This is a genomic window from Paenibacillus sambharensis (assembly GCF_003233845.1).
Lineage (GTDB): Bacteria > Bacillota > Bacilli > Paenibacillales > Paenibacillaceae > Paenibacillus_I > Paenibacillus_I sambharensis.
Map to the genome: position 1 here is coordinate 115,344 of NZ_QKRB01000043.1, position 114,143 is coordinate 229,486.

Consider the following 114,143-nt stretch of genomic DNA (forward strand, 5'->3'; position numbering starts at 1 on the left):
GCTTTGACAGCGGCTGCTGTCATGACTCCCGCCTGCCAATGACCTAGCAGTACAATCGGTTTATGCGGAGGGTTTCGGAGTGCAGAGGCGGTAACCGGAGCGATGTCGTCCGCCAGCTTGGTGATGCCAATATGAGCTATTCGCATGGCTGAGGCGGCGTTAATCAAGGAGTCGGTTGGATCCTTCAAGGCAGCGATGATAAGATCGACATGCCCGATTGCATCAAGACTTCCCAAGTCGTCTATATCGAGACGGGCTGTTCTGGCATTACCCAATTGCTCTGCAAGCTCTCTCCCCCGCTCAGGGTTACGCCCAGCGAGGATAAGCTCGATATCCCTGTATTCCGTTCTAATCTGCCTGGCTATTGAACGGCCGATTAATCCATAACCTCCAGCGATTAAAATACTTTTCATTCCTATGCCTCCATTCTATTAATAAGAATGTAATCAGCATACAGCGGTATGCAGCTTATAGGAATGATGGAAGATGCAAGATAGTTGCTCAAATGCGAGCAGGGAGCCGCTTACCATCTGTTTTCCCAATTCTATGTGTCTATCTCCAGCTGTTGTACTGAAGCTGCATACACAGTATCATTAAGACAAGTGCTTTCAAACATCGGGTATCAGTCATACAGCAGTTAATCGGATTGCGTTAGGCCCCTTAGCCCTTAATTAAGCAGGTCGGGAACACATTATGCAGGTAAGGAGCGATACATATGGAAGCGTATTTATTTGTTCATTTTAAGGAAAAGACGACGCCGGATGGCGAGCAGGTATATTTTGCGCTGAGCAGGGACGGATTTAACTGGGAGCAGGTAAATGACGGCCAGCCGGTTCTCTGGAGCGAGAAAGGCGAGAAGGGTGTCAGAGACCATACGATTGTGCGGACCAAGGAGGGCAAGTTCTACATCCTTGCAACTGACCTGAGTCTTGCCAACTGCTTTAACACCAAATACAAGGGAGACTGGGCCAACATCGGTCGCGAGGGGAGCAAATGCCTTTCCATGTGGGAGTCGGATGACCTGGTGAATTGGTCGGAGCAGAGGCTGATTGAGCTTGGTGATGAGGATTTTGGCTGTCTGTGGGCGCCGGATGTCATCTATGATACGAAGAATGAGGATTACGTGCTGCATTGGTCCTCGTCCCATGCCTCCAATAACTATGGGAATAAGGCCATTTACTATACGCGGACCAAGGATTTCAAGAGCTTCACAACCCCGCAGATGCTGTGCCGGAAGGATGACAGCGGAATTATTGATTCTGCCATCTACGAGGAGAATGGGGTATTCTACCGTTTCCTGAAGAGTGAGAAGAATCCGGAGGGAATCATCCTGCAGAAGGGAAATACACTCACCGGTGAATATACGAGAATAGAAGCCTTTGATGAGGAAATGGCCAAGCTGGGCCATCCTGCGTATGAGGCCCCTACGGCATTCAAGCTCAGTGACGGCAGATGGTGCCTGATGCTGGATTTCTTCGGTGTCGTAGGTGAGGGGCAGGGTTATGTCCCGTTCATTGCGGAAGACATCTCCACGGGCCGTTTTATCCGCTCGGACGCAAGCTTCACGTTCCCTTACCGCTTCAAGCACGGTACGGTTCTCTCCATCACGATGGACGAGTACGATCGAATCAGGAACTGGAAATAAGATCGAACGGCAGCCGGCCTGTGAGGAACAGGATCGCCTGCCATTATTCTATTCCGTGGATATGTGACAGTAGAATACGAAATTTTTAATTATGGAACGGGGTTCTATTCATGAAGCTGAATGTTCAATATTCCACGTTTGATACGCAGGCTGTTAAAGATTTTATCCAGGAGCAGTATACGATTGGAACCGTGACTCGCTGCCATTATCTGCTTAGAGGCATGAATGACACCTATCTTATTGAAACCGAACGAGGGCCATACATATTTCGGATATACCGGAGCAGCTGGCGTTATGATTATGAAACGGTAGCGTTTGAGCTCGAGCTGTTAAACTATGTCCACAGGACCGGGGTTCGTGTTTCACTGCCTGTTGAAACCAGGGATAAGAATGACATTCACGAGCTGGAGGCCCCTGAAGGGGTCCGTTTTGGGGTGCTGTTTACATGGGCGAAGGGGACGGCGATCGATATGGAGGCTGAGGAAATGTGCTGCAGGTTTGGCAGGGAAGCTGCAGAGCTTCACAGCCGTGCCTCAGAATTCCGTCCCCAAAGCCGCCGTCCTGACTTAGACCTGCATTATCTGGTTGACGAGCCGCTAAAGCTCATTCGCAAGCATATGCAGGATCGGCCTTCCGAACTGGACAGGGTGGAGAGGATCGCCAGCACACTGAAGAACAGAGTGAAGGAATTCAGCGGCTTGGACTGGGGAATATGTCACGGCGACTTGCACGGTGCCAACGCTCATATCGACCAGAATGAGGTAACACATTTTGATTTTGACCTTTGCGGATATGGCTGGCGGGCTTACGAGCTGGCTGTATTCCGGTTCACGCTTGAGCTTAGGTATGAAGAGGACAAGGAGGTAGAGCGGAGATGGCAGGCTTTTCTGGATGGCTACCGGTCATTGCGGAACATTCAAGAGTGTGATATTGCGGCCGTTCCCGTGTTTGTTGGCATAAGACGGCTGTGGCTGATGAGCTTGAGCCTGGAGCATTTCCGCGATCTGGACCTTACCGGCCCGGTTGGTACGGAGGAGAAGTACTACCAGGAAGAACTGAAGGGCTTTGAGAAGCTCGGTCTTTGAATAGATTCAGTTGAGGGTACAGGCAAACGCAGCCGCTCTGGCTGCGTTTGTTCGTTTAAGCCTTAGCCTGACGCGGCCAAATGAAGTACGTAATGGTAATGATGAGATCGATGCCGAGTACGACTGTCCATATCCGCCAGACGTTCACCAAAGCCTCCGTTCGGGCAGGATCTTGAATGGTGAAGACCAGCAGGGCGAGCAGCCCGGCGCCGATCAGATAAGCTAGAACATGCCGGAACCAGCCCTTCAAGTAATGGCGCGCATAGTCTATTCCATACCTCTTGGCGGGCAGGGAATCCTCTTTCAGAACATAATGCTTAAACCGGACATCAGCCCATTGAATCATGCTCTTGCCAAATGCGATGGACACCCCAATGTAGACAGCAGCCACGGCATGGGCGGTAGTAGCAGCAGCCCCGCGGTACAAATCCACCCCTGTTATGATGAGCAGAATTAGATCAATGACGGGGGTTAAGTAAAGCAGGAACAGACCGGCCTTATCCAGCTTGAATACATAACGGGCGAGCAGTCCCAATATAATGACGACCCAGAAGGCAACCTCGCAAGCGACGATAATCCAGGCAATGAAGCTCAAACCAGACACCTCTTTCTTTTTAGTACAGTTGTATCACAAAAGCCATCTTAGCATGCGGATTATTTTAATACAAGTGTATTATTTAATTGTGGCAGCACACCCGGTATGCTAAAATGCTGCTATGCCTAAAAATGTGAATCACGAGGAAAAGAAGGATCAGATTGCAGAAGCGGCTTGGCGGGTTATTCTCAATCACGGCATGGAAGGGGCGAGTGTAAGGAATATTGCTGTTGAAGCTGGGATTTCTGTGGGGGCGCTTCGCCATTATTTTGCCACGCAGGATGAACTTCTGGTCTATGCCATGACGCTTGTTACGGAGAAAGTAAAGGAACGGGTTGAGCATATAGCGGCCTTAGACCTGCCTCCCCAAGAGAAAGTGATCAAGATCTTATGCGAGATTGTTCCGCTTAACAAGCAGACGATGACCGAGATGGAAGTATGGTTTTCGTTCATTATTCATCTCAGGCATAAAGGGGACAGGTTTGCCCTGCAAAGCGACGGGGTCTTGAATGGTATCCGTGCAGTCGTAGAGTATTTGGATGCTAACCGGATGCTGCTGCCAGGTCTTGACCAAGCGGTGGAAACAGAGCGTCTATATGCACTGGTTGACGGGATTGCACTCCATGCGATGCTAGAGCCTCAGCGGCTGAAGCGTGAGCAGATCGTTGCCGTTCTGACCCGGCATATCCAGTCCATCTGCAAGGAGGCGTAACAGACTAAGCCGGCCCGATTGTGCCGGCTTGTTGAGTATTTGTACAGCAAGGGAAGGCGGGCGAGCTTATCACTTACTCAACCGCTGATTCAATGACCACCCTTTGATATATACTGGTCGTGCTCTCGGGTTTCTGCACAAGCAAGAACACCGACTGGGCATTCGCCTGGTATCCGGCTAGCTCATAGGACGCTGCATATGGTGCGGGTACAGCTTTGGCGATTTCCATGCCATTCGTTCGATACAATGACCATACGCTGGTATCCTTGTTCTTGAGTAACATAACATCCCCTGACAGTGAGGTTTCCCACCCTCCACCATCGTGATCCGTAAATTGCTGCTTCACATCGTGGATGAGCCTGCCGGTTGCACTGCTGTAAACCTGTAATACGGCTTGAGGTTTAGACAGGTCTGGCCAATCTACATTAGCGGCATGGGGGCCATTATCGTGAGAGGTATGCACGATTGTTGTGGTATTAGTTGTCTTAATTGAAAAGCTGGTGTCAAAGTGGTCGATGGTAACCGCTGACTTCTTGTACAAATTAACGATGACAAGCTTATTGTGAGTAGAGGCGCCTATCTCATCCAGTGATACTTTCAATGCTACGTAAGGGTATTTGCTATAGCTGATTTCGCTTATATACTCTCCAGGATCCTTAAGATAAGAGGTGAAGTCACTTTGGATGACTGGCTTGTCCCAAGGAGCTTGATACACCTTGAATACCTTATCTTCAAGTGTCATGATTCGTTCCGGCACCTGGTTGTAAGGCATAAGCCAACGTACAGCCGAGGTCTGCTCAGAGAGACGGATCGGATAGGAGCTGCTGCCAATCGTCTCACCATGCTGATTAAGTACCCTTTTCTCCAGACTATTGCCGCTGCGGCTCAAAATGATGAACTTGTCCGGGTTCAATACATCCGTCTGGACAATGGACTCCACGCTACGCGACCAGTCGGCCGTACTGCTCTCCATATCCCAGAGTGACACCCTGCTCCTGTCTCTATCTACGACCAGCGCTTGCCCAGAGTCGTTCACTTGCTGGATTGGTACCTGTGGCCGGTAACCATCCACCGAATCAGCAGCGTCAGCATACAAGGGTTGTTGCAGTAACAGTGAGAGAGCGGCCAAAAGGAATAGTGCGAATAATTTCTTCATCGTGATCCTCCAATTTTATCAACAATTACCAATTAATATTCTTTGTCAATTGCGTTTTACCTCTTTTTAAGCGAACAGCAAGTTATTTTGCCAAAAGTTTGACCAGCCTCTTCAGCCCTTCCGTACCCGCCATACTTCCGACTGAAGCAATCCATACATTGGAGGACAGCATTTTGACAGCCAAATAAATCCCTGTCCCGGCAGCTAAATCAACAAGGAGGAAGTTGCGGATGGAGGACGCTCGTATGGTGTAAATAACGATAACGCTACGATTTTTTATACTCAGCATGGTCTCACCTTTTTTTTCTACTAACGTATGAAGGGACGGGGTTGTCATATTCACTTGAGCTGGTGTTATTAGCAGCTAAGAAGTGTGATTTGTCACGAATGGTCTATACTAGAAGGATGAATCCAATCTGCTGCTTAAGGAGTGTTAGGATATGAAGCTGAGAATGAACCCCTATCTCGTCATGGACGGAAATGCAAGGGAAGCCATCGACTTTTATGTAAGTGCGCTTGGAGCAGAAGTGCTCGGTATTCAGTCGTTCGGTGAAATGCCGGCTAACCCGGAATTCCCCCTTCCCGAGGGAGCGAAGGACCGGATCTCCCATGCCCTGCTTAAGGTAGGGGAGACGAATCTGATGCTGTCGGACACTTTCCCGGGTACACCGCATGAGAAGGGGAACCATGTCACGATCTGCATTACGACAGACAGCAAGGAAGCTTCGAGAACAATTTATGATGCGCTTGAAAAGGGAGGGCGCGCCAGCATGCCGCTGCAGGAGACATTCTGGAGCCCAGCCTATGGGATTGTGATTGATCAGTATGGCGTCACCTTTCATGTAACAACGGAGACCGGGCAATAAGGGGAAGCATCCTTAATTCAGTCGGATGATTCGATCAACAATTGGGAGACCGCACGGAATAACAAGTCCGGGCGGTTTTTCTTATGGGCAGCAAGAGGAAATTGCTAACTGGCATGGAAGTACATGAGAGCGAATACGCTGCAAAGAGAGAATGCCGGGGCTCGCCTGCATAAGCTGTTTTGGCCCGGCGGGAAGGGAAGGTGGAAGCGTGAGACGAAAGAATTTGCTGGCCCAAACCCTTATTTCGTATCTGTTAGTGCTGCTGTTTCCGGTTATGGTGATTCTGCTGTACTACTATCCGTCTATGGCTGACAGCGCGAAGGAGAAGGAAATGGACTGGAATGCGCATGTGACCGAGCAGTTTATGAATGCCATGGATATCTTCACACGCTACGCCTACAATCTGCCTGCTGAGCTGGTGCAGAACCGTGAGATCAAGATGTATATGGCGGGGGAGAGCGATTATCAGCGGGTAACCATTGCAAGGGAAATGCGCAAATACAACGCAACGGATGCTCTTATTGATAATACCCTTCTATACGTCAAGCATTTAGGCTTTATGTTCTCGAAAACCGGAAGCGCTTACAAAATGGAGGATTTTTCACGTCCGGGTGTCGGCTATTACTACGAGAACTGGCCCGCCGAACAGATGGTGGCCGAGCTTGATAAGCTTGCAGCCCCTGCAGTCCGTCCTGTGGAAAATGTTATCGTGCCGGGCAGCAACCGGTCCAGAATGCTTACACTGCTGCTCCCGCTCCCGATTGGGGGAGCTAACCCGCCCGGCGCGGTTATGATTCTCGTCAAGGAAGAGACAATTATCAGGCTGATGAAATCGGTTTCGGAGGTATATCGGGGGAGCTTCTTCATCTTTGATGGGGATAATAACCGGCTTGTTGCCTCGGAGGAAACGCCCTATATGGGCGGCGATGATTTCCGGCAGCTGGTGGCCGGTCTAGGGAACAGCAGCTCAGGCTCAGATATCCACCGCGTCGGCGGCGAATCGTATATTGTCTCTTATACCGTATCGGACCGCAACGGCTGGAAGTACCTCAGTCTCCTTCCTGTAGCAGAGACCGTTCAGGATATCCGCATCATTCAGCGCAATACCTTCGTGCTCTTGGGACTCATCCTGCTGCTGGAGATGGTAGTGATCTATATCTCCATTCGCAAGAATTATCATCCGATCAAGCGGCTGGTTGATCTGGCACTTCACTTATTCGAACCAGCGAATTCGGACGCCAGGCCGATGAGCGAGATTGAAACCATCCGCTATGCGCTGGATGAGCTCTCCATCACGAACAGTAAGCTTGATGAGCGGGTCAAGCGGACTCTCCCGATCATGCGGGAAAATGTACTGTATGAGCTTACTAGCGGTCATTATGCCGACTGGGATACCTTCTGCAGTGCTGCGTCCGCCTGTGAGATTATATTCAGTCACCGCTTCATTACAGTAGCGGTATTCTCCTGTGAAACCGGCGAGGAAGGGCTTGGACGAATTGCAGCGTTATGCCGTCTGCAGGAGGAGGAACTGCCGGAGGGCATTCAGGGCTTCTTCTTCCGCGGGATCTACAGCCAGGAGATGGTGCTGGTGATGTGCCACCATGCTGAGGTGGAGCTGAAGCCGCTTCTTGAGCGAATTGGCAGGCAGCTGGAGGGACGAATGGGAATACCGGTATGGATCGGGATGGGATCAACCGCACAAGCGGGTTCTATAGAGGGGGTTCATCTGTCTTATCTCCAGGCTGTCCGGACAACCGAGCTGCTGCGGATCGGGAAACAGTGCCAAGTGCTGGCATTCCATGAGCTTGAAGTCGCGCAGACCGGTGCAGTAACCTATTTTGCCGAGCTGCTGCAGTCGCTCGAGCTGGCCATTCTCAAGAATGATAAGGGCTTGATAGAATGCTTCACGGAACGGATTGTGGACTATATAAGCGGACGAGCGATACCCCCTTATCTGGTCCGCAGTGTATTCCTCCACACCATTAGTGTGATCTTCAACGGATTACAGCGGTTCCGGCATGATGATGTCCGGCTGCTGCGCTTGTCCGATGCCGTTTACCGCCACCGCTATACGACCGATGAGATGGCCGGCATTCTCCGGGAGAGCAGCGGGAAGCTGTGCGCCATTATCCGCAGCACGCTGCCTGTACAAGAGCCCGGCATAATAACACGGGAAGACCTCGTTACCTATCTGGAAGAGAAGGCGGCAGACCCGGGGTTATCCCTGCAGATAGCGGCTGATTATTTCGGTATGTCGCCCTCGAACTTCAGCCACTTCTTCAAGAAGACCGTTGGTCAGAATTATAAGGAGTATCTGGACCGGCTTCGTGTACAGCGCTCCATACAGCTGCTGAGGTCAGGCACTGATACAGTGGAATCAATCGCCCAGCAGACGGGCTTCTCCAACCCGGCGAGTTATATCCGCACCTTTAAGAAGATAACGGGCACTACGCCCGGACAATACCGGGAGACCCATAGGCACGAGCTGTAAAAGAGCCGGGACGCGGGGGTAACAGTCGCTGCCGCGGCGTCCTTATACGGTTTGGCAAGCGGCAATTGTTGAAGATGCACAATAATTGAAACCCTTGTGAAACTTGAGTTGAAACCGCTTACCAAGCAGGATGGTTAAGCGCCTTCAATTATTGATAACCGCTCAATTACTGCCTGTATACGGCTGCGGCTGGAGCAGATTACAGTGTATTCACGACCGGTCATAACCTGCCGGGCCGCGGCAGCAATCTGCTGCCTACCAACAATTATAGGGGGTCATAATGTGCGGAGGGTGTCTATGGTGTGGCTGCTTACTGTCCTGGTCTTCACAACGGTTATGGCGGGATGCAGCAATTCGGGGAACCAAGGAAGCGGGGAGACAGAGGGTTCGGATGGAGCTGGGAAGACAGTCAAGCTGACGGGGCTGATCACGAAGCATCCGCTCACGAAGCCGCTGGCCGAGATGGAATGGCTGCAGCAGGTAGAGGAAGCGGCAGGTGTGGATATTGAATGGCAGGAAATTACGGCAGATTGGGATCAGAAGAAGGGGACGATGCTGGCAAGCGGTGACATACCGGATATCTTCATCGGCCCCAACGTCGTTACAGATGCCGATCTCGCCCAGTTCCAGGGATTGTTCCTGGATCTGTCAGAGCTGCTTGAACAGGCGCCGAACGTGCAGGCCATGTTTGAGGCGAAGCCGGAGACGAAGACGATCGCCACCCAGCCGGACGGCAAAATATACGGCCTGCCTAAATACCAGCGGTACTGGCCTTCAACAGGCACAAGGCAGTTCATCAATCACGAATGGCTTGCCAATCTTGGGCTGGAGATGCCGACGACATGGGATGAGCTCTACGAGGTGCTCGTTGCCTTCAAGAACGAGGATGCCAACGGCAATGGCAATCCGGGCGATGAAATTCCGATGGATTGGCCGGGCGGCATCGGGGGTTACTTTAACCCGGCTGTCCTGCTCGGCAGCATGGGCATCACGCTGACAGACGGCAGCGGACAGGGCTATTTTGTGGAAGACGGTGTTGTGAAAAATTATCTGACCGATGAGCGTTACAAGACGATGGTCAGCTTCCTGCACAAGCTCTATAAGGCAGGGCTGGTGAACAAGGAAGTATTCACACACGACTATACGAAGTTCCAGTCCACCGCCCGCGGCGAAGGGGATGTGGCTAAGGTTGGCTTTACCTGGGGATGGGTAGCTTCAGACCGGTTCGGTGAGCAGCTGGCGCCGCAGTATACGTCCATGTCTCCGCTTAAGGTAACTGATGACTATACCGGGGCGTTATCCTGGAGCTACGATTACAATTCACTTAATTATGGGGTCAATCATCTCGTCGTATCGGCCAGGAGCAAGAATAAGGAAGCGGTCATGCGCTTCATTAATGAGCTGTATAAGCCCGAAGTAGGCATGCAGGTGCTGTTTGGTTCGCTTGGAACCAACATCAAGGACAACGGAGATGGCACCTATGCCGTGCTTCCACCTGCCGACCCGAAGATGGACCCTGGCACGTGGAAGTGGACCTCGACGATGGCTGACAACGGAGCGTTCTATATTTCCGATAACCTCGAGCTGACCTTGGGCAAGGATATGCAGGAGGTGCTCGGCCAATCCGAGGCACTGGCTGAAGCGCTCCAGATTGATGTGGAGCAGGATGTGCTGCCGAGCATGTTTATGAAGTATTCCACTGCGGATAACAACACGATGAGCCTGAACACTACGAACGTGATGAATCTGGCCGAGACGAAATTCGCCAAGTGGGTGACAGAAGGCGGCGTGGAGGCCGAGTGGGATGCTTATGTGAAGGAGAGCGAGAGAGCGGGGCTTGCCAAGAATATCGAAATCATGCAGAAGTACTACGATGCGTACAAGGCTGGCAATTAACTAACGGGGCCCTGAGTCAGGCTGCTGTGTCTTGCGCCGCAGGCGGTGCGGCACAGCAGCTTCCCATGCAGAGAAGGGGGAGAGGCAATGCACAGATTCAGCACGCTGCGGCGTGATTATCAGCTCTGGATCATGATACTGCCGGCGCTGATCGTGATCTTTATTTTCAACTATATTCCCATGTACGGCATTCAGCTCGCATTCCGCGATTATGATTTCAGCAAAGGTCTGACGGGCGGAGAGTGGCAGGGGCTGTATTACTTTAGGCAGTTTATCGACAGCTACCTGTTCACTGACCTGATGCGCAACACCTTTCTGATCAGCTTCACGACAATCATAGTCGGGTTCCCTGCACCAATTATTCTAGCCCTGGTTATCAATCAGATTCGCCGCAAGAGGATGAAGCAGGTCATGCAGACGACCGTATACCTGCCGCATTTTATATCCATTATCGTCATGGTGGGCATGCTGCATGTGCTGCTGTCGCCCGAGACAGGGGTAGTTGGGCTGATCATGAAGTCGGTCGGGCTTGGCGATATCAACCTGCTGGCCTCAACCTCCACGTTCATTCCGGTATATGTCTTATCCGACATCTGGCAGCACTGCGGCTGGAACAGCATCATCTATCTGGCGGCGCTTTCGACCATTGATCCGCAGCTGTATGATGCGGCCAAGATGGATGGCGCCAGCAGATGGCAGACTATCCGGTATGTTGATTTTCCGGCGCTTGTTCCGACGATCGTTATTCTGTTCATTCTGAGCATGGGCAGCATTCTGAGCACAGGCTTCGAGAAGATTTTCCTGATGCAAAATTCATTGAACCTGCCGGTATCGGAGGTTATTGCAACCTATGTGTACAAGATCGGTATCATATCGAACCAATTCAGCTATGCTTCGGCAATCGGGCTGTTCAATACACTGATCAACTTTGTGTTCCTGTTTGCAATGAATGCGATATCGCGCAGGGTGTCAGATAACAGCCTGTTCTGATAGCGCGCGGAGGAAGGGAGGATTTATCTGTGGGAATGAAGGCGGCAAGAGGCAGGGAACTGCTGTTTCAAGTGGTGCTGTTCGCTGTCTGTTCATTGATATTCCTGGTAATCGCTTATCCGCTTTATTTCATTATTATAGCGTCTGTGAGTGATTCCACCTTGGTGTCAACGGGCAAGGTATATCTGTTCCCCAAGGGGTTCAGCTTGTTCGGCTACAAGGAGATTTTCCAGGATGAGCGCATCTGGACCGGCTACCGGAATACGCTGTTCTATACGGTGTTTGGTACGTTAGTTAACCTGCTCTTCACACTCCCGGCAGCCTATGTGCTGTCAAGACGCGAGTTTAGAGCCCGGCGCTTCATTATGCTCGCGTTCGTGGTGACGATGTTCTTCAACGGCGGACTGATTCCCACTTACCTGCTGATGAAGGATCTGCATCTGACCAATACCTTCTGGGTATTCATTCTGCCATTCTCGGTGAATGTATTCTTCCTCATTATTGCCCGGACGTTCTTCGAAACCTCGCTGCCGCGTGAGCTGTACGAAGCGGCGGCGATAGACGGCTGCTCGCATTTCAGGTTCTTCTTCCAGGTGGCTATTCCGCTGTCCCGGGCGCTTGTAGCTGTCATTGGTCTGTATTACCTGGTGGGGCACTGGAATGACTTTTTCACCGCCCTGATCTATATACGGGACAATAACCTGCAGCCGCTGCAGATTATACTGCGGGATATCCTGCTGTCTAATCAGGTATTCTCGAGCGGGGCTGGAACAGGAGGTGACGCGGGTGGTTACGCTCAGCGTTATGCAGACCAGATCAAGTACGGCGTCATTATCGTATCCACCCTGCCGATTCTGGTGCTGTACCCGTTTATCCAGAAGTATTTTGACAAGGGGGTCATGATCGGCTCGATCAAGGGTTAGATAATTAGGAGGTGTCCGCAAGAGAAGCTGCTCATGAACGGGTTTGGCTGCACGGAACCGCCAATATGGGTATAGCTTCAGGTATTCATTACCAGCCTGCCGTTGCCGATAATGGATATGTTATCCTCCTTCCCATTAAATAGCGGAAGAAGGCCATATTTATCCAAGAAGGATGTGCAGGAAGATGGAAATGAATGAAACGCAGCTGGAGAAGGACAGCACGGGAGGTAAACCGACTTGGCCGGGGGAGCCGCAGCAGGTATCAGGCTTTGGCGGGTGGCTTATTCTGCCGCAGATCGGTTTTGTCATCACGTTGATTACGATGGTCCTGTTTGTCCTAAATGATGTTCCGGGCGTATTGGATCCTGAGCTGTGGGAGCTCATAAATACCGAGGGCTCATCTCTGGATCACCCTCTTATAGGTCCGACCCTTATTATCGAGTTAGTGTGGAATCTTGGCCTGCTGGCAGCAATAATCGTGACCATTATTCTGTTCTACATGCGGAAGAAGATTGTACCCAAGCTGATGGTCGCTCTGTACATCGTGAGTCTGGCCGGTCTTATCTTGGACTATGTGCTGCTGCTTCAGATTCCTGTACTGAAGGAAATGATGATCGATGGGAGCCAGGTCAGGGAAATTGTCCGTGAGGTCATTATGTGCGCCATCTGGATCCCGTACTTCCTGGTGTCCAAGCGTGTGAAGAATACCTTTGTTAAATAGTCAGCGAGAAGCCCTCCTTGTAGTTCAAGGGGGCTTCTGCTATTTCTGCGGGATTAACAAGGACCTAAGGAAGGGACGGTCTCTATCTGCTGCTTAGTAGAGGATACGCCACAGGTAAAGGGTAGCGTAGGATTCCCAGCCCTTCCACGGCTCGGCGAGCTTGAGAACCTCCTGCCGGGTCGGCTTGCGGTCCATCCCGGTCAGCAGCTTGATAGCATTGTGAAGACCAACATCATCTGCGGGAAAAGCCGACGGCAGCTTCAGGCAGCGCATTAGCACGTAGTTGGCTGTCCACGGGCCGATTCCGCGAATGCTGACCAGTATGGCCTCGGCCTTCTTAAGGTCCCCGGCTTCCTGCAGCAGTTTCTTCGACAGTCTGCCCTCTGCCAGCATTCGGGCGGTATCAATCAGATATTCGGCTTTCCTTCCGGATATCCCCAATTCTTTCAATTCAGGAACGCTTAGAGCGGCAATTGTCTCCGGTGTTGGAAAGGCCCAATACAGCTCGCCGCCAGCAGCGGCTGACCGGCCATACTGTTCTACGATGCGCCGCTTCAAGGTGTGGGCATAGGTGAGATTAATCTGCTGTCCGATTATTCCCCAGCACAGCGCTTCGAACAGGTCTGGAATACCGGGCAGATGCAGACCGCTATAGGTGTCGATTGCTTGCTTAAGCAGAGCATCCTGGCTCGCTATGGCATAAAAGGGTGCCAGATCGGTATCCAGGTCAAACCATTCGGTGACATAGCGGACGATCTCTGACTGGGTTTCGGGTTCGGGAAGGGCCGCTGTTTCTGAGAAAATGCGAATTCTGAGCTGTGCTGGACCAGCCTCGCTAATTTCAACGACATGAATATCCTGACCCGCAGGAATAGCCTTATAGATCCGGTCATCCGCGACCCGGTACAGGCATTCCCGGCTGGCATTGGCAAGCGCGTCCTTCATCTGGGTAAAGCTGAACAGGCTAGGCGTCTTCAATATCACCTCATGCGCGATTTGCTCCATAATCTCCCTCCACCGAAATGTACATAGCGTATTTTAACATACCGCTGGTAATGTGTACCAGATGTTGGTGGATGAGACACCAGTCAAGGTCTTTTCCGGCTTTCAGCCAACATTCAGTCGGCACTTAGGAAGGCTTCATAATCGCAGCTTATAGTATGGATATCGAGCAGGGCGGCCGTACAGACCGCGTGACATAATAATCCTATTCATAAGGTGTGGTTACAGTGATGAAGGGGCAGAAGCAAGGATTTAAGTTTTCGGTGGGCACGAAATTAAGAATAGGCTTCGTTATTATGCTGGTGCTGATTGGTGCAGTAGGCGCAGCCTCCAATACAAGCATGATGAGAATGCAGCAGCAGGCGGAAACGATTGAATCGGTCTACCTGCCGGGCATGAAAGTCCTAGCAGATACAAGAGTGAAGTTTATGCTGGTGCAGCAGCTTGGACTGGAGGTGGCGCTGGCAGCTGACGAAGTCGAGATTACGAACCTGGAAACCGCAATTAATCAAGCGATCGAGGATATGAGGGCACTTGATGAAGCTTACTATACGATAGCGGGTGAAGGGGAGCAGAAGGAAGTGTACACAGCGTTTGACAGTTACCGGCAGCAGGTAGCGGCTGTGTTCCCTTCCTTGCTGGAAGCGGGTAAGCAGGGGGACATGGAAGCGGCTGGAGCAGCGGTAAAAGCGATGCAGGAGCCATATATTGCGGCACTCGAGAAGCTGGAGCAGCTGATTGAGTTGAATGAGAAGGAGGGGGAGATAGCAGCAGATGATTCTGTTGCCGCTTCCGGAACCGGGCAGGATATCGTCAATCTGGTCAGTCTGCTGGGGATCGCAGCAGGAGGCTTTATTTCCTGGATCATTGCCCGGATGATTGCGAGGCCAATGGCAGCTATGGCAGCAGCTGCACGGCAAATTTCGGCTGGCCCTTAATGCTTCCATTGAGGCGGCAAGGGTTGGGGAGCAGGGCAAGGGATTTGCTGTGGTGGCGCATGAGGTGCGCGAGCTTGCGGAACAGTCCAAGGAATCGGCCGGACAGATCGCGGAGCTGGTATATGCCATCCGGCAGGAGACCGTGCAGACGGTTAGCCTAATGGAAGCGGGCACGAAGGAAGTAGATGAAGGGATCCACGCGGTAAATGCGGCTGGTGCCTCCTTCGAACAGATCCGCTGCTCCATTGACGGGGTGGTGCGGCAGATTCAGGAGGTAACAGCAGCATCCGAGCAGATGTCTGCCAGCACCGAGCAGGCCGCATCATCGGTGCACGTCATATCCGAAATTGCGGATGCCTCCACGGCAGGTACACAGCAGGTTGCGGCCGCTCTGGAAGAACAGCTGGCTTCCATGGACGAGATGAACCAAGCTGCGAGCCTGCTGTCGGCTAAATCGGGGGAGCTGCAGAATCTGATCGGGAAATTCTTGGTATAACAGCGATGGCATGTGGCGGCTTTTTTAGATGCGTGCTGAAAGAAGAAAAGAGAAGAGAGCGATGGTGCAACCAAGAGACTATTGCCAAAACTAATACCGTTAGTTATTATAAAACTAATATAATTAGTTTTTTTAAGGAGGTAAGGCGACATTGAATTTCCTTCTGTTCGTGCTGCTGCTGTCGGTTGTCGGAGGTATTCTGGATGCCAGAATAACAGGTCATAGCAGAAAGGGAGTGAGGTAGGATGTTTGCGGGACATTTTGGCCTGGCTGCCATCATCAAGGCGAAGCAGCCGCAGGTGCCGCTGTGGGCACTGATGGTTGGAACACAGCTGCTTGATATTGCGTTCGTGCCCTTGTTTCTTACGGGGGTGGAAACAATCGAAACAATCCGTGATGGACACGGAGGGGCATATATACATGCTGGCTACTCCCATTCTCTCGCAAGTGCCCTGCTGCTAAGCTTCTTGGCTGGATTGTTATCCTGGCGGCAGTGGGGGAGGAGCAGTGGTCTTGTGATCGCCGGCACAGTGTTCAGCCATTGGCTGCTCGATCTGCTTGTTCATCGGCCTGATATTCCACTACTGCCTGGTAATAGTGGAGAACTGTCTTTGATGGGGCTGGGTCTGTGGAATTGGCCAATAATCAGTATAAGTGTTGAAACGCTGCTGGTGCTGGCTGGCGCCGTTCTGTACTTCCGGTCTGCTGTTAAGCGCAGTGAATCAGCGGCTGTTTTCCATAAGGCAGGCAGAGGCCGGGCCCTGCTTGCCGGCAGTGTGGTTGGTCTCCTGCTGATTCTATCATTGGTTACGGATCTGATGGGGATCAACTGACTGTCTGGCCTTCTTTTGTAAAATCTCAACGCATTCGGGCCAGTCCCAGTAAGGGTACATCTCGGATGGAATAGAGACGATACTTGGAAGCAAGGAAATGAGCAGTCTGGATGACTTGTATCCAATCGAGGGTGAGGAGGCACAGACTGAGTAGAAAAAGGTAGTATGGAGCTTGGCTAGCTCTATACTGCCTTTTTGGCTGTACGCCGGATTACACTTTATACAAGTTGCTAAATCCAAAGGGAACCTATATAATCATCAGTGAATATTTGTACCTATGAATTTAATATATTATTATGAATAATATAGAATACTATAAACGGAGGTTAACCATGAAATTTCCGCATGATTTTCTGTTTGGGGCAGCTACTGCCGCTTATCAGATTGAAGGGGCTTGGGATGAAGACGGCAAAGGGCCGACGAATTGGGATGTCTTCTCGAAGCTCCCGGGCAAGACGTACGAAGGCACGAACGGCGATATCGCCATCGACCATTACCACCGCTATAAAGAAGATATCAGGCTAATGGCTGAGATGGGGCTTGAATCCTACCGGTTCTCGGTATCGTGGGCACGCATCCTGCCGACTGGAGACGGAGAGGTCAATCAGAAGGGTTTGGATTTTTATAACGATGTCATCAATGAGTGCCTGCACTATGGGATAGTACCGTTCGTTACTCTGTATCACTGGGACTTGCCCCTGACACTTGAACAGGACGGAGGCTGGACCGCCAAGCGGACAGTGGAAGCCTTTGTGAAGTATGCGGAAATTTGCTTTCGGGCGTTCGGTGACCGGGTCAAGCATTGGATTACATTTAACGAGACGGTGATGTTTTGCGGGCTTGGCTATTTGAAGGGTGCGCATCCGCCAGGCATCAGCAACGATAAGAAGAAGTATTTTCAGGCCACACATCATGTTTTTTATGCCCATGCCAGAGCAGTTGAAGTCTATAAGAGCCTGAAGCAGTATGGCGAGATCGGCATCACCCATGTATTCCTGCCGGCTTTCAGTACAGATGATCAGCCCGAGAATGTATCAGCCGCCCGGCATGCCAATGAATATGAGACGTTCTGGTATTACGATCCGATCCTGAAGGGCGAATATCCGGCTTACGTGGTTGAGCAGTTAAAGGATAACGGCTGGACACCCGACTGGACGGTAGAAGAGCTGGACACGTTGCGAGGGAATGCGGCGGGGAACGATTTTATAGGACTCAATTATTACCAGCCTATCCGGGTGGAACGCAATCGTGAAGCCGCGGCCTTCACAGAGCATACAAGAGAGACATCGACATTAGCCCCGGGCCATGCTTCTTTTGACGGCTTCTACAGGACGGTGAAGATGGAGGACAAGACGTACACCAAATGGGGATGGGAAATCTCGCCTCAGGGATTTTTGGACGGACTGCATATGCTGAAGCAGCGCTATGGTGACATCAAAATGTACGTGACCGAGAATGGGCTGGGAGATGAAGATCCGATTATTGAAGGCGAGATCGTCGACGTTCCCCGAGTTAAATATATTGAGGAGCATCTTAAGGTGGTGAAGCAGGCCATCCGCGAGGGCATCCATCTGAAAGGATATTACGCGTGGTCTGCCATTGATCTGCTGAGCTGGCTGAACGGGTTCAAGAAACAGTACGGGTTCATATATGTCGATCACGAGAACCAGCTTAGCCGCAAGAAGAAGCTGTCGTTCCACTGGTATAAGCGTATTATTGAGACGCGGGGAGAAGAGCTGTAAGAGCTGCAATTCCGAAAAAACGATAACCTCTTGATCTCGATCAAGGGGTTGCTCGTGTATAATAGAGGGCAGATCATAGACAACGAATAGCAGGGAGATTTATATGGCTGTCAAATACAAAGAAATCGCTGATGCGCTGGAACAGGAAATCCGGTCCGGAAAGTACGATGCTGCACGGAAGCTGCCGACAGAGGAAGAGCTGATCACGCAGTTCGGCGTAAGCCGCAACACGGTCCGCAGAGCCGTTAACCAGCTGGTTAACCGCGGCTATATCTATCAGGTGCAGGGAAGCGGAATGTTCCTGCGGGATAAATCCGCAACCGACTATATCAATCTTGGCAGTCTCAGAGGACTGACGAAGGACCTCAGCCCGGATCGCATTCATACAGAAGTTCTGGATTTGCATACGATGGAAGCGGGTTCTGAAACAGCAGGGCGATTAAACTGTGAAGCGGGTACTATGCTGTATTATATCAAGCGGCTGCGATTAGTCGACGAGGAGCCTTTCTCTATTGAAATCAGCTGCTTCAACAAAAATATTGTGCCGTATCTTAATAAAGATATTGCATCCAGTTCCATCTACAGCTATCTGATCGACGATTTGAAGCTGAGCATTGGTTTTGCTGACAAAGTCATTACAAGTGACCAGATTGGAGTGGTTAACGCGGGCTTATTGCAAGTCAAGGCGCTGGACCCCGCCCTAATCGTCGAGAATACTGTCTGCTTAACGAATGGAACGGTCTTCGAGTATTCCCAGTCGATCTTTCATTACAAGAAGGCCAAGCTTTTAAACCGTATCAGCTTCAAATGACACTACGATATGGCAGCCCTGAAGCATTCCGGGGCTTATTTTTGATTAAGCAGCGAAAAAACAGCGCCAGTACCCGGAGTTCTGTTCCTCAGGCTGGCGCTGTTTGATGTCGGTTTAAGAATGACAGACAAGCTCTTCCTTAAGCAGATGGCACAAGCTTGTATATCGTCCGGGTTGTAAAGTCCGAGATGTAAAAATGCTTCCCGTCATAGTCGAAGTCTACGATGTATACGGTATGGTCCATGCCGGTAAAATCAATGCTTGGTTCGGGGATCAGCATGCGGGGCTGGTCCTGATCAAGCGTGAAGATCCCTTTGTCATTAAGGAAATACAGCTTGCCCTTATGATACAAGGGACGCTCCATCAGAAACTGCGGCTCATAGCTGTCTTCCTCCGGCAGCTCGGTGAAGGTTCTCTGCCCCGAATGCAGCTGTTCCTTCATAATATAGCCGTTGCCTGTATACAAGGTGAGCTCCCCGTTCTTCAGGACAGGCAGTACGTGACGGTCAGTCGTATAAACGTGAGAGTATTCCCGTATGCTGCCGAGGTGGCTGCCCCAGCTTGTCAGTTCTTCGATCTGGCCGTCAGGATGAATTCGGATGACTGAATGGTAGGAATGGCTGACTGATTGACCTCCTCCTTCATTAGGAAGATAATGCCGCTGCGCGAGCTCTCTTGGAACGATTAGAGAACCGTCCTCCATGAAGGTGAACCGGAGCTTGAGGAGGTACCGGCTGTAGTCATAGAGATAGAAATCGCCCCACTGCAAAATATTTTCCGGCTGTCCGCTGCTTGTTTCGTACCAGGTGAAATTGTCAGGCTTTTCATTGACCACTGCGCGCTCCACATATACAAGATGCGGCTGGCCATCTTCGATATAGAAGATCAAGTTATAAGTAAAGCCGAGCAGCAGAATGTTCTGGTTGTAATATTCGTACTGCTCATTCTCCTTGTTCAGGAAGAGAAGTCCGGACACATAGAGCCTGCCGTCCCGCTCCTGCATGTCGGAGAGGCGGAAGCTGTGGATAGTGGCCGGGTCGTTCAGCCCGTATTCTTCGAGCTTGGGAGCAAGATTCTTAAGGCTGAAGTAAACGCGTTCCTTGCCGTCTTTTCTCGCTTTGATCTTGATGCCATCCATGGCGTACGTCGTTTGGTGAGCGCCGATCGTGAACCCTTGAATCCAGTCATAGGTTTCGGAAGGAGGGCCGAGGGACCAGGCCTTCTGCAGACTGTATCCTTTACTTGTGCCTCCCCCGGACCCCGACTGGCTGGTAATGGTTACGCTGTACCGCTTCGCATCCCATTTCACAGCCGCTCCTAACGCTTCGCTTACGAAACGCAGCGGCACATATGTACTCTTATTTCGGATAAATGCAGGGGAGAGCAGCGAAATATCCTTCCCGTTTTTCTTGGCGATCCAGCGGCCGATGGTCAGTTCAATCTTGGTCTGCTGCGAGGCTGCAACCACAGTGCTGGTGTCCTGGTTCCAGCTTACGTCCGCTCCCAGCGCCTCGAATATCGGCCTCATTGGAACGAGGACGCTGCCATTTTGCAGGATTGGAGGGGAGGTGAAGGCAAGCTTGCTGCCGTTAACATAGACGGAAATCGGGCTCGTGGCAGAGACCGAACCTTGAGGTATGATTGCCGCCATCAGGATGATGACCGCAGCGGCGAATGTAATGAGCCTGGTTCGTTTCATGATGCTGTGACCTTCTCTCGTTGTGAAATTTGACATGCTATCAGTCTTCACTAATAAATATCGGCTTCACGCTTGATTAGCTTAAGGAAAAGGACAGGCTAATAACGAACGGGACAGAAGCCATGCATGCTGACACATATTTGGAATTGACTGGTATAGATAACAGATGATAAGCTGAAGATTGCTATTATTACAATTACAGCAAGGTAATGGGAGGATTAACAATTGCAATCAGCAAAAACGGGCATTGACAGCGAGCTTCAGCTGCAGGGGAATCTTGCCGGATTATTGTGGAGGCAGCTTCGGCCCAAGCAGTGGACCAAGAATCTGCTCGTGTTCGCAGCGCCGCTGTTCTCGTTCGAGGTGCTCAATACGCCACTCATAGTGCTGTCTGTAGCCGGATATATCCTGCTGTGTCTGGTATCCAGCTGTGTCTATATACTGAATGATTTTGTTGACCGGGAGGCAGACAAGCTGCACCCGCAGAAGAAGAACCGGCCGATGGCTTCCGGGCTGCTCAATCCATACTTGGCCTTGGCCTTAGGGGGAGTACTGCTGGTATCCTCATTAGCAGCTTCCATTCTTATTAACCCCTTGTTTACGCTGCTGCTGGCCGTCTATTTCACCGTGAATGTCATGTATTCGTTCCATCTGAAGCATGTCGTCCTGGTGGACATTATGGTCATTGCCTCGGGCTTCGTTCTGAGGGCGATAGCAGGCGGACTGATCATCGATGTTCCTTTCACGCCGTGGTTCCTGCTCTGCACGCTGCTGCTCTCCCTGTTCCTCGCCATCGGCAAACGCCGCAACGAGCTGATGCTTAATGAACAGGACAAGACTGCCCATCGGCGGGTTCTGGAGCAGTACTCCTTTCCGCTGCTTGACCAGCTGAGCAGCATCGTTACGACAGCGACCATTGTAAGTTATTCGTTGTTCACGTTTACCTCAGGCAGAACGGTCCATCTGATGTGGACGATACCCCTGGTCATCTATGGTGTGTTCCGATACCTTTATCTGATTCATGTGAAGATGAAGGGCGGGGCACCGGATCGCGAGCTGTTTGAGGACAAGCCTATTCTGGTAACCGTGTGCCTGTATGTCTTGATGGTGATTGTGATTCTAGCCTATTTTGAATAACGCCGGGTGGGGAAATATGGAGACAGTAAAGATAGCGCTCTTCGATATTGATAAAACGGTTATACGGCATGACTCGATGTTTCAATTTGTAAAATACAGCCTGCGGGCCAAGCCTTGGACCGCGTACCGGCTGCTGCATATTGCGGCATACACCTGCCTGTACAAGCTCAAGCTGATGCCGCTCCAGAAGGCCAAGAGCGCTTATTTCTATGCGATTAATCACTTCCGTGAGGAGGATCTGGAGCGCTTCTACGATACGGAGCTCGCAACGGGTATTTATCCGGAGGCACTGGCGGAGATGGAAGCCCTTAAGCGACAGGGCTACCGTATTCTGCTTATCACGGCATCTCCTCATGCTTATATGCAGTACTTCAGCAAGCTGCCGGCAGTTGATGATGTAATCGGCACGAACCTGTGCAGGGTCAACGGCCGTTATACCAGCCGAATCGAAGGCCTGAACTGCAAGGGAAAGGAGAAGGTGGCCAGATTGCAGACATATCTAAAGGATCACGGGCTAGTCATAGATTATGAGCAGTCACGGGCCTATTCGGATTCTCTGACGGATCTCCCGATGTTCAATCTCGTAAAATCCCGCTACCTGATCAACAGAAGCCACCCGGGATTGGAGCAGCTGACATGGAAAATGTAAGATCCGGTCTTATCGGCAAAGGCTATATGATCTTCTCAGCCTGGCTGTCCGCGACCGGACAGCTGCTGTGGTCGCTCGGGCTGACGGATTACCTCTTGCTCGCCCTGGGGTTCCTTTGCTACGGGCTAGGCGCCCTGTTCATGATCAAGTCACTGGCATTGTCCAAGCTGTCCTCAACCTATCCTCTGCTCTCGGTCGGCTATGTAATCGCATTGATCTATGGGGCATACTTTCATGCTGAAGTGTTTACTTGGAATAAGCTGCTGGCCGTCCTGCTGCTCGGAACCGGGGTGACCCTTACCGCTTATGAACGATAGCTTGAACCTTGTTTTGCTAGTCGTCATGACACTGCTTGGTTCGCTTGGAGGCGTGAATTTCAAGCTGTCCTCAGGCAGCCGTCACCGGCTGAGATATCTGCTGCTTGGCATGTTCTGCTATGGAACAGGTGCCTTGGTCAACATCTACCTGCTTAGCCAGCTCGCGTATACGGTTGTGTTTCTCGCCAACTCGCTGACATTCATCTGGGCACTGGTCTTTGGAAGGTGGGTGTTTCGGGAAACGATTGGCTGGGCCAAGCTTGCCGGTGTTATTCTAATCCTTGCGGGCGTTAGTCTGCTTGTGTAACTGTCATTTTAATCTAACTTTCTGATGAAGCGGTGGATGATATGCCTTTTCTCAAGGAGCTGTTCAAGAACAAAGCCGATAACCGGATTGCAGCAATCCTAGTGGTGGCGCTCGCCGGATTATATTTTATCCTTAATATGCCTTATCTCCAGTATATCGATCGTTATCAGGAGCTGCTGCAGCGGTTTAGCCCCTTCTATGGGGCGCCGTTCAGCCTGAATTTGTTCAACTTCGATCCTTCCCTGTACTATGGATACGCTAATATTTCATTGATCCATCCGTTTCTCAGCTTTGCCGGCGGAACCCTGCGGCTTGCTGCTGAGGCGGGACCGGGCAACTGGCTGTTTCTTGCGCTGCAGTCTCTCATTAATGGAGCCAGCGCAGCACTCGTCTACTATTATCTCCGAAGCTGGGGAAATGCCGTATGGCTGCCGCTGTCTCTTGCGCTCTTCTATGGCGTCAGCTCGTACAGCCTGTACTCCGCCCTGATACCGGATTCCTATCCGTATGCGCAATTCATTATTGTGCTCTCTGTACTCTATCTTCGGCTTCGGGCCGTACAGCCTGGAGGGACTGTTTACCCTTATGCCATATTAATGCTTGTAAATTTCGCAGTTACCGTAACGAACGCCATCCCTTATGCAGCCGCTCTGCTGCTGCGCCTGTACACGACAGCGAGCCGCAGCTGGTTATACCAGCTGCTGCGAATCACTGCTGTGTCGCTCCTCTTCATTGCCGCAGGTACATTGGCGCAGTACATCCTGTTTGACGGACGCACGTGGCTGAGCGCAGCAGGCAGCAATCTGAGCAGCGGAGGCTTCAGCTATTCAGCCCCCTTCAATCTGCAGCAGCATTGGCAGGTCGTCTATATGCTCGTCATTCATCCTGTATTGACACCAGCACTGACCCTGGTAGATGCGGGAATAGCTGCTTTTGCTACGGATTTATCGGCAGCAGTTCCTTGGTACGCCAATCTGATCGGCGGGCTTGTGGCCGCTTCGGCGGTCTACGGCATACTGCGGGAGAGGCAGCTGCGTGAAACTTGGATGCTGGCCGGTTATATCGGCTTTGCCATTATGCTGCATATTGGTGCAGGCTTCGGTCTTGCTACGTTCAAGTACGACTTGTACCTGTATGCCGGTCACTATATAGCTGCCTTCTTCCTGCTTGCAGGTACAGCGCTGATGCGGAGATGCCGGAGCAGAGCAAGCGGAGTGCCTGTACTCTTGTTAATCTGTCTGCTAATACTAGTTACGGCAGGACACAACATCCAGTACCATGGGGATAATCTGGAGCAAATCCGCCAGGCTTATCAGCAGATGGGTGAGGGACTTTCGCAGCCGGCGGCAAGGTGAGATCCGGAATGCCGCAATTCATAAGAAATCTGACTGGCGGGTTTGTGATAGGATGAAGTCATGAAGCAGAACCACAATCAAGGAAAGGTGGAATTACAATGGCACTGCAGTTAAACATGATTTTTGTGAACTTGCCGGTTAAGAATCTGGAGAGAAGCAAGGCATTCTTCACGGGACTGGGATTTGCATTTAATGACCAATACACCAATGAACAAGCAGCATGTCTGGTTATAAGCGAGCATATCTACGCCATGCTCCTTGTCGAGTCGTATTTCGAGACGTTTACGGCTGGAAAGCCGGCTGCCGATGCCTCCAAAGCGTCTGAGGTGATGTTGGCGCTGGCGGCGAAGAGCAGGGAGCAGGTGGATGAAATTGCGGAGAAGGCAGTGTCGCACGGCGGCAGGGCACTGGGAGAGCCGGTTGATCACGGCTTCATGTATACCCGCAGCTTCGAAGACCCGGACGGGCACTTGTGGGAAATTATGTATATGGACCCCAAGGCGATGAGCTGATGGGCTGACTAAGATGCAGCTTGCACATTTATGTTCATGACAAGAGACCCTGGTCTTCGCCAGCAGCGAAGGCCGGGGTTATTTGTATGTTTTGGATGTTTGAATACAGTATAAGAGAACCTTATTAACATAATAAAAATATCTAAAGAACCTGTTGACACTTCAGGAAGCTGCTGGTATTATCCGTTTATACCCAAGTAAACAAATGGGATTTATCTTATTACGACCGGACGACCGGAGTATGCGGCCTCGTGCAGAAAGAAAATTATTGAGGGGTGCTTCATGATGAGAAGAATGCATACATTTCGTTCGGTTGTTTTATTGGTGGCTCTGTCGCTTGGGCTGACAGCCTGCGGAGCGGCAGGAGGGACACAGACGGATGCGAAGAAGCCCGTGAAGCTGCTGAATGTGTCTTATGATCCTACACGCGAGTTCTATGTGGAATTTAATGAAGCGTTTGCGAAGCACTGGAAGGAGAAGAACAACCAGGTTGTCACGATCGACCAGTCGCACGGCGGCTCTGGCAAACAGGCCAGATCCGTGATTGACGGTCTGAAGGCGGATGTTGTTACGCTGGCGCTGGGCTATGATATTGATGCACTGACCGGCCCCGGGCTGATCAAGCCGGAGTGGCAGTCACAGTTCGGCAATAACAGCTCTCCTTATACGTCCACCATTGTATTCCTTGTGCGCAAGGGCAATCCGAAAGAAATCAAGGACTGGAATGATCTGATCAAGCCGGGAGTGGAAGTTATTACACCTAATCCGAAGACTTCCGGCGGTGCAAGGTGGAATTATCTTGCTGCCTGGGGCTATGCGCTGAAGCAGAACGGGGGAGACGAAGCCAAGGCGAGAGAGTTTGTAGGCGAGCTGTTCAAGCATGTGCCTGTCCTTGACTCGGGTGCGAGGGGGGCAACCACAACCTTCGTGGAACGGAAGATCGGTGATGTGCTGCTGGCTTGGGAGAACGAGGCTCTGCTGTCGCTTAAGGAGTTCGGAGAAGGAGAATTTGAGATTGTCACGCCTTCGATCAGCATCCTGGCGGAGCCGCCGGTAGCGGTGGTGGATAAGGTAGTGGATGACAGGGGCACACGCGAAGTCGCGGAGGCATACTTGGAATACCTTTATAGTGATGAAGGACAGGAACTGGCCGGCAAGCATTACTTCCGCCCCACAAATCCGGATATTCTTGCGAAGTATACGGATCAGTACCAGGCGCTGGAGCTGCTTCAGATTGATCAGGATTTTGGCGGCTGGAACGCAGCCCAGGAGAAGCATTTCAACGATGGCGGCGTCTTTGACCAGATTTATACACCGGGCTCCTAGCGGCTGCGGTAATGACAGGAGCTGACTTCACATGAAAGGTTCCAAGGGCAAGAGCAGAAGCGTGCTGCCGGGATTCGGCCTGACGATGGGCTTTACAGTCTTTTACCTGGGCGTTATGGTCCTGATTCCGCTGGCTGGTGTATTTATCAAGACATCCGGGATGTCTCTGTCCGAGCTGTGGCAGACCATATCGGCCCCCAGGGTAGCAGCTTCCCTGAAGGTGAGCTTCGTTACCTCGTTCAGTGCTGCGGCCCTGAATATGGTTTTTGGTCTGCTGGTCGCCTGGGTGCTGGTCCGTTACCGGTTTCCCGGCAAGCGGCTTGTCGACAGTCTCGTGGATCTGCCGTTCGCCCTCCCGACTGCTGTCGCGGGAATTGCGCTGACGGCAATTTACGCCCCGAACGGCTGGATTGGCCAGTATCTGGAGCCGCTGGGCATTAAGGTGGCCTATACGCCGCTCGGCATCACCATAGCACTGGTGTTCATCGGCCTGCCGTTTGTGGTGAGGACGGTTCAGCCGATCCTTCAGGATATGGATAAGGAAACCGAGGAAGCGGCGGTTATGCTTGGTGCTTACAGGCTTAGAACATTCATCCGGGTTATTCTCCCCGGGCTTGTCCCGCCGCTCCTGACAGGATTTGCACTGGCTTTTGCAAGGGGAGTTGGCGAATATGGTTCCGTAGTGTTCATCTCAGGCAATATGCCGATGAAAACGGAGATTGCGCCGCTTCTTATTATGACGAAGCTGGAGCAGTACGATTATGCCGGTGCTACGGCAATTGCGATGGTCATGCTGGTCCTCTCGTTCCTGATGCTCCTGTTAATCAATTACCTGCAGTGGCGAAGCAACCGCCGCGTCATATCGGAATAGGAGGACGGCAGCATGGCTGGAGCTATTACCACGCATTTATCAGAAGAGACTGCCCGAAGGCCTCGGCACATTAATGAAGGGCCAGTCGTACGGATCGTGCTGATCACTATAGCACTGCTATTTCTGGGACTCGTTGTTTTGCTCCCGCTGGCATCGGTGTTTGTGGAAGCCTTCAAGCGCGGCATGGATGTCTACTACAGTGCCATAACGGAGAAGGATGCGTTATCTGCTCTCCGCATGACGCTGCTCGCTGCGGCAGTGGCTGTACCGCTCAATACGGTGTTCGGCATTGCGGCGGCATGGGCGATAACGAAGTTCCGGTTCAAGGGCAAGAATCTGCTGATTACGCTTATCGATCTTCCGTTTGCCGTATCGCCTGTCATCGCGGGACTTATATTCGTCTTGATGTTTGGGGCACAGGGCTTCTTCGGTCCCTGGCTCGCGTCACATGACATCCAGATCATATTTGCCCTGCCGGGAATAGTGCTCGCGACCGTATTTGTGACCTTTCCCTTCGTCGCGCGTGAGCTGATCCCGCTGATGGAGGCACAGGGTGTACTTGAAGAAGAGGCAGCAGCCAGCCTTGGTGCACGCGGCTGGCAGATTTTTTGGCGCATCACGCTGCCCAACATTAAATGGGGCCTGCTCTATGGCATCATTCTCTGCAACGCCAGGGCAATGGGCGAATTTGGAGCCGTCTCGGTAGTGTCGGGACATATCCGGGGACAGACGAACACACTGCCGCTACATGTGGAGATACTGTACAACGAATATCAATTCTCCGCATCCTTTGCCGCAGCATCCCTGCTTGTCCTGCTGGCTATTATTACACTGCTCGTCAAGGCTTTCATAGAATGGAAGACATCCCAGAGGAAGCCTGCTACAGAAGGCGGCGGCTTGCCGCTATTGGAAAACGAATGATGAATGAATAAGGAGGCGTATCAATATGGCTAAAGCGGTGGAGATCAATGAATACTGGCGGGACCGGATTTTGGAGCAGGTTAACGGGATGGAATATGGTTCGGTGCTCATTACGGTTCATGATGGACGGATTGTCCAGATCGACCGGACGGAACGCAAGAGATTTGACCCTTCTGCAGGTGCCGTAGCCGTTGCGGCGCCTCAGAAGAAAAACGGTACACACAACTGACAGTTTCAGAAAATGAATGGGTGGGCTTAACAGCATACGGGATGAAACAGTTGTTATCTACCGGAAAACTGGAGATACGACAGTGATGACAAGGCGAGTAGCCCATCATTGTCGTATTTTTTTATGACACTGGGAGGATGAGAGAGAGATGACGATAGTGCGGAGCAGTGAAGTTGAATTCGGATGGTTCATTCCTACAACAGGGGATGGCCGCTATTTAGGGGTGGAACCGGAAAGGCCGGCGACGCAAGCTTACATGACCGAGGTGGCTGTAGCTGCCGAAGAGGCGGGTTTCGAGTTTGCGCTGATTCCCGCTGGCGGAGACTGCCTCGATGCATGGGTGGTAGGCTCCTGGATCGGTGCGCAGACAACCCGGCTGAAGCCGCTGGTGGCGTTAAGGCCCGGGTTAATAAGTCCCGTGCTGGCAGCCCGGATGGCGGCGACCCTCGACCAGGTTTCGGGAGGCAGGGCTCTTATCAATGTGGTGACAGGGCATTATGCCGAGGACTTGAAAGCATCCGGAGACCCGCTGTACGCGAATCATGATGAACGCTATAACCGAACCCGAGAGTTTATGGAAATTGTTAGAGGGGTCTGGCAAGCCGGAGCAGGAGCATTTGACTACAAAGGCCGGCATTATGAAGTGGAAGGCGGGCGCTGTCTGCCGGCGCCATTCCGCAAGCCTCATCCGCCGGTATACTTTGGCGGCAGCTCTCCAGCGGGCAAACGGGCCGCGGCTGCTATAGCGGATGTTTACCTGATGTGGACCGAGCCGCTCGAATGGATCAAGGAGCAGATCACCGAGATGCAGCAGTTTGTACTGGAGCATGAGAAGGAGACCGGAATCAGGCGGCAGCTGCAGTTTGGCATACGGGCGCAGCTTGTCGTCAGAGAGACGGAAGAGGAGGCGTGGGCGGCTGCGCGTTCCATCATTAGCAAGGTGGACCCTTCGCTGCTTAATGAGCGGGCGAAGCGCCATGCACAGACAGACGCAACCAACCAGAAGCGTCAGATGGAGCTGTGGCAGCAGTCGCAAGAGGATGATTACGTGATTGGGCCTAATCTTTGGTCGGGCTTGTCAGCAGTCAGAGGAGGGGGAGCAGTTGCATTCGTCGGAACACCTGAACAAGTGTCCGACAGGCTGGTTGAGTTTGCCGATGCGGGCATTTCCTCTTTTATTCTATCGGGCTACCCGCATCTGGAAGAAGCCCGGATTGCCGGGAAGCTGCTGCTGCCGCTCGTCCGGAAGAAGCTGGCCGGACGTATTGCCGTTCAACTATAAATTGGAGGACTACAACGATGAAATCATCTATCCGTTATATATTTCTTACTATAGTAATGGTAGTAACCGTTATGCTGACCTCCGCCTGCTCATCCGGCAATGGCTCAACGACCGGCACCGGTGAACAGCCTACTACGCCAGCTTCAGGCAATGGAGGTGCCGTCAAAAAAGTAACCGTCAATTTCCTTCATTGGCGCGGTGAGGACCAGGAAGTTTTCGGCCGGCTTATCAGCCAATTTGAAGAGGCAAATCCGGGAATTCAAATTGAGACACAGGTGTTTCCATCCGACCAATATCAGGCTTCCGCTCAGGCCAAGCTGCTGGACGGGTCCAGCGGCGACGTCTTCGCAGCTTTCCCGGGGGCACAGTTTGAAGCACTTGTTCGCGCCGGCCTTTACACCGATTTGAGTGGTGAAGCCTTCCTGAGCGCATACAATCCGTCCTTAATTGAAGCTGGTCAGAAGGACGGACGCCAGCTCGCAGTGCCGTATCAGCTGGTTTACAATATGCCGATCTATAATGTCAAGCTGTTTGAGGAGCAAGACATCGAGGTGCCGAAGGACTGGGACGGCTTCCTGGCGGCAGCCGAGAAGCTGAAGCAGGCCGGTATTATACCAATCGCTTTTCCGGGGGCTGATATTGGCCCTGGTCAGTTTATGAACGTGATGGTGATGAATAATGCTCCGGACCCGGACATTTTCGTCAAGCTTGAAGCAGGGGAGACGAAGCTTACGGATGCATGGTGGGTGAAGACGCTTGCCCAGTTCAAAGAGCTGAATGACAAGGGATATTTCCAGCCTGATGCACTCGGTACGAAGGACCAGGGAGCCGGGGCCTTGTTCGTTCAGGATAAAGCGGCAATGCTTGCTACCGGTTCCTACCAGCTGGCTCAGCACAAGAAGAATAACCCGGAGCTTGAGCAAAAACTTCTTGCGCCTATTACGGTTCCGGCGAATGAGATGATCTACGAAGGCATTCATACGACAACCTTCCTGCTCGGAGTGAACAGCCAGTCGAAGCATCCGGAGGAAGCGAAGAAGTGGCTTGCTTTCTTGAGCAGTCCGGAAGCCGCTGGGGCTTATGCTAACGCCACTGGCCAGAATGTGACAGTGAACGGTGTGGAATATGAGACAGAGGAGCTGAAGGCAGTGGCCGAGTGGAGCACGCGGAAGACAAGATTTCAGCCGCGCTTCACGATGAAGAACGCCGAGGTTCAGAAGGCCGTAACGGGTTCAATACAGGCAGTTCTGGCTGGCCAGACACCTGAGCAGGCGGCCGCGGACGCCCAAGCAATTGTCAATCAGGAGATTGGAAAATAAGATGAGGCGCCGCAGACCGCTCATCCTGTTTTTCCTGCCCGGACTTGTCTTGTATCTGGCTGTGTTCGTCTACCCGACGCTAAGCGGACTGTATTATTCCTTCACGGATTGGGATGGTCTGTCTCCATCCCACCGTTTTGTGGGGCTGGACAATTATTTACGCCTTGCAGAGCATATTGTTTTTCAGAAGGCGCTTGTCAACAATTTGAAGTTTATGGCCGCCGTAGTGTTCTGTCAGACGATTCTCTCACTTGTGCTGGCGCTGTATCTGCAGCGGAGCACACACGTCAACGCGGCGCTGCGGTCGCTTTATTTTATACCGGCCATTCTGTCATCCGTATCAGTCGGTTTTATCTGGACGTTTATTTACGATCCGTCCTTCGGCATGCTGAACAATCTGCTGGAGAGTGCCGGCTTGTCCTCCTGGTCGCGGAACTGGCTGGGGGATGCGGGGATTGCGATCTACGCGGTGGCAGGTGTTCAGGCCTGGGCGCATATCGGGCAGATGGTTATTCTGTTCGTTGCCGGACTGCAGGCCATACCCGCAGATCTGCTGGAATCTGCGAAGCTGGACGGAGGGACGCGGTGGCAGGTGTTCCGCCATGTGACCTGGCCGCTGCTGGCACCTGCTGCTGCGCTTGTCGTATCGTATACTACGATTCAGTCCTTCAAGGCATTTGATCTCGTGTTCACGATGACCGGAGGAGGGCCGAATTATTCGACCGAGATTCTGTCCACCTTCATATACGGGACGGCCTTCAGCAGCTTTAAGTTCGGCTTTGCCGCTGCGGCTTCATGTGTCTTCCTGCTGCTCATTGCGGTCATTACATTCCTTCAGTTCAAGGCGCTCAGGACCGAACGGGTGACCTACTAGTTATAGAAGAAGAAGATAGGGGGGAACTGCATTGCTGAACCGGCTGGCAGGTATACTGCTGCTTACAGGCTTTGCCTGTATCGTAATACTGCCGCTGCTTCTGGTTGTATTTACGGCCTTTAAGACGACGCCGGAATTTTACCGCAACCCGATCGGTCTTCCCGCGGCTTGGTCGCTGGAGCATTTGGTTGCTCTGTTTAAGGAACAGCCGATGTGGCGGTACTTCGGCAACAGTCTTATCGTTACAGCGGCGACGGTGCTGCTTGAGCTGCTCCTCGCCGGCATGATCGCCTATGGGATTATACGACTCGGGGGAAGGGGCAGCAGGCTCTTGTTTGCTCTGTTCGCCGCGGGATTGATGGTGCCTTCGCAGGTCAATATGATTCCCATCTATCAGTTTGTCCGCTCGCTTGGCTTAATGAACAGCTTGAGCGGCCTCGTGGTTGTCTCCGTATCGGTCTTGCTGCCGCTGTCGGTCTTTATGCTATCCGGATTTATGCGGACGCTGCCGAAGGAAATATTAGAGGCAGGAGAAATCGACGGGGCTGGAGAATGGCGACTCATGCTCCAAATTGCCCTGCCGCTGTCGGCTCCTTACCTGGCGGCGGTCTCGGCTTTCCTGTTCATCATCGTATGGAATGATATGCTCTTCCCAATGCTCATGCTGACAGGTAAGGAAAATATGACCCTGCCGATTGCGCTGCTGCAGTTCAGAGGGGAATATGTGACCGATTATCCGATGCTGCTGACGGGTGTGATGGTCGCATCCCTGCCTGTTATTATTCTTTTTGTACTGCTTCAGCGCTACTTCATTGCCGGAACGTTGGCCGGGGCTTTGAAGGGCTAGCGGGGGTGAGGTCCGGAAAAACTTATATACAAAAAAGAACGGAGCAGCCTTGCGGCTGCTTCCGTTCTTTTTTATTTTTGCTCCCACCATTTCAGATATGGGAAGGGGTCAATACTGGTCCAAGTCGGGCTCGTCTTATAGATGCCGAAATGCAGATGAGGATCAAATTTCCCTGACGTGCCTTCCGGGCCGTATCCGGTGTTGCCCACGTAACCGAGCAGCTGGCCCTTCTTCACGGAGACCCCCATACCAAGACCAGGTGCATATTTGCTTAAATGAGCATAATAGAAGGCCGTTGTGGAATCGACGCGAATGGTGACGCGCCAGCCCCCGTATTCATTCCAGCCGTAGTTGATGATTTGGCCGTCGAGCACGCTGTAGATCGGTGTTCCCTGCTTGGCGAAAATATCGACCCCATCGTGCTTGCGCAGCTGTTCGCCCGTCGGTGTCCAGGACCTGCCGTCATTGTAGTTGTTTACGAGAGGCAGCTGGAAGGTCCCTTTGGCGAGGGGAAAAACACCGTCAGCATAGGCTGCGGGTTGAGCGGGCTTCGGCTGCACTGCAGGTGCGGCTGTTTTCGTCTCGGGAATCCAGATGGTCAGCCCGTTCCATATGTTGTTCGGATTGCTGATTTGAGGATTGGCCTTAATGAGTGCATCTAATGTAATCCCGTATTTTTGGCTGATCAGCCACATGGTTTCATTGTGTACGATGTGAGCCGAGGGACCTGGAACATCAAGCACTTGACCGGGATATAGGGCATCAGATGTAAGCTGATTGCGCTGAACCAGGTCCGTAACGGTAGTTTCATATTTAAGTGATATTTTCCAGAGCGAATCCCCTGGCAGCACCGTATAGGAAGCGCCCTGGGCAGTACCAGCCATCAACAGCAGGCCGGCGGTAACGCCGAGTATTCCTGTTTTAAACTTCACATCATCACTCCTCGACAGGTATATACCTACTATATCGAGGAAAAGTTGCGTGGTTGTGAGACTCAGATTTTGGTAACGATACAGATTGAAAAATAACTAACCGTTATATAGCGGTGCATCAACGCGCAGCTCCGATGCCGGCTGCGGTGCCCTAACCAGATCATCATTACCCGAAGCATACTGCACGAGAAGATACACGACCAGAGCTAATGCCGCACACACACCCAAAAGAATAAATACCGCTTTACGTCCGTCCATCAGGCACCTGCTTTCCAAGTTATCATCTGCTTATTATACATGATGGAGGCGGGCTCTGACTATTCGAGGAACTGGTCTTGTTAATTGATCTTCAGCAGCTTCTTCCAGGAATCCTCAATCTTCCGTACGCCCTCATCAACGGTTTGAAGCTCCAGCAGCATGGCACTCAGATTCGGCGTGAAATCGGTAAACATCTGGGCTCCTTCAGGAATGGCCGGGCGGGCTTTCGCAGCATCCAGCTGGGCTTTGAATCCTTGAATGATAGGGTCCGTAGCAAGGACCGCATCCTCGTAGGCGGATTTCTGCGTGGGCAGCGTCTTCAGCATTTGGCTTTGAATCAATTGACTTTCGGTATTGGTCAGATAGCGGATCAATTCATAGCTCTCCTGCGGGTGTTCACTGTACTTAGATACAACTAGACTGTGGCCGCCAACCGGGGAACCCTGACCGCCGGGACCTTTGGGTACCGGAGCAATGCCGAGATTATCAGGATTCTGGAACTCCGTTCCCGACAGAATATCGCTGACAGCCCAAGGCCCGTTAATAATCATAGCCGCCTTGCCATCCTTGAAGTCCCTCATCATATTGTTGTAGCCATCCGAAAAATCCGGGTACGGCTGGGTAACACCTTTCTGCCGCAAGCTGATCATGAATTCAAACGCCTGCCTGGAGTTGTCCGAGGCGATTTCGATTTGACGGTCATCGGTCATGGTGCCGCCGCCAAATGCCCACAGATAAGGAAGCGCAAAGTAAGAGTCATCGGTCAGAAACAGTCCGTACCGGTCCTTGCTAGTGACGGCTTTGGCAGCTGCCAGCATTTCTTCCATCGTCTGCGGCGCCTGTTCGAACCCGGCTTCCTTAAGCAGCCGCTTGTTATACAGCAGGGCAGGGGCTTCCATTACAGTCGGGAGTCCATACTGTATGCCTTGGTATTGAGCGGACCTTATAGCGGAATCAATATAGCTCTCAAGATCACCTGTGCCGGCAACGGCAGTTAAGGGATAGAGAATGCCCAGATCTGCATATTCGGGTATCCAGGAATTATCCGCGCGGAAAATATCGATTGTCTGGTTACCGAGTATGGCCGTCTTGAATTGGTTCGTCGCCGAATTGAACGGGACTTCGGCAATCTCGACTTTAATGTTGGGATGCTCTTGTTGAAATTGTGCGATCCGATTCGCGAAAAATTCAGTCTCAGCGCTCTGGGTTGTCGTCCAGAACGTTAACGTAACGGGCCTGTCTGCCTGCTCCGTACAGCCGGCAAGAACAAGCATGGCAATAAGGGCAATGGATAGCATTCGTTTCTTCATACGGTTAGTCACCTTCTGTTCTTGGATGTGTGAAATTTGCCAATCAGCTCGTTCAGCTCTTCTGCGAGGTTTGCGAGTGCGGCGGAAGATGCAGATATCTCTTCCATGGACGCTAGCTGCTGCTCGGTGGACGCCGCCACGCTTTGAGTGCCGTCGGCATTTTCTCTGGCAATTTCCGAGATTTGGCCGATTGTTTCGACAACCTTATGAGTATCACTCATGATTTCATCTGTTGAGCGGGTTACACTGTGGATATCGGATTCTACTTGTCCAATCAGACTCATAATGCCTTCAAAGGACTGTCCTGCGACCTCTATGAGCTGTATTCCTTTGTGCACTTCCTGTGTACCCTGCTGCATTTCCGTGACCGCAGAATCCGAAACATGCTGAATTCCGGTTATGAGCTTCGCGATCTGGTTTGCAGAGGAACGGGATTGCTCAGCGAGCTTGCGGACTTCTCCGGCGACGACAGCGAAGCCGCGTCCCTGCTCGCCGGCCCTTGCGGCCTCAATCGTCGCATTGAGTGCGAGGAGGTCGGTTTGCTGCGTGATCTGCATAATGATCTGAATGGCCTGTCCAATCTGATTGGCCTGGTCATTTAAGCCTTCAATTACCTGAGCCAACTTGTCATTGCTGCTGCTGATGGCACGTACCTGCTCGATCGCGTTAACAAGATCCTCCTTGCCTTTTTGCGCTGTTGCTGTAGTTGTTGTAACGGTGCTCAGTGCTTTTTCCCCGTTGGCTGTTATCATCTGAACATTCTCCGAAAGCTGCTGAATCAGATCCCGGTTTCTCTCTACAAAAGAGACTTGCCGCTCTGTCCCGGCCGTCATATCCTGCATAATGACTGCAATATGCTCCGTTGCCGTCCCCGTTTGCTCTGCGCTGGCTTGAAGCTCTGCTGATGAAGCAGCAACCTGCATGGAGACATCCCCTGCACTGTGAATCACAGAACGAAGGGAATGTGTCATTGTATTGAAGGCGAGAGAGAGTTCGGTTAGCTCATCGCGTCCTTTAAAATGCAGCTCCTGAACATCCAGATTGCCTTCCGCGACACTTTGGGCTGAGATTTTCAATGCGTGAATACGGCGGACCAGATAGCGGGAGAATACATAAGCTATGCCAAGCGATAAGGCGATTACAATGGCAGCCATTGAATAATTAACTAGCTGTACGGTTTGCCGGTTTGTCTTGATAGCCTCCTGGTATTCTTTAATTTCGGCTTGCTCCTTTTTTACGTAAGCGAGAAGAGAAAAAGCAATAGGATCAAAATTATCTTTGGTATACTGCTCCTGGGCGGCTTGAACCTCTCCTTGATCCGCGAGTTCCATAATGGCTGTTTTGCCAGTCAGATAGGAGGACCATTTTGCCATGAAGCGTTCAAGAAACTCATTGTCCTGTTCCTCTTGTGTGATTGCCTGCAGCTTCTGAATTTCTTGCTCAAGGAAGATGACGTCTGCCTCAAAGCGTGCTTTGAAGTTCCCTCTCAGATGCTCAGGCGCGAGCATGTAGTGCGCCCCGTCATCATTTGCCGTACGGGCAAATAAATTAAGCCGCTGAATGATTTCCAGCTTCTCCTGTGACACGAGAATATCATCCGTTAACTGTACGATATGACGAGTCATGGTCGTAGAAATAATTACCGTGACCAAAAATAGTACGATGATGCAGAGAAAGCTGGCATACAGCTTGTTGCGAAGTGAAAAAGCCAAGGTGGATCCCCCATTCTTTCTGATTTATGCAAAGGTTTGCATAAAATTCATATCGGCAGCAAGCGGGTTTGTTGTTAATACTTTCTTATCGGGGGGGGGATTTTCTTAATTATGTGTAACGTTGCAAGGTGTCCGGTAAGGGCGTTTAACCTAACCTTGACAGCTGCTGCTCTATCAACTATCTTTAATTTAAGATATTTTATTATGAACATTTGACAAGGGGGCAGAATATGGCGGATAACTATCCGGAGGAAACAGCGTCGTCGCTCAAGCTGTTCGTCGTGCTTTCCAAGGCTTACCGGACAGTGATGGACAGGGCCATCAAGGATATCAAGCGGCATGGCCTGTCACCGTCGGAGTTCACCGTCCTTGAAGTGCTCTACAATAAGGGGCGTACGCCGCTGCAGCAAATTGGGGAGAAGGTTCTGGTCACCAGCGGGAGCGTTACGTACAACATTGATAAGCTGGAAGCCAAGGGACTGCTGAAGCGTATTCCATGCGAGCGGGACCGCAGGGTGACCTATGCTGAGATAACGGAAGACGGCAGCAAGCTGCTGGATGGGATTTTCCCAGAGCATGCGTCTGTTGTTCACTCGATGATGGGTGCACTGTCGGAGGAAGAGAAGCAGACAGCGGCTGCCCTCTTGAAGAAGCTGGGTAAAGGAGCCGAGGAGGGGTAATCTCTTATGAGGCCCTTCTTATCAAGCTTCAATATCTTAAATTAAAGATATCTCAATGATTTCATTCAAAGTTGGAATCCTAATAGGCATGTGTGCAGACAGAGATGAATGTTTAATAAGAAGGAGAGGATACAAGTGGGACTAAAGACAGCAGGGATTCATCACATCACGGCATTTGCCCGCGACCCGCAGGGTAATGTTGATTTCTATGCAGGCGTGCTGGGCTTGCGTCTGGTCAAGCGTACCATTAATTTTGATGCTCCGGAGGTTTACCACCTTTATTTTGGCAATGAGGAGGGCAGCCCTGGAACGATTATTACGTTCTTCCCTTGGCCGGAATCACGCAAAGGGAGAGTTGGCGGCGGGCAGGTTGGCATAACCGCTTATGCCATCCCGAAGGGGGCTATGAGCTTCTGGGAAGAACGATTGTCGAGACTTGGGATTGAGACGGAACGCAATGAACGGTTCGGCGAGCAATCTCTGCAGTTTAGTGACAATGAAGGTCTGCGGCTGGAGCTTGTTGAGCGTGAAGGAGGCAGAGCTAGCAGCTGGTCGTTTGACGGCATCACGCCGGATAAGGCGATTAAAGGGTTTGCGGGAGCGGTGCTGTACAGTCTTAAGCCTGAAGAAACAATAGCTGCGCTGCAGCATGTATTCGGCTTTCTCAGGATAGGTGAAGATGGACAGTACGCACGGTTCCAGGCTGAGGGGGATATTGGCAATGTTATCGATGTTCCCTTGACTCCGGTGCCTGCAGGCAATGGAGGAGCGGGAACTGTCCATCATATTGCCTGGAGGGCCAAAGATTATGAAGAGCATGAAGCTTGGAGACAAACTGTGGAACAGTCCGGCTATGTGCCAACTCCGATTGTAGACCGGCAGTATTTCAATGCCGTGTATTTCCGCGAGGGAGGCGGTATCTTGTTCGAAATTGCGACCGATCCGCCGGGCTTTGCCCGTGATGAAGCACCCGAAGCACTCGGGGAGAAGCTAATGCTCCCGGAATGGTTTGAACCGCACCGTGAGGCTATTGAAGCCAATCTTCAGCCGATCGAAGTCCGCAAGCCGCAGGAGGTGAAACGTTAAAATGCAGCATGTGTTCGAACAGGGTACGGATGTTAATGCTCCTGTGCTGGTTATGTTTCATGGAACGGGCGGGACAGAGCGGGATCTGCTGCCGCTGGCCAAGGCGGTTTCACCGTCGTCTTCGGTACTGAGCCTAAGGGGGAATGTGCTGGAGAATGGAATGCCGCGATTTTTTCGCCGCTTGGCTGAGGGAGTCTTTGATGAAGAGGATCTGGTCTTCCGGACGAAGGAGGTCTATGACTTTCTGCTGGAGGCAGCGGACCGGTATGAGGTAGATCGTAATAATATGGTCGCTGTCGGTTACTCGAACGGCGCCAATATTGCAGGGAGCCTGCTGTTCCATTATGAGCATGTCTTCCGCGCAGCCATACTCCATCATCCGATGGTGCCGATCAGGGGACTTAAGCTGCCGAATCTCACTGGCACATCCGTATTTATAGGGGCTGGCTCTAATGATCCGCTCTGTACCCCGCAGGAAACGGAAGAGCTTGAACAGCTCCTGCGGGATGCAGGCAGCGATGTAACCGTTCACTGGGAACGGTACGGACACCAGTTAACCGGTTCAGAGGTGGAAGCAGCCGCTGACTGGTACCGCGGGCGGTATGGAAATTCCTAGTTTAAGGAATGGAGGGGCTATCCAGTGGGGACAATGATAGCGGTGGATCCAGCGGGACAGAGCGGACGGGATACTTATAAACTGCTCATTGGCAGTATCGTCCCAAGACCGATCGCGCTCGTCACGACGTTAGCGGATAACGGTACGGTTAATGCTGCGCCCTTCAGCTTCTTCTCCATTGTCTCAAGTGATCCGCCGCTTCTATCCGTCGCGGTTCAGCGAAGACAAGGAGTAATGAAGGATACGGCCCGTCATGCAATCGAGCAGAGAGAGCTTGTCATCCACATTGTCAGTGAAGAGATCGTTGAAGCAGTGAATCAGACAGCTGCCAATCTTCCGCCAGGAGACAGTGAATTGGCCGCTGCCGGTTTTACAGCTGTTATAAGTGAATCGGTGAGAGTGCCGGGCATTGCAGAAGCGAAAATCCGGATGGAATGCCGCTTGGACCAAGCGATCGGTCTCGGAGACAGCGGACAGCCGTCTTGCGATCTGCTCATAGCACGAGTGCTAAAGTTCCACATTGCGGAAGAGCTGTATAACGAGCATGGGCACATCGATGCAGGGCTGCTGAATCCGGTAAGCCGCATGGCAGGAGATGATTACGCTCTGATCGGCCGTGTCTTCTCGCTGAAGCGGCCTGAATGAAGAGGCGTACTTAAGAAATTGGCATATTTTTGTTGCGTTCATGAAGCACCATTTGTTACAATAATATAGGTACTTAAAAATATTAAGATACTGTGGAGGTAGTTGACGATGACAATGACAAACGAATTTTTCAAAGCGATCCAAAACCGCCGTTCGATCTACAGCATTACAAGTGAATCCCCGATCTCCGATGAGCGCATTCAGGAAATTGTGGAAGAGGCAGTTAAATACACGCCATCTTCCTTCAACTCGCAGTCCAGCCGTGCGGTTGTACTGCTTGGCGCCCAGCATCATAAGCTGTGGGACCTGACGACTGAGGTGCTGAAAGCTATTGTGCCAGCCGACCAGTTCGAATCTACCCAGCAGAAGATGGACAGCTTCCGCGCCGGTCATGGCACGGTTCTGTTCTTCGAGGAAATGCGCGTGGTCGAAGGTCTGCAGCAGCAGTTTCCAACGTACCAGGACCGCTTCCCGGTATGGGCCGAGCATGCCAATGCTATGCTCCAGCTTGTGATCTGGACAGCACTTGAAGGTGAAGGCCTTGGTGCATCCCTGCAGCACTACAACCCGCTGATCGATGATAAGGTTAAAGCACAGTGGAGCCTGCCTGAATCATGGAAGCTGATCGCTCAGATGCCGTTCGGCAAGCCAGGCGCGCCAGCAGGCGACAAGGACTTCCAGCCGGTAGAAGAGCGCACGAAGATCTTCAAATAAGAGTTTGCCGCTTATTGCGTGCAGACCTTGACATAGCAGGAGCTGTCACAAGCCGTTATGAATCCGGCAGTGGCGGCTCCTCTTTGCGTAAGCGGTCCCTGATTACCTCGACTGAAGTTAAACGAATAGAAGCTGTCTTCGCAAGGTGCGAGGACAGCTTCTATGTAATCGTGACTTGAATACCCATCGTTTGCAGTTTCTTAACCAGCTGGTTATACGAGCTCCATGCTACCGTACAGCCTTTGGAATCCTTGGTCAGGCTGCTCTCGAAGTAGGCGATCTTGTACTGCTTGTCCAAACGGACAATCCGGTTCAGATTAGCGGCGTTGTTGCGGTCAACCATAACAAATTCATATCCGCTGTTCTGAAGCGCTGTTACCCAGAACTTCAGTGTACCCATCATATAGAAGGTGTCGGTCAACGTATGAACAACGATCCGGTTAGCCATACGTTCATATTCAAGGAATGTAATATCGTCGATGAGGACAGTGAGCAGGCCGCTTTCCCCGTCTTTATGGCGCGCTACCGTTAAATGCATGGCAATTCTCCCAGTTTACTTGTTGAGAAGTTCGTTCGGGACTTTGGGCTGGTGCACCCACAGCAGGCTGGCTGTCGAAACAATCAGGACTGCGGCAGAGGCCAGTATCGTGCAGATGGCATGGAACAGCTTCCTCGATTTCATGTCTAGTCACCTCCTTCGAATCAGCAGCAGGCATTGAATGAGCCAGGCAGAAGCGATAATGGATGAAAGCACGAACAGATTAAGGCTAATAAGAAGAACGGCTGCAAGCTTGAGATATGGAAAATAGCGTGTTGGAATCCGTGTTTGATGTTCGATTCGGGAAGGAGCGAAGATAAAAGCCAAGATGGCGGATACAGCCGTTATTCCATAAATAAGAACGTTCGGGTAATGTACAAAAACGATCAGGTTGGCGGTGACAGAGGTTGCGACCGCACAAGCCCAGCCATGCTTGAGATGAAGACCGCCGGAGATGGCCCTTAGGAGCGCAAAGGATGCCAATGCGGCGGCAGTTTCCGCGACCATGCCAGTCGCCAAGGCAATCAGCAGGGCGAGGATGATAGTTGACACCGTGTTTATGATAGCCAGCATGGAGAAGGCGAGAACCTCCATGCTGGCTGGATGACCAGGTGCTCTGCTCTTCAGGCCCGCTGCTATCTTATAAGCCAAAGTCTCCATTGGAGCGCTCCTTCTTAACCGCATAATAGAGCAGGAAAGCAAGACCGATGAAGAAGATAACAGCAGCGACAAGCAGATTATTAATGAACAGAACGGAACCGATGCCGATGGCGATAATGAACAGCACGCTGATCAGGATAATCGTGCCCCAGCCGAAGCCGACCCGGTTGAATTCGAAGGAAAAACCGAGGCCGCGCTTGTAAAGCGTCATTGCTGCGGTATAGCCGATAATTCCTGTCATGGTTTGCAGCAGGTAGCCTTTCCAAGGGAAAGCGCTAATCTCATCCACGGACAGGAACCCGAAGGACAGCAGCATAACTCCCGTCTGGACCAGCACTACACTCAGGTATCCGGTAAAGGCGACAACAACAGACCATAATACCGGTATGCGGACGACCGTGACAAGGAACAGAATAAGCAGCAGCAGGATGGCAATCGGTGCATATTCGGTCAGTTCCGGGCTCTTCCGCATGAAGAAGCTGGTCAGATTAATAAGGATGTTCAAGATAAGCGCCGGCCAGAAATACTGTTTGAATTTCAAACGGAATAAGGAAAGCGTCAATGAGAACAACGCAATGCTCTCGATAACAGAGAACAGCATGAACAGAATAAACGACATGAATGACCCACTCGCCCTCACTAGTATATTTCATCTCTTGGATGTCGGTATTTTTCTCTCTCTATAATGATGTCGATCTACTAATTTATTCTGCAGCAGAGAGCAATGTATTTTTACAAAAACACTACATGCCGTTAGGTGTATTTTATCATACTGCTCTGGTGTGTAAATAAGTAAAAATCAGTTAAACCGCAGGTCAGGCCTGCCATATCCCGGCGCCCTAAGCTTTGCCCATAAACAGCCCGATCTGCTCGATGAGCTCGCACTCCCAAGCATGGCTGTTAAAGTTATGATCACAGCTTTCAATATAATGAACACGCGCACGGTCGCCATACACCTGCTCCTTGTACATCTGGGATACAGCCGCGGGGACGGTCTTGTCCTCCGTACCATGAATCAAGAGTACATTCTTCTGGAAGCCCTGCGATCTGCCAAAGACGTCTATAGTCTCCAGGTCAACAGGGAACGCCCTCCCAATAAGGTTGCCGGCCCAATCGAAGGTTTCCGCATTTGACGATGCAAGATATTCCCCGGCGGCCGCTTTAATCAGCTCCTTCATGATGCCGGCTGGAGCAAGAAGGATGAGGCGTTCAATATCATCCGGACGGTCCCCGGCCAGTACGCTTGCGACAAGCCCGCCCATGCTGAAACCGATCACACTGATACGGGAGTTATCAATCCGCGGATCAGCTTGTACCTGGTCAAGAATTGCGTTGGCGTCGGCGAGCTCGCCCGAAACCGTCATTTCCTCGAAATTGCCGTCGCTCTCACCGCTACCGTAAAAATCATAACGGAAGACGGCATAGCCCAGCTTCTCAAGCTCCCTGGAGATCTTCAGGAAGAAGCGGTGAGAGCCCAGCTTGGTTCCCGTGAAGCCGTGAAACATGATGACGGCAGGGAGCGGTTCATGAGAAGCTGCAGGAATGTGCTCCATTCCCCGTAGTGTTTTTCCTTCATAGTTAAGGGTTATCGCTTGTTGCATCTGCTTAAGCAGCCTCCTTATAATAATGCTCTTCGTTATATTATTCCTTATCCGTTGAGGCTTTTCAACGTTATGGCAGGCTCCCGAGAAGACAAACGTTTGCGCTGTATAGTCAAGACAATCGCCTATGCAGCAGACTGTTGAACGATGACTTAAGAATAGCAACACAAAAATTGAGTTAACACTAGCAATCATGAGCAATAGGGTGATAATTGAAGCTAACTGCAAATAATTTTAAATAAATGCCTAATTTTAATGATTGCAAACGCTTTTATAGTTTCGTATGATGAAAGCAAGCAAGCGACTAACGGATTCACTCGATGAATTTTGACAAATTGAAGGCAATGTTACCTGATCAGGTACAACCTCGGAGCATGAATTATGAATGCCAGGTTGTACTTTTTTTGGTCTTTAGACCCCTTAATTTGTTTGAAATGGGTGGATATTGCATATCCGGACAAACGTTTGCATCAGACGGCATGCTTTTTTACGCAAATACTTAAAAAGGGTGGGGACACAATGAAACAAGTAAAGAAGACGACGGTTATGCTGATGGCTCTAGTGCTTGTATTTACACTGGCTGCTTGCGGTGGCAACAGTACAAATAACGGCGGCAATCAAGGCGCTAATCAGCCTGCGAATCAAGTGCCAAATAATGGAGGCGCTTCCAGTGAAGAGGCGATAGAAGAAGAGCTGGTACCTGAAGAGGGCGCCAAGCTTATCGTATGGGACAGCGGCGACCAGAAAGCATTCGTTGAAGAGGCGGCTAAAGCTTTTACAGCGGAGTATGGCGTACCTGTTGAGTTTACCGAGGTGGGTGCGGACAAATCCGTTGAGCGGATGACAACTGACGGCCCGGCTAAGGTAGGCGCTGACGTATTCGCTGCGGTGCATGACCGTACGGGAAGCGCAGTATCGGCTGGGTTGATTCTGCCGAACGACTGGTTCGAATTAGAGACGAAGGAAAGCGCTTATGAGACAGCGATTGAAGCCGTGTCAGTCAATGGCATGCTGTATGGCTATCCTAAATCGGTTGAAACAACCGCTGTATTCTATAACAAGGATCTGATTGCCGAAGTTCCTGCAACATGGGACGGCGTTATTGAGTTCGCGAAGGAATTCAATGATCCAAAGAATAACAAATGGTCTTACATGTGGGAACTGGGCAACGGCTATTGGAGCTACAGCTTCTTCGGAGGCTACGGCGCTTACGTGTTCGGCGACAACGGCACGAATCCGGATGATATCGGGATGAATTCTCCGGAGGCTGTTGAGGCCGGCAAGTTCTATCAGAGCCTGCGCAGCTCCGTTCTGCCGCTCCAGACATCCGATATTACTGGCGACATTAAGAAATCCCTCTTCGAATCCGGCAAGCTGGCTATGAATGTCAGTGGTCCTTGGGATACCGGCTCCCTGAAGGAGAAGGTAGCGAACCTTGGCGTTGCTCCATATCCGACACTGCCGAACGGTCAGCCTATGAAGCCTTTCTCCGGTGTTAAGGCTTACTATGTCAACGCATTTACGCCATATCCGGATGCAGCGAAATTGTTCGCACACTTCATCACATCAGCTGAATGGCAGAAGAAGAACTTCGAAATGACAGGCAACCTGCCGGCTGACAAGACGCTGGCTGAAGACGAGGTTATTAAGAACGATCCAATCGCTTCCGGCTTCCTGAAGCAGTTCGAGAATTCGGTACCGATGCCTTCGATTCCTGAGATGGTTCAATACTGGAATACGATCGACGCGACACTCGCGGCAATGTGGAATGACGGCATTGATCCGCAGAAGGCGCTCGACGATATGGTGAGCAAGATGAAGCAGAACATGGCTAAGTAAGAAGGATCTTACGATCTGACACACTACCCGCCGGTATTCCGGCGGGTAGCTTGTCAGCAGGATCAGGCAGAGAAAGGAATGAACAACGTGCGCAAACACGCGAAGACAGCAGCTTGGCTATCGGTCCTTACCATGGGGCTTGGGCAAATCTATAACCGTCAGTACGGTAAAGCCCTGCTCTTCTTATTCGTACATGTGGCGGCTCTCACGGCTTTTTTCACGAGGCTGTTCTACGATATCGGTGGTCTTATCACCCTTGGAGACAAGGCGACCCATCTGGAGAAGGTCGGCCGCAGATATGTCAATGTGGAAGGCGACCACTCGATATTTTTGATGATCTACGGATTGCTGGCCGTCATCATTGGATTAATTTATATCGTCGTCTATATCGTCAATATCCGTGATGCATACCGCAACGGGCAGATACGCGACAAGGGAGGCATCGCCCCGTCCCTGGCACAAACGATCCGCAATGTACAGAATGAGGGCTTCCCATGGCTGCTGCTGTCGCTTCCGATTGTTGGGGTTCTGTTCTTCACCATTATGCCGATTGCCTTCATGGTTCTCATGGCATTCACCAACTATTCGGCGCCGGACCACATTCCGCCCAAGAGCCTGGTGGATTGGGTTGGATTCAAGACCTTCGGCGATCTGTTGTTCCTGAAGGCATGGTCGGGTACCTTCTTCGGGGTTCTGACATGGACCGTAATCTGGGCGGTGCTCTCTACCGTTACCTGTTACTTCGGCGGCATCTTCGTTGCACTGCTGATCCATCAGAAGGGCATTAAGCTCAAAGGCTTGTGGCGCACGATCTTCATCATTCCTTACGCCATTCCCCAGTTTATTTCGCTGCTCATCATGCGGAACCTGCTCAACGACAAGTTTGGCCCGATCAATCAGTACTTCCGTTATTTCGGGCTGGATGGGCTGCCTTGGCTGAGTGATCCGTTTTGGGCGAAGGTGTCACTGATTGTCGTTAACATGTGGATCGGCATACCGGTCTCCATGATCCTCGTAATGGGTATCCTGACGGCGATCCCGAAGGACTTGTATGAGGCAGCGGATGTAGACGGGGCTTCCGGATTTACCAAGTTCAAGAATATTACGATGCCCTATGTCCTGTTTGCGACGGCACCGCTCCTGATTATGCAGTTTGCCGGCAATATCAATAACTTTAATGTCATCTTCCTCTTGACCAAGGGGGACCCGAAGACATTGGATTATAATATGGCTGGTTCAACGGACCTGCTCGTCACCTGGCTCTACAAGCTGACGCTGGATAACAGCCGTTACAATATCGCATCAGCGGTCGGTATTATTATATTCCTGATCATTGCATCCCTGTCGATCTGGAGCTACAGCCGGACGAAATCGTTTAAAGAGGAGGATATGATTCAATGAAGACGTCAATTTGGAAACTCACGCTCAGTTATATCCTGCTGATCTTGATCGCTCTGGCCTGTATCTATCCGGCGGCATTCACGGTCATGTCCTCCTTCAAGGCTGGCAGCTCCCTGTTCAGTGAAACCTTCATACCGCGCGCGCTGACACTCGATCACTACAAGAATTTGTTCCAGGGGGCTGACCTCAGCAACAAGCAGATTCCGTTCGTACGCTGGTTCTGGAATACCCTCCAGGTTGCGGTGACGAGTATGATTCTTGGTACCCTTATCCAGCTGATTACAGCCTATGCGATATCCCGGTTCCGCTTCGCAGGCCGCAAGGCGATCATGTCGACGGTGCTCGTACTCGGCATGTTTCCGGGCTTCATGAGTATGATCGCGATCTATATTCTGCTGCTGCAGATGAATATGCTGGACAGCAAATGGGCCCTTGTACTCGTATATTCTGCCGGCGCAGCACTGGGCATGTTCGTTGCCAAGGGGTACTTCGATACGCTGCCGAAGGCGCTTGAAGAATCGGCACGCATAGACGGTGCCAGCCACTGGACGGTATTCTGGCGTATTATTCTGCCGCTGTCCAAGCCGATTATAACGTATGTGTCGCTGACAACCTTTACGGGTGCATGGGTCGACTTTATCTTCGCCAGACTGATTCTGCGCTCGCGTGAGAACTGGACGCTGGCCGTTGGGCTGTTCGAGCTCGTCGACAACTACCAGAGTACTGAATTTACGCTGTTCGCAGCAGGCTCTGTCCTTGCAGCCATACCTGTAGCTGTTCTGTTCATGTTCCTGCAGCGGTTCCTTATTGACGGCCTGACGGCAGGAGCGACCAAGGGATGAGCCGGATGCATAATGGCCGGATTAGCCGTTCACTAGGGAGGAAAATGACGGCGGCTTGCGTATTCGCAGCCGCCATTGTTCTGCTGATGCTGCTCCTTCAGGGCTGCAATAATGCTGTGCCCGGTAAACAGGATACGGGAAAGCAGAAGGAGCAGAAGGAGCAGAAGGAGTCTGTACAGCAGGAGAATACAGGTCCGAAGCCTGTTGGCGGCGATGTGCAGAGCTCAGAGGTGTTTTATGAAATCTTCGTCCGTTCGTTCTACGATTCGGACGGGGATGGTATCGGTGATCTGCAGGGTGTTATCCAGAAGCTGGATTATCTGAACGACGGCGACCCATCGACGACAGACGATCTGGGTATAAGCGGCATCTGGCTGATGCCGATCCAGCCTTCTCCGAGCTATCATGGTTATGATGTGACCGATTATTATGAAATTAATCCTGAGTATGGAACACTTGACGACTTCAAGGAGCTGACTGCAGAGGCGCATAAGCGCGGTATCAGCATTATTATGGATCTTGTGGTCAATCACACAAGTACAGAGCATCCTTGGTTTCTTGATGCCCTGGCATCCGAGGAGAGCCCTTACCGGGACTGGTACGTATGGGCGAATGCGGCCGATGAGGACGGCCATGACCTGTCGGAGACCAGCGCGACCGGGGGCAAGGCCTGGCATAACCGCGGCGGCAGCCACTATCTTGGCGTCTTCTGGGAAGGAATGCCTGATCTGAACTTCGATCAGCCAGAGGTTCGCCAGGAGATGATCAAGGCAGGCCGCTTCTGGCTGGAGGCAGGCGCAGACGGCTTCCGCCTGGACGCAGCCAAGCATATTTATGACGACCTGCAGTCTACGGGCGGCAAGCCGGAGATCACGGACATGAATGTAGCCTGGTGGCAGGAGTTCCGTGCAGGTCTTGAAGAGGGCGGACACAATCCTTACCTGGTTGGCGAGATCTGGGATAATTCACCTGTTGTTATCGCGCCTTACCTGAACAAGGCATTTGATTCGGGCTTTAACTTCAGCCTCGGGGAGCAGCTGCTGGCAGCTGCCAAATCCGGCAGCTCATCCAGTGCTGTCACTACATTGAGCCGTATTCTTGGGTTGTATGCAGACAGCTCAGGAGGCGCCTTCATCGATGCCCCGTTCCTGACCAATCATGACCTGAATCGTGTGATGAGCGTGCTGGAGGGCGATGTGAACAAGGCCAAGATGGCTGCCTCCCTGCTGCTGACGATGCCGGGCAGACCATTTATCTACTACGGAGAAGAGATCGGCATGTCCGGCAGCAAACCGGATGAGCACATCCGTGAGCCAATGGTCTGGTACGAGGACCCATCAGGGGGCGAGGGCCAGCCGACATGGCAGTCCCGGATGTATAACGAAGGCGGTTCTGTTTCCGTGGAAGCACAGATGAATGACGAAGACTCCCTGTTTGCGCATTATCGTAAGCTGATTCACCTGCGGGCGGCAGATGCGGTGCTGCGAACCGGGACGATTGATTCGTACTCATCGCCGGACAGCAGGGTCATGACCTATGTTCGCGAGCTGGATGCGGACAAACGGCTGGTGCTGAACAACCTGTCCGCGGATGAGATTGTTATCGAGCTTGATCCCGCGGAAGAGTGGGGGGAGCTGGCGTTCAGCTCTGTCGATGGAGCATCCTTGAAGGATGGCAAGCTGAAGCTGCCTGCGTATAGCACGATGGTCTTGAAATAAGGTTGGTATCACCAATTGACTTTCTGACTGGAAGGAATATACTGTTAGTATTATCCAACCATAGACGAAAGCCATGAAGGGAAATAGTAACCTGGTTGATCATTGTTCAAGCGAGCCGGCGGATGGTGCGAGGTCCGGCACAATGATTCTGGCGAATGGCTCCCTTCGCTTCAGTCTGAACGCTGCTTAAGCAGCAAGTAGGCGCTGACGGCATGTCCCTCCGTTATCTCGGGGACCCGTGTTAGACGTTATGACACGTATGAGAGCGATCGATGATCGAATTTGGGTGGTATCGCGGAGTTAACACTTCGTTCCTTCGGGGGCGAAGTGTTTTTTTGTTATTCTATAAGGAGGCTGTGTCTATGACGAGAGTGGTTTCAGGCATTAAACCAAGCGGGGAGTTGAACATTGGCGGGTACGCAGGAGCTTTGCATCAATTTGTTGCCATGCAGGATCAGTATGAGTGCTTATTCTTTGTGCCCGATCTACATGCGATAACCGTTCCGCAGGACCCTAAAGAACTGTTTAGGCGCTCCAAGGAGATGGCTGCATTGTATATCGCTTCCGGTGTTGATCCCAGGAAGGCAACCCTGTTCATTCAGTCCCATGTACCTGCTCATACTGAGCTGGGCTGGCTGATGGAGACAGGGGCGTACTTCGGCGAGCTGAGCAGAATGACGCAGTTCAAGGAGAAGTCGGATGGGAAAGAGGGCATCAGCGCTGCATTGTTTACCTATCCGGCCTTGATGTCTGCAGATATATTGCTTTATCAGGCAACTCATGTCCCAGTTGGGGATGATCAGAAGCAGCATCTGGAGCTGACGAGAAATTTAGCGGAGCGGTTTAACAAGCGTTACGGCAAGACATTCACTCTGCCTGATCCGATTATCCAGACGTTAGGCTCACGAGTAATGGGGCTCGATGATCCTGCGAAGAAGATGAGCAAGAGCAATCCGAACCAGAGCAGCTATGTGCTGCTGATGGACTCGCCCGATGAGATCCGCAGGAAGTTTGCGAGAGCGGTGACCGATTCTGAGATGAGGGTCAGTTATGATTGGGACAATAAGCCGGCTGTCAGCAATCTGATCGAGATCTATGCTGTTTTCTCAGGGGAAACCACCAATGTGATCGAGGGACGATATGAAGGCCGAGGGTATGGGGAATTTAAGAAGGACCTGGCAGAGGTGGTCATCGATAAGCTGATCCCGATTCAGCAAAGGTACAGGGAGATTGTCGATTCGGCAGAACTGATTCACGTCCTCAGGGACGGGGCCTTGCGCGCCGCAGACGTGGCGAACGAGACGCTGAGGATGGCGAAGAAGGCTATGGGCTTGTTTGTTATTGAATGATAGAAGAAGGCAGGAGATCTAATGAGAATTGTATTTGCAACTGACGAGCATGTGGACTGGATAAGCAGCCGGGATCATCATCTTGAGAAGAGTCTGATTCTACCGAAAATTAAAGTGAAGGAAATTTATTTATTAGAGGATGAGAGCGAAGCATTGATCGGATGGATGCGCTATGGTTATTTTTGGGACAACACACCTTTTATGAATATGCTCTGGATTGATGAGCCTTTTCGCAATAGAGGATTCGGACAACAGGTGGTCGAGTTTTGGGAGAACGAGATGAAACGACACGGATTTAAGCGGGTTATGACATCCACACAAGCCGATGAGGGATCGCAGCACTTCTATAGAAAACTGGGCTACAAGGATGCTGGATGCCTATTACTCGATGCGCAACCATTAGAAATTATATCAACCAAGAAGTTGTGCTGACGAATGACATATGGATATGGAATATAATGAGGATGGCGTGGCCCAAGCGAAGGCACGGGAGCGTCCTTAAGCTAACGGGCAGGATCGTCGCATAAATTCCTTTATTTAGAGACGGAATCCCTATATAATTACATTTTTAACAGGGTGCCTACATTTAGTAGAGAGGTCGTGTCAATGTGTTCACTGTCGGGTTGATTGGCGATTATGATGAGGAGGTCGTTGCACATATCGCAATACCTCAAGCAATTCAATTAGCAGCAGACGATATTGGCACCGAGATTAATTACGAATGGGTTCCAACATCTTCATTGGAGCAAGATTTCGGACAAAAACTCTCCAAGTATCAAGCGCTATGGGTAGTTCCTGCGAGTCCTTATCGTAGTATGAAGGGTGCATTAAACGGTATTCAATATGCTCGGGAGCACCAGATTCCTTTCTTGGGAACATGCGGTGGCTTTCAACACATGATAATTGAGTTTGCCAGGAATGTCTTGGGGCTTACTGAGGCCGACCATGCGGAGGAAAACCCTTCGGCTTCTTTGATATTAGTTGCTCCCCTTCTATGTTCGGTAAGTGAACAAACTCAACCTTTTCAGTTAACATCCGGCTCTAAAGTAATAGATATTTATCGAGAAGATGAGATTATTGAACAGTACGGAATTTGTAATTACGGATTGAACTCTGAGTTTAGCCCAATGTTAGAAAGAGCAGGTTTACGAATTGCTGGGGTAGACCTTGAAGGGGAAGTTCGCATTATGGAACTTGATGAACACCCTTTCTTTATCGGGACATTATTTCAACCCGAACGTTCGGCATTGAAAAATATCACCCATCCTTTGATTAAGGCTTTCGTGCGTGTAGCTACCCAATCTTAGATCAATTGCGCTAACGGAGACAGTAGTGCTCGTTCGACGAAAAAATACAATCCCAGAACCTAAATGAAACGGCTGCCTGATTGGAGGCAGCCGTTTTAATCACACATGGGGTCATGAGCGAATGCATGTTTCAATATCGACAAAAGGGTCAAGTCCTTGTCAAAATCTATCGACATACGATCGGTTAGGTTATGAATCCATGAGAGAGATAACTGGGATGCAGTGCAAGTAACGATCTATCCGTTTGTGCTACGTGCTAACAAATGTTTTAGGTTATCATCGATGAAATGATTATCAGCACTGTTGATTCCACGACCGGCAAAATGGCCCCAGATCGACGGGATTGGTTTAAAGACAGCATTAGGTATAAGCTTAGCTTCGTATTCATTATCATCCGGTGTGCAGAACAGGTCTGTGCTTCCCGGCATGATGCAGGCCAGAGCTTTAATGCTCTTAAGTGCCTTATCGAAATCTCCGTTGTAGGAGGAGTTTGCACTAATGTCTGCATGTTGTCCTGTCCATAACATGGTTAGGACATTATGCGGATCCATCTTCATAAAGCTATCTTCCCACACGCCAGCCACAAAATCTTCCAAAGAGTCAAATCCCATCTCACGATAAAGCTCCTCTCTATAAAACGCATGCGACAATCCCCATCCCGCATAGACCCGGCCAACGGCGCGCATGTCTGCAAAAGTCAGCTGGTTTAGTTTACTTGAATCGAAGCCAACTGCAGATAGCAACGCAGCTTTCATACCGTTCAAGACAACAAACGTATGGGGCCATGGCTTGGCAATCCCCGCGAAAGGTGCAATTCGTTCCACCATCTCTGGATAACTTGCCCCCCATTGAAATGCCTGAATGCCTCCCATGGACCAGCCAACTACAAGAGCAATCTTTTGAATGCCGAACTTTTCGGTAATCAGCCGATGCTGGAGCATAACATTGTCATAGACGGTCACCTGCGGAAAGTTAGCACGGTCGTATGGCGGAGGCGTGTTACTAGGGGACGAAGATAATCCGTTTCCAAGCAAATTTGGAACGATTATAAAATATTTCTCAGGATCAAGTACCATCCCACTCCCAATTAACCATTCATTTTGAACATGCTGGTCGCCAAAAGCAGTTGGATAGACGATGACGTTATCTTTCTTTTCATTTAATATTCCATAAGTCTTATAAGCAAGAAATGCGTTCGGTAACGTCACTCCTGATTGCAAAGATACGTCACCCAAATTAAAAATTTCATATTCCATCATGTTGTTTGCTCCTCTCAAAATGAAAGCTTAGATTTAGATTGTATTTCTTGTTGTTAGTATAAATCCGTGATATTCTCAATAAAAGTGAATGAAATTCAAAGTAGCTTTCAATATTATTGAAAGTTAAGGGGGATCGTGTATTGGAGTTGCGCCAACTAAATACGTTCCGCACGGTTGCATCAACATTAAATTTCACTCGGGCTGCAGAAGTGCTTAACTACGTCCCTTCCAACGTCACGATGCAAGTTAAAGCATTGGAGGATGAGCTTGGTGTCCGCCTCTTTGATCGGTTGGGCAAGCAGCTCGTTCTCACTACTGCGGGTAAGCGTTTTTTAACTCATATCCAAGGCGTTCTTGATAAATTGGACGAGGCTCACAGCGTCGTTCATGACAATGAAAATTTAAGCGGCACCATAACAATAAGTGCCAATGAGGTTATTTGCGCCTATCGGCTTCCAGCTGTCTTTCAACAGTTTCGTTCGCAGCATCCGGGAGTACGTCTAATTTTTCGCTCCGTTCCAAATCAAGAGCTCAAGCAAACACTCTTTGAGGGAGCCGCAGATATCGTCTATATGCTGGACGAACCCATTCGCTCGACCGGACTCACCGTGGAACCGTTGCTTGAAGAAACGTTCCGCTTGTTCGCTGCTCCAGATCACCCGCTCGCAATACGTACTGAGCTAAAGCTGGAAGATTTTCACGGGCAAGTGTTCCTAACAAATGAGAAAGGTTGTCCCTATCGAACCATGTTTGACCGGTCATTCGAGAAAGAGGGCATTGATAGCATTACGTATTTAGAATTTCAAAGTGCTGAAGCCATTAAACAATGTGCAATCTCAGGAATTGGTATTGCCTTTCTTCCAGAAATCGTAACGGTAGCCGAAGTTGAACGCGGGGAACTAGTTCCCCTTTCATGGCAAATTCCTGACTTGCACGTGTATACACAGATGTTGTGGCATAAAGACAAGTGGCTTTCACCAATCGTGTTATCTTTTATTGAAGCAGCAAGGAAAGTACTTACCTTACATAATGAAAATAAAACCGTTTAGTATATGCATATAATTTTTTCGAGTTGGCACCGTTCAAACACCTGGATAAACCAGAATTATTCTCTTCCCCTGTGGCGCAACTCTGCTTTCACAGTAGGGATAAAAGTGCGTTTGTTCATCTGGAGTGGAGCAAACAATTCACTTTTGCTGCGGCTTAGTTTATGAACTGCAAATAAAATAGGGATAAGGGGCAGTTAGATTATGGAATACCGGATAAGAGAAATCCGCATAACCGATTATCTAGACATATACTTGTTGAATCGAGAGTTTAACCCCAACCTAGCGCATTTTCCCGAAGAAAAGGTCAAAGAGAAGATTCAAACCATTACTCAAGAGACAACAGATAAGATTTTTGTATTCGAACTCAACAACGAGGTTGTAGGATACATCCATGGAAGTCGCTATGAGCTGCTTTTTGCCGATTCTATGATCAATGTACTTGGATTTGTAGTGAAAGAACACTATAGAAATCAGGGGATTGGCAGCAAGTTAATGGATTGCTTGGAGCACTGGGCTTGGGAAGAGGGTTATTCCGGTATTAAATTGTTATCTCATCCAAGCCGCGAGCAAGCACATAGGCTGTACCACAAAAGGGGCTACCAATATACGAAGGACCAGAAAAATTATATGAAGTCTTTTTAATTATGCAGCAAATCAGAACAACGGGCAGTGATGCGCGAGGTGGACAGTTACGACACTGTTTAAGTGGAGGATTCCTGTGAAATTTTACATAGCGTCCAGCTTCAGAAATATTGACTCTGTAAGGCTAGTTGCTGATAGACTAGTCTCCCAAGGCTTCAAGCAGACGTATGACTGGACCGCCCCCCCTGATATTAAATCGTTATCGGAACTCAGTAATATTGGCCGGATTGTCTGGTCTTTTCGTTGAAATAGCTGTGCGTATACCAAAGTCTCATCTTGGTGGAAAAGGGGGGGGGTTCCGATGGCGAAATGGGATAATATGTTGTCCGTACTGTGGATTCTTCGATCTGGAAGGAAGCTCACTGCTGCGCAGATTGCGGACAGTCTGGAGATTAGCGTCCGCACGGTCTATCGCTATATTGACGCATTGTGTGCCAGCGGCGTTCCGGTCGTCGCGGAATCGGGTCATGACGGTGGCATTCGCATCCTGGAAAGCTTCAAAGGGATGCCTTTATTCTTCAACTCCGTAGAGTTGAAGGCGCTTGTGGATGCATATAAGTTTGCGCAGGGCGCTGGTTATCCGTACACGGAGGAGCTGGAACACGCGCTCAAGAAGATGGAGATCGGGCTGCATGAGGAGCAGCGTCACAACTTGTCCCGTCAGACGAGCGGATTGGATGTGATTGCTCCTTCGCGTCCGCCTTCTGCCATCCCGTTACTGCGAGACCTGGAGCAGGCGGTAAAGGACGGACGAACGGTCCGCATCGCCTATCGCAAAGCGAGCGAGGCACAGGCCTCCGAACGTGAAATTGATCCGTACGGGCTGGCCTATGACCGTAGCGAATGGTATGCTGTTGCGTTCTGCCATCGGGCGCGAACGGTGCGGACCTTCCGTGTGGATCGAATTGAGCGGCTGGAGTCGACCGAAGCGGAGTTCGAGAAGCCGGATCAGTTCTCCGCGTCCGTATATTTCCGCGACCAGTCCAGCCATGGACGGGAGGCAGACGGACCGCTGACGCTCATCCGCATTGAGGGAGAACCCGACACGCTGAATGCAGTTTGCGGCCATTGGCATATGCGCCATTATCTAACCGAAAGGACCGACCGGGAAGCTCGGTTTCTTCTCGACGTTCCTACGATGAATAGATACCTTCCGATATATCTAATGACGTTCGGTACGGCTATTCGCATCTTAGAGCCCGCTCAGCTGAAGCATCGGGTCCAGAATATGGCCCGTGAAATTGCCAAACATCATGAAGACGGTATGGGTTGAACTTCACTGACAGCAGTTGTCAGCTAACCTCAAGTACAATAGTGATTAGGCTCAGGAAGCCAATAATTGAACGGTTCCGCTAATCCGGAGCAAACTTAGCATGAATTAAAACAAAGCCAGCCTATACCTTCTTCTGTGAAGGGAAAAGGCTGGCTCTTCGTTTTCAAATCAAAATTCGTTTTAGCTGCTTCTTCGAAAAATTTTACTTATATTTTTATAAACTTGTCGATAGAAGTCACTTAAATATGTATCGACCAGGAACCGTACCAAGCTGAAGAACATTGAAAAGAGGGCTATAAAGAACAATAATTTAAATGCTGTTTCCATGTCGATTAAGTCACCTCGCTAGAGTCTATTTGCCGGCTTCTGTCTCTCTATTACCCTAATTCTACCAGTAAGTTCATGATAAGGAAATCCCCTGTCGGCAGAGACCGTTGCTTATTCAGATGATCCTCAAGCAGCGTTGGAAAGGGCTGGCGGAGCAGTTTACGGTGAAGTTAAGCAAATCAAGGCAGACTCAAAGTATGGGGGATTTACGGGCACAGAAGAGAAGGTTAGGTATATTCTGATTGAAGTGGAACAGAGCTGGCTTAACGAGGTTGATTCACAGATTATTGCAGCAACTGATTATACCTGGGGCTATGAATTCAAGAAGGGCAATAACTATTTGATATACATACAAGAAGCGGATGGCGAGCTGGTCAGCTCTCCATGCAGCCCCACAATTGAAATGAGCAGCTCAGAGCAAGCAGTTGAATGGTTCGGTGAAGGACTGCGGCCTAAACAACAAGTGAATTTGGAATACAACATGTGGTTTATGGTCGAGCTGGATATTGATATGTACATGATTGTTGCGGCGGTAATACTGATGATAATTCTGATCCGATTCATGAGGGCACGGAGCAGAAGGCAAGGACGCGTTTAAAATGATCAAAGAATCTGTGGAAACCTTCCATTTGAAGCAAACCAGGTGTTTGCCGGATGGGAGGTTTTGTTTTGGTTTCACAGGAATTTTGGAATGCGTTACAACATATATATTGTCCAATGCGATATTTATTTATTGAAACACGATAAATCTTGTGTTAAAGTCTAAACTAAATTAAACGATAAGTGAGGGGCTTCTGATGGAACGTGGAACGACACTTTTTTTGAAGGCGGCTGTTATTATTATTGGCATCCCGGTTCTTGCTTTGTGTATCTTTGTGGTGCCCGAGATCGCGGAATTTGCAGCTGAATTGTATCCGGATCATCAGTATTTGAAGATTCTGGTTCTGCTTGTCATGTATGCCGCGGCGATCCCTTTTTATTTTGCGCTGTACCAGGCCTTCAAGCTGCTGAACTACATTGACAGGAACCAGGCTTTCTCCGAATTGTCTGTACGTGTGCTGAAGAAGATCAAATACTGTGCGTTCACAATCAGCGGCTTGTATGCGGCAGGCATGCCGCTCTTCTATCTGATCGCAGAGAAAGACGATGCCCCGGGTATCATCGTGATCGGGATGGTTTTGGTGTTTGCTTCGATGGTAATCGGGGTATTTGCTGCTGTTCTCCAGAGGCTTTTACAAGAAGCGATTGATATTAAATCCGAGAATGATTTGACGGTCTGAGGTGAATACATGGCGATTATAATCAATATTGATGTGATGCTGGCCAAGAGGAAAATGAGTGTGACCGAGCTGTCGGAGCGGGTTAGCATAACGATGGCTAATCTCTCCATATTGAAAAATGGCAAGGCCAAAGCGATCCGCTTAGCGACCTTGGAGGCGATCTGCAAGGCTCTGGATTGTCAGCCTGGAGATATTCTGGAGTACCGGAGTGACGAAGACACTTAGGAATAAGTGTACGCGCAGACTTATTACCGTTCGGGTCAGGCGGCCCGGACATGATAAGGGGATCAAATTGATGAGACCATTCATACAGCTCCTGCATTTTGGCTATCACCAGGCGATGAGCTGCCTATTTCCTGTTGCGATCTTCGGGACATTAGCCCTCTCGAGCGTAATCGAGCTGCCCTTCATGCACCGTTATGATGCAATACTTCTCATCCTGCTTGCTGTGCAGTATCTTATGGTTCGCAGCGGGCTTGAGACGCTGGATGAACTGAAAGTAATTTGCGTATTTCATGTCATTGGCCTGCTGCTCGAAATCTATAAGGTAGGGATGGGATCGTGGTCGTATCCTGAGCCTGGACTTACGAAGCTGTTCGGGGTACCGCTGTACAGCGGATTCATGTATGCCAGTGTAGCGAGCTATATGTGTCAAGTGTGGCGCAGACTGAGGATGGATATGACCGGCTGGCCGGGGCTTGCTGCCGCAGGACTGCTCGGAGGAGCGATCTATCTGAACTTCTTCACCCACCATTATATCCCGGATTTCCGCTGGTGGCTGACGGCGCTTGTGCTGATTGTCTTCTGGAAAACATGGATTATCTACCGGGTCCGCTCCAGCACGTACCGGATGCCGTTGACCCTTGCTTTTGTCATCGTTGGTTTCTTCATCTGGCTCGCCGAGAATATCGCTACCTTCTTCAACGCCTGGAAATATCCTGATCAGCATCAAGCCTGGCAGCTCGTCAGCTTCAGTAAGATCAGCTCGTGGTTCCTGCTGGTCATTATAAGCGTGATCATCGTTGCGCAGCTTAAGCATGTGAAAGCAGACCGGGTGAATAGAGGTTCATAAGGTTCATAGCCCTTTCATTATTGCTCCCTTCTATGATAATTTCCTTTTCTTTTATGCCTATTGTGGAACATTATCCCGGTTTTGGCGTCTAAGAGAAAGAAGTCATCATGGAAGGGGGTTCTTATTGAATGAAGAACAAAGTCTCAATCATTATTCTTGCCGCTTGCCTATTCTTGTCATCTGTTCATGCATCAGTCACTGCGGCTGCCAATGTACACGCTGCTATCCAAGCCTTCGAACCAACCTCCCTGATTAAATCGGACGGATCACTCTGGGTATGGGGGAATGAGAGCGGTAGCAAGCACACCGGCAGTCTTTCTGTTCCTACCCAAATACACGGCTTGACGGACGTGGCAGCCTCCTTTTCCAATCATCTCGTCATGAAGGAAGATGGCACAGTTTGGTTCTGGGAGAGGGACCCGTCCACTTTAACCTTTCAGGTCTATCCTGTTGAAAAATTGAGCAATCTTACTGCCGTCTATCCGGGTAACAAGGAGTCCTTGGCTTTAGACGCTCAAGGCAACGTCTATATCATCCCCACAGATTACGAACTTACCTCCAGCGATCTGGATAACATCGTGATGATCCCTGGCGTAGACCATATTAAGGCCATTACTAATTATACCGATGAAGCTTATCAGCTGCGGTGGCTTCTATTGAAGGAGGACGGCTCCGTCCTGCGGGATGCAGGCTCCTTAGAGACGTTCGAGCCGCTCCCATCCCTGGTTGATGTGGTTGATATCCAAGGAAATCTGGCCCTGAAAAAGGATGGTACAGTATGGTCCTTACCTGATGCTGCCAATGGGTTAAAAGAGGGTCAGGTTGGTGCTTCAAGGCTGAGCGGGCTGTCTGATATCCGCTCTATTACCAGTGGAGCATATTCAAGCCTCGCCATCGACCGGCAATCCAGACTCTGGTTTTGGGGAGTGACCTACACGGGCTACTCGGATGGAACTAACCTTCATGCACAATCGAAACCCGTCCGGTTGACCAGCATTACGAATGTGAAGGAAGCTTATATCATCGAGCGCTCCATCGTAGCGTTGACCCAGGAGGGCAAGGTGTACAGCGCCTCTATTAACCGGAAACAAATGCCTGCTGATCCTGAGTTCACGCTTCTGGCATCGGATGTAAGTCAGATCAAGAAGGGCAACCGGCACATTATCATGCAAAAAACCGACGGCTCCTTATGGGGATGGGGAATGAACAAAAACGCGCAGCTGGGACATGGGGATTTTAAAGTTGAATATTCGACCCCTGTTCAGGTTCAAAGGCCAATCTCTGTCGTACTTAACGGCGAACCAGCTGCATTATCGGGCGGTGTCATCATCCGGAACAACCAGGCCTTCATTCCGCTGCGTTCCGTGTTCGAGAAGATGGGTGCCGGGATCAGCTTTAACACAGGTGCAGACGGGACGAGTAAATATGTAGTCATCAAACGAAACGATAAGGGTACAGCGCCCGTTGAAATCACCATTGATTACAAATCGGGGAATGCTGTGCTGAATGGAAAGACGATTAAGCTTCCGAACAAACCATTTATCGTTGCAGGAATTGCCTATCTGCCGCTGCGTTTTGTCAGTGAGTCGCTCGGAGCCAATGTGTCCTGGGCACAACAGGAAGGCAGGATTACGATCATGACTGAGAAATGAGAAAGGCCCGATCTCAGAGGGATCTGATCGGAGGAGCGCTGACTTAATCGCAGCATGAAGGCAGCCGGTCCTGTTGACTGGCTGCCTCTTAAGTTGGAGTTACATGGGAGAGATAGCACAACAGCATGCTTTGCTAAAGGGTAGAGTAAGGAGAGGATTTAATGGCTTCTGATGGTTTAACGGAACAAAAAAAAGCTGAGATAATAGATAACTACGGGTTCAATGATGCGGAACCATTAAGAGACACGCAGCATCAAGTTGACTATGACTATGGTACAAGTTTTGATTTCTCTACACTACTAATACCATCAGTGATTCTTTTGTTGTTTACCAGTTTTATTTTGCTATTTTTGTTCAAGAGAAGAAAGAGGTGAGGTGGACCATGAAGCTATGGACCATACAGTCTTTCCATGCTTGGGAAGAAGCATTAGCCTCAGGCTATTTAGTCGGTAACGTTAATTTTGTTTGGGAAGAGTTTCTTCAGCCCTACCATTGGATGATGGAGCAAATGAAAAATAGGCTGCCTAACTATAGAGATGAATACCCGGTTTGGCTGTGGCCCGATAGGCCGGACTTAAGACATTCTGGACACATGTCCAAAGGGAAGAAAGCCGTTTTGCTTGAAGTCAACTTGAACGAGGAAAATGTATTGTTCTCAGATTTTCAAGCGTGGCACATTGTATTAGCTAATCATTACTTAGCTCTCACAGAGGAAGAAGACCTGCTGTTCGAATCTGGGTGCGGGAACATGAGTATTGAAGAGAGCTGGCAAAGAATTTTTAACTATGATGAAATACGCCAGTATGAATACTGGGAGGGTTCAGAAGATCTGCAGGCGGTTACAGGTGCTGTGCCCTTATCCCGAATTAAACATATCAAGACCTTTATCGGACGTTAGTGGTTACTTAGCAGCCGGATCACTCCAGATGGGTTGCAGGCTTTTTTTAGTGAAAACGCCATCCGATCCATGTATATACAATCAGGAGGATAAGAAGATGAAGGAAATGCTAGAAATCCAGAGGGCTGTCGATCAGTTGGGTGATGACAATCTGAAATCCTGTCTGCGGCTTGCATTGAAGCAGATTAGACTGCTAAAAGAACAGAAAGAACCGCCCGAGGATGCGGTGAACACGTTAATTGATCTGTACGATAACCTTATAGAACTGCAGGAGAAGAAGACATTCTGGGACCCAAAACCGGACTGCACGCATGTGCATATTGTCGTAGGGGATTCTTTTGCGGGCAGTACGAAGCTGGCACTTAAGCAGCTGGGCTGGTCTGCTGCGCACAAGGTGATTACGATGCGCGAAAATTACGCTATAGGGCCGCTTGGCCGTTTGGATTCCCCGGAAGGGCGCAGGACGCGAAACGATTGGTTTCAGGATAATATGGCGGAGGCATTCTGGACCTTCATCTCTTCTGAAGAAGAGTACAATGAACTGGTGTCCAAGCTGGAACAAATTCCAGAACAGGCAGAAGTGATTGTCTGGACCAGCCGCAGTGTTCGTGAACAGACCGGGATGCGGCATTCGCTGTATCTTCTCCGCAACAAGCGCAGCGTGATCCGTGTATGTGATGCTCCCGCGATCACCGAGGAGCTATTCAACCGACCGAACGCCTTCATGGAATACAGGCGCTCCGGGGAGATACCGCCTGACAGGCTTCGAGAAGCTCTTGAACGGATAAGCGGCTGCAGGCAGCTGTCCGCTGACGAGATCACGCGGTTTGCGGAGGAATGGCTGGAGATTTCAGAGCAAGGCGGACTATTGCGCATTTGGACTGACGAAGCTGTTCATGCGGTGCCGGCCGACTATTATGATTCCTATTTGCTGGAGAAGCTGGATTACCTGAGACCTGCCTCCGATCACAGATTTTTGAAGGCTTCCCGATTGATTGGAGAGGCGATGGCATATTGCGAACAGGACATTGGAGATTCCTATTTTGAATTCCGTCTGAGAGAGATGATTTATGGAGGGATTCTGGAGATTAAAGGAGTGCCTGCGGCTATGAGATTTTACAGTGTGAGGCGTAAGGAACGCTTGGGGGAAGGCGGGTAATTTACAGGTAATTGCTATAATAACTACAACACTATTGACTAGCATGCAAAATTTTTTAGGGTTAAATACAAGGGTTACACAAGGCAGATGGTCCAAGTGATCGTCTGCTTTTGCTTATGTATGCGTTAAAACGAGCGTTCTAGCAACTGCGCTTATGGCCATTATTGTTAGCTGGTTTTAACGCTTAACTGTTACTTCGGTTTTCGTTTCATTCTTCTGCCCTATCAATCGCAAGGTTCTCCTAGCAATGCCTCCACCACGCAGGATTGGGAATGTTTGTTCGCTGGCAATATATAGACAACACTCTTGAATATAATTTTACATACAGAGCGAAAGAGAAGGTGAGTTTTCTGACAAACTTTTGTTTACAAGTTCAGCTATAATAGATAATAGACTGTCAATTTCTGATATATAACGGGGGCTTAGAGATGCAGTATATTGCTCATATAAGGGAGCGCGACGGTACCATTCAAGCGGTGGGAGAACATCTTAAGGCTGTAGGAGAGTTAGCGGCTTCCTTCGCGGTGCCTGGGGGGCTGAGCAATCTCGCGCGTTTATCTGGTATTTTGCACGATATGGGAAAGTATAGTGACGCCTTCACAAATTATATCATTCAAGCAGTCACTAATCCGGATTCTCCCCCCAAACGAGGCTCTGTCGATCACTCAACAGCTGGAGGACGATGGATCTATCGGAAGTATCATAACGGGTCCCTGAATATGAAGCAAGAGGAGATGATTGCCGCAGAATGGATTGCCATGTGCATCATCTCTCATCATGGTGGACTACGGGACTTTCTTGGACCTGATCTGGAGTCCGAGTTTCTGGAGAGAGTCGCTAAGAAAGAACTGGACGATTACGAAGAAGCTGCTGCACGATTGCGAGAAGAGTTTGAGCATAAAGATCTAGATCATCTGTTTCATCAAGCAGCTGATGAAATACGACTGGTTATCGAGAAAATACAATTAAAGTATCTTCATACGGTAACTGCAACTCTGGCCCTGAAATATGTCTTCAGCTGTCTAATTGATGCAGATCGGACGGACACACGGGAATTTGAAGAAGGCGAAGTGAAGCAGGAGGATAAGGATTGTGATTTGTTTTTCCGACGTTGCTACAACTCTCTAATGGACCATATACAACAATTAGAGGTATTAGAGGATGCCGGAACCCAAATCCATCAGTTAAGGGGCCAGATGTCGCGTGAATGTGAGGCCTTCGCTGACAATAAGCCAGGGATTTACCGTCTGTCTATCCCTACCGGTGGCGGCAAGACACTGGCCAGCCTTCGGTACGCTTTAAAACACGCCATGCTTCATGGGCAGGAACGTATTGTTTTCATCGTGCCTTACACAACGATCATAGAGCAGAATGCGCAGGAAATTCGAAGTGTTCTTGGAGAAGAGGGTCTGATCCTTGAGCATCACTCAAACATCATTCAAGACCGTAATACCAGAGAAGAGGAAGACGATACCGAGGCAGTCGGACTACGCAAGAAGCTGAAGTTGGCACGTGATAACTGGGATAGCCCAATTATCTTTACGACAATGGTTCAATTCCTGAATACCTTTTATTCGAGCGGAACACGTAATGTGAGAAGGCTTCATCGTCTTGCTAATGCCGTCCTCATCTTTGATGAGGTGCAGTCCGTTCCAGTCAAATGTGTTTCCTTATTTAATCAGGCACTTAACTTTCTATGCCACTTCGGCAAGTCTACAGCGGTACTGTGTACGGCTACCCAGCCTGCTCTAGATTTTGTGGAACATAGCTTGAAGGTGACAGCAGGAGATATGATTCATAATCTACACGAAGTGAGACAGAAATTTAAGCGGGTGGAGATTGTGGATCTCACTGAATCGCAAGGCTGGGATGCTTCGTATTTGAATGATTTCGTTCAAAATAAACTCCAGAACGTCCGGAGCCTTTTGGTTATCCTAAACACAAAGAATGCTGCTCGTAAACTCTTCGAGACAATGCAGGATGATGAGATGGCTTCTGGCTGCCGGATGTTCCACTTAAGTACGAATATGTGTCCTGCTCATCGCAAGGAAGTACTTCAAAATCTGAAGCAGGCACTGCTAGAAGGGGAGCGAGTCGTTTGCGTGAGCACGCAGCTGATAGAAGCAGGAGTGAATATCAGCTTCGACTGCGTGATCCGTTCTTTAGCTGGCCTTGATTCGATTGCACAGGCAGCCGGTCGGTGCAATCGGCACGGACGAGACCCTGTTCGTAACGTGTATATTATCAAGTCTTCGGATGAGAATCTGGATCGGCTGACAGAGATCCGTGAAGGAGCGAAAGTAACTGAGAGGGTATTGAGAGAGTTTAAACAGAATCCCGAAGGCTTAGGATTTGATCTGCTATCAGATGAAGCATTGAGGATGTACTTTCAATACTATTATCATCAGATGTCCCCCCTGCTCAATTATGAGATCAAGGGGTTGCAGGACCGGCCGATGGTGGACTTGTTGAGTAATAACGGTCATTATGCAGCAGCTTACAAGTCTCGTCACAAGAAGCCGTTCCTCTTGAGAAGCAGACAAGCTCTAGCCACGGCCTCCCGGCATTTCGAAGTTATCGAGCAAGGCGCTGTGCCGGTACTGGTTCCATACAATGTAAAGGCAAACGCTATTCTACTGGATTTGAATGGAGAACCAGGTGTTAAGGAGCTGAGCGCATTGCTGAGGCAAGCTCAGCAGTACGTTATACAAGTATACGATGGTGAGTTCAAACGGCTGCACGAAGATGGAATGATTTACGAACTGTTTAACGGAAGCATCTACGCTTTAAGGGAGACTGCCTACTCCTATGATTATGGTTTAAACCCCAGCGGAATCGAGAAATGGGAAGCGTATTTTGCATAATATAAGTGAGACACCACGACAATATAAGCCGATCGTCTGCTAACTATAATTATCCTTGACTAACATTTATAAACAGTAGACAATAGATCAAATTACCTATCTTAAATTATATTGAGTTAATACGAAAGGAGCATAGGTTATGATCCGTAATTCTATCCAATTCAAGGTGTACGGCAAGTATGCGTTGTTCACCGACCCTCTCAGTAAAATCGGGGGTGAGAAAATGTCGTATCCAATTCCGACTTACGCAGCGCTTAAAGGCATCGCTGAATCCATCTACTGGAAGCCAACTATTATCTGGTATATCGACTCGGTCCGTATCATGAAACCGATCCAAACGGAGTCAAAAGGTATTCGGCCTCTAGAATACGGAGGAGGAAATACTCTAGCCTATTATACTTATCTTAAGGATGTCGAGTATAACATATCAGCCCACTTCGAGTTTAACCTTCAACGCGAGGAATTAGAATACGATCGCAATGAATTCAAACATCACAATATCGCGAAGCGTTGCCTCCAAGCTGGTGGACGGCGGGATATCTTTCTTGGCGCCCGAGAGTGCCAAGGTTATGTGGAACCTTGTGAATTTAGTGATGGAGTAGGGTTCTATGACAATCAGGAACACGATATGCCCTTCGGCGTCATGGTGCACGGCATTAATTATCCAGATGAGACGGGCCGTAACACGCTTGAGACTCGCTTATGGAGCCCCATAATGGAAAGGGGGGTGATTGATTTCATTCGTCCGGAGGAATGTCGTTTGATAAGACCAATTAGCACATCCAGTTTGCCAAAATCGTTTGGCTCGTCTAATATGCAGCCGGCCGATGCGCTGTTTCAAGAGATGTTCCAAGGTGGAGAGGGGGAAGTAACATGACCTGGTTAGCCAAGCTGTACCAGACATATGAGAACAACCTTGAAGCCGTTGGTAAGTTTAAGAAGCGGTATAACGGACAAGAATACACGCTCCTTCCGGTATCCCATACCACCCAGTCGGCGCAGATTGAAGTTATCCTCGATCACAATGGTAATTTTCGTCACGCTGAAGTAGTGGATAAGTCAGATGCCAGTACATTGATTCCTTGCACCGAGGCCTCCTCGAACCGGACAAGCGCTCCAGTCCCCCATCCTCTGCATGACAAGCTAGTTTATGTAGCAGGTGATTATCGGTCATATGGCGGTGTGGTGAAAAAAGGGGATCCTCATGCGGATTACATGCGGCAGTTGAGAGAGTGGTGTGACTCTCCATATGGGCATGACAAGGTACAGTGTGTCTATCGCTATCTTATGAAGGGAACTCTTATTGCGGATCTTGTCCGGCAGCAAATTCTTCACGTTGACGAGAACAACAGCTTAATCGAAAGATGGAGTTCAGACCGTCCAGGGGAGAAACCCAAAATTTATAATGTGCTGGCAGGTGACCAGAATGCTGCCTTCGTGCGGTTTGCCGTTGAACAAATCGGTGAATTGGAACATCGGCTATGGCGGGATGAATCGGTACAGAACTCTTATATCCAATATTATATGCAAAAGCAGAATGAGCGTGACGTGTGTTTTGTTACGGGAGAGATGATGCCTTACGCGGATAAGCATGCTTCCCGCATCCGCCATTCAGCTGATATGGCGAAACTGATCTCAGCCAACGACAATTCGGGCTTCACCTTTCGTGGACGTTTCTTAACGAGCAGGGATGCGGCTTCCATTAGCTATGAGGTGTCTCAGAAGGCCCACAATGCGTTAAAGTGGTTGGTTGCAAAGCAGGGAATGACCATAGACGGCCGTGTATTTGTAGTTTGGGGAACCAAGGAAGAGGAAATCCCAGATCCCTTTGCCGATACTTATGGCCTTAACAGGGATGAGGCGTCTGATGCGGGGGATGCAACCCATGAGGAATTTGCGCAGCAGGTTAAGAGAGCCATTCAGGGCTACCGCCATAATTTGGACTATCAGTCAGATGTCAATATTATGGCGCTTGATGCGGCTACTCCGGGGCGCATGTCTGTTGTATATTATCGTGATATGAACAAGGAGCTTTTCCTGAACAAGTTGCAGGAATGGCATGGATCATGTTATTGGCGGCACAGCTACCATTTGGACCAGGAGAAGAAGCGCATTGTATTCACCGGAACACCATCAACCCGTGATATAGCCTTTGCGGCATATGGTTCTGGTGCAAGTGATACTGTTGTGAAAGGACTTTTGGAACGAATGCTTCCCTCTATTCTAGATGGAAGGAAAATTCCGAATGATATTGTACGAAATGCGGTGAGTCGAGCTTCGAACCCTATCAGCATGGAGCGATGGGAGTGGGAGAAGACGCTCAGCATCGCCTGCTCGTTAGTGAATAACACCCAGTGGAATGAAGGGAAGGGATTTCAAGTGGCTCTGGATACTAATAACATCAACCGGGACTACCTCTTCGGCCGGATGCTGGCCATTGCCGATGTTTTAGAACGGACGGCGCTCGGCTGGGAAGAGAAGAGGGCTACTAATGCAGTGCGTTATATGAATGCTTTTGCACAGCGTCCTGCAAGGACATGGACCGTTATTCAATCCAATCTACAGCCATACCAAGCGAGGATGGGAATGGATGCGGGGTTTTATAACCGTTTGCTTGATCAGGTGGGATCACAGCTGCAGCCGGAGGATTTTACAGATAAACCGCTTGGGGGACTGTATCTCTTAGGTTTTTACAGCCAGCGCCAGGACTTGTATACAAGCAAGAAGGACAAGGAGTTTAAAGCATCCTCGGAAGCAACTGAACTACATACAACCGAACAAGGGAGAGAGTAAGACATGAGTACATTGGATCGTAAAATTGATTTTGCCGTGGTCTTAACAGTTCGTAATGCTAACCCGAACGGAGACCCGCTGAATGGCAACAGACCAAGGCAGAATTACGATGGTCATGGGGAAATTTCGGATGTGTGTCTGAAACGCAAAATCCGAAATCGGCTCCAGGATATGGGTGAATCTATCCTAGTTCAGTCCGACGAGCGTAGGTCCGACGAGCACCGCAGCATTAAGGATCGAGTGGATGCTAACGCCGCTGTTCAGGAATTTGCAAAGGGAAAAAAGTCGAATAACGAGCTGTATGCCAAGGCTGCTTGCGAGCAATGGATTGATGTTCGGAGCTTCGGACAAGTATTCGCCTTTGGCGGCGGCGGAGAGGGAGGGGTCTCCATTCCGATCCGAGGGCCGGTAACTTTGCACCCAGCTTTCAGTCTGGCGCCGATCGATATCACTTCTCTGCAGATCACGAAGAGTGTTAATTCGGTAACTCCTGCCAAGGATCCAAATAAGAAGGGGCCAGATACGATGGGGATGAAGCATCGGGTGGATTTCGGTGTGTATGTGTTCTATGGAAGCATTAATACCCAGCTGGCAGAGAAGACCGGATTTACTTACGAGGACGCCCGGAAGCTCAGGGAAGCTTTGATTACCTTGTTTGAAAACGATAGTTCCTCCGCACGCCCAGACGGCAGTATTGAGGTGAATAAAGTGGCCTGGTGGGAACACGCCTCCAAGCTGGGACAGTATTCCTCAGCAAAGGTGCATCGATCAGTTGATGTGCAGGTTGATGAAATGGGAATCCCAATCGTAACTCTGCAGACGCTGGAAGGGCTGGTACCCCAGGTGTTCGATGGCCTATGAGGAAGAAGATTGGCTGCTACTGTCGGGGATCCAACATTTCAATTTCTGCCGGCGGCAGTGGGCTTTAATCCACATCGAACAGCAATGGGCGGAAAATGTCAAGACGGTGGAAGGAAACCGTGTTCATAAGAAGGCTGACCAGCCGATGGTGAGAGAGAAGCGCGGCAATAAGCTGGTTGTTCGTGCCATGCCTGTACATTCCGCAGAATTGGGACTGACAGGTATATGTGATGTGGTCGAATTTGTGCAGGATCCTTCGGGAATAGCACTCAACGGAGAGGAAGGGCTGTACCTCCCTATTCCCGTTGAGTACAAGAGGGGAAGGCCTAAGCAGGATAACTCTGACCTCTCTCAATTAACGGCTCAAGCCATGTGTTTGGAGGCAATGCTTGCTTGTCCGGTGGAGTTGGGGTACTTCTATTATGATGAGATCAAGCATCGGGTAGAGGTTTCAATTACAGCTTCCCATCGGGAGTCTGTTAGAAGAAGTGTAGAGGAGATGCACGGATATTATGACAGAGGTTATACGCCTAAGGTAAAGACGGGACCGCACTGTAATAATTGTTCTTTAAAAGAGCTCTGCCTCCCAGCGCTAATGAAGAAATCCAACGTATCCCGTTATATAGAGGGGAGGCTATTGGATTGAAGCGGCTCCTAAATACGTTATTTATCACGACTCCCGATGTGTTCTTGGCTTTGGACGGAGAAAATGTGGTAGTTAAACAAGAAGGTAATGCTTTGGGCCGATATCCGCTGCATAACCTGGAAGCCATTTCAACGTTCGGTTACGCAGGAGCCAGTCCGGCTCTTATGAGGGCATGTGTGGAGCGTGGGATATCCCTGACCTTCTTGTCCTGCAGCGGAAGGTTTCTGGCTAGCGTCCATGGGGAATCGCGGGGGAATGTTCTCCTTAGGAAGGAACAATACCGGATCTCCGATCAGCAATCCAGAAGTGCATTGGTGGCCAGGAACTGTATTGTTGGCAAGATTTATAATGCCAAATGGATTATAGAGCGGGCAACGAGGGATTACCCCATGCGACTGGATGTTACCAAATTGAAGCAGGTATCAGGGTTATTGTCCAAATCGATGCTTGCTGTTCGGGAAACGGAAGATCTAGAAGTACTGCGCGGAATTGAAGGTAATGCGGCAGCTTGGTACAACTCAGTGCTGAATGATCTGATTCTTCAGCAGAAGGAGGACTTTTATTTCCAGCGCAGGAGCAAGAGACCTCCGCTCGATAATATGAATGCACTGCTTTCGTTTGCATACACGCTGCTCGCTGCTGATGCCCGATCTGCCTTGGAGACAGTTGGGTTGGATGCGTATGTAGGTTTTCTGCATCGGGACCGCCCGGGAAGAGCATCATTGGCGCTTGACTTGATGGAAGAACTGCGCGGCGTTGTTGCCGACCGGTTCGTGCTCTCTTTAATCAATAAGCGTGTCATTACAGCCAAAGGCTTTGTACGCAAGGAGAATGGCGCAATTATCATGGACGAAGTGACCAGACGAAAGGTGTTGGCGGCCTGGCATGAACGCAAGCAGGAGAAAATTCAACATCCTTTTTTGGATGAGAAAATTCCATGGGGGCTGGTTCCTCATGCACAAGCTCTGCTTCTGGCCCGCCATATTCGAGGGGATTTAGACGAGTATCCTCCATTCTTATGGAAGTAGGTGTCCTGATATGTTGATTCTCATTACCTACGATGTAAACACGACAACGCCTGAAGGGAGAAAACGTCTCAGTAAAGTGGCCAAGAAGTGCCTTGCGTACGGGCAACGGGTACAAAATTCCGTATTTGAATGTGTAGTTGATGCTACACAGTTCAAGCAAATTAAGCTTCAGTTGGCAGACCTTATTGATTCTGAGACGGATAGCTTACGATTCTACAATCTCGGAGACCGTTATAAATCCAAGGTGGATCACTTCGGCGCCAGAGCATCTTATGATATCGAAGGACCACTAATTATCTAATGGTTACTAGTGATTAAAGGTGCGAATCGGGTGGTGCGAATAGGAAGCTCACATGGTTTTGCTGGAGGATTCGCACCAGTTTATTTGGAGGTAAAATCCAAATCTAGTGATCTTATAAGGGGAAAGGCAGGGTTGTCTGAGATAAATGAAGCAAACTAATTGTTTTTAGGGCGAAAATTACCTTTAATAGGTAATTTTCGCAGTCACACCCCGCTGGGGTGTGTGGATTGAAATATCCGGGAGCTTGGCCTAAACCCTCTGCCGTGGTTGGTCACACCCCGCTGGGGTGTGTGGATTGAAATCGGTACCAATGGCACCATCCACTACCACCATACTGTCACACCCCGCTGGGGTGTGTGGATTGAAATATCTAGGAGGGGAATAGAGAAGTCCGCAGCTCGAGGGGTCACACCCCGCTGGGGTGTGTGGATTGAAATATGTGCTGCCACCTCCGCTGACCTTATACGGCGAGTCACACCCCGCTGGGGTGTGTGGATTGAAATGCCGGGGCTGGAGAAGCGCAGTAAAGGGTGTACTAGTCACACCCCGCTGGGGTGTGTGGATTGAAATCGTTTGCGCCGCTCGCGCAATACATCTTCTCGTTTGTCACACCCCGCTGGGGTGTGTGGATTGAAATATCTTAGAACCCACCCAGCTTATCAGCTAAGTGTGTCACACCCCGCTGGGGTGTGTGGATTGAAATTGGGTTACAATCAGACCTACAGGGTCACGGTCGTTGGTCACACCCCGCTGGGGTGTGTGGATTGAAATCCAATGTACTTTTGTCATACTTCCATCAAACTTCAGTCACACCCCGCTGGGGTGTGTGGATTGAAATTCGCCCGTCTTGCCAGATGCACACCGAACCGGCTTGCCGTCACACCCCGCTGGGGTGTGTGGATTGAAATGCCGCCGACCGCTGTGTTGGTGTAGCCCGTGCCGTCACACCCCGCTGGGGTGTGTGGATTGAAATAGTCTGTTTTTTGGAGTGATGTTGCTGGGTTTACCCGTCACACCCCGCTGGGGTGTGTGGATTGAAATATGGTTCCCGTGTACGACTTCGAGTATTCGACCTGGTCACACCCCGCTGGGGTGTGTGGATTGAAATCTTGTTGATCTTCCGCTCACCCTGAATGACCGTGAGTCACACCCCGCTGGGGTGTGTGGATTGAAATAGGCGTAACCAGAACTCAGTCAAACGCTCGGTATCGAGTCACACCCCGCTGGGGTGTGTGGATTGAAATTGCCGGAGGTCTTGGGTTTGGTCACATTGGCAGGTCAGTCACACCCCGCTGGGGTGTGTGGATTGAAATAATGATATCATTGTAGGAGTCTGTTTATTTACTCCCGTCACACCCCGCTGGGGTGTGTGGATTGAAATCTATCGGGTGGAGAGACCCGCGACTGTACATGTGGGTCACACCCCGCTGGGGTGTGTGGATTGAAATCGAAATCGTTACGAGACTATCCGAATCTGCTATCGGGTCACACCCCGCTGGGGTGTGTGGATTGAAATTGGCTGGTAGCCGTACCAAATACGGATATGGTGGCGTCACACCCCGCTGGGGTATTTGGATTGAAATAGGATTAGGGAGCGATATAGAGCAGGTTGCCTAGTCACACCCAGCTATTGTGTGTGGATTGAATTACAAGTAGTCCAAGAGCAAGAACGAGAAAGTGCCCCTGCCCCGAATGTTAGTCTGTATCACCAGGCCAGAACAAACGGCTACCGGGATATTGAACTTATCACCGATGACAATGATTTTCGAACACGGCTGTCTGTGTGGTAACGGTCTGCAGTTAGAACCTACGTACTGCTGCAGCGGGTAACAGGACAAAAGTAAACAGCGGCGGTCCGGAACATCCCATGTCCCGGACCGCCGCTGTATTCTTTCCTTACTCTGCTTTCTTGAACACCCGGAAGCCATAAGGCTCGATCTCCAGATCGAGAATTCCCTGCGGGGCATGTGCTGTGCTGCCGTCCCAGGCATTGCTCCATGCGCCTGTTCCAACCGGAAGATTGAGCGCAGCAGGCCGATCCGTGTTATTCACAATGATGATAAACTCTTCCTGCTCGGTGTAGCGGCTGTACGCCAGCACGCTGGAATTGGGCTCTGCCAGCAGCACGCGGAAGGTGCCGGTCCGCAGCGCTTCCGAGGATCTGCGCATGCCGATCAGCGTCCGGTAGAAGTCGAACAGCTCACGGTCCTGCTTATCCGTATCCCATTCCATACACTTGCGGCAGCCGGGGTCCTGCTCGCCGGTCAGGCCGATTTCATCTCCGTAATAGATGCACGGCACACCCACGAAGGTAAGCTGCACGAGTGCGGCAAGCTTCATCAGGGGCTTGCTTCCGCCGCATAGGGTCAGGAGTCTCGGCGTATCATGGCTGTCGAGCAGGTTGAAGGCGGCTTCAGTCACGCGGGTTGGAAACTTGGCGATCAGCCGTCCCATGGCATCAGTCAGACCCTTGGCATCCAGCTTCTGCTCCACGAAGAAATCGAGCACAGCAGTCGTGAAAGGATAGTTCATAACCGCGTCGAACTGGTCGCCCTGCAGCCACATCAGCGAATCATGCCATACCTCGCCAAGGATATAAGCATCCGAATTAACCTCTTTCACCGTGTCCCTGAATTTACGCCAGAACCGGTGGTCCACCTCATTAGCCACGTCCAGCCGCCAGCCGTCAATGCCGACCTCCTCCAGCCAGTAACGGGCCACCTTAAGCAGGTAGTCCTGCACCTTAGGGTTCTCCGTGTTAAACTTGGGCATATTCCGCTCGAAGGCGAAGGTCTCATAGGTTGGTATGCCGTCCTTGACATCAAGCGGCCATTCACGCACATGGAACCAGTCCGCATACTCGGAAGCCTCGCCCTTCTCCAGGCAGTCGACGAACGCGGGGAAGGTGCGGCCTGCGTGGTTGAATACCGCGTCGAGCAGCACACGGATGCCCCGCTCATGGCAGAGATCAACCAGCTCCTTCAGCTTCTCGTTGGTGCCGAAATGCGGATCGACCTTCAGATAATCCCGTGTGTCATACTTGTGATTGGTAGGGGCTTCGAAGACCGGAGTGAAATAGATCGCCGTAATGCCAAGCTCCTCCAGATAGTCGAGATGATCGATAACGCCCTGCAGGTCTCCCCCGAAGAAGTTATCCCTGCGCGGCTCGCCTCCCCATTCCTCTACATTCTCGGGGCTGATGGACGGATCGCCATTGGCAAACCGCTCAGGGAAGATCTGATAGAATATGGCATCCTTCACCCAGGCTGGAGGCGAGAAGATATCTGCCGGGTTCAGGTACGGGAAGTCAAAAAACTGGTTCGGGTCCGCCGGCTCCTCAGGTTCAAAGCCCTGCTCGGTCATCCAGAGCTTCACGCGTCCGTCATCTAGAGCAAAGGCGTAGCGCAGCCTGCGGTACTCTGGCTTGGCAAATGCCTGCCAGTAGTCGAACAGGGAGTCAGAAGCAAGCTTGCGCATCGGGATATAGCGCTTGGTCCGGCCCCAGTCGTATTTGTCCCCTGCATAAACCTCAACTGACTTCATGTCGCTGCGCTTGGTGCGGATGCGCAGTTCGATGGTCTCCTTATCCAATGCACTTGCCCAGTTAATCTTCGGGCGGTGTTCAATAGCTTCCAGCAGCATGTGAGAAACCCCTTCCAGAGCATGCAAAAAACGGAACGCACAAGCCTCGCGTAATCGACGAGGTTGTACCTTCCGGGTAGCAGTGCCTTCAAGTTGTAATGCCTTCATTATAGCAGGCAGTCAGCTGGCAAGCAATAGATTAAAGCGGTTCCACACTTTATTCAGGTTTATCTTTCGATTTTCGAATCCACTTTATTACGGTAAGCAGGATCCAGATGGCCGCCAGTGCTACAATTGCGGTATCCAGTACATTCATCGGAGGCTTGAAGTCAACGAAGATCAGAATGCCTGCAACAAGGCCAATCATAATGAGCACATCATTTCGTTCCATTCCTTGCACCACACTTTCATAATCTATACTTCCTCTTATAACAGACTGGGAAAGACCGCAAGAGCTGCTGCTGAAGCTGCTGTTTCATTATACCTTCGGCAGGCGTGTCATACAATGAGGGGAGCTTGCGGCCAAAAAAGTCGGACACTAGCCGATACACTGCGCTTGGACACGGCATATAGATAGTAGAAGAGGGAATTAAGCTGTTAGAGGAAGGGGTGTATGCTGAGCATGACAAGAGAGGAGTTCTTTGCCAGACTTGCACCGTTCGCAATTCGTGCAAGGCGGGAAGGGTCGCCTATGTTTCCGTCCGTCCGGCTTGCGCAGAATCTGCTGGAGACAGGCGGCGTCATTCATCCATGGAACAATCTTGGCGGGATTAAGGTGGGAAGCGGCCGCGTGACGCCGTATTGGCGAGGAGCAAGTGTAAACCGCAAAACCTGGGAGGTTTATGACGGCAGAAAGGTTAACATATCGGCTGATTTTCGTGCCTATGATACGTTATATGATTACTACAAAGATCAGGATCTTCTGCTGCAGCTGCCGCGTTACGAGCGGGTCCGCAATGCTGACACGCCGGAGGAACAAGCACGAATGCTGCAGGCGTCCGGCTATGCAACCGATCCCCAGTATGCCAGCAAGCTGATCAATATCATCAATCAATACAATCTGAAGCGCTTCGATAATGAGGCGGCTGTTGATGGGGAGGCAGTCCCTGCCCAAGTACTGCTTGAGGGTAAAATAGCGGCGACCGGATACCTGGTGGAAGGGCAAACCTGGGTACCGGCGAGACATCTCGGCAAGCTGCTGGGACTCTATATTGGCTGGAACGGCAAGGAAGTCACGGTTAATGGAAAACCCCGCACCACCCGGATTTTTGAAGGAAGGGGTTATGTACCGGTTCGTGAGCTGGCGGAAGCTGCGGGAGCGGCTGTCCAGTGGGAGCAGGAGACGCGCACAGTCCGGCTGAGCCGCTGATGCTCGGCAATCCATTTAGACAGAAGTGAGCGGGAGGAGCCCGGGGCCCCTTCCGTTCTTTTTTCCTTCTGCAGAGTTTGGACGCATGAACCCGGACAGTATGACGGACAACCTTCCGGCTCTTGAATACTATGATAGCAGGAGACTTATCCGGAGGGAGGCACTACTGTTATGAATATGCAGAACTTGCTGGGGGCCGCCGCAGCCGCTGCAGGATCGCTGATTACCTTCATGTTTGGGGGCTGGAGCGAGTCGCTGACCGTGCTGACGCTGGCAATGGCAATTGATTATATAACAGGGGTTCTGGCTGCCGTGAAGGAAGACAAGGGACTCAACAGCAGTGTCGGCTACTGGGGGCTGACACGTAAGGGTGTCGTCCTGCTGGTTATTATGCTGGCACACCGGGTGGATATTTTGCTTGGCACCGGCAATGCAACGATGGGCGGGGCGATCTATTTTTATCTGACGAATGAGCTGATCTCGGTAACGGAGAACTACGGGCGCCTGGGACTGCCGCTGCCTGACCGGATCAGGCATATCATAGAAGTGCTGAAGGGAAGAGACGGCGGCAAATAGAAGACGTCCGAAGACCGGCCAAGAGCCGGGATTAATACCCATTGCGAACATCTGTTCTTCAGGTTATAATAAGGGAACAGATGTTCTCTTATGTTCGTGATGGAGGGGTACATAATGGTTATGAGTGTCACCGGTACAGCAGAGGGTGTGAAGGTGAAGGCAGGCGGGCCGCCGGTTCAGACGGAACAGGAGCTGGAGATTGTGAAGCGGTATGTCATAATGGGGATTGCCATGCGTATTCTGGACCATGATATCCGGATCGTTGGGCGAGCGCCGATGAAGCTGCCGCGCTTCTATGAATCGCTGCTCCGCGCGCTTCAGGACCGGGTGCTGCTGGAGATGGCCGCCATGCGCAAGCAGTTCAGAGAGCTTGGCATCAAGATTTATGACGAGCAGCGGAGTCCCGAAAGGCTGACCGCGCGCTATGTGTGCAGAGGGTATCATCATCAATTTTCCCTGCTGTGGAATTTTGTCCGGGTTGAGGCGGAACGCATCCTGAAAAGCTACACCCCGGAGACGGAAGGATGAAGAATGTCATGGGATCGTCATTTTTTAAGAGACTTAGTGTGAAAAAGTTCATAGTTTTGTCAAAAACTCATAAAAAGTTTTCCGAAGCCCGCAGTTTAAGGTTGAGTATAACGGACCATCTTAGGTAATATAAAGAGTAGACAATACGAGTAAAGGGGACACGGAGCAATGTACAAGTGGTTGATGTTCGTCGTATTCATTGCGGCTTCCGTACTGGGGTTGTACCTGATTACATTCAACCTTCCGGAGAAACCTGTGGATGAATCAGCTAGCCTGCCGGAGGGTATGGTTCTCATGAAGATTCAGGCCTCCAACGATTTTGTATTCGATCAAGAGGTGTACACGGTAAAGCAGGGCGATACTGTCCGCATGACGCTGGTAAACAAGAGCGGTATCCATGGTCTCGAAATTCCAGAGCTTGGTATTACACTGGAAGGTGACGAGCTGCAGAAGGATATTGTATTTGACAAGCCCGGCGAGTACGAGATTGCGTGTTCCATTCCTTGCGGTACTGGTCATGCGACGATGAAGTCCACCCTGGTTGTAGAAGCTGCATAAGTTTTGCGTACAGAGGAGCCGCCAGGCTCCTTTTTGTTTACACAGGGAATGGCTTGTCTTTCAAGTATGCAGTTAATGTGTGCGTCGTTGCGCTGAGGTCATGCTCTTGAGCGTGAACGTGACCTGCGCCTCTCCCGCATGATGAGACGATCTGTAATGTAGCCGATCAATGCCCAGGAGACGATTGTAAGGACGTACATGAGCAGTACGCTGACTTCATGAATATCTACGAACAGATCCACGGCCCAGGCCGGTACGCTGAGCATGAAGAAGATGAAGTTGTGCGGATCGTAGCCCGTATAGTTGAACATGCATAGAGCCACACCGAACAGAGTGGCGGCGATCGTGAAAGGATAACGTCTGCGCATAACCTGCCTCCTGCTGCATAAAGATTGCCCAAAGGCGCCTGTTTCGGTTATTATGTGACAAAAGGGGACCGGCCATTCGCGGCGCCTGACCCTTACTTTATTGGGGGAGTGGATCGGGTAATGATAACGCATATTGTATTCTTTAAGCTGAAGGACCGCAGCCGGGAAAGTGCAGAGCGTACGGCACAGGTTTTGCGTGACATGGAAGGCCGGATCGAGGAACTGAAGTATATCGAGGTTGGATTGGATGTCATCCATTCCGAGCGTTCGTATGATATTGCCCTGGTAACCAAATTCGAGTCGCTTGAGGCGCTCGGCGCTTACGCGGTGCATCCGGTTCACCAGAAGGTTGTTGAGCATATTAAAGAGGTAAGCGAATCCTCGGTGACCGTGGATTACGAAGGCTAGCAGGCCGTTCCTCGGACAAAGCAAGCAGTAGAGCAGGACAAGGAGCCGGGATAGGAATAATGAGAGACGTATATGAAATGTTGACTTACCTTCTCGTTGTTATTATCAGCTGTATCGTAATGGCGGTATGGCTGAAGCGGAAGGCGAAGAAGAAGAAATCGTAAAGGCGGGGGCTAGCGGTGTACTATGTAAACCGGGAACAAATCGCTGAGCGGCTTGCTGCCGTGCCGGCCGCAGCGGAAGGGATGAGCCAGCTCGCCGAAGCGTGGGATGGAACACTGCTGCAGGGTCTGGCTCAGGAGAGAGCGCTGCATATCGCCATCGAGATCGTGACCGATGTTGGAAGCTGTCTGATTGACGGCTTCATGATGCGGGATGCGAGCAGTTACGAAGATATTATTGATATAACCGGTGCTGAAGGTGTGTTTCCGGCTGAAATACGGGAGAGGCTTCTAGAGCTGGTGAAGCTCCGCAAGCCGCTAGTTCAGGACTATTATAAGTGGAACCGCAGCGAGCTGCATCCGCTTACCCCGATCCTTCCGCATGTGCTTACCGTATTTAGAGAATCGGTGGAAGGATATTTGAGCCGGGAACTGTTTTAAGCGCTGATAAGGCAGTGATAACTCCAGGAGGTGACCGTGATGGCAGCAGGTAAAGACGAGCAGGTGACAGAATCCGGGAACCGGCATGATGGTACGACGCGCCAGATGGTGTTAAAACTGCTAAAGACGAAAGGCCCAAGCAGCGCAGGAGAGCTCTCCAGACATCTCGGCATTACCGAGATGGCGGTAAGGCGTCATCTCAGCGCTCTGGAGGCCGATGGATATGTCGAGCCGTCTCTGGTGCGGCAGCCGATGGGCAGGCCAGCGTATGTTTATAGGCTGACGGAGGAAGCAGAGCAGCTGTTTCCCCGGAATTATCATACACTGGCACTGGATTTGCTCGAGGAGCTGGAAGACGACGGAGACACGATCGACCGCTTGTTCGAAGCCAGGAAGCTGAAGCTGAAGCAGCGCTATGCCGGGGGCATGGAGGGTAAGTCGCTTGGCGAGCGTGTATCTGAGCTTGCCCGCATTCAGAATGCTGGAGGCTATATGGTGGAAGTTGAGCCGGCGGAAGCCGGACCGGATACCGGATATGTAATGAATGAATACAACTGTCCCATTGCCCAGGTAGCCGGCCGGTATCAGCAAGCCTGCAGCTGCGAGCTGGAGCTGTTTGAAGCTCTGCTGGAGGCGAAGGTTCAGCGTACGGAATGTCTGGCCAAAGGCGGCAGCAAGTGCAGTTATACCATACTCCCTACAGGGTTGTCCGATAAGCCGTAGTTTACGGCGGCGGACAGCTCTTTCTTTTTGCCTATACACCGGGCTTCCCTCCCCCCAAAAAAAGTTGTGTCAGGTCAAGCCTGCGCTGACTATACTGTCAGTACGAATTGGGCATTCGTCTATGGGACTACTGGAAGGAGGTTCGGGCGCATGATGGTGTTATGGTGTGCTGCTGCAGCAACAGCGGCTTTCCTCGTCCTCACAGCTGTTATGCTGGTAGGCCTGTTTCAGCTAAAGCGCAAGCTCGGCCGCATGGAGGAAGGAGCTGCGGAAGTGCAGCGTGAGACAATTCTGCTGCTGAGGGAGCTGCGAGAAGCGGGAAGCAGTGCCGCCAAGACAGCAGCAGCGGTTAATCGCCAGCTGGCAAGAGCCGACAAGCTGTTTGCAGCAGCAGAGGAGCTTGGAGATGCGGCTGTGCATGCAGCGGCGGCAGCGAACCGGATAACGGAAGCCGTTAGTGTCAAGGCTGCCCGGCAGGTGGAGCAGGCTATGCACAACCGTCAGAAACAGATCGGCGAAGCGCTGGAGCTGGCTGAACTCGGATGGGCTGCCTGGACTTGGTGGCGTTCGAAAAATACCCCCTCCGCCCATTCTCCAGAATGTCAGACCCATGACGCAGGGCACGATAAGATCTGAAGGGAGCGATTAAGATGATGAATCAGAACAATTCAATGAAGAACTTCCTGATTGGAACAGCAGCTGGTCTGGCGGTTGGCGCGGTAACTGCATTGTTGTTTGCACCGAAAGCAGGCAAGGAGCTGCGCAGAGATATTGCCGATGGCACGCAGCAGGCCTATGATTCCACCTGCAAGGTAGCCAGCCAGGTAACGGAATCGACAGCCAAAATGGCAAGGCAGGTAGGAAGCCAAACGGCGTCCATCGCCGGCAAGGCAAAGGACACACTCGGCTCGGTTAATCCTTGGGGCAAATCCAAAGAGCAAACGGACAGCCCGCAGGGCGATAATATGTCGGTTGTTTCCTAATTCGTTATATTCCATCCCCTAGAGGGCCCCTCCAGCAGGTATAGCGGAGCGGGCCCTTATCTTACGGCTGACATGCCATTCGCCTGTTCTTGAACCTTGTCTGAATTTACGCTAAGATGTAGGTACGTTTTTGCACTTATTTTCATATGGTATGGTGACTGAACTTACTTATTCGTATTTTAAGACAAGGAAAGCGGTGTATATGTGCAACAGCCGATTGCTATACTAGATTCGGGCGTGGGCGGATTAACGGTAGCCAAGGAAGTGATGAGACAGCTCCCGCGCGAGAAAATCATCTATTTCGGCGATACTGCGCGCACCCCGTACGGCCCGAGGCCGGCTCAAGAGGTTATCCGTTTCACTCAGGAAATCGTAGATTATTTATTGAAATTCTCACCGAAAATGATCGTCATTGCCTGCAATACCGCGACCGCCTTTGCACTTGAGACGATCCGTTCACGCGTGTCCATTCCGGTGATCGGCGTTGTCCATCCGGGGGCCAGAGCCGCCATTAACCGGACACAGTCCGGTTATATCGGGGTAATTGGCACGGAAGGCACGGTGAACAGCGGTGCCTACGAACAGGCCTTGAAGCAGCTGTCCCCGCATGTTGATGTCGTAAGTGTAGCCTGCCCAAGATTCGTTCCGCTTGTTGAGAGAGGGAATTTCCGCTCAGAGGAAACCTATAACACGGTTAATGAATCATTGGCTGGTCTGCGGTCAACCCGGATAGATACCTTGATTCTGGGCTGCACGCATTATCCTTTTCTGGCAGAGACGATATCCGATGTGATGGGTGGACAGATTGCCTTAATCAGCTCAGCAGAGGAGACCGCGCGTGATATCAGTACGATTCTCCATGACAAGGGCAAGCTTGCCCGCGGAGATCTGCTGCCTGTGCACCAGTTCTGCTGCAGCGGCGACCCGCAGATGTTCAAGATGATTGCCCAGCAGTGGTTAAACGAACAGATTGAATTAACGCCGATTGTCTGGCAGGTCCCGCATATCGGCTGACTTAACACGTTGATACGAACGAATTTGGAAGCTGCCTGTCAGACGTAGTCTGAGGCAGCTTCATGCTGTCGTAGGGGCTTGACCTCTGTGAGAGCAGGGGCACTGATACATACCTGCTGACTGCTTCGCATAAACATGGTGGAAAATCCGATCTTTCTGGGAGGAAACCGCCCATGTTCCGTTACATCGTACAACCGGGTGATACCGTGCTGCGCATTGCCAAGATGTTTCATCTTCACGGGGATGCCATCTATACGGCCAACCCGCATATTTCCTCTGCGAATCATCTGTCCCCAGGGCTTGTTCTGTCGATCCCAACGCCGGAGCCCCAGCAGTACTGCATTCAGCAGGGGGATACGATGATGGGCATTGCCCGTATGTTTGGCGTTCCGGTCAACCGGATCATGGCTCTTAACCCCTATCTCAATCCGCAGGCATTGCTTCCTGGGCAGCTGGTAACGATTCCGCCGGGTATGAGCGGCAGAATTGTAGAAGCTAATGAAGAATACGGACCCCGCCAGCTCGTGCGCGATCTTGGCCGGCTTAAAGCCTTATATCCCTTCCTTGAGATCGGGGAATATGGAAGCAGTGTGCTGGGGCAGCCTCTCTGTTACATCAGGCTGGGTACGGGGAAGCGCCGCATTCATGTTAACGCCGCATTTCATGCGAATGAATGGATTACTTCGCTGGTAGCGATGACTTGTATTGAAGACCTTGCCCGGGCGCTTTCGCTTGGAGAGACATATCGCGGCTTCGAACCGGAAGCGCTGCTCCGCCGCTGCCAGCTCGTTGTCGCGCCCATGGTGAATCCAGATGGCGTGGAGCTGGCCCAGCAGGGTGTAACACCGTCCCACCCTTATTATGAGAGCCTGCTGAAGTGGAATCGGTATTCTCCCCGTTTCTTTCGCTGGAAATCGAATATACGCGGGGTGGACTTGAATGACCAGTTTCCTGCTCATTGGGAGGAAGAGTGTGCAAGGCGCGGTACGGAGGGGCCTGGTCCGCGAGACTATCCGGGTACAGCTCCGCTAAGCGAACCGGAGGCCGCTGCAATCGCTGAGCTCGCACGCCGGGAGCAGTTCGATGTCGTGCTTGCGCTGCATACCCAGGGCCAGGAGATTTATTGGAACTACCGGGACATGGAACCGCCTGGCACCGAGCAGCTTGCCGCAAGGCTTGGCATGGTAAGCGGCTACCGTCCGGTCAAGCTGACCGGAAGCGATGCCGGTTATAAGGATTGGTTCATCCAGGAGTTCAGAAGGCCCGGATTTACCATTGAGGCGGGTTATGGCGTTAATCCGCTCCCTTTATCGCAGTTCGCTGATATTTATGATGAGATGGCACCTCTGCTGCTGGAAGTCATGACTGCGGAGTAAGGCCAGGCAGTCTCATATGCAGGGCGGCGGGCGCTTATGCTATAATGGCGCAAAGGAGGGATGAGGATGGCACGTAAACGGTCACTGCTCTCTTTGCGCCATTGGAAGCATGTATTTGTGCGTATTTACCGGTTGATTCGCTCACCGCTGGTGAAGCCGGCGGACAAGCTGCTGTTTCTGCTGCCTGTGGCGTTATATTGGGTTCTGCCTGATGTTATGCCATTTGTCCCTGTGGATGATATTGCTGTGACTATGTTCGCTGCGGAATGGTTTACCCGGCGCGCCGAATCGAAATATCCGAATGTCCCAGGCGGCAGTTGAACTTCGGGTGCCAATTCATTACAATGAAGAAGATTTACTTATTGATGATGGTGCAGTGTTCTCTAATGAATGGTGCTGACGAAGGAGCTGGAACAGGTTATGAGATGCAAAATTTCACGCAACGCGGCCAAGGTGCTGCTTGAAGAATTGAACAAGCCTGAGAATGAGGGCAAGAAGCTGAGAGTGTACATTACGCATTCCCATGGCGACCATGCCCACTATGGCATGACGCTTGATGATGCGAAGGAAGGCGATGAGATCGTCTCTACCGATAAAGGGATTGACGTGCTCCTTGCCAAGGGTGAGGATATGCTCGACGGTGTTCGTATTGACTACTTTTACGTACCGAAGGAAGGCTTCGCGATTACGAATCCGACCAAAGGCAACCACGGAGACCACTGATCATAAGGGTCGGCAGGCCGGCCGTGCCGGAATGAAGGGGAATTATGGCTAACGACATCCGAATTTGTGACAAATGCAAGCATATGCGTGTAAAGACGGCTCTGCCCAAGCTGCAGAAGCTTGCGCCTGATGCCGAGATTAAGGTTGGCTGCAAGTCGTACTGCGGTCCCTGTGCCAAATACGCGTTTGTTTTTATTAACGGCCGCTACTTGAAGGCACCGACCGAGGACGAAGTTATTGAGAAGGCTAAGCAATTTATCAAGAAACCTTAACCGAGTTAGATTGAGCGAAGGGCTCTCTCCAGGCTGGACATTAATCCGGCAGGAGAGAGCCCTTGTTCTTATTCCTTGTTCTTCAACAAAATTGCTAATCCGCTCTTCGAATACGTTTCAGCAGGTTACCTTCTACCACATTCATGGAATGGGTAATTTCATCAGCGGCGGCCTTGCGTCCTTCTTTACAATCCTCAGTAGGCAGCGGCTCGCCGCTGTCTGCCCGGAAGCAGCCCTGCACGGTACTGCTGCCTGCCGGCAAGTAGAAGATTCGTCCATCTGTGAACGCTCCGCTTCGAAACACGACCATTCGGCCGGAAGCCTGCTCTTCTGTCGTTAGCGGGCGCCCTGCCATCGCCAAGCTGCTGCTGTCGATGCCGAGCAGATGCAGGATGGAAGGCGCGATATCAATCTGGCCGCCAATCTCCGGGCTTACTGTCCCGGCTTTGGCACCATCGGGGAGATGGATAACAAGCGGAACCTGCTTCAGTGTCTGATACCGGTCCACCTCGTTCAGCTTGCGTCCGATGACCTTCTCGAATTTGGACCAGTCCCGGATCGAATTGTCGTGATCGCCATAGAAGATGAAGATGGAACTGTCCCATAGCCCTCTCTGCTTAAGCGAATCAATGAACTGGCCCAGTGCCGAGTCAAGATAGTGGATGGCCTGCAGGTAGTCACCGAAGAGCGTGTTCCGGTAGGCTCCAACGTCCAGCTTCTCATAACCGGCGGGCAGCTTGTACGGGTGATGGCTAGAGAGCGTGATTAGGAACGAATAGAAGGGCTGCTGCTGCCCCGCAATCCATTCGGCGGATTGACGGAAGAAGGAGCGGTCACCAAGCGACCAGCCGAGCGGCTCATCGATCTCGTAATGCTTCTTGCTGTAGAACGTGTCATAGCCCATATTCCGGTATACGGTGTTGCGATTCCAGAAGCCGGCATCGTAAGCGTGGTAGACCGATGTGCCATACCCGGCATTTCGCAGTGTTTGCGGCAGACAGTCGAAGGTATGGTCTGCATGCCGGAAAAATACCGAGCCGCTCTGCAGCGGATGCTGCGAGCATTGGGCGGCAAAGTCGGCATCCGAAGTACGGCCCTGGGCTACCTGATGGTAGAAACGGTTGAAATACCAGCTTTCCTTCAGCAGCCGGTTCAGGTTTGGCGTAATCTCGCGGCCCTCGATCGTATGGTTAATCACAAAGCTCTGCAGGGCTTCTCCCTGTACCATGATGACATTGCGGCCTTTATAAGCGCCGAAGAGCTTGTCCTGCTGGGCAGCCTTGCGCTGCAGTCCGCGTTCCTCGAACCAGCCTGCTGAAGCCGCCGCTTCCTCATCTGTCAGCCTCCTGCCGCCAAGCCACTGCTGCGTAATGAAGCGGTAGGTGTCATATCCGTGAAAACCGTAGAGACCTGTAACATTGTATAAGGACAGGTTCCACCAGTTGCCGGTAAATAACCCTTGTGCCCAGGTATTCTTAGCCTTGGTGACGGGTACATGGATGAACGTAATCCCTGCGGTCAGCAGCAGGATTCCTGCGGCATAACGAAGCGGCCGGAAGCCGCTTGTTAAGCGTTTTGGCCGTATTCTCCGGCCTTCCGGCGAGCGGTCTCTCTTGAATACGGCGTACAGCGTCAGCGGAATCAGAATCAGCCAATCTGCCGCGTACAGCAGATCGCGCACATCCAGCAGGGCGCCGATGCTCTCGCCAAGCGCCCCAAGCTGTCCAGCCTGAAGCAGAACCGGTACCGATATAAGATCCTGGAAATACCGGAAATAGACGAGGTCGGCATACAATACAATCGTCAGCAGAACGTTGAGTGCAGTCAGCGCAGCCAGCCGGGCCCTGAAAGGCAGCCAAACGGTCCAGAAGCAGAGCAGTGCAAGGGTGGCTGCAGCAACCAGGGCATCGGTTGGCGTCATCATCATATTCCGTACATGGACCATGCGGTCGAACAGGTAGAGCTTGGCGAGCATCAGCACAAAAAAAAGCAGCACGTCCAGCGCATAAGCCCGTTCCATGAAGCGGAACAGGAAGCGGATACCCTGGCGTGCGGGAGAAATGAGCATCGTCAGCATAAGCGGTGGTCCCTTCCTGGTTTACAATATCGCAACAACCCGGTTCGGTTATCATGCACCATGGGCTGTTGTTTTATAAACGCCGGAAGAACCTGTCCGCGAGGGGAGTCTAGAGAGACTCGTCCTGCTTCGGAAGCGGGGGCAAGGGCCCCAGATATTGATACAGATTGCACTCAATCCGCCCGTTAAAAAGCTTGCGCTTCTTGTCGGCCGGCTTCCCGTAATAGTGCTCAAAGGAGCGGGCGGGACTGAGGGCGAAGACGGACCAGGTGGACAGTACAGAGGCTGTAAACCCAAGAGAGCGGACAGTCTTCTCTGCTTCCCGTTCATCTCCAAGCCGCTCGCCGTACGGCGGGTTGGTTACGATGCAGCCGTAATCGCTGTCGAGCTTAACCTGCGATACAGGCAGCGTATGGAACTTGAGCTCTTTGGCGAAGCCGGCCTTCTTGGCGGAGGCTTCAGCGACCTCAATCGCTTTGGGGTCAATATCCGAGCCGCCGATCTCAAGCGGGATATCATCCTTCACCAAATCATAAGCTTCTTCGCGTGCCTGCTCCCAAGCCTGCTCGCCAATGATAGGCCACAGCTCGCTGTTGAAGCTTCTCCGCAGGCCTGGAGCGATGTTCCAGCCGATCATGGCGGCTTCTACAGGGAAGGTGCCAGAGCCGCAGAACGGATCGTACAGCGGTCTGTGCGGACGCCAGCGGCTGATCATGATGATCGCCGCTGCCATCGTCTCCTTGAGCGGCGCTTCCGTTACGAGCTTCCGGTAGCCGCGCTTATGCAGGCCGGGTCCTGTCGTATCGAGTGTCAGTGTCGCCCTGTCCTTGAGGAGTGACACCTCAATCACGTAACGCGCCCCGTCTTCCGGAAACCATTCGGTCTTGTAGCGCTGCTTCATCTTCTCCACAACGGCTTTCTTGACGATGCCCTGACAGGCGGGCACGCTCGACAGCTGGGATTTATGCGAACGGCCCTCCACAGGGAATTCGGCATCGCCGGGTATCCAGTCCGGCCAATCCAGCGCCTTGGTTCCTTCAAACAGCTCGTCGAAGGTGAGGGCATCAAATTCACCCATCTTGACGAGGACACGGTCTGCTGTCCGCAGCCAAAGGTTGGCGCGGCTGATGTCGGCCGGGGTGCCGCGGAATGTGACACGGCCGTTGTCTACGGTAACATGCTCATACCCGAGATCGCGCAGCTCCCGGGCAACTATAGCTTCAAGCCCCATCGGTGATGTGGCGATCAGTTCAATTGTCTTCATCATTGCAATCGCACCGCTTCCCAGTCGAATTAAGGCGCGGTTGTATCCGCAGCCTTGAAAAGTTACAATCTAGTATAGGACAAATCAGGAGGAAATGACAAACGAAGGAGTGGATAACCCGTGCATAATGCGGAGCATTACGCGGAAAGCCTGTACCCGCCCGATGCCGACCTGCAGCGCGCGGAGGAAGGCATCCGGGCAGCAGGCATGCCGGCGATCTCGGTCGCGCCGGCATATGGAAAGCTGTTGACCCTGCTTGTCCGGGCGTCAGGGGCAAGCAGCATATTGGAGATTGGGGCGCTTGGCGGCTACAGCGGAATCTGTCTTGCGCGAGGACTGGGCGAGGGAGGCATGCTGACCTCTCTGGAGGTTCGTCATGAATATGTCGATGTGGCCTACGCACACATGACCGCGGCAGGCCTTGGCGGGAAGGTGAATTACCTGATCGGTGACGCTAGGGACAGTCTGGCGGAGCTCGCCGGGGACGGCAAGCGGTATGATTTCTTCTTCATCGATGCGGATAAGGAGGGTTACCCGGATTATCTGGAATGGTGCATGAAGCTTGCGCTTCCCGGTGCTATTATTGCAGCGGATAATGTGTTTCTTAAAGGACGCATCAGCAATCCGGAAAAGCAGGGGCCTTCCGTGCGCGCCATGCGTATGTTCAATGAACGGATTGCAGCGGATGAACGGCTGGACAGCACCATACTTCCGGCCTATGACGGTCTTGCGCTGGCTGTTGTCAAGGGTTAAGTTAAGAGCAGAAGGAGCTGCTCCGGGGTCTGTCAGGACCTCGGGGACAGCTCCTTCTTGCCGATTACGACGGCTCTTACCCATAGGGCGTTGATGAACAGCAGAACAGCAGCAACCAGGAAGACGCCTTCTATGCCGATCCAGCCGGAGATAAGGCCGCCGACAATCGGCCCGACAACATTGCCGAGACTAAGCGTGCTGCTGTTGAAGCTGTAGGAACGGCTTTCCATGCCGTCTGGCGTATACCGCCGGATAAGGGCATTTACGCTTGGGATAAGTCCTCCCAGAAAGATGCCAAGCGCGAAACGGACTATAAGCAGCTGCCACACTTCACCGACAAAGGCTTGGGGGATGAACATGATTGCCGCACCGATCAGGCTGACACCCAGCACCTTCTGAGCGCCGATGCGGTCGCTGATCCGGCCAAGCAGCGGAGAGGCGATCATGTTGGACAGGCCGGTTACCGAACCGACAAAACCGGCCCAGAAGGCCAGATTTTCAGCCGTGCCGTGCAGGTGCTGCACATACAGCGGAATGAGCGGCATCGGGCTCATCAACGCAAACTGAATCATGAATGTTACAGCGAACAAGGCAGTCAGCTGTGGAATGTGGCTAATTTCTTTAAAGCCTTGCAGCACGGAAATCTGTGGGGCTGCCTTCGCCTTGGCCCGGTCGAAATTCTCCTTCACCAGAAGCATCGCTGAGAGCGACGCGAGGAACAGCAGGGTGCCGGTAATATAGAAGATAGGCCTGAAGCCTACTGCATCGGCGAGCAGGCCTCCGATGAACGGTCCCATGATCGTACCGGCGATGGCACCCGACTGGACCATACCCATGGCAAAGCCCATCTTATCCTTCGGTGTGGTGGCCGATACCAGCGCGACCGAGGCTGGGCTGAAGCCCGAGATAGTGCCGTTCAGCATCCGAAGCGCCAGCAGATGCCAGGGCAGCTGGGCGAAGCCCATCAGCACCATGACAGCTGCCATGCCAAAGCCCGATCGAAGCAGCATGATTTTCCGGCCGTAACGGTCAGCCAGCTTTCCCCACAGCGGTTGAAACAAAAATGAAGTCACAAAATTCCCCGCAAAAATAATTCCCGCCCAGGTCGCAATTTCATGCTCGTCAGTGAGACCGAAATCCTGCTGAAGGTACAGGGACAAAAAAGGGATGATCATCGTCATCCCGGCAAGCACCAGAAACTGTCCAATCCACAGCACGAGCAGATTGATTTTCCATTGTTCCATCGTGCCGCACCTGCCTTTCTCTCTCTAGTTATACCAGTATACCACTCCGGCCTGTGATCTTCTCATATGCCATTACCCAAGGATTGGCCGTTCATGAAATTGTACCTGCTGGGCAAGCTAACAATTAGCACATCGAGGAGGGACAGCCGGCGATGCCAATCTGGGGTAAAGTCATCATTCAATCGTTAATAGCGCTTGTCTTCATGTTTGTACTAACAAGAATTCTGGGCAAAAGGCAGATCTCGCAAATGACCTTCTTTGAATACATAATCGGAATTACAATAGGCGATTTGGCGGGAAATGTGTCCTTGGAGATTGGCAAGGATTGGTACCTTGGGCTTGTCTCCCTGGTTGTTTGGGGCTCCATCCCGCTTGCCTTGGAATATATGCAGATCAAGAGCAGGAAGATGCGCATGATCGTAGAGAGTACGCCAACTGTGCTGATCAGGGAAGGCAAGATTCTGGAGGGTAACCTGCGCAAGGAAAGAATTACGAATGAAGAGCTGGTGTCGCTGCTGCGGAACAAGGATATTTTCCATACTCGGGAGGTGGATTTTGCCGTTATAGAGCCAAGCGGTAAATTCAATGTTATGCTGAAGCGGGAGAATCGGCCTGTCACCGTGAGAGACCTAGGGCTGGAAGCTGAGTCAGAGGGCCTTGCTTTCGAGATCATACTGGACGGTAAAATCATGGACTCCACGCTGTCGTTCACCGGGTTTAGCCGGAAGTGGGTGCTGACGAAGCTGAAGGAGAGAGATATCCGGGTTGAAGACGTTTACCTGGCCCAGTGCGACAGACAGGGGCATCTCTATATTGATCTATATGAGGATGGGATAGATGAACTTAGCGAGGATCTCTAAGAGATAAAAATAGCTTTACAATATTAGCGAATAATTATATGCTTACATAGTGTTATGGCCGAACACAAACATAGGAGACATGCATGCCGCATGGTGAATTTGGAGGGAAACATGACTGCTTTAGCCATTATAATTTTCGTGGTGACACTGACATTTGTCATCTGGCAGCCGAGGGGGTTGAATATCGGCTGGTCCGCTTCTGCGGGAGCTGTGCTTGCCCTTCTGTTCGGGGTCGTATCGCTGCAGGATGTGGGCACGGTAACGGGCATCGTCTGGAACGCCACACTTGCCTTCGTAGCCGTCATACTTATATCGCTTATTCTCGATGAGATTGGATTCTTCGAGTGGGCGGCTCTGCATATGGCAAGGCTCGCGGGAGGCAGCGGCCGGCGGATGTTTACATACGTGGTGCTGCTTGGTGCCGCAGTAGCTGCATTGTTCGCCAATGACGGGGCTGCGCTGATCCTGACGCCGATTGTTCTGGCGATGGTGCGGGCGCTGAATTTCCGGGAACGGATGATTCTGCCTTTCATTATGGCGAGCGGCTTCATTGCGGACACCGCATCACTGCCGCTTATCGTAAGCAATCTGGTGAACATCGTCTCTGCTGACTACTTCGGCATCGGCTTCGTGGAATATGCGAGCCGGATGGTCGTTCCCAATCTGTTCTCGATTCTGGCGAGCCTCGCGGTGCTGTACCTGTTTTTCCGCAAGGACATACCGGCGGATTACGATGCGGCTTCCTTGAAGAAGCCGGCTGAAGCCATCCGTGATCCAAGACTGTTCAAGCTGTCCTGGCTGATCCTGGGTGTGCTGCTGGCTGCCTACCTGGCCAGCGAGTTCATCAATGTACCGGTGTCCATCATAGCGGGGGTTGTTGCCCTGGTCTTTATTTGGTTTGCCAGACTCAGTCCGGCGGTTCAGACCTGGGAGATGATCAAGGGAGCCCCTTGGGCGGTTGTTGTGTTCTCAATTGGCATGTACGTTGTCGTCTACGGACTCCGCAATGTCGGGTTGACCGACATGCTGGGCGAACTGATCCAGGCGGTTGCTGATCAAGGGTTGTTTGCGGCTGCGATGGGAATGGGCTTTATAGCGGCCATCCTGTCCTCGGTTATGAACAATATGCCGACGGTTATGATAGATGCGCTGGCAATCGATTCGACTAATACAAGCGGTGTGATCCGCGAGGCATTGATCTATGCGAATGTGATCGGCTCGGATTTGGGTCCGAAGATTACGCCAATCGGCTCGCTGGCCACGCTGCTGTGGCTGCATGTTCTGTCGCGCAAGGGCGTTAAGATCAGCTGGGGCTACTATTTCAAGATTGGCATTGTGCTGACGGTTCCGACCCTGGTCATCACATTAGCCGGATTATACTTCTGGCTGCTAATCGTTGCGTAGTAAAGAATAGATACAGCGTTGTTAGCATTTCACAATACTAATAGAAGAGAGGAATTTTACAATGACCAAGAAACTTGTCTATTTCCTGTGTACAGGCAACTCCTGCAGAAGCCAGATAGCGGACGGCTTCCTGAATGAGCTTGGCGGTGATCAATACGAAGTGAAGAGTGCGGGCCTTGAAGCACACGGTCTTAACCCAAGAGCCGTACAAGTGATGAAGGAAGCGGGCGTGGACATCAGCGGCAACAGCTCGGATGTGATTAACCCTGAGCTGCTGAACCGCGCAGATTACGTCATTACCCTGTGCGGCCACGCGGATGAGCATTGTCCGGTAATTACCAATAAGGATGTTGTAAAATGGCACTGGGGCTTCGATGATCCGGCGAAGGCGACAGGCACGGAAGAGGAAATAATGACCCAGTTCCGGCAGGTGCGGGATTCCATTAAGTCGCGAATTGAGACGTTTGTTAAGGAAGGCAAGTAAAGAAGAAGCCGGGCAGTATATGCGGAAGGATGTTATATCTGCCGGCCAAGAGGGGAGACAGCTTCATGAGTTCAGAACGTTCCTATGACAGCCTGGTCGACAACCGCATTTACATGGGCGGAGCCAAGGATGTAGAAGATATGGTGAAGCGCGAAGGGGTAAGCGTGATTGTCGATCTGCGTGAGGAGGCGGCAGGTTGCGCTTATCCGTCGGATGACGTAAAGTGGATAAAAGCAGGCTTAAGCGATGAGGCAGCTGAGGTGCAGGCCGAGGAGCTGAAGACCGCAATCGATCAGGTAATCGATGCCTATAACAGAGGCGAGAAGGTCGGCTTTCACTGCGGCGGCGGCAAGGGTAGAACGGGAGCGGTAGCGGTCGGAACCCTGCTGAAGCTGGGGCTCAGCCGTTCGCTGGAGGAAGCGGAGCAGCAGGCCAAGAGCAGAAGGCCGGTGCTGAACGTGAAGCCCAAGCAGCGGGAGGCGCTTGAGCTGCTGTATCCTGCGCAGGGCAGCTAAGCGATCCGCTGCAAGCCTGCCCGGTGGACAGAGGTGGAGGTGTTAGGCGAATGGAACAATTAAACGATATTGCAGATAAACTGAAGATGCTCGGCGACAAGACCCGCCTGACCATCCTGACCCTGCTCAAGACGCGGGATCTGTGCGTCTGCGAGTTCGTCGACATTCTGGGCGTGTCGCAGCCGGGCATCAGCCAGCATCTGCGCAAGCTGAAATCCCACGGCCTTGTGTCCGAGAGCCGGAGGGGGCAGTGGGTGTACTACTCGCTGACCGTAGAGGATAAGCCCTATATCCGCGGCGTTTTGGAGCATATGCCTGACTTGAGCAATCTGCTTCCAGAGCCCGATAAGCTGGGTGCAGCGTGCAAATCTTAATACAGCTCTCTAGCAGTGATAACTATTATCACTGCTAGTTTTATTTGTCAAAGTATTGTCATAGACACTTTTCGGGCGGCGGTTGTTAGCCCACTGCAAAAAGGGCATAATGGTAACGAAGGTATAAAGAGAGAAATGGGGAGCGCGAATGAGCTATAACGACCGTTTTATCCGGGCATGCCGGAAAGAAAGCGTCGATCGTGTACCCGTCTGGTACATGCGCCAAGCGGGTCGTTATGATCCCGACTACCGTAAGATCAAGGAAAAATATTCGCTGCTTGAGATCTGCAAGCAGCCTGAACTAGCCGCTGAAGTGACAATGATGCCGATCCGCAAGCTCGGTGTGGATGCGGCCATTTTATATTCAGACATTATGAACCCGGTGGGTTCAATCGGCATCGACTTTGATATCGTGCAGAATATCGGTCCGGTTATTGCCAACCCGATTCGCTCCAGAGCGGATGTGGAGCGGCTGAAGCCGATTGATGTGGAGGGCGATCTTCCTCACATACTGGAGACGATCCGTATTCTGGACAAGGAGCTGGAGGTTCCGCTGATAACATTCGCGGGTGCGCCTTTTACAATTGCCAGCTATCTAATTGAGGGCAGGCCATCCAAGAACTATCTGCGCACCAAGGCCATGATGTATGGAGAGCCTGACGTCTGGTTCATGCTGATGGACAAGCTCGGAGACATGGTCATTACGTATCTGCGGGCACATATGCAGGCCGGCGGGAAGGCTTTCCAGCTGTTCGACAGCTGGGTGGGTGCACTGGCTCCGGATGATTTCGAGCGTTTCGTGCTGCCGACAATTTCCCGTATCTTTGAATCGCTGAGCGATCTGCCGCAGCCGAACATTTATTTTCCTGGTGTAAGCTCGGGTGAACTGCTGCCTAAGCTCGGCAGACTGAAGGCGGATGTGATCGGGCTCGACTGGCGGGTCTCCATTCCTGAAGGTAGAAGACGGCTTGAGAACCGGTTTGCCGTTCAAGGCAACCTGGACCCCGTGCTTCTTGAGGCTCCGATGGAAGTGATTGAGGCGGAAGCGAAGAAGATTATCGACTATGGCATCCAGCAGCCGGGCTATGTGTTCAATCTGGGGCACGGCCTGTATCCGGAAGCATCACTGGATAAGCTGCGGCAGCTGACCGAATTTATTCATCGTTATTCGGAGCAGGCCATAGCAGAACAGACAACTGGGAAGGGGGCTGCAGATCATGGCAGGAACTAATAGCAGCAAGATTGGCGTGCTGGTCATGTCTTACGGTACACCAGTCAGCATGGAGGATATTGAACCGTATTATACCCACATCCGGCGGGGTAATCCGCCTTCTCCCGAACAGCTCGCAGAGCTGACTGAGAGGTACGAAGCGATAGTTGGCGGCGTATTCCCGCTCAGGGAGAATACGGACCGTCAGGTGCAGGGTCTGCAGGAAGTACTGGATAGGCTCGCGCCTGGTACATATAAATGCTATCAGGGCTTAAAGCACGCCAAGCCTTTCATTGAAGACGGTGTAGAAGAGATGGCAGCCGATGGAATCCGTGAAGCGGTTGGCATCGTACTGGCGCCGCATTATTCCATTATGAGTGTAGGCAGCTATATCAAGCGTGCCAAGGAAACCGCGGAAGCTAAGGGACTGAAGCTTGCTTCTGTCGAAGAGTATCATCTGCATCCCAAGCTGATTGCGGCACTGGCTGACCGTGTGAAGACCGCCTTGAAGCTGTTCGGTGAAGAGGTGCGGCCGGCGGACGTGAAGGTGCTCTTCAGCGCGCACAGCCTTCCGGAGAGAATTTTGCAGATGGGCGATCCTTACGTCAAGCAGCTGCTGGCCACATCGGAAGCGGTAGCAGAAGCGGCAGGAGTTTCCGATTGGCAGTTCACCTGGCAGAGCGCGGGGCGGACGCATGAACCTTGGCTTGGCCCGGACATTCTGGATACGATGCAGAGCCTGCAGACAGAAGGCGTCAAGTATATCCTGTCGGCGCCGATCGGTTTTGTATCCGACCATCTTGAAGTGCTGTATGATCTGGATATTGAAGCCAAGGCATTCGCGAAGAACCTTGGTATACATTTTGAACGAATCGAAATGCTGAATACAGATCCGTTTTACATGGAAGCACTGGCTGAATCTGTTATGGCAGCAAGGAACGGGAGAGATTAGTGTTATGCGGGGAACAGAGCATGTTGATCAGGTTGTCATTATTGGCGGAGGGATCAGCGGTCTGAGCTCCGCTTTTTATTTATCCCGCAAGGCCAAGGAGCAGGGAAGAACGGTGCAGGTAACGATTGTTGAGCCGGCAGGTTCATTAGGCGGGAAAATTAACACCCTCCGCAAGGAGGGCTTCGTGATTGAGAAGGGCCCCGACTCCTTCCTTGCCCGTAAGCAGCCGATGATTGACCTGGCCGTGGACTTAGGGCTGGAGGATGAGCTTGTGCCCATCAACCCGGCCGCCAAGAAGACGTATATCTTGAACCGGGGCAAGCTGCATCCGATGCCGCCCGGACTGGTTCTTGGCGTGCCAACGGAAGTCATGCCGTTCGTCAAGACAGGGCTCTTGTCCCCGAAGGCCAAGCTGAGGGCTGGAATGGATTTTGTAATGCCCGCCCGAAAGGGCGATGAGGATGAATCGATTGGCGGCTTCCTTGAGCGCAGGCTGGGCGGCGAGGTAGTGGAGAAGATCGCGGAACCGCTGCTGGCCGGCATCTATGCGGGAGAGCTTCATAAGATAAGCCTTCGTGCTACATTTCCGCAATTTCGTGAGGCAGAACGCAAGCATGGCAGCCTCATTCGCGGCATGAGAGCCAGCCGCAAATCTCCCTCAGCATCGGCAGGGACACCGGCTAAGTACCGGAACATTACCTTCCTGACCTTCCGCAACGGTCTAGCGACGGTCACCGAGGCACTGGAGGAGCAGCTTAAGCATGTCGATCTGCAGCTTGGGCGAAAGGCCGTTCGTATCCACAAGCGGGGCGGGTCATCTGCAGATGAAGGACAGCGGGCTCCGCGGTATCAGGTGGAGCTGGATAACGGTGTGCACCTGGATGCGGATGCGGTCATCATTACGACTCCAGCCTTCTCGGCTGCTCCGCTGCTGAAGCCTCACCTGGATACGGAGGAGCTCGACGATATCCGTTATGTTTCCGTTGCCAATGTTGTGCTGGCCTTTGACAAGAAGGAATTCGGGCTGACCTTTGACGGGTCTGGGTTCCTTGTACCAAGAACAGAGGGGAAGGTTATTACCGCCTGTACCTGGACATCGACCAAATGGCTGCACACCTCGCCAGATGACAAGGTGCTGCTGCGCTGCTACGTTGGCCGATCAGGCGAAGAAGCAGCGGTTGAGCTCCCGGATGAGCAGCTTACAGCAGCTGTGCTGAAGGACATTCGTTCGATTCTCGATATCAAGGCGGAGCCTATCTTTACAGAGATTACGCGGCTGCGTCATTCTATGCCCCAGTATCCGGTCGGCCATGTTGAGCAGTACAAGGCTTTCCGTGGACGGCTCGCGGAGAAGCTGCCGGGCGTGTGGGCGACTGGCGCTGCCTTTGAAGGTGTCGGTCTGCCTGACTGCATTCGTCAGGCTCGCGATACCGCTTTCTCTGTACTGGATGAACTGAAAGGCTGATAGACTCAGATAGATATCAACACAGAAAGCACCGTGAATGAAATACTGGCATCTATCTATAGCTTGCAAAGCAGCACTCCCGGTTGTGCTTCCTGGTTTGTACAATGGAAGCACGGTACCGGGAGTGTATTTCATTTGCTAAATTTTTTATAAATATCCTGAGGTTTCTCTTGGTGCCTTAACGCCTATTAAGTGTTTCCTGCTATAATGGGAGAGCGATCTTTAATCATGAACTTAAAGGAGTTATTATCCCATATGTATGTGTCACGACAAGAAGCCCGCAGCGGTGAACGCAAGCGGAGGTCAAGACGCTTCAAGCGTCTCATGATATGGAATGGCATTATGCTGGCTGCAATTCTCGTGATGGCGGCCGTATTCCTCACCACCGGCGGCGGATTAGGCAGCTCTGGGAACAGCAATACGGAAGCAGAAGCTTCCGGCCAGACAGCTGGCCAGCAAGGTATAGATCCTGCAGGGAACGCAGGCCAGAGCGGCGGGGAAGCGGAACAGAATGACCCTCCCGGCAAAGGACCGGCTGATGATCAGCAAAGCGTGCCCCCAGGGCAGGATAAGGTTGTGGACGGAGCATTGTCGGGTAATGCCAGCACGGGTGACGGCAGTGAATCAAGTGAATCAACTGCCGATGGGGAGTCCGGCACCGATTCAGGGCCTGCATTGCCAGCACAGGATACCTCTTCTCCAGATTTGGAGGTCTCAGCTCCCCAGGTCGAGGATGATGGCACCAAGGTTCGCCTGGCTTTTGTCGGCGATATTCTGCTCGCCGCATCGGTCGAGAAGCTCATGCGTAATAAAGGTATGGATTATCCATATCAGAAGGCTCTGCCTTACCTGCAGGAGCCCGATCTTACAGCAGCCAACCTGGAAAACCCGATCACGACACGGGGGGTACCCGCTGAAGATAAGCAGTATGTATTCAAGGGACATCCTGACCTGGTGCCATCGCTGGTTGATGCTGGCTTCGACGTTGTCAGTCTCGCCAATAACCATACCCTGGATCAAGGGGTAGAGGGGCTTCTCGACACGATTGACCATCTGCGTGATGCAGGACTGCCGAACATGGGCGGGGGACGCAATGATACTGAGGCGTTTGCACCCGCTGTACTGGAGGCCAAAGGACTCAGCATCGCTTATTTTGGTGTGACACGTGTTGTTCCCGTTGGAGAGTGGAAGGCGGACAAGAACCGTGCTGGGGTAGCGGAGAGCTATGATTCTACAAGGGCTGTTGCGGCCATCAAGCGGGCACGGGCTGAGCATGATTTGATCGTCGTCATGGTCCATTGGGGCGAGGAGAAGAAGGATTTTCCGGTAGATACACAGAAGCGTCTAGCGCGCGACTACATTGATGCGGGTGCAGACCTTGTGATTGGCTCCCATCCGCATGTTCTTCAGGGCTTCGAGCAGTACAAGGGCAAGTGGATTGCCTATAGTCTGGGTAATTTTATATTTAATATGACGAATACGCTCAAGACGAGAGATACAGGTGTTCTGGATGCAGTGTGCAGCCGTTCGGGCCATTGCGAGCTGCAGCTCCATCCGATGAAGGCGGAGAACTCACAGCCCGCTCCGCTTGAAGGAGAAGAAGCGAGGAAGCTGCTGAAGTGGGTGGAGTCGATTTCATTTAATGCTGCGATTGACGAGAACGGCCGGATTTCGGCTAAATAAACAGACCGCCATGACTGTCATGGCGGGGTGATGATAAGGGGGAGAGGGCTCATATGAATATCAGGTGTGTTGCACACCGGGGGGCATCAGGGCTCGCTCCGGAGAATACGATGGCTGCAATGAAGAAAGCAATTGCTTATCCGTTCGTGGATTGGATTGAGCTTGATGTGCAGCTGAGCAGCGATGGTATTCCAGTGGTTATCCATGATGAGAAGCTGCGCCGGACAACCGGGCGGAGGGGAAGAGTAGGGGCATTCGATGCACACAGCCTGAACGCGATGGACGCCGGAAGCTGGTTCAATCCCATGTTTGAAGGCGAGACGATTCCCCGGCTTGAGGATGTGCTGAGTATCACAGAAGGCAGATGCCGACTTAATATTGAGCTGAAGACATACCGCGGCCGGTATCCCGGCATGGAACGGGCGGTTGTCGAGCTGCTGCACCGGATGGGACGCACCGAGGACTCTGTCATTACTTCTTTTGACGGATTGTCTCTGCGCGCGATCCGTGAATTATCCCCGGATGTCACAACCGGTCTGATCATCGACGGAGCGCCATCCGGACTGATTGAGGAATTGAAGAGGCTGGATGCAGGTTTCTTGTCGATTGGACATAAGAACTTGAATACGGCACGTATGAAGGAGTTCCGGGCTGCGGGGCTTGAAGTGATGGCATGGACGGTGAATAATCCGGCTAGAATGCGCGAGCTGGCCCGGATGGATCAGGATATCATGATTTGTACCAATTACCCGAACCGCTGGGAAGCGGCCTTTCAGGAGGAAATACCGCCGCGCAGACGGGGCTTTCTGTCCTTCTTCCGCAAGAAGACGACATGATCCCATTCAGCAGCCCGGAAGCGGACAAGTGTCCGCTCCGGGCTGTTCCATTTTTTGGCTGATTAATTGGTCGGGAAGAATGCAGCAAATTATCAAAGGCAGGTGTATGAGATGCGAGGAATACTGGATGATCCAATTGTGCTGGCCGTTTGCGCGCTTCTTGGGAGCGGACTGATCGGATATGCGGCATATCGCAAAGCCGCCCTGACAGCATCAGGGGCGTGGGCTGCTGCAGTAATGGGTACAGCTTATGTCACGCTTGGAGGCCCCGTATGGTTTGGCCTGCTAATTGCCTTCTTCCTCTCCAGCACGTTCTGGTCCAAGTGGAAGCGGAAGCATAGACGGAAGGCAAAGGCGGAAGCGAAGTATGCTAAGAGCGGGGGCAGAGATGCCGTACAGGTCTGGGCTAACGGCGGACTTGGACTGCTGCTGTGCGCCGTGCATGCCCTATATCCGCATCCGCTGCTCGTGTTTGGATTTATAGGTGTTATGGCGGCTGTCAATGCGGATACGTGGGCGACTGAAATTGGTGCGCTGAGCCGTTCCAAGCCCCGAATGCTGCTGGGCTGGCGGGAGGTCGAGCCAGGTACAAGCGGAGCTGTAACGCTGCTCGGAACGTCAGCTGCTGTGGCTGGAGCCTTATTCATCGGTATTGTGGCGTTCCTGCTTATGCCTCTCGGCGGAACTGCCGCATATAACCTGCATCCGGCTGTGATTGCCGCTGCAGCGGCAGCTGCCGGTACTGCGGGAGCTGTCGCGGACTCCCTGCTCGGTGCTTCTGTCCAGGCTATTTACCGGTGCAGTGTATGCAGGTTGGAGACGGAGAGCCAGCTGCACTGCCGGACAGCTACGGCCAAGATACGCGGCTTCGAGTGGATGAACAACGATGTGGTCAATTTTGCTTCATCCTGCCTCGCCGGTCTGGTTGGAGCGGGAATCGGCATGCTGGCGGCCTCGTTCTAAGCAGGGGATCCGCTGCATGCGAGCAGAATACTATAGGTTACCGGCATTATACGGCTTCCATGTCACGGGACAAGGAAGCCGTGTTTTTTTGGCTGCCGGACGGCTTAACACACTCCAGCCAGTCCCCAAAATAAGCATTGACAAACCTTATACAATAAATCTATACTCAAAATGACTAACTGGTCAGTCATTGAGAAAGGTTGATACTACAAGCTGTGTAAGGACAAAGAGATCAAGATGGGAGTGGAGAGCCTAATGTCGTTTTTGACAAAGTTCAGCTTGAAAAATGCGGTGGCTGTTATGATTATCGCCATGCTGCTGATCGGTGGGGGTGTATACAGCTTCCTGTCCCTGAAATCAGATCTGCTGCCGGATATTGAGTTTCCGCAGCTGTCGGTTACCGCTGTGTACCCTGGAGCATCTGCAGCAGATGTTGAAGCCAGGGTAACCGCCCCCCTGGAGGATGCGCTGAAAGGGGCAGAGGGGCTTAAGTCGATGACCAGTCAATCGCTCGAAAGCGTGTCACGCATACAGCTCAGCTTCCCGATTGGGGCGGATATGGAACAGATCACACAGCAGGTCAGTGACAGTATTCGTGCAGCTGAACTGCCGGAGGAAGTCCAGGAGCCCGCTGTAAGCCGGTTTTCCTTCTCTTCCATTCCAGTGCTCAACCTGGCACTGTTCGCCAAGGATTCAGCATCGGGTGAAAGCTGGGTTACAGAAGTGCTAAAACCCGAGCTTCAGAAGATTGCCGGAGTCAATTCGGTTGCGTTGTCCGCCGCCGAGGAGCAGTATCTTCAGGTTACCGTGGACAATAAAGCAGCGGCAAGCAGCGGTATAATGCTGAAGAATATTCAGGAGGCGATTGCGGGTTCATTCTTTTCCTTTCCGGCAGGAGCGCTTACGGAAGAGTCCGTCATAGTTCCAATTCATGTTGAGCAGCGGCTGGAGAAGCTGAGTGAACTGGAGAGCTTGTCGATTGTTTCACCGTTGACCGGGCAAACAGTGAAGCTGTCAGACATTGCTGATATCGCTGCTGTGCAGGAGAGGGAGGAGCTTGCACGCTATAACGGCAATCCGGCTGTGGCTATGCTCATTAACAAGAAGCAGGATGCCAACACGGTGGAAGTCGCGGATGAAGTGATCTCGGCTCTGGAGCGTTACAGCGACAAGATCGAATACGTTATGATTTTCGACCAGTCGGAAACGATCAAGAGCTCTATTAGCGAACTGGTCTCCAAAGGACTGTTCGGTGCGCTGTTCGCGGCCCTGACTGTTCTTGTCTTCCTGCGAAATATCAGAGCAACGCTCATCGCTGTGCTGTCTATTCCGCTGTCTCTTCTGATCGCGGCTATATTCCTGAAGTGGTGGGGCTATACACTTAATGTGATGAGCCTTGCAGGGATGGCGGTGGCGGTTGGCCGGGTAGTAGATGACAGTATTATCGTAATTGAGAACATATACCGGAAAATGAGGCAGCAGCCGGATGCTGACCGGTCATTAATAACGGAGAGCGGGACGAAGGAAATGATCAATGCGATTCTCTCGTCCACCATTACGACGGTAGTTGTATTCCTGCCTCTTGGCCTCGTCGGCGGGATCACAGGCGCATTCTTCCTGCCATTTGCGCTGACTGTCGTGGTTGCGCTGCTGGCCTCCCTTATCGTTGCCGTTACAGTTGTGCCGGTACTGGCTCGCATGTCATTCCTGAAGCTCCAGGAGAGTACCCGAGAGCCGTTATACGTTCGATGGTATGAAAGCCTGATCCGGTTCGGGCTTCGCCGTAAGCTTATTGTGATTGGGGCAGCCATTCTGCTGTTAGCCGGCTCGGGGATCCTTTACGCATTCAGTAATGTGGGATTCGTCTTTCTTCCGAATGAGAAGGTGAAGATTATCAACGCATCTGTTGAGCTTCCCCCTTCCACTACTCTGGAGAGGACGGGCGAGGTGTCGGCATTAATTGAACAGCAGCTGAGCGAGGCGGAGGACCGGTACAGCAAGCGGTTTGTATCGATCGGCGGCTATGATTATGCCAGCGGAGCCAGCGCTCCTAACCGTGCGGTATATTATATCGAGCTTGGAGAGGGAGCCGATATAGACACAGAGATCCAGTCCGTAGAACAGACGATGCTCAGCATCACGGAGGAGGAAGCGCCGGGAACACTTGTGACGGTCAGCGAGCAGGCTTCGGGCGGTCCGCCGACCAATAACAATGTGGATATTGATTTGTTCTCGGATGATCTGGATAAGCTTGAGACGGCCGCTGCCCAGGTGGAAGCCATTATGAGAGAGCGGGATGACCTGAAGAATATAACGAATAATATGCAGGAGAAGCAGATGGAGTGGTCCGTTTCACTGAACCGGGAACAGATGCAGAAGGCGGGTCTAAGCCCATACCAGGTTCTCGGCGTTATCAGTGACCGAACGAAGCCGGTAGAGGCAGGCAGCTACAGGCTGGACGGAGAGACGCAAGAGTTGCTGCTGCAGTACAAAGAACCTCTTGAGAACAAGGATGAACTGGTCAATCTTATGCTGTATGGGCAGCAGGGAGCGGTACGCCTTGGCGATGTAGCGGATGTTGATAAGAGTGAAGTCTACACTTCGATTCAGAAGCTGGATGAACGAGTATTCGCGCGTGTCAGCGGCCTGGTACAGGGCAATGATGTGCGAAACGTCACAGAAGAGGTGACGGAGGCAGTAAAGCAGCTTGATTTGCCTGAAGGCGTATCCCTTGAATCAGGCGGCGGCAGTGATGAGACCGCTCAAACCTTTATCGACATTGGGATTGCTATGATTATTGCAGTCGGTCTGGTATACTTGACCATGTTAATTTTCTTTGGTGCGGCAAGAGTGCCGTTTATTATTATGACTTCGCTGCTGTTTGTGCCGATTGGCGCTCTGCTTGGTCTTGTGATCGCGCGAGAGCCGCTGTCCATGAGTGCGATGATCGGTTTGCTGATGCTGATCGGCATTGTCGTCACGAACGCGATTGTCCTGGTGGACAGAATCAACCAGAATCGGGATGGCGGCATGACCATTCGCGATGCATTGGTAGAATCGGGCAAGACACGTCTGCGGCCGATCCTCATGACAGCTATTGCGACGATTGCCGCTCTGCTGCCGCTGGTATTCTCGACACCTGAAGGCGGTCTGATCTCACGAGGTCTTGCGGTCGTTGTCGTGGGCGGCTTGACTACTTCTACACTCCTTACGGTCGTATTCCTGCCGGTGATCTATGAGCTTGCCTACTATCGTGAACACCGTCGTGAACAGCGCTTGGCTGAAGGAGGGACGGCAGCGAAGCAAGGACGATAAGAGGGGGAATGGAGCGTGAGCGCCGCGCATGGAGATAAGCTGGAAGTGATTCTGGATGCGGCGTTCCGTCTCTTCGGATCGAGCGGTTTTTATGAGACGAAGATGTCGGAAATTGCTGATGAGGCTGGTATTGCCAAAGGGACATTATATTTATACTTTACAAGCAAGGAAGAACTCTTTACAGCGGTAACCAAACGGGACTTTGACCGTTTCCTTGAGCAGCTTGGACCGAAGCTTGAAGCGGCAGGTTTTTTGGAAGATAAGCTGCAGGTCATTGCCTCCCACCATTTAGGCTACTACTACAGTGTGAGGGACTACACAAGGCTTTTCTTCCATACGCCGAACCGGGATCAGAAGCTGATGGATACGATGTATGCATTCATTAGTGCCTACACCAGGATGATTGCGGCCATGCTTGAAGAGCATGGGGTAACAGACAGCTGGCTTCATGCCAAATCATTCATTGGCATATTGGATGTGTTTAAGATGGATATTTTGTTCAATCCGGCATTCTCGGAGCAGGATCTGGCACAGCGAACGGGCTTTGCCGTACGGCTGTTCCGCTATGGCTGCAAGCCGGATACGGCTGAGAACCGGGAGCATACGTCCTAACCTGCACCGCCACGGCTGGCTGCCAGTAAGCGGCAGCATATTTTATAAGAGAATAAAACCGCCGCTGCGGCTTGGCAAGCAATGCGTTCACGCATTCTTCGTCAAGCCGCAGCGGCGGTTATTTTGTGTACGGCGGTAAGGAGCCGTTTATTGATTCTTCGTGAGCTCTTCCATCTGTCCAATCAAGTCTTCAAACACGCTCATAGCCTGGCTAATCGGCTCGGAGGTGGACATATCCACGCCAGCCTTCTTCAGGATATTAATGGAGTAGTCGCTTCCACCGCTCTTCAGGAAGCCGAGATAGCGCTCAACAGCCGGTGTCCCTTCATCCAGAATCTGTTTCGAGAAGCTGGTTGCAGCGGAGAAGCCGGTCGCATATTTGTACACATAGAAGCTTGTGTAGAAGTGCGGGATTCTAGCCCATTCCATCTCGATATCCTGATCGACAACCATGCCTTCGCCATAATATTTCTTATTCAGGTTGTAGTAGATCGCGGACAGCTCCTGCGGCGTGAGCGACTCGCCGGCTTCCGCCTTCGCATGCACCAGCATCTCGAACTCGGCGAACATGGTCTGTCTGAACACCGTGGTGCGGAACTGGTCGGCATAGTAGGTGAGCAGGTACATTTTCTCCTTGGGGTCAGTCGATTTCTCAAGCATATAATGCATGAGCAGCGCTTCGTTAAGCGTAGAAGCGACTTCTGCCAGGAAGATCGTATACTGGGCGTCACGGTACTTCTGATTCGTATCCGAGTAATAAGAATGCAGCGCATGACCCATCTCGTGGGCCAGTGTGAACATACTGTTCAGGTTGTCCTTATGATTGAGCAGGACGTAAGGGTGGGTACCGTAAGCTCCCCAGCTGTATGCGCCGCTGCGCTTGCCTTCATTCTCGTAGACATCGATCCAGCCTTCCTCGAAGCCTTCCTGCAGCACCTTCAGGTAATCCTGTCCGAGCGGCTCCAGGCTGTCAAGCACTCTGGCTTTGGCCTCTTCGTAAGTGATGTCCATCTTGTACTCGTCTACCAGCGGGGCGAACAGGTCATACATGTGCAGCTCATCGACCTTCAGCAGCTTCTTGCGCAGCTCCATATACCGGTGCATAAGCGGCAGATGCTTATGAATAGTGTCAATGAGATTCGTGTAGACATCCTTCGGAATATTGTCGCCATAAAGGGACATCTCCAGAGCGGACGGGTACTTGCGTGCACGCGCGTAAAAAATATTCTTGTTGACGTTTGCGCTTAAAGTAGCGGCGAGCGTATTTTTCATTTTGCCGTATGTATCGTACATCGCCTTGAATGCTTCCCGCCGCACGTCCCGGTTCTTACTCTCAAGAAACTGGATGTAGCGGCCGTGTGTAAGCTCCACTTCCTCGCCGTTCTCGTCCTTGACCTTCGGGAACTTCAAGTCAGCGTTATTCAGCATGTTGAAGACAGTCCCAGGCGCCTGTGCGATATTGCCGGCCTGGGCCAGCAGCGCTTCCTCCGCCTGTGACAGCACATGGGCCTTCTGTCTTCTCATCTCCACCAGTGTGAACCGGTAGTCTGCCAAATCCGGGTTGTCAATCAGGCGGTCGAGCTCTTCAGCCGACAGGCTAAGCACCTCAGGTGTAATGAAGGAGAGAGCTTCTCCTGCTTCCACGCTGAGCTTCTTGGACTTGTCCGCAAGTGCCATGTTCGAAGGCTCTGCCGTATCCTCGTGATGCCGCATATTCGCAAATACATAAAGACGCTCGACATGCAGAGAAAGCTCATCCTCCAGCTCGAAGCAGGCTTTAAGCTGCTGCGGGTCGGCGAGTTTGCCCTGATAGGCGGCGATTTTCTTGATTTGCTCCTTCGCCTCGGCATATTCCTGGTCCCAGGCAGCCTGGTTCGGGAACAAGTCCTCGAGTTTCCAATGCGATTCGGGGCTGCTTTCGGAACGTTTCGGTACGTTATTCATCGGACTCCTCCTCAGATTAGTTAAATGTTGGGGCAGGCTCCCGGATTCGGGAGCTGCGGCAGGCAGGGCAGGCGCGGAAAAACCGAGCAGGCAGAGGATAAGCAGTACAGCAAGCCATTTCATGGCAGAGCTCCTTCTTTTTACCCTCTAGTATGTACCCCTGCCGCATATTTCATGAATCGGGCTGATCAGGATGGGGTGCTCCCCATGTTGAACAAGCTGTAAACAATTAAGAAGAAAGCAAAGGCAATAAGTACAATGGCTGCCAGTGCAATACCCCTGCGCATGGATGCGGGAATGGATTCCCGCTTCATGAGTATGACGGCGCCAAGCGAGAAAGAAGCGATGATGAAAATTAAGGTTGCTGTTGCGTCCATTGGTTCCTCCCGGATTGCGGTTAAAAAACGCAGTGTCTATCATGTCTTCCATATCTTCGCCAAGCAGGAAACGTTTTCCTTCCGTGTGGCGTCTGCTCTGACTGTACCGCGACGGTTTAGATGGACCTGAAAGCTTCCATAATGGACTGCAGCTCTTCCTCATTCCCCGCATAATCGGCTTCCCGGAAACGGTTTTGCGCCCAATGCATCATTTCGGGACGGCTTACGAAGGTATGGCATTCCTCACCCCATTGATCGGAAATTTCCCGGACGATCAGGGTTTTGCCCTGTACTTCAACAGTAAGCATGTTGTACTTGTCTTTTTTGTAAATTTCATATTTCTTAAACATTGGCAGATACTCCCTGTGTACATATATTTGTTTCATCATAGCCAACGGTGGAGCGGAAATCAACCCGGAGAAGATTGTATGGGGCGGGGATGTTTTAATAGCGGGTAAATGGGTTAAATTAAGTTTGTGTTAACGGCTTGTACGCCGTTTGCATATTCTCCCTTAGGGGGGTATAATAAACATATCGCCGTTATAACGGCGCCATTTTTAGGAGGTTGTTCATTTGAAAGGAACAGTTAAGTGGTTTAACGCAGAGAAGGGCTATGGCTTTATCTCAGTAGAAGGCGGAGAAGACGTATTCGTACATTACTCTGCGATCCAAGGCGACGGCTTCAAGACGCTTGAAGAAGGTCAAGAGGTTGAATTTGACATTACTGAAGGCAACCGTGGCGCTCAAGCAGCCAACGTTACTAAGTTATAAGATCCGAAATTTCTTATAATATAGTATGACCGTGCAGAGGGACTCCGATCATTCGGAGTCCCTCTTTTTGTGCTGCTGGCTGTGGTGACCGGCACGCTGGCCCAGCAGGCGGTTAGTGTGATGAAAAACACAGGCCAACAGGCGGACAAGCCTTTGACCGCACCTTCTCTTTGATGATAAAATTATAAGATGGAATTCGTGCCAGGGGGAGTAGAATCATGCCAAAGTTTAAACTGTTCAAGGACCGCAAAGGAAAAGCCGATCAGGCTAAAAATAACAAGTTCGTCAAGCTCGGGCGGGAAATTTATATGCAAGCCCGCAAAGGCGGACCGAGCCCGGACTCTAACTTCGGGCTGAAGACGGCCATCGCTAATGCAAGAGCCGAGCAGATGCCGATGGACAATATCGAGCGGGCAATCAAGAAAGCGACAGGAGCGTCCGCAAGTGATGATTACGAAGAGATTGTATACGAAGGCTATGGCCCGGGAGGCGTAGCTATCATGGTGCGCTGTCTGACCGATAACCGCAACCGCACGGCTGCCGATGTACGGGCTGTATTTAATAAGCGCGGAGGCAATATGGGGGAAAGCGGCTGTGTAGGCTATATGTTCGATGAGAAAGGGCTGCTTGTTATCGACCGGGAAGAACATGACACGGACGAAGATACCATGATGATGACAGCGCTGGAAGCGGGAGCCGAGGATATCGTCGTTAACGAGGACTCCTACGAAGTGCTCACACATCCGCATGAGTTCGAGCAGGTTAAGAACAGCCTGGAGGAAGCAGGATATACATTCACCAGTGCGGGTGTGCGGTGGCTTCCGCAGAATACAATCAAGGTAGACGGCGAGAATGCCGAGAAGCTGATGAAGATGATGGATGCATTCGAAGATAATGATGATGTGCAGGATGTGTATGCCAATTTTGAGATCAGCGACGAGGATATGGCGAGCTAGTTATGTTCTGTCACGGGGAAGCAGACAAGGGCTGTTCAGGTCATCATGACCCGGACAGCCCTTGTCTTATTTCGTTGTTTTATTATCTCGTCTGCGTCGTTCGTTGCCGGCAGGAAATCTGCGGTCAGCGGGTTCTGCTTGTTACATGCATCAGCATGAATCCGATCCCGGCGGACAGCGCGAGCCCTGAAGCGGCTGCATAAAACCAGTGGGGGCCCATTGATTCAAACAGCATCCCGCCGGCCGTACCGCTGATCAGCCCCGCAAACCCGGCCCATACGATGGCGTATATGGCCTGGCCGGATGCCCTGTATTCATCGGGAATCAGGAATGTCAGGTAACGCAGCGCCGTGGAGAAATAAATGCCGAAGGATATGCTGTGCATCAGCTGCAGCACGATGACAAAGGACGGGTCATCAATCCGTGACATCATGAAGAAGCGGGCGGCATACATCAGGCTGGCAAAGGCCAGCAGGGGAAGCTCCCGCAGCTTGTGGCCATACTTGCCCAGCAAAAACAGTACCGGAATTTCGCTTAGCGCAGAAGCGAACCACGCGGTCCCGATGAGCCCCTCGCTTGCGCCCATTTCCCGCAAGGTTAATGCCAGGAAGCCTTCATACATCCGGTGGGCTACCGATACAATCAGAATCAGGAGGAAGAACAAGACAATCCGCGGCTTTGCTAGCAGTTTATATAAGCCGGAGAACTCCATCTTCTTGAGGCTGCCCTGGTAATCGCGGAGCATAAGCGCAACTCCGAGTGTCAGGCTGACGAGTGTGATCGTAATCCATAAGGTGGCGCCTGAGCCATACGCTTTCAGCAGGAGACCGATCAGAAAGGCAGAGCAGGCAAAGCCTATGGATCCAAAAATCCGTATCGACGGGTAGTTGCGGCCCGTGGAGTGTGTCGACAGCAGAATCATACTGTCACTCAGAGGCATGACAGGCGTTTGGAAAAAATAGAAGCCGGCCATAATCAGAAATACCCAGATAAATGAGCCGGCCTGCATCAGTGCAGCAAGCATAATCAGCTGACCGATAAATAAGATGACCAGCAGCTTCTTGATTGTGCGATATTTATCACTTGCTGTGCCGGTTAACAGGTTGGCTGCTATAGATACGGCAGGACCTACAGCGTAGATTAGACCGATCTCGGACGGCGAATAACCTTGATCGGCAAAGTAAAGCGGGAAATAAGACACAATTAGAGCGACAGTCGAATAAAACAGGTAACAATAAATGCGGAGGAGAGCTGTCTCCGAGCCGGCTCGGGAGCTGCGGCCTGGCTCGTTTGCAGCAGCGTTGCTATAGGTAGTCATGAAGTAGGGGAACCTCCTAATGCGGACGGACGAATTGATAACAAGTGACCAGTGTCATAGCTGGTTAATGAAATATGGCATTTTCGTTCCGAAGCTGGATTTGTATTTGCTGAAATGGTACATTATTTGTTGGAGGTTTACAATGGGGAATCATGTTTTTAAGCTGGATGCCCGGCTTGGGATCGAACTGCCGGTTCTGGGAACGGATTGGGAGCGGCTGTCTGTTGAGGAGAGGTCAGCTATACTGGAATACTGGGAAACGATTAGGGGTACGATACCGGACCGGATCTTTGCGCTTGAGCGGCTGATTAACAAGCTGCAGGCTCGTCTGAACGAGGAAGAGGATTTCGATGTATCCTGCAAATTGAACAGTGATATCGCGGAGCAGGCCAGCCGGATTAATGATCTGCATATCTGGTACCGGGTTAATCAGGAGATCGAGACTCGCCGTCATTCCGGATAAGACAGGGGGCAACTAATGTGACCACGGGGACCACTGCCCTGCAGGCTCCACATCATCCGGTCAGCCTTATGTACCGGCTGTATAAATTCATATTCCCTGAAGTGCATGCCAGTCTTGCTGGATGGCGAACACTTGCGCGCGCCATACCGGACAAGGAGCTTAGGACGCAGGCGCTTGCTAGCTTGAAGGCGAAGCAATTCCACTGCGAGGGTGGAGCCGTTTATGCGGCCGCAAGGCTTGATATGAAGCATGTATTGATTCCGTTAATTGTTTCGCTGCAGACGATCAGTGATTATCTGGATAATCTGTGTGACAGAAGCACCTCCATGGACGCCGCGGATTTTCGGCTGCTGCACCGCTCCATGCTTGATGCGGTAAATCCGAAGGCAGAGCTTACGGATTATTATGCATATAGGAGGGAGAGAGAGGACGGCGGATACCTGCATGCACTTGTGCGAACCTGTCAGGAATGTGTCTCACGGCTGCCTTCATACCGTGTGGTACAGCCATATGTAACAGAGCTTGTCGGTTTGTATGGGGATCTGCAGGTGTACAAGCATATTCGCAAGGAAGAGAGGCTGCCATCGCTAAGTGCCTGGTGGCAGGTCCACAGCCCTCGACATCCTCACTTGCGGTGGAACGAGTTTGCAGCAGCGACGGGGTCAACACTTGGTATGTTTATGCTTTTCCTGGACGCCTGCCGTCCAGGGATGAAGGAGCAGGACGCTGAGCGGACGAGAGATGCCTATTTTCCTCATGTATGCGGTCTGCACATCCTGCTTGATTATCTGATCGACCAGGAAGAGGACCGGCTTGGCGGCGACTTGAATTTTTGCAATTATTACGGTGATCGCAAAGAGATGCTTGAACGATTCAATATGGTTGTTAACAGGGCGCGCGAAGATATCCGCTGTCTGCCTGCATCGGGCTTTCACCGAATGATCATAGAGGGTCTGCTAGCGTTATATCTATCCGACCCCAAAGCAAGGGCACAGCCGGATGTGAGGGAAGCGACCAGGGCTTTAATGAAACGAAGCCCGGTCACACGAATATTCTTCTGGATGAACAGTGTCTGGATCCGTTACAGACAGAGGCTGGTACCGGCAGTTGATGAATGAGAATGACCTAAATAAGGAGGACGAACATCATGACAGCAGTTAACAAGATTGCAGTACTTACTAGTGGAGGAGATTCGCAGGGCATGAACGCGGCGGTGCGTGCCGTTGTCAGAAGTGCACTGTATCATGGGATTGAGGTATATGGGGTTCAGCGTGGTTATCAAGGACTTATCAATGACGATCTCCGCTCCATGGATCTCCGCAGTGTAGGTGATATTATTCAGCGCGGCGGAACCATTCTTCAGACCGCACGCTGCAAGGAGTTTCTGACACCTGAAGGACAACAGCGCGGTGCTGATGTACTGCGTGCCCGCGGAATTGACGGATTGATTGTTGTCGGCGGCGATGGATCCTATCAAGGCGCCAACAAGCTCAGCAAGCTTGGCATCAAGACGATGGGACTCCCAGGAACAATTGATAATGATATTTCTCATACGGACTTTACGATTGGATTTGACACAGCTGTCAGCATTGTCGTAGATGCGATCAATAAGCTGCGTGATACCATGACTTCCCATGAGCGCTCTTCTGTTGTAGAAGTAATGGGAAGGCATTGCGGCGATATCGCCCTTTACGCCGGACTTGCCAGCGGCGCTGAGACGATTATCGTACCGGAGGTTTCTTACGATATTGATCTTATCTCCGCTCGTATGCGTGAGAACTTCGAAGCCGGCAAACGCCATAGTATTGTTATTGTGGCAGAGGGTGCCGGAACGGGTGCGGAGATTGCGGAAGCGATCACTGCCCGCAACGGTATTGAACCCCGTGTTACCGTGTTGGGACATATCCAGCGCGGCGGCTCGCCTACTCACAATGACCGCATTCTGGCCAGCAAGCTTGGCGATTATGCTGTTCAGCAGCTTATGGCTGGTGATTCCGGGAAGGCTTGCGGCGTAATTGACGGCAAGATGGTGTCAACGGACATCGATAAGGTCGTGAATTCGAAGAAGCCATTCAACATGGATCTGTACAATCTGGCACTTCGCCTATCGCAATAGAGAAGCATCTCACAGCCATTACAAAAAGCCTTATGCGCCCGGCATGCCGGATGCATAAGGCTTTGTTATGTTTATCTGTCTTGTGAGAAAACCTAATGATTACTTGTAGTTGACACCGGGCGAATACTTGTTACTCGCATTCCAGAGCAGGTATTCCTCGACACCTGTATCGGCAAGCGCCTTGATTTGGGCCTCCACCTCGGCTTTGCCGTAGGAGATGTAATGGCCTTTACCGAGCCAGCTGGCAGTGAAATCCTGTATCCATGGCCGGATAACCGGCTTATGAACACCAATGGGGTCAAGCTTCTCATGCGTGTCAAGCATGGCGCCTTTTATGGTTTCGTAAGGCTTCGTATCCGGGTTCTTGACGTTGAACCATCCAGTCGTATAATGGCTTGGGTAAATCATTGGGCAAATTACATCCACATACTTGGAGATCTTGACAAAATCCTGGCCAATCCCCTCAGCTGCTGGCACGGAAGCCGCATAGCCGAAAATATCGACGGATACACGGACCCCCAGCGGTTCAAGCTGTTCCTTGGCGTATTTTACAAATCCGGCTACAATGTCAACCCTGCTTTCATCGGTATGATCATATTTCAGTTCATCAGCTCTGTTCTCGAAGCCTTCCGGGAAACGGACATAGTCGAACTGGATTTCCTTAAAGCCCAGCTCAACGGCCTCCTTGGCGAGGGCAATGTTGTAATCCCATACTTCCTTACGATAAGGGTTGACGAAGCTGTCGCCTTTGCCATTCTCCCAAAGCTCGCCATTGCTCTTGCGGAACGATAATTCGGGCCTTTCCCTGGCCAGGACCGTATCCTTGAATACAACAATTCGGGCGATCGGATAAACCTCTTCCTTCTCGAGCTTCTGCATGAGCTTATCGATATCCCTTATGTACTTTTTGGCGGTGCCCATCTCAAGGAGCTCCTGATTTTCAGTCGGGTAAGTGATATAACCGTAGTCATCCTTCAAATCAATTACCATACTGTTCAGTCCAGTAGTCCGAACCAGCTCTAGGAGTGTTTCCAGCCTTGATCCTCCGGCACTGTGAGCAGTGACATAGATGCCCTTAACCTTAGGTGCATCAGGCTGCGGATCTTTCTTCACATATTCGGCAGGCTGAGCCTTCCCGTCCTTTGACTGACCTGGATGAAGACCTGCATCTGTTACTGTCCCATCAGCATTCGTCTTAACGGTATCAGCTTGCTGAACCCTCTGCTCGGTGATCATCTTACCTAAGTTTGCCGTTTCTTCTCCACCTGTTCCTGTTGCTCCATACAGCAGTAAGAATAACGAAAGAATCCATTCCATGAAAGCCCTCTCCCCTTAAAGCAAGTGATATCTATTATAAAACAAATTATGCAAGTCAGACACAGGAAATTGGTAGGATTTGCGGAATCATGACGGAAAGAAGGGGAATATGGGAAAGGGCTTCCTGTGCGGAGCGGCGATTTGCGTATTAATAGACGTCAAGTTAATAGATGAGCGAGCTGCTAGATTAAGGACATAACAAAAAACGGGAACGATATCGTTCCCGTCCGCTTGTGTTCAATGCAGCAAAACCTGTCTCTGTATTTCGTAGATGCTGTGCTGCACAATTTCTACGGCGTCCTCCGGCTCGAGGACTGACAAGCCGTCCCGGAGTACAATGTTCATATTCAGCTCCCGCTCGGTCAGGAAAGGGACTAATTCAGGGACCAGCTTCTCCACAATCCGAGATAATGTTACAGTTTCCATATCCATCTTGCATCACCCTTTCCTCGAAATATGTTCAAAGAAATGCGGGGATTACACAGGGCATGAAACTTTGGGGCACCCTCATTATAACAAGACTCCTCAAAAAAAAATAGGGCGAACCGCATAAAGCGTTCACCCTTGAAGATCATTTTCAACAATTCGTCACTATCCCCTTCGGAATTCCCCAATGACCCCTACAGTTTCAACGATGTTTACGAATGCCTTGGGATCGAGCTGGCGGATCATCTTGCGGAGTGCAGCAAGCTCGTACCGGGTCGTGACGGTCATGAGCATATCCTTCTCTGCGCCCGCATAAGCGCCTCTGGTCTTAATAATCGTTACCCCCCTTGGGGTAGCGAGTAATTTCGCCAATAGTTTTTCGGTCTCATTGGTTATAATAAAGGCGGTGACCTTCATGTGCCGGATGTGCACCACATCAATTACTTTGCCGGCGGTGAATATGGCGAGCATGGAGTACATTGCTGCATCCCAATCGTTATTCA

Annotated in this window: 120 protein-coding genes, 1 pseudogene, 1 CRISPR repeat array and 1 other annotated feature (2 of these 123 cut by a window edge); of the genes and pseudogenes, 91 read left to right on the top strand and 30 right to left on the bottom strand. The window is 51.4% G+C overall.

What is annotated here, in order from left to right:
* Window positions 1-413: the 5' portion of a hypothetical protein gene (locus DNH61_RS10380; RefSeq protein ID WP_111146594.1), read on the bottom strand. Its footprint begins 586 nt before the window's first position; only the first 413 of its 999 coding nucleotides appear in the window; its start codon is at window positions 411-413; its stop codon lies beyond the left edge, outside the window.
* Window positions 414-715: 302 nt separating this feature from the next.
* Between DNH61_RS10380 and DNH61_RS10385 the strand changes: the two genes are divergently transcribed.
* A complete protein-coding gene (locus DNH61_RS10385) occupies window positions 716-1,645 on the top strand; it encodes a glycoside hydrolase family 43 protein (protein WP_111146595.1) in 930 nt (309 codons plus the stop codon).
* Window positions 1,646-1,755: 110 nt separating this feature from the next.
* On the top strand, window positions 1,756-2,730 hold the full coding sequence (locus DNH61_RS10390; RefSeq protein WP_111146596.1) for a phosphotransferase enzyme family protein: 975 nt from the start codon (window positions 1,756-1,758) through the stop codon (window positions 2,728-2,730).
* Window positions 2,731-2,785: 55 nt separating this feature from the next.
* Here the strand turns inward: DNH61_RS10390 and DNH61_RS10395 are convergent, their stop codons facing one another.
* Window positions 2,786-3,325, bottom strand: a complete 540-nt coding sequence (locus DNH61_RS10395; protein WP_111146597.1) for a hypothetical protein — start codon at window positions 3,323-3,325, stop codon at window positions 2,786-2,788.
* Window positions 3,326-3,446: 121 nt separating this feature from the next.
* Between DNH61_RS10395 and DNH61_RS10400 the strand changes: the two genes are divergently transcribed.
* Window positions 3,447-4,037 (top strand): TetR/AcrR family transcriptional regulator, encoded by a 591-nt coding sequence (locus DNH61_RS10400; protein ID WP_111146598.1) that lies wholly within the window; start codon window positions 3,447-3,449, stop codon window positions 4,035-4,037.
* A 73-nt stretch (window positions 4,038-4,110) separates the two neighbouring features.
* Here the strand turns inward: DNH61_RS10400 and DNH61_RS10405 are convergent, their stop codons facing one another.
* Together DNH61_RS10405 and DNH61_RS10410 are read right to left on the bottom strand one after the other, a co-directional pair.
* Window positions 4,111-5,193 (bottom strand): hypothetical protein, encoded by a 1,083-nt coding sequence (locus tag DNH61_RS10405; protein ID WP_111146599.1) that lies wholly within the window; start codon window positions 5,191-5,193, stop codon window positions 4,111-4,113.
* An 82-nt stretch (window positions 5,194-5,275) separates the two neighbouring features.
* On the bottom strand, window positions 5,276-5,482 hold the full coding sequence (locus tag DNH61_RS10410) for a hypothetical protein (protein ID WP_111146600.1): 207 nt from the start codon (window positions 5,480-5,482) through the stop codon (window positions 5,276-5,278).
* A gap of 151 nt (window positions 5,483-5,633) precedes the next feature.
* Between DNH61_RS10410 and DNH61_RS10415 the strand changes: the two genes are divergently transcribed.
* The 6 genes from DNH61_RS10415 to DNH61_RS10440 all read left to right on the top strand — a co-directional run bounded on the left by DNH61_RS10415 (window position 5,634) and on the right by DNH61_RS10440 (window position 13,080).
* Window positions 5,634-6,059 (top strand): VOC family protein, encoded by a 426-nt coding sequence (locus DNH61_RS10415; protein WP_111146601.1) that lies wholly within the window; start codon window positions 5,634-5,636, stop codon window positions 6,057-6,059.
* Between the two features lie 208 nt (window positions 6,060-6,267).
* Window positions 6,268-8,550, top strand: coding sequence for a helix-turn-helix domain-containing protein (locus DNH61_RS10420; protein WP_245948126.1), 2,283 nt, complete (start codon window positions 6,268-6,270; stop codon window positions 8,548-8,550).
* Between the two features lie 336 nt (window positions 8,551-8,886).
* Window positions 8,887-10,446, top strand: coding sequence for an extracellular solute-binding protein (locus DNH61_RS10425; protein ID WP_425452235.1), 1,560 nt, complete (start codon window positions 8,887-8,889; stop codon window positions 10,444-10,446).
* Window positions 10,447-10,533: 87 nt separating this feature from the next.
* Window positions 10,534-11,436 carry an ABC transporter permease gene (locus DNH61_RS10430; protein WP_111146604.1) on the top strand — a complete coding sequence of 301 codons (903 nt, stop codon included), beginning with the start codon at window positions 10,534-10,536 and terminating at the stop codon, window positions 11,434-11,436.
* A gap of 35 nt (window positions 11,437-11,471) precedes the next feature.
* A complete protein-coding gene (locus DNH61_RS10435; protein ID WP_111146764.1) occupies window positions 11,472-12,359 on the top strand; it encodes a carbohydrate ABC transporter permease in 888 nt (295 codons plus the stop codon).
* A gap of 184 nt (window positions 12,360-12,543) precedes the next feature.
* The gene (locus DNH61_RS10440) at window positions 12,544-13,080 is read left to right on the top strand and encodes a DUF2569 domain-containing protein (RefSeq protein ID WP_181438646.1); all 537 of its coding nucleotides are present in this window, start codon (window positions 12,544-12,546) and stop codon (window positions 13,078-13,080) included.
* 93 nt (window positions 13,081-13,173) lie between these two features.
* Here DNH61_RS10440 and DNH61_RS26970 read toward each other — a convergent pair whose 3' ends face one another.
* Window positions 13,174-13,725, bottom strand: coding sequence for a DNA-3-methyladenine glycosylase family protein (locus DNH61_RS26970; protein WP_281272377.1), 552 nt, complete (start codon window positions 13,723-13,725; stop codon window positions 13,174-13,176).
* Window positions 13,699-14,094: pseudogene (locus tag DNH61_RS26975) on the bottom strand (DNA glycosylase); the annotation flags it as partial. The gene DNH61_RS26970 and the pseudogene DNH61_RS26975, both read right to left, overlap by 27 nt.
* Before the next feature lie 251 nt (window positions 14,095-14,345).
* On the opposite strand from DNH61_RS26975, the gene DNH61_RS10450 reads away from it, so the two are divergent.
* The 5 genes from DNH61_RS10450 to DNH61_RS10470 all read left to right on the top strand — a co-directional run bounded on the left by DNH61_RS10450 (window position 14,346) and on the right by DNH61_RS10470 (window position 18,902).
* Complete coding sequence (locus tag DNH61_RS10450) at window positions 14,346-15,020, top strand: MCP four helix bundle domain-containing protein (RefSeq protein WP_181438647.1); 675 nt, start codon at window positions 14,346-14,348, stop codon at window positions 15,018-15,020.
* Entirely contained in the window at window positions 14,962-15,516 is a 555-nt protein-coding gene (locus tag DNH61_RS10455; RefSeq protein ID WP_111146608.1) for a methyl-accepting chemotaxis protein, read from the top strand. The genes DNH61_RS10450 and DNH61_RS10455 overlap by 59 nt, the downstream gene beginning before the upstream one ends.
* A gap of 245 nt (window positions 15,517-15,761) precedes the next feature.
* A complete protein-coding gene (locus DNH61_RS10460) occupies window positions 15,762-16,349 on the top strand; it encodes a metal-dependent hydrolase (RefSeq protein ID WP_111146609.1) in 588 nt (195 codons plus the stop codon).
* A gap of 332 nt (window positions 16,350-16,681) precedes the next feature.
* Window positions 16,682-18,091: a GH1 family beta-glucosidase gene (locus tag DNH61_RS10465; RefSeq protein WP_111146610.1), complete on the top strand. Its 1,410-nt coding sequence runs from the start codon at window positions 16,682-16,684 to the stop codon at window positions 18,089-18,091.
* Between the two features lie 103 nt (window positions 18,092-18,194).
* Entirely contained in the window at window positions 18,195-18,902 is a 708-nt protein-coding gene (locus tag DNH61_RS10470) for a GntR family transcriptional regulator (protein WP_111146611.1), read from the top strand.
* Between the two features lie 139 nt (window positions 18,903-19,041).
* Here the strand turns inward: DNH61_RS10470 and DNH61_RS10475 are convergent, their stop codons facing one another.
* Window positions 19,042-20,601 (bottom strand): copper amine oxidase N-terminal domain-containing protein, encoded by a 1,560-nt coding sequence (locus tag DNH61_RS10475; RefSeq protein ID WP_181438648.1) that lies wholly within the window; start codon window positions 20,599-20,601, stop codon window positions 19,042-19,044.
* Window positions 20,602-20,826: 225 nt separating this feature from the next.
* Between DNH61_RS10475 and DNH61_RS10480 the strand changes: the two genes are divergently transcribed.
* The 14 genes from DNH61_RS10480 (at window position 20,827) to DNH61_RS10545 (ending at window position 32,547) form a co-directional block, all read left to right on the top strand.
* Window positions 20,827-21,738, top strand: coding sequence for a decaprenyl-phosphate phosphoribosyltransferase (locus DNH61_RS10480; RefSeq protein ID WP_245948128.1), 912 nt, complete (start codon window positions 20,827-20,829; stop codon window positions 21,736-21,738).
* Window positions 21,739-21,754: 16 nt separating this feature from the next.
* A complete protein-coding gene (locus DNH61_RS10485) occupies window positions 21,755-22,387 on the top strand; it encodes an HAD family hydrolase (protein ID WP_111146613.1) in 633 nt (210 codons plus the stop codon).
* A complete protein-coding gene (locus DNH61_RS10490) occupies window positions 22,375-22,704 on the top strand; it encodes an EamA/RhaT family transporter (protein ID WP_111146614.1) in 330 nt (109 codons plus the stop codon). Before DNH61_RS10485 ends, DNH61_RS10490 begins: the two co-directional genes overlap by 13 nt.
* Entirely contained in the window at window positions 22,694-23,011 is a 318-nt protein-coding gene (locus tag DNH61_RS10495) for an EamA family transporter (protein ID WP_111146615.1), read from the top strand. The genes DNH61_RS10490 and DNH61_RS10495 overlap by 11 nt, the downstream gene beginning before the upstream one ends.
* A gap of 41 nt (window positions 23,012-23,052) precedes the next feature.
* Window positions 23,053-24,366 (top strand): hypothetical protein, encoded by a 1,314-nt coding sequence (locus tag DNH61_RS10500; protein ID WP_111146616.1) that lies wholly within the window; start codon window positions 23,053-23,055, stop codon window positions 24,364-24,366.
* Between the two features lie 98 nt (window positions 24,367-24,464).
* Window positions 24,465-24,878, top strand: coding sequence for a VOC family protein (locus tag DNH61_RS10505; RefSeq protein WP_111146617.1), 414 nt, complete (start codon window positions 24,465-24,467; stop codon window positions 24,876-24,878).
* A 282-nt stretch (window positions 24,879-25,160) separates the two neighbouring features.
* Window positions 25,161-26,204, top strand: a complete 1,044-nt coding sequence (locus DNH61_RS10510; RefSeq protein ID WP_220036932.1) for a sulfate ABC transporter substrate-binding protein — start codon at window positions 25,161-25,163, stop codon at window positions 26,202-26,204.
* 31 nt (window positions 26,205-26,235) lie between these two features.
* Window positions 26,236-27,075, top strand: a complete 840-nt coding sequence (cysT, locus tag DNH61_RS10515) for a sulfate ABC transporter permease subunit CysT (RefSeq protein ID WP_111146619.1) — start codon at window positions 26,236-26,238, stop codon at window positions 27,073-27,075.
* Window positions 27,076-27,087: 12 nt separating this feature from the next.
* The gene (gene cysW / locus DNH61_RS10520) at window positions 27,088-27,996 is read left to right on the top strand and encodes a sulfate ABC transporter permease subunit CysW (protein WP_111146620.1); all 909 of its coding nucleotides are present in this window, start codon (window positions 27,088-27,090) and stop codon (window positions 27,994-27,996) included.
* Between the two features lie 25 nt (window positions 27,997-28,021).
* A complete protein-coding gene (locus DNH61_RS10525) occupies window positions 28,022-28,225 on the top strand; it encodes a YezD family protein (protein ID WP_111146621.1) in 204 nt (67 codons plus the stop codon).
* 148 nt (window positions 28,226-28,373) lie between these two features.
* The gene (locus tag DNH61_RS10530; protein WP_181438649.1) at window positions 28,374-29,507 is read left to right on the top strand and encodes an LLM class flavin-dependent oxidoreductase; all 1,134 of its coding nucleotides are present in this window, start codon (window positions 28,374-28,376) and stop codon (window positions 29,505-29,507) included.
* A gap of 17 nt (window positions 29,508-29,524) precedes the next feature.
* Entirely contained in the window at window positions 29,525-30,826 is a 1,302-nt protein-coding gene (locus DNH61_RS10535) for an ABC transporter substrate-binding protein (RefSeq protein WP_111146622.1), read from the top strand.
* 1 nt (window position 30,827) lies between these two features.
* Window positions 30,828-31,700, top strand: coding sequence for a carbohydrate ABC transporter permease (locus DNH61_RS10540; protein ID WP_181438650.1), 873 nt, complete (start codon window positions 30,828-30,830; stop codon window positions 31,698-31,700).
* A gap of 31 nt (window positions 31,701-31,731) precedes the next feature.
* Window positions 31,732-32,547, top strand: coding sequence for a carbohydrate ABC transporter permease (locus DNH61_RS10545; protein WP_111146623.1), 816 nt, complete (start codon window positions 31,732-31,734; stop codon window positions 32,545-32,547).
* Between the two features lie 71 nt (window positions 32,548-32,618).
* Here DNH61_RS10545 and DNH61_RS10550 read toward each other — a convergent pair whose 3' ends face one another.
* The 4 genes from DNH61_RS10550 to DNH61_RS10560 form a co-directional block, all read right to left on the bottom strand.
* Window positions 32,619-33,479 carry a M23 family metallopeptidase gene (locus DNH61_RS10550; protein WP_111146624.1) on the bottom strand — a complete coding sequence of 287 codons (861 nt, stop codon included), beginning with the start codon at window positions 33,477-33,479 and terminating at the stop codon, window positions 32,619-32,621.
* 96 nt (window positions 33,480-33,575) lie between these two features.
* On the bottom strand, window positions 33,576-33,737 hold the full coding sequence (locus DNH61_RS26315) for a hypothetical protein (protein ID WP_181438651.1): 162 nt from the start codon (window positions 33,735-33,737) through the stop codon (window positions 33,576-33,578).
* Window positions 33,738-33,817: 80 nt separating this feature from the next.
* Window positions 33,818-35,047, bottom strand: a complete 1,230-nt coding sequence (locus tag DNH61_RS10555) for an extracellular solute-binding protein (protein WP_111146625.1) — start codon at window positions 35,045-35,047, stop codon at window positions 33,818-33,820.
* An 8-nt stretch (window positions 35,048-35,055) separates the two neighbouring features.
* Window positions 35,056-36,759: a methyl-accepting chemotaxis protein gene (locus tag DNH61_RS10560; RefSeq protein WP_111146626.1), complete on the bottom strand. Its 1,704-nt coding sequence runs from the start codon at window positions 36,757-36,759 to the stop codon at window positions 35,056-35,058.
* Between the two features lie 230 nt (window positions 36,760-36,989).
* Between DNH61_RS10560 and DNH61_RS10565 the strand changes: the two genes are divergently transcribed.
* The 5 genes from DNH61_RS10565 to DNH61_RS10585 all read left to right on the top strand — a co-directional run bounded on the left by DNH61_RS10565 (window position 36,990) and on the right by DNH61_RS10585 (window position 40,500).
* A complete protein-coding gene (locus tag DNH61_RS10565; RefSeq protein WP_111146627.1) occupies window positions 36,990-37,439 on the top strand; it encodes a MarR family winged helix-turn-helix transcriptional regulator in 450 nt (149 codons plus the stop codon).
* A gap of 135 nt (window positions 37,440-37,574) precedes the next feature.
* Window positions 37,575-38,525 carry a ring-cleaving dioxygenase gene (locus DNH61_RS10570; RefSeq protein WP_181438652.1) on the top strand — a complete coding sequence of 317 codons (951 nt, stop codon included), beginning with the start codon at window positions 37,575-37,577 and terminating at the stop codon, window positions 38,523-38,525.
* Window position 38,526: 1 nt separating this feature from the next.
* Window positions 38,527-39,141 carry an alpha/beta hydrolase gene (locus tag DNH61_RS10575; RefSeq protein WP_111146629.1) on the top strand — a complete coding sequence of 205 codons (615 nt, stop codon included), beginning with the start codon at window positions 38,527-38,529 and terminating at the stop codon, window positions 39,139-39,141.
* A gap of 33 nt (window positions 39,142-39,174) precedes the next feature.
* On the top strand, window positions 39,175-39,786 hold the full coding sequence (locus tag DNH61_RS10580; protein WP_111146768.1) for a flavin reductase family protein: 612 nt from the start codon (window positions 39,175-39,177) through the stop codon (window positions 39,784-39,786).
* Between the two features lie 114 nt (window positions 39,787-39,900).
* Window positions 39,901-40,500 (top strand): nitroreductase family protein, encoded by a 600-nt coding sequence (locus tag DNH61_RS10585; protein ID WP_111146769.1) that lies wholly within the window; start codon window positions 39,901-39,903, stop codon window positions 40,498-40,500.
* Between the two features lie 160 nt (window positions 40,501-40,660).
* Here DNH61_RS10585 and DNH61_RS10590 read toward each other — a convergent pair whose 3' ends face one another.
* The 5 genes from DNH61_RS10590 to DNH61_RS10610 form a co-directional block, all read right to left on the bottom strand.
* Window positions 40,661-41,038 carry a LytTR family transcriptional regulator DNA-binding domain-containing protein gene (locus DNH61_RS10590; protein WP_111146630.1) on the bottom strand — a complete coding sequence of 126 codons (378 nt, stop codon included), beginning with the start codon at window positions 41,036-41,038 and terminating at the stop codon, window positions 40,661-40,663.
* 15 nt (window positions 41,039-41,053) lie between these two features.
* Window positions 41,054-41,182, bottom strand: a complete 129-nt coding sequence (locus tag DNH61_RS10595) for a cyclic lactone autoinducer peptide (protein WP_111146631.1) — start codon at window positions 41,180-41,182, stop codon at window positions 41,054-41,056.
* 6 nt (window positions 41,183-41,188) lie between these two features.
* Window positions 41,189-41,698: an accessory gene regulator B family protein gene (locus tag DNH61_RS10600; RefSeq protein WP_181438653.1), complete on the bottom strand. Its 510-nt coding sequence runs from the start codon at window positions 41,696-41,698 to the stop codon at window positions 41,189-41,191.
* Window positions 41,679-42,317 carry a hypothetical protein gene (locus DNH61_RS10605; RefSeq protein WP_111146633.1) on the bottom strand — a complete coding sequence of 213 codons (639 nt, stop codon included), beginning with the start codon at window positions 42,315-42,317 and terminating at the stop codon, window positions 41,679-41,681. Before DNH61_RS10605 ends, DNH61_RS10600 begins: the two co-directional genes overlap by 20 nt.
* Window positions 42,318-42,537: 220 nt before the next feature.
* Window positions 42,538-43,299, bottom strand: a complete 762-nt coding sequence (locus DNH61_RS10610; protein ID WP_111146634.1) for an alpha/beta hydrolase family protein — start codon at window positions 43,297-43,299, stop codon at window positions 42,538-42,540.
* Between the two features lie 519 nt (window positions 43,300-43,818).
* Between DNH61_RS10610 and DNH61_RS10615 the strand changes: the two genes are divergently transcribed.
* The 7 genes from DNH61_RS10615 to DNH61_RS10645 all read left to right on the top strand — a co-directional run bounded on the left by DNH61_RS10615 (window position 43,819) and on the right by DNH61_RS10645 (window position 51,755).
* Window positions 43,819-45,138: a sugar ABC transporter substrate-binding protein gene (locus tag DNH61_RS10615; RefSeq protein WP_111146635.1), complete on the top strand. Its 1,320-nt coding sequence runs from the start codon at window positions 43,819-43,821 to the stop codon at window positions 45,136-45,138.
* An 87-nt stretch (window positions 45,139-45,225) separates the two neighbouring features.
* Window positions 45,226-46,539, top strand: a complete 1,314-nt coding sequence (locus DNH61_RS10620; protein ID WP_111146770.1) for a carbohydrate ABC transporter permease — start codon at window positions 45,226-45,228, stop codon at window positions 46,537-46,539.
* Complete coding sequence (locus tag DNH61_RS10625; RefSeq protein ID WP_111146636.1) at window positions 46,536-47,381, top strand: sugar ABC transporter permease; 846 nt, start codon at window positions 46,536-46,538, stop codon at window positions 47,379-47,381. Before DNH61_RS10620 ends, DNH61_RS10625 begins: the two co-directional genes overlap by 4 nt.
* Window positions 47,378-49,099 carry an alpha-amylase family glycosyl hydrolase gene (locus DNH61_RS10630; protein WP_245948130.1) on the top strand — a complete coding sequence of 574 codons (1,722 nt, stop codon included), beginning with the start codon at window positions 47,378-47,380 and terminating at the stop codon, window positions 49,097-49,099. Before DNH61_RS10625 ends, DNH61_RS10630 begins: the two co-directional genes overlap by 4 nt.
* A 64-nt stretch (window positions 49,100-49,163) precedes the next feature.
* Window positions 49,164-49,418: a binding site (T-box leader), on the top strand.
* 43 nt (window positions 49,419-49,461) lie between these two features.
* On the top strand, window positions 49,462-50,448 hold the full coding sequence (trpS, locus tag DNH61_RS10635; RefSeq protein WP_111146638.1) for a tryptophan--tRNA ligase: 987 nt from the start codon (window positions 49,462-49,464) through the stop codon (window positions 50,446-50,448).
* Between the two features lie 21 nt (window positions 50,449-50,469).
* On the top strand, window positions 50,470-50,880 hold the full coding sequence (locus DNH61_RS10640) for a GNAT family N-acetyltransferase (RefSeq protein ID WP_111146639.1): 411 nt from the start codon (window positions 50,470-50,472) through the stop codon (window positions 50,878-50,880).
* Between the two features lie 176 nt (window positions 50,881-51,056).
* A complete protein-coding gene (locus DNH61_RS10645) occupies window positions 51,057-51,755 on the top strand; it encodes a CTP synthase C-terminal region-related (seleno)protein (protein WP_111146640.1) in 699 nt (232 codons plus the stop codon).
* Between the two features lie 236 nt (window positions 51,756-51,991).
* On the opposite strand, the gene DNH61_RS10650 is transcribed toward DNH61_RS10645, so the two are convergent.
* A complete protein-coding gene (locus tag DNH61_RS10650; RefSeq protein WP_111146771.1) occupies window positions 51,992-53,011 on the bottom strand; it encodes an alpha/beta fold hydrolase in 1,020 nt (339 codons plus the stop codon).
* Between the two features lie 143 nt (window positions 53,012-53,154).
* On the opposite strand from DNH61_RS10650, the gene DNH61_RS10655 reads away from it, so the two are divergent.
* The 18 genes from DNH61_RS10655 to cas2 all read left to right on the top strand — a co-directional run bounded on the left by DNH61_RS10655 (window position 53,155) and on the right by cas2 (window position 70,859).
* Entirely contained in the window at window positions 53,155-54,063 is a 909-nt protein-coding gene (locus DNH61_RS10655; RefSeq protein ID WP_111146641.1) for a LysR family transcriptional regulator, read from the top strand.
* Between the two features lie 201 nt (window positions 54,064-54,264).
* Window positions 54,265-54,705: a GNAT family N-acetyltransferase gene (locus tag DNH61_RS10660; RefSeq protein WP_342771436.1), complete on the top strand. Its 441-nt coding sequence runs from the start codon at window positions 54,265-54,267 to the stop codon at window positions 54,703-54,705.
* Between the two features lie 301 nt (window positions 54,706-55,006).
* Window positions 55,007-55,978 (top strand): helix-turn-helix transcriptional regulator, encoded by a 972-nt coding sequence (locus DNH61_RS10670; RefSeq protein ID WP_111146643.1) that lies wholly within the window; start codon window positions 55,007-55,009, stop codon window positions 55,976-55,978.
* Between the two features lie 463 nt (window positions 55,979-56,441).
* Window positions 56,442-56,903 carry a hypothetical protein gene (locus DNH61_RS10675; RefSeq protein WP_111146644.1) on the top strand — a complete coding sequence of 154 codons (462 nt, stop codon included), beginning with the start codon at window positions 56,442-56,444 and terminating at the stop codon, window positions 56,901-56,903.
* Between the two features lie 199 nt (window positions 56,904-57,102).
* Window positions 57,103-57,585 carry a DUF2975 domain-containing protein gene (locus DNH61_RS10680; RefSeq protein WP_111146645.1) on the top strand — a complete coding sequence of 161 codons (483 nt, stop codon included), beginning with the start codon at window positions 57,103-57,105 and terminating at the stop codon, window positions 57,583-57,585.
* Between the two features lie 9 nt (window positions 57,586-57,594).
* Window positions 57,595-57,810: a helix-turn-helix domain-containing protein gene (locus tag DNH61_RS10685; RefSeq protein ID WP_111146646.1), complete on the top strand. Its 216-nt coding sequence runs from the start codon at window positions 57,595-57,597 to the stop codon at window positions 57,808-57,810.
* Window positions 57,811-57,880: 70 nt separating this feature from the next.
* A complete protein-coding gene (locus DNH61_RS10690) occupies window positions 57,881-58,657 on the top strand; it encodes a DUF817 domain-containing protein (protein WP_111146647.1) in 777 nt (258 codons plus the stop codon).
* A gap of 128 nt (window positions 58,658-58,785) precedes the next feature.
* Complete coding sequence (locus tag DNH61_RS10695) at window positions 58,786-60,309, top strand: stalk domain-containing protein (RefSeq protein ID WP_111146648.1); 1,524 nt, start codon at window positions 58,786-58,788, stop codon at window positions 60,307-60,309.
* Window positions 60,310-60,470: 161 nt separating this feature from the next.
* Window positions 60,471-60,683, top strand: coding sequence for a hypothetical protein (locus DNH61_RS10700; RefSeq protein ID WP_111146649.1), 213 nt, complete (start codon window positions 60,471-60,473; stop codon window positions 60,681-60,683).
* Window positions 60,684-60,691: 8 nt separating this feature from the next.
* Window positions 60,692-61,207: a DUF3841 domain-containing protein gene (locus DNH61_RS10705; protein WP_111146650.1), complete on the top strand. Its 516-nt coding sequence runs from the start codon at window positions 60,692-60,694 to the stop codon at window positions 61,205-61,207.
* A gap of 97 nt (window positions 61,208-61,304) precedes the next feature.
* Entirely contained in the window at window positions 61,305-62,366 is a 1,062-nt protein-coding gene (locus tag DNH61_RS10710; protein ID WP_245948132.1) for a DUF1835 domain-containing protein, read from the top strand.
* A gap of 428 nt (window positions 62,367-62,794) precedes the next feature.
* Window positions 62,795-65,230, top strand: coding sequence for a CRISPR-associated helicase Cas3' (gene cas3 / locus DNH61_RS10715; protein WP_111146651.1), 2,436 nt, complete (start codon window positions 62,795-62,797; stop codon window positions 65,228-65,230).
* A gap of 142 nt (window positions 65,231-65,372) precedes the next feature.
* Complete coding sequence (cas5c, locus tag DNH61_RS10720) at window positions 65,373-66,107, top strand: type I-C CRISPR-associated protein Cas5c (protein ID WP_111146773.1); 735 nt, start codon at window positions 65,373-65,375, stop codon at window positions 66,105-66,107.
* Entirely contained in the window at window positions 66,104-68,023 is a 1,920-nt protein-coding gene (gene cas8c / locus DNH61_RS10725) for a type I-C CRISPR-associated protein Cas8c/Csd1 (protein WP_111146652.1), read from the top strand. The genes cas5c and cas8c overlap by 4 nt, the downstream gene beginning before the upstream one ends.
* 3 nt (window positions 68,024-68,026) lie before the next feature.
* Complete coding sequence (cas7c, locus tag DNH61_RS10730) at window positions 68,027-68,884, top strand: type I-C CRISPR-associated protein Cas7/Csd2 (protein WP_111146653.1); 858 nt, start codon at window positions 68,027-68,029, stop codon at window positions 68,882-68,884.
* Window positions 68,874-69,530: a CRISPR-associated protein Cas4 gene (cas4, locus tag DNH61_RS10735; RefSeq protein ID WP_111146654.1), complete on the top strand. Its 657-nt coding sequence runs from the start codon at window positions 68,874-68,876 to the stop codon at window positions 69,528-69,530. Before cas7c ends, cas4 begins: the two co-directional genes overlap by 11 nt.
* Window positions 69,527-70,558, top strand: coding sequence for a type I-C CRISPR-associated endonuclease Cas1c (gene cas1c / locus DNH61_RS10740; protein ID WP_111146655.1), 1,032 nt, complete (start codon window positions 69,527-69,529; stop codon window positions 70,556-70,558). The genes cas4 and cas1c overlap by 4 nt, the downstream gene beginning before the upstream one ends.
* 10 nt (window positions 70,559-70,568) lie before the next feature.
* Entirely contained in the window at window positions 70,569-70,859 is a 291-nt protein-coding gene (gene cas2 / locus DNH61_RS10745; RefSeq protein WP_111146656.1) for a CRISPR-associated endonuclease Cas2, read from the top strand.
* A 202-nt stretch (window positions 70,860-71,061) separates the two neighbouring features.
* Window positions 71,062-72,507: direct repeats of the CRISPR family, unit length 32 nt; unit sequence GTCACACCCCGCTGGGGTGTGTGGATTGAAAT.
* A gap of 248 nt (window positions 72,508-72,755) precedes the next feature.
* Here the strand turns inward: cas2 and DNH61_RS10750 are convergent.
* Window positions 72,756-74,501 (bottom strand): alpha-glycosidase, encoded by a 1,746-nt coding sequence (locus DNH61_RS10750; protein WP_111146657.1) that lies wholly within the window; start codon window positions 74,499-74,501, stop codon window positions 72,756-72,758.
* Between the two features lie 157 nt (window positions 74,502-74,658).
* Window positions 74,659-74,832 (bottom strand): hypothetical protein, encoded by a 174-nt coding sequence (locus DNH61_RS26320; protein WP_181438654.1) that lies wholly within the window; start codon window positions 74,830-74,832, stop codon window positions 74,659-74,661.
* Window positions 74,833-75,054: 222 nt separating this feature from the next.
* Between DNH61_RS26320 and DNH61_RS10755 the strand changes: the two genes are divergently transcribed.
* From DNH61_RS10755 to DNH61_RS10770, 4 genes are all read left to right on the top strand, one after another.
* Window positions 75,055-75,810, top strand: coding sequence for a glucosaminidase domain-containing protein (locus DNH61_RS10755; protein ID WP_111146658.1), 756 nt, complete (start codon window positions 75,055-75,057; stop codon window positions 75,808-75,810).
* Between the two features lie 171 nt (window positions 75,811-75,981).
* Window positions 75,982-76,386 carry a phage holin family protein gene (locus tag DNH61_RS10760; protein WP_111146659.1) on the top strand — a complete coding sequence of 135 codons (405 nt, stop codon included), beginning with the start codon at window positions 75,982-75,984 and terminating at the stop codon, window positions 76,384-76,386.
* A 114-nt stretch (window positions 76,387-76,500) separates the two neighbouring features.
* A complete protein-coding gene (locus DNH61_RS10765) occupies window positions 76,501-76,914 on the top strand; it encodes a YhjD family protein (RefSeq protein WP_111146660.1) in 414 nt (137 codons plus the stop codon).
* A 168-nt stretch (window positions 76,915-77,082) separates the two neighbouring features.
* Window positions 77,083-77,472, top strand: a complete 390-nt coding sequence (locus DNH61_RS10770; protein WP_111146661.1) for a cupredoxin domain-containing protein — start codon at window positions 77,083-77,085, stop codon at window positions 77,470-77,472.
* A gap of 98 nt (window positions 77,473-77,570) precedes the next feature.
* Here the strand turns inward: DNH61_RS10770 and DNH61_RS10775 are convergent, their stop codons facing one another.
* A complete protein-coding gene (locus tag DNH61_RS10775; protein ID WP_111146662.1) occupies window positions 77,571-77,840 on the bottom strand; it encodes a hypothetical protein in 270 nt (89 codons plus the stop codon).
* Between the two features lie 120 nt (window positions 77,841-77,960).
* On the opposite strand from DNH61_RS10775, the gene DNH61_RS10780 reads away from it, so the two are divergent.
* From DNH61_RS10780 to DNH61_RS10825, 10 genes are all read left to right on the top strand, one after another.
* Window positions 77,961-78,248 (top strand): Dabb family protein, encoded by a 288-nt coding sequence (locus DNH61_RS10780; protein ID WP_111146663.1) that lies wholly within the window; start codon window positions 77,961-77,963, stop codon window positions 78,246-78,248.
* A gap of 179 nt (window positions 78,249-78,427) precedes the next feature.
* A complete protein-coding gene (locus DNH61_RS10785) occupies window positions 78,428-78,850 on the top strand; it encodes a DUF86 domain-containing protein (protein WP_111146664.1) in 423 nt (140 codons plus the stop codon).
* Between the two features lie 39 nt (window positions 78,851-78,889).
* Window positions 78,890-79,573: a helix-turn-helix transcriptional regulator gene (locus DNH61_RS10790; RefSeq protein WP_111146665.1), complete on the top strand. Its 684-nt coding sequence runs from the start codon at window positions 78,890-78,892 to the stop codon at window positions 79,571-79,573.
* A gap of 150 nt (window positions 79,574-79,723) precedes the next feature.
* Window positions 79,724-80,209, top strand: a complete 486-nt coding sequence (locus DNH61_RS10795; RefSeq protein WP_111146666.1) for a DUF948 domain-containing protein — start codon at window positions 79,724-79,726, stop codon at window positions 80,207-80,209.
* 14 nt (window positions 80,210-80,223) lie between these two features.
* Entirely contained in the window at window positions 80,224-80,556 is a 333-nt protein-coding gene (locus DNH61_RS10800) for a YtxH domain-containing protein (protein ID WP_245948134.1), read from the top strand.
* A 204-nt stretch (window positions 80,557-80,760) separates the two neighbouring features.
* A complete protein-coding gene (gene racE, locus DNH61_RS10805) occupies window positions 80,761-81,570 on the top strand; it encodes a glutamate racemase (protein ID WP_111146667.1) in 810 nt (269 codons plus the stop codon).
* 173 nt (window positions 81,571-81,743) lie between these two features.
* On the top strand, window positions 81,744-82,946 hold the full coding sequence (locus tag DNH61_RS10810) for a M14 family metallopeptidase (protein WP_111146668.1): 1,203 nt from the start codon (window positions 81,744-81,746) through the stop codon (window positions 82,944-82,946).
* Between the two features lie 66 nt (window positions 82,947-83,012).
* Complete coding sequence (locus DNH61_RS10815; RefSeq protein ID WP_111146669.1) at window positions 83,013-83,267, top strand: hypothetical protein; 255 nt, start codon at window positions 83,013-83,015, stop codon at window positions 83,265-83,267.
* A 99-nt stretch (window positions 83,268-83,366) separates the two neighbouring features.
* A complete protein-coding gene (locus tag DNH61_RS10820) occupies window positions 83,367-83,669 on the top strand; it encodes an iron-sulfur cluster assembly accessory protein (protein WP_111146775.1) in 303 nt (100 codons plus the stop codon).
* A gap of 44 nt (window positions 83,670-83,713) precedes the next feature.
* Window positions 83,714-83,941 (top strand): YuzB family protein, encoded by a 228-nt coding sequence (locus DNH61_RS10825; protein ID WP_111146670.1) that lies wholly within the window; start codon window positions 83,714-83,716, stop codon window positions 83,939-83,941.
* A gap of 94 nt (window positions 83,942-84,035) precedes the next feature.
* On the opposite strand, the gene DNH61_RS10830 is transcribed toward DNH61_RS10825, so the two are convergent.
* The gene (locus tag DNH61_RS10830) at window positions 84,036-86,018 is read right to left on the bottom strand and encodes an LTA synthase family protein (RefSeq protein WP_111146671.1); all 1,983 of its coding nucleotides are present in this window, start codon (window positions 86,016-86,018) and stop codon (window positions 84,036-84,038) included.
* Window positions 86,019-86,127: 109 nt separating this feature from the next.
* Window positions 86,128-87,282, bottom strand: a complete 1,155-nt coding sequence (locus DNH61_RS10835) for a THUMP domain-containing class I SAM-dependent RNA methyltransferase (RefSeq protein WP_111146776.1) — start codon at window positions 87,280-87,282, stop codon at window positions 86,128-86,130.
* Between the two features lie 120 nt (window positions 87,283-87,402).
* On the opposite strand from DNH61_RS10835, the gene DNH61_RS10840 reads away from it, so the two are divergent.
* Entirely contained in the window at window positions 87,403-88,035 is a 633-nt protein-coding gene (locus DNH61_RS10840; RefSeq protein WP_111146672.1) for an O-methyltransferase, read from the top strand.
* Between the two features lie 32 nt (window positions 88,036-88,067).
* Here DNH61_RS10840 and DNH61_RS10845 read toward each other — a convergent pair whose 3' ends face one another.
* Window positions 88,068-89,279, bottom strand: coding sequence for an MFS transporter (locus tag DNH61_RS10845; RefSeq protein WP_111146673.1), 1,212 nt, complete (start codon window positions 89,277-89,279; stop codon window positions 88,068-88,070).
* A 152-nt stretch (window positions 89,280-89,431) separates the two neighbouring features.
* Here DNH61_RS10845 and DNH61_RS10850 point away from each other — a divergent pair, with 152 nt between their 5' ends.
* The 13 genes from DNH61_RS10850 to DNH61_RS26980 all read left to right on the top strand — a co-directional run bounded on the left by DNH61_RS10850 (window position 89,432) and on the right by DNH61_RS26980 (window position 103,952).
* Window positions 89,432-90,139, top strand: coding sequence for a DUF421 domain-containing protein (locus DNH61_RS10850; RefSeq protein WP_111146674.1), 708 nt, complete (start codon window positions 89,432-89,434; stop codon window positions 90,137-90,139).
* A gap of 111 nt (window positions 90,140-90,250) precedes the next feature.
* Entirely contained in the window at window positions 90,251-91,543 is a 1,293-nt protein-coding gene (locus DNH61_RS10855) for an arsenic transporter (RefSeq protein WP_111146777.1), read from the top strand.
* A 61-nt stretch (window positions 91,544-91,604) separates the two neighbouring features.
* Window positions 91,605-92,027, top strand: coding sequence for an arsenate reductase (thioredoxin) (gene arsC / locus DNH61_RS10860; RefSeq protein ID WP_111146675.1), 423 nt, complete (start codon window positions 91,605-91,607; stop codon window positions 92,025-92,027).
* A 65-nt stretch (window positions 92,028-92,092) separates the two neighbouring features.
* Entirely contained in the window at window positions 92,093-92,542 is a 450-nt protein-coding gene (locus DNH61_RS10865; RefSeq protein ID WP_111146676.1) for a protein-tyrosine phosphatase family protein, read from the top strand.
* Window positions 92,543-92,592: 50 nt separating this feature from the next.
* A complete protein-coding gene (locus DNH61_RS10870; protein WP_111146677.1) occupies window positions 92,593-92,916 on the top strand; it encodes an ArsR/SmtB family transcription factor in 324 nt (107 codons plus the stop codon).
* Between the two features lie 148 nt (window positions 92,917-93,064).
* A complete protein-coding gene (gene hemE, locus DNH61_RS10875) occupies window positions 93,065-94,147 on the top strand; it encodes a uroporphyrinogen decarboxylase (protein ID WP_111146678.1) in 1,083 nt (360 codons plus the stop codon).
* Window positions 94,134-95,078: a ferrochelatase gene (gene hemH / locus DNH61_RS10880; RefSeq protein WP_111146679.1), complete on the top strand. Its 945-nt coding sequence runs from the start codon at window positions 94,134-94,136 to the stop codon at window positions 95,076-95,078. The genes hemE and hemH overlap by 14 nt, the downstream gene beginning before the upstream one ends.
* 4 nt (window positions 95,079-95,082) lie before the next feature.
* Complete coding sequence (hemG, locus tag DNH61_RS10885) at window positions 95,083-96,543, top strand: protoporphyrinogen oxidase (protein WP_111146680.1); 1,461 nt, start codon at window positions 95,083-95,085, stop codon at window positions 96,541-96,543.
* Window positions 96,544-96,798: 255 nt separating this feature from the next.
* A complete protein-coding gene (locus DNH61_RS10890) occupies window positions 96,799-98,226 on the top strand; it encodes a CapA family protein (RefSeq protein ID WP_111146681.1) in 1,428 nt (475 codons plus the stop codon).
* Window positions 98,227-98,279: 53 nt separating this feature from the next.
* A complete protein-coding gene (locus DNH61_RS10895) occupies window positions 98,280-99,062 on the top strand; it encodes a glycerophosphodiester phosphodiesterase (protein WP_111146682.1) in 783 nt (260 codons plus the stop codon).
* A gap of 111 nt (window positions 99,063-99,173) precedes the next feature.
* Window positions 99,174-100,025: a DUF92 domain-containing protein gene (locus tag DNH61_RS10900; protein WP_111146683.1), complete on the top strand. Its 852-nt coding sequence runs from the start codon at window positions 99,174-99,176 to the stop codon at window positions 100,023-100,025.
* Between the two features lie 255 nt (window positions 100,026-100,280).
* Window positions 100,281-103,340: an efflux RND transporter permease subunit gene (locus DNH61_RS10905; protein ID WP_111146684.1), complete on the top strand. Its 3,060-nt coding sequence runs from the start codon at window positions 100,281-100,283 to the stop codon at window positions 103,338-103,340.
* Between the two features lie 15 nt (window positions 103,341-103,355).
* Window positions 103,356-103,952, top strand: a complete 597-nt coding sequence (locus tag DNH61_RS26980) for a TetR/AcrR family transcriptional regulator (RefSeq protein WP_111146685.1) — start codon at window positions 103,356-103,358, stop codon at window positions 103,950-103,952.
* Between the two features lie 147 nt (window positions 103,953-104,099).
* Here the strand turns inward: DNH61_RS26980 and pepF are convergent, their stop codons facing one another.
* The 3 genes from pepF to DNH61_RS10925 all read right to left on the bottom strand — a co-directional run bounded on the left by pepF (window position 104,100) and on the right by DNH61_RS10925 (window position 106,623).
* On the bottom strand, window positions 104,100-105,896 hold the full coding sequence (pepF, locus tag DNH61_RS10915; RefSeq protein ID WP_111146686.1) for an oligoendopeptidase F: 1,797 nt from the start codon (window positions 105,894-105,896) through the stop codon (window positions 104,100-104,102).
* Between the two features lie 188 nt (window positions 105,897-106,084).
* Window positions 106,085-106,273: a hypothetical protein gene (locus DNH61_RS10920; RefSeq protein WP_111146687.1), complete on the bottom strand. Its 189-nt coding sequence runs from the start codon at window positions 106,271-106,273 to the stop codon at window positions 106,085-106,087.
* A gap of 116 nt (window positions 106,274-106,389) precedes the next feature.
* Window positions 106,390-106,623, bottom strand: coding sequence for a hypothetical protein (locus DNH61_RS10925; RefSeq protein ID WP_111146688.1), 234 nt, complete (start codon window positions 106,621-106,623; stop codon window positions 106,390-106,392).
* A gap of 223 nt (window positions 106,624-106,846) precedes the next feature.
* Here DNH61_RS10925 and DNH61_RS10930 point away from each other — a divergent pair, with 223 nt between their 5' ends.
* Window positions 106,847-107,044: a cold shock domain-containing protein gene (locus DNH61_RS10930; protein WP_111146689.1), complete on the top strand. Its 198-nt coding sequence runs from the start codon at window positions 106,847-106,849 to the stop codon at window positions 107,042-107,044.
* A 218-nt stretch (window positions 107,045-107,262) separates the two neighbouring features.
* Window positions 107,263-108,000 carry a YebC/PmpR family DNA-binding transcriptional regulator gene (locus DNH61_RS10935; protein ID WP_111146690.1) on the top strand — a complete coding sequence of 246 codons (738 nt, stop codon included), beginning with the start codon at window positions 107,263-107,265 and terminating at the stop codon, window positions 107,998-108,000.
* A 124-nt stretch (window positions 108,001-108,124) separates the two neighbouring features.
* Here the strand turns inward: DNH61_RS10935 and DNH61_RS10940 are convergent, their stop codons facing one another.
* Window positions 108,125-109,318 carry an MFS transporter gene (locus DNH61_RS10940; protein ID WP_111146691.1) on the bottom strand — a complete coding sequence of 398 codons (1,194 nt, stop codon included), beginning with the start codon at window positions 109,316-109,318 and terminating at the stop codon, window positions 108,125-108,127.
* Between the two features lie 142 nt (window positions 109,319-109,460).
* On the opposite strand from DNH61_RS10940, the gene DNH61_RS10945 reads away from it, so the two are divergent.
* The 3 genes from DNH61_RS10945 to pfkA all read left to right on the top strand — a co-directional run bounded on the left by DNH61_RS10945 (window position 109,461) and on the right by pfkA (window position 111,897).
* A complete protein-coding gene (locus DNH61_RS10945) occupies window positions 109,461-109,781 on the top strand; it encodes a hypothetical protein (protein WP_111146778.1) in 321 nt (106 codons plus the stop codon).
* A 68-nt stretch (window positions 109,782-109,849) separates the two neighbouring features.
* Window positions 109,850-110,899 carry a tetraprenyl-beta-curcumene synthase family protein gene (locus DNH61_RS10950; protein ID WP_111146779.1) on the top strand — a complete coding sequence of 350 codons (1,050 nt, stop codon included), beginning with the start codon at window positions 109,850-109,852 and terminating at the stop codon, window positions 110,897-110,899.
* A gap of 29 nt (window positions 110,900-110,928) precedes the next feature.
* Complete coding sequence (pfkA, locus tag DNH61_RS10955) at window positions 110,929-111,897, top strand: 6-phosphofructokinase (protein ID WP_111146692.1); 969 nt, start codon at window positions 110,929-110,931, stop codon at window positions 111,895-111,897.
* A gap of 99 nt (window positions 111,898-111,996) precedes the next feature.
* Here pfkA and DNH61_RS10960 read toward each other — a convergent pair whose 3' ends face one another.
* The 3 genes from DNH61_RS10960 to DNH61_RS10970 form a co-directional block, all read right to left on the bottom strand.
* On the bottom strand, window positions 111,997-113,214 hold the full coding sequence (locus DNH61_RS10960) for a putative glycoside hydrolase (protein ID WP_111146693.1): 1,218 nt from the start codon (window positions 113,212-113,214) through the stop codon (window positions 111,997-111,999).
* A 237-nt stretch (window positions 113,215-113,451) separates the two neighbouring features.
* Complete coding sequence (locus DNH61_RS10965; protein ID WP_111146694.1) at window positions 113,452-113,646, bottom strand: hypothetical protein; 195 nt, start codon at window positions 113,644-113,646, stop codon at window positions 113,452-113,454.
* Window positions 113,647-113,805: 159 nt separating this feature from the next.
* A protein-coding gene (locus tag DNH61_RS10970) for a YitT family protein (protein WP_111146780.1) crosses the window boundary here: on the bottom strand, window positions 113,806-114,143 show its end. The gene runs 454 nt beyond the window's last position; 338 of the gene's 792 nt are visible here — the last part of the coding sequence; the start codon falls outside the window, past its right edge; its stop codon occupies window positions 113,806-113,808.

Bases quoted from the DNA above. Each gene is read 5' to 3' on its own strand.
- DNH61_RS10750 (WP_111146657.1), bottom strand. From the start codon at position 74,501: ATGCTGCTGGAAGCTATTGAACACCGCCCGAAGATTAACTGGGCAAGT.
- DNH61_RS10500 (WP_111146616.1), top strand. From the start codon at position 23,053: ATGCCTTTTCTCAAGGAGCTGTTCAAGAACAAAGCCGATAACCGGATT.
- DNH61_RS10935 (WP_111146690.1), top strand. From the start codon at position 107,263: ATGCCAAAGTTTAAACTGTTCAAGGACCGCAAAGGAAAAGCCGATCAG.
- DNH61_RS10705 (WP_111146650.1), top strand. From the start codon at position 60,692: ATGAAGCTATGGACCATACAGTCTTTCCATGCTTGGGAAGAAGCATTA.
- DNH61_RS10600 (WP_181438653.1), bottom strand. From the start codon at position 41,698: ATGGAGACTTTGGCTTATAAGATAGCAGCGGGCCTGAAGAGCAGAGCA.
- DNH61_RS10580 (WP_111146768.1), top strand. From the start codon at position 39,175: ATGATAGCGGTGGATCCAGCGGGACAGAGCGGACGGGATACTTATAAA.
- DNH61_RS10775 (WP_111146662.1), bottom strand. From the start codon at position 77,840: ATGCGCAGACGTTATCCTTTCACGATCGCCGCCACTCTGTTCGGTGTG.
- DNH61_RS10835 (WP_111146776.1), bottom strand. From the start codon at position 87,282: ATGAAGACAATTGAACTGATCGCCACATCACCGATGGGGCTTGAAGCT.
- DNH61_RS10585 (WP_111146769.1), top strand. From the start codon at position 39,901: ATGACAAACGAATTTTTCAAAGCGATCCAAAACCGCCGTTCGATCTAC.
- DNH61_RS10895 (WP_111146682.1), top strand. From the start codon at position 98,280: ATGAATATCAGGTGTGTTGCACACCGGGGGGCATCAGGGCTCGCTCCG.
- DNH61_RS10400 (WP_111146598.1), top strand. From the start codon at position 3,447: ATGCCTAAAAATGTGAATCACGAGGAAAAGAAGGATCAGATTGCAGAA.
- DNH61_RS10765 (WP_111146660.1), top strand. From the start codon at position 76,501: ATGGTTATGAGTGTCACCGGTACAGCAGAGGGTGTGAAGGTGAAGGCA.
- arsC (WP_111146675.1), top strand. From the start codon at position 91,605: ATGACCAAGAAACTTGTCTATTTCCTGTGTACAGGCAACTCCTGCAGA.
- DNH61_RS10605 (WP_111146633.1), bottom strand. From the start codon at position 42,317: ATGTCGTTTATTCTGTTCATGCTGTTCTCTGTTATCGAGAGCATTGCG.
- DNH61_RS10940 (WP_111146691.1), bottom strand. From the start codon at position 109,318: ATGACTACCTATAGCAACGCTGCTGCAAACGAGCCAGGCCGCAGCTCC.
- DNH61_RS10945 (WP_111146778.1), top strand. From the start codon at position 109,461: ATGGGGAATCATGTTTTTAAGCTGGATGCCCGGCTTGGGATCGAACTG.
- DNH61_RS10770 (WP_111146661.1), top strand. From the start codon at position 77,083: ATGTACAAGTGGTTGATGTTCGTCGTATTCATTGCGGCTTCCGTACTG.
- trpS (WP_111146638.1), top strand. From the start codon at position 49,462: ATGACGAGAGTGGTTTCAGGCATTAAACCAAGCGGGGAGTTGAACATT.
- DNH61_RS10565 (WP_111146627.1), top strand. From the start codon at position 36,990: ATGGCGGATAACTATCCGGAGGAAACAGCGTCGTCGCTCAAGCTGTTC.
- cysT (WP_111146619.1), top strand. From the start codon at position 26,236: ATGAAAGGTTCCAAGGGCAAGAGCAGAAGCGTGCTGCCGGGATTCGGC.
- DNH61_RS10755 (WP_111146658.1), top strand. From the start codon at position 75,055: ATGCTGAGCATGACAAGAGAGGAGTTCTTTGCCAGACTTGCACCGTTC.
- DNH61_RS10800 (WP_245948134.1), top strand. From the start codon at position 80,224: ATGATGAATCAGAACAATTCAATGAAGAACTTCCTGATTGGAACAGCA.
- DNH61_RS10855 (WP_111146777.1), top strand. From the start codon at position 90,251: ATGACTGCTTTAGCCATTATAATTTTCGTGGTGACACTGACATTTGTC.
- DNH61_RS10425 (WP_425452235.1), top strand. From the start codon at position 8,887: ATGGCGGGATGCAGCAATTCGGGGAACCAAGGAAGCGGGGAGACAGAG.
- cas3 (WP_111146651.1), top strand. From the start codon at position 62,795: ATGCAGTATATTGCTCATATAAGGGAGCGCGACGGTACCATTCAAGCG.
- DNH61_RS10415 (WP_111146601.1), top strand. From the start codon at position 5,634: ATGAAGCTGAGAATGAACCCCTATCTCGTCATGGACGGAAATGCAAGG.
- DNH61_RS10795 (WP_111146666.1), top strand. From the start codon at position 79,724: ATGATGGTGTTATGGTGTGCTGCTGCAGCAACAGCGGCTTTCCTCGTC.
- DNH61_RS10700 (WP_111146649.1), top strand. From the start codon at position 60,471: ATGGCTTCTGATGGTTTAACGGAACAAAAAAAAGCTGAGATAATAGAT.
- DNH61_RS10535 (WP_111146622.1), top strand. From the start codon at position 29,525: ATGAAATCATCTATCCGTTATATATTTCTTACTATAGTAATGGTAGTA.
- DNH61_RS10950 (WP_111146779.1), top strand. From the start codon at position 109,850: ATGTACCGGCTGTATAAATTCATATTCCCTGAAGTGCATGCCAGTCTT.
- DNH61_RS10410 (WP_111146600.1), bottom strand. From the start codon at position 5,482: ATGCTGAGTATAAAAAATCGTAGCGTTATCGTTATTTACACCATACGA.
- DNH61_RS10530 (WP_181438649.1), top strand. From the start codon at position 28,374: ATGACGATAGTGCGGAGCAGTGAAGTTGAATTCGGATGGTTCATTCCT.
- DNH61_RS10510 (WP_220036932.1), top strand. From the start codon at position 25,161: ATGATGAGAAGAATGCATACATTTCGTTCGGTTGTTTTATTGGTGGCT.
- cas2 (WP_111146656.1), top strand. From the start codon at position 70,569: ATGTTGATTCTCATTACCTACGATGTAAACACGACAACGCCTGAAGGG.
- DNH61_RS10505 (WP_111146617.1), top strand. From the start codon at position 24,465: ATGGCACTGCAGTTAAACATGATTTTTGTGAACTTGCCGGTTAAGAAT.
- DNH61_RS10905 (WP_111146684.1), top strand. From the start codon at position 100,281: ATGTCGTTTTTGACAAAGTTCAGCTTGAAAAATGCGGTGGCTGTTATG.
- DNH61_RS10685 (WP_111146646.1), top strand. From the start codon at position 57,595: ATGGCGATTATAATCAATATTGATGTGATGCTGGCCAAGAGGAAAATG.
- DNH61_RS10825 (WP_111146670.1), top strand. From the start codon at position 83,714: ATGGCTAACGACATCCGAATTTGTGACAAATGCAAGCATATGCGTGTA.
- DNH61_RS10790 (WP_111146665.1), top strand. From the start codon at position 78,890: ATGGCAGCAGGTAAAGACGAGCAGGTGACAGAATCCGGGAACCGGCAT.
- DNH61_RS10695 (WP_111146648.1), top strand. From the start codon at position 58,786: ATGAAGAACAAAGTCTCAATCATTATTCTTGCCGCTTGCCTATTCTTG.
- DNH61_RS10760 (WP_111146659.1), top strand. From the start codon at position 75,982: ATGAATATGCAGAACTTGCTGGGGGCCGCCGCAGCCGCTGCAGGATCG.
- cysW (WP_111146620.1), top strand. From the start codon at position 27,088: ATGGCTGGAGCTATTACCACGCATTTATCAGAAGAGACTGCCCGAAGG.
- DNH61_RS10845 (WP_111146673.1), bottom strand. From the start codon at position 89,279: ATGGAACAATGGAAAATCAATCTGCTCGTGCTGTGGATTGGACAGTTT.
- DNH61_RS10435 (WP_111146764.1), top strand. From the start codon at position 11,472: ATGAAGGCGGCAAGAGGCAGGGAACTGCTGTTTCAAGTGGTGCTGTTC.
- DNH61_RS10555 (WP_111146625.1), bottom strand. From the start codon at position 35,047: ATGAAGAAACGAATGCTATCCATTGCCCTTATTGCCATGCTTGTTCTT.
- DNH61_RS10385 (WP_111146595.1), top strand. From the start codon at position 716: ATGGAAGCGTATTTATTTGTTCATTTTAAGGAAAAGACGACGCCGGAT.
- DNH61_RS10850 (WP_111146674.1), top strand. From the start codon at position 89,432: ATGCCAATCTGGGGTAAAGTCATCATTCAATCGTTAATAGCGCTTGTC.
- DNH61_RS10900 (WP_111146683.1), top strand. From the start codon at position 99,174: ATGCGAGGAATACTGGATGATCCAATTGTGCTGGCCGTTTGCGCGCTT.
- cas8c (WP_111146652.1), top strand. From the start codon at position 66,104: ATGACCTGGTTAGCCAAGCTGTACCAGACATATGAGAACAACCTTGAA.
- pfkA (WP_111146692.1), top strand. From the start codon at position 110,929: ATGACAGCAGTTAACAAGATTGCAGTACTTACTAGTGGAGGAGATTCG.
- DNH61_RS10390 (WP_111146596.1), top strand. From the start codon at position 1,756: ATGAAGCTGAATGTTCAATATTCCACGTTTGATACGCAGGCTGTTAAA.
- DNH61_RS10680 (WP_111146645.1), top strand. From the start codon at position 57,103: ATGGAACGTGGAACGACACTTTTTTTGAAGGCGGCTGTTATTATTATT.
- DNH61_RS10820 (WP_111146775.1), top strand. From the start codon at position 83,367: ATGAGATGCAAAATTTCACGCAACGCGGCCAAGGTGCTGCTTGAAGAA.
- DNH61_RS10650 (WP_111146771.1), bottom strand. From the start codon at position 53,011: ATGGAATATGAAATTTTTAATTTGGGTGACGTATCTTTGCAATCAGGA.
- DNH61_RS10890 (WP_111146681.1), top strand. From the start codon at position 96,799: ATGTATGTGTCACGACAAGAAGCCCGCAGCGGTGAACGCAAGCGGAGG.
- DNH61_RS26320 (WP_181438654.1), bottom strand. From the start codon at position 74,832: ATGGAACGAAATGATGTGCTCATTATGATTGGCCTTGTTGCAGGCATT.
- DNH61_RS10625 (WP_111146636.1), top strand. From the start codon at position 46,536: ATGAAGACGTCAATTTGGAAACTCACGCTCAGTTATATCCTGCTGATC.
- DNH61_RS10460 (WP_111146609.1), top strand. From the start codon at position 15,762: ATGTTTGCGGGACATTTTGGCCTGGCTGCCATCATCAAGGCGAAGCAG.
- DNH61_RS10920 (WP_111146687.1), bottom strand. From the start codon at position 106,273: ATGGACGCAACAGCAACCTTAATTTTCATCATCGCTTCTTTCTCGCTT.
- DNH61_RS10590 (WP_111146630.1), bottom strand. From the start codon at position 41,038: ATGCATTTAACGGTAGCGCGCCATAAAGACGGGGAAAGCGGCCTGCTC.
- cas4 (WP_111146654.1), top strand. From the start codon at position 68,874: ATGGCCTATGAGGAAGAAGATTGGCTGCTACTGTCGGGGATCCAACAT.
- DNH61_RS10925 (WP_111146688.1), bottom strand. From the start codon at position 106,623: ATGTTTAAGAAATATGAAATTTACAAAAAAGACAAGTACAACATGCTT.
- DNH61_RS10660 (WP_342771436.1), top strand. From the start codon at position 54,265: ATGGAATACCGGATAAGAGAAATCCGCATAACCGATTATCTAGACATA.
- DNH61_RS10595 (WP_111146631.1), bottom strand. From the start codon at position 41,182: ATGAAATCGAGGAAGCTGTTCCATGCCATCTGCACGATACTGGCCTCT.
- DNH61_RS10710 (WP_245948132.1), top strand. From the start codon at position 61,305: ATGAAGGAAATGCTAGAAATCCAGAGGGCTGTCGATCAGTTGGGTGAT.
- DNH61_RS10670 (WP_111146643.1), top strand. From the start codon at position 55,007: ATGGCGAAATGGGATAATATGTTGTCCGTACTGTGGATTCTTCGATCT.
- DNH61_RS10965 (WP_111146694.1), bottom strand. From the start codon at position 113,646: ATGGATATGGAAACTGTAACATTATCTCGGATTGTGGAGAAGCTGGTC.
- DNH61_RS10490 (WP_111146614.1), top strand. From the start codon at position 22,375: ATGGAAAATGTAAGATCCGGTCTTATCGGCAAAGGCTATATGATCTTC.
- DNH61_RS10495 (WP_111146615.1), top strand. From the start codon at position 22,694: ATGAACGATAGCTTGAACCTTGTTTTGCTAGTCGTCATGACACTGCTT.
- DNH61_RS10870 (WP_111146677.1), top strand. From the start codon at position 92,593: ATGGAACAATTAAACGATATTGCAGATAAACTGAAGATGCTCGGCGAC.
- hemH (WP_111146679.1), top strand. From the start codon at position 94,134: ATGGCAGGAACTAATAGCAGCAAGATTGGCGTGCTGGTCATGTCTTAC.
- DNH61_RS10830 (WP_111146671.1), bottom strand. From the start codon at position 86,018: ATGCTGACGATGCTCATTTCTCCCGCACGCCAGGGTATCCGCTTCCTG.
- DNH61_RS10525 (WP_111146621.1), top strand. From the start codon at position 28,022: ATGGCTAAAGCGGTGGAGATCAATGAATACTGGCGGGACCGGATTTTG.
- DNH61_RS10440 (WP_181438646.1), top strand. From the start codon at position 12,544: ATGGAAATGAATGAAACGCAGCTGGAGAAGGACAGCACGGGAGGTAAA.
- DNH61_RS10470 (WP_111146611.1), top strand. From the start codon at position 18,195: ATGGCTGTCAAATACAAAGAAATCGCTGATGCGCTGGAACAGGAAATC.
- DNH61_RS10690 (WP_111146647.1), top strand. From the start codon at position 57,881: ATGAGACCATTCATACAGCTCCTGCATTTTGGCTATCACCAGGCGATG.
- pepF (WP_111146686.1), bottom strand. From the start codon at position 105,896: ATGAATAACGTACCGAAACGTTCCGAAAGCAGCCCCGAATCGCATTGG.
- DNH61_RS10780 (WP_111146663.1), top strand. From the start codon at position 77,961: ATGATAACGCATATTGTATTCTTTAAGCTGAAGGACCGCAGCCGGGAA.
- DNH61_RS10865 (WP_111146676.1), top strand. From the start codon at position 92,093: ATGAGTTCAGAACGTTCCTATGACAGCCTGGTCGACAACCGCATTTAC.
- DNH61_RS10430 (WP_111146604.1), top strand. From the start codon at position 10,534: ATGCACAGATTCAGCACGCTGCGGCGTGATTATCAGCTCTGGATCATG.
- hemG (WP_111146680.1), top strand. From the start codon at position 95,083: ATGCGGGGAACAGAGCATGTTGATCAGGTTGTCATTATTGGCGGAGGG.
- DNH61_RS10815 (WP_111146669.1), top strand. From the start codon at position 83,013: ATGGCACGTAAACGGTCACTGCTCTCTTTGCGCCATTGGAAGCATGTA.
- DNH61_RS10610 (WP_111146634.1), bottom strand. From the start codon at position 43,299: ATGCAACAAGCGATAACCCTTAACTATGAAGGAAAAACACTACGGGGA.
- DNH61_RS10405 (WP_111146599.1), bottom strand. From the start codon at position 5,193: ATGAAGAAATTATTCGCACTATTCCTTTTGGCCGCTCTCTCACTGTTA.
- DNH61_RS10475 (WP_181438648.1), bottom strand. From the start codon at position 20,601: ATGAAACGAACCAGGCTCATTACATTCGCCGCTGCGGTCATCATCCTG.
- DNH61_RS10615 (WP_111146635.1), top strand. From the start codon at position 43,819: ATGAAACAAGTAAAGAAGACGACGGTTATGCTGATGGCTCTAGTGCTT.
- DNH61_RS10465 (WP_111146610.1), top strand. From the start codon at position 16,682: ATGAAATTTCCGCATGATTTTCTGTTTGGGGCAGCTACTGCCGCTTAT.
- DNH61_RS10485 (WP_111146613.1), top strand. From the start codon at position 21,755: ATGGAGACAGTAAAGATAGCGCTCTTCGATATTGATAAAACGGTTATA.
- DNH61_RS26315 (WP_181438651.1), bottom strand. From the start codon at position 33,737: ATGGACGGACGTAAAGCGGTATTTATTCTTTTGGGTGTGTGTGCGGCA.
- DNH61_RS10575 (WP_111146629.1), top strand. From the start codon at position 38,527: ATGCAGCATGTGTTCGAACAGGGTACGGATGTTAATGCTCCTGTGCTG.
- cas7c (WP_111146653.1), top strand. From the start codon at position 68,027: ATGAGTACATTGGATCGTAAAATTGATTTTGCCGTGGTCTTAACAGTT.
- DNH61_RS10810 (WP_111146668.1), top strand. From the start codon at position 81,744: ATGTTCCGTTACATCGTACAACCGGGTGATACCGTGCTGCGCATTGCC.
- hemE (WP_111146678.1), top strand. From the start codon at position 93,065: ATGAGCTATAACGACCGTTTTATCCGGGCATGCCGGAAAGAAAGCGTC.
- DNH61_RS10640 (WP_111146639.1), top strand. From the start codon at position 50,470: ATGAGAATTGTATTTGCAACTGACGAGCATGTGGACTGGATAAGCAGC.
- DNH61_RS10960 (WP_111146693.1), bottom strand. From the start codon at position 113,214: ATGGAATGGATTCTTTCGTTATTCTTACTGCTGTATGGAGCAACAGGA.
- DNH61_RS10630 (WP_245948130.1), top strand. From the start codon at position 47,378: ATGAGCCGGATGCATAATGGCCGGATTAGCCGTTCACTAGGGAGGAAA.
- DNH61_RS10540 (WP_181438650.1), top strand. From the start codon at position 30,828: ATGAGGCGCCGCAGACCGCTCATCCTGTTTTTCCTGCCCGGACTTGTC.